Source organism: Sphingomonas kyeonggiensis (assembly GCF_014196745.1).
GTDB classification, from domain to species: Bacteria; Pseudomonadota; Alphaproteobacteria; order Sphingomonadales; family Sphingomonadaceae; genus Sphingomonas; species Sphingomonas kyeonggiensis.
Genome location: NZ_JACIEH010000003.1, coordinates 1,121,982 through 1,234,187, shown reverse-complemented (window position 1 = coordinate 1,234,187; position 112,206 = coordinate 1,121,982). Strand labels below are relative to the sequence as shown.

The following is a 112,206-nucleotide window of genomic DNA, read 5'->3' as shown; positions in this document are numbered from 1 at the left end:
TCGCCTCGGTCGTCTCGGCGATGGACACCTCGACCCAGCAGAATGCGGCAATGGTGGAAGAGACCTCGGCCGCGGCACGCAGTCTCTCGGGCGAAGTCGATCACCTTGCCGATCGCGCCGCGCAGTTCCGCACCGAAGATGCGCCGCGCGCGGTGCGGGCGGTGGCCAAGCCGGCACCTGTCGCGAAGCCGCGCCCCGCTGCGATGCCGATCGCCAAGGCAACCGCCGACGCCGGCGACTGGGCCAGCTTCTAGGGGCCTTCATTCCTCCCCCTTCTGGGCGAGGATCACCCGGCCAGCCGGAAACCAGCTTCCAAACTAAGGACTCTCCCATGTTCTCGCGCAAATTCGCGCCGGCCCTGCTTGCCGGAACCATCGCTGGCGCCTGGGCCACCCCGGCCCTCGCCCAGCAGACCGACAGCGACCGGTTCAAGGCGCTCGAAGCGCGTCTGGGCGCGCTCGATGCCGAAGTCGCAGAGCTCCGCAGCGCCCTTGCTGCCGAGCGGGCCAGGAACGTCGGCGCGGTTGCCCCCGCGCCGCTGGCCCGCCCCGTGACCGTCGCCGCCGCCCCCTCCGCGGCGACGGTCACGCACCCGCCCGCCCCGGCACCGCGCCCGGCGGGCGACGGCCCGAGCGTGAAGATCAGCGGCTTCTTCAAGACGGTCGCGTCGTTCAGCCACACCAGCGGGGGCACGATCGCCACCAACACGATCGGGCGCGACTTCTACGTCCCCGGCGCGATCCCGATCGGCGGCCGTTCGGGCGGCACCGATTTCGAGACGCATGCCAAGCAGTCGCGCATCGTCATCGCGGCAAGCACGCCGGTGGGCGGCCACACTTTGTCGGGCCTGGTCGAGACCGATTTCCAGACCGGTTTCGGCGCCGGCAACCAGCGCATCGTCAACGCCTATAACCCCGCGCTGCGCCGCGCCTTCATCCAGTTCGACGGGTTCCTGGCGGGCCAGGAATGGACCAACTTCCAGTATATCGCGGCGCTGCCCGAGACCACCGACTATCTCGGGCCGAGCGAAGGCACCGTCTTCATCCGCCAGTCGCAGCTGCGCTACACGATGAAGCTGAGCCCAACGCTCAGCCTGTCGGTGTCGGCCGAGAACCCGGCGACGATGAGCGCCTCGGTCGGCGGCGCGCTGGTCGAGAACGACACTGATCGCCTGCCCGACGGCACCGCACGGCTGAACTGGAAGCTGGGCAGGAGCGAGCTTTCGCTGGCCGGCCTGGCACGCAAGCTGACCGTGGCGGGCGCCAACAACGACGCCGACGCCACCGGCTGGGGCGTATCGCTGGCCGGCAAGCTGCCCTTCGGCCCGAACGGCCGCCACGACCTGCGCTTCATGGCGACGCATGGCAGCGGCATCGGCCGCTATGTCGGCCTCAACCTGGTGCCCGATGCGATGATGGCGGCCAGTGCCGGGCGGATCCGGCTGGAGACGGTGGACGTCACCGCCGGATTCGCCGCACTGCGCCTCGGCTGGACCGGCACTTTGCGCTCCACGCTGATGGCCAGCTACCAGAGTGCCGACTATCCGGCCGGGCTGGTCGATCCGGCCGCCACCGCGCAATCGTGGAGCGGCTCGGCCAACCTCTTCTACTCGCCGATCAGGCCGGTCGACCTCGGTGTGGAGTTCCGCCACGGCCGCCGCGAACTGGTCTCCGGCGCGCACGGCGTGCTCGACCGCTTCGAGATGATCGCCAAGTACAGCTTCTGAGTGGGGTGGCGGGGCCCTGCGCGCTCCGCCGCCCAGCTTCCCGTGCGTCCCTGTTCCCCGGCGAACGTCCCCTCCCTTGCAGGGAGGGGAGCAAGAAGAGCCCCCATCGAAAGATGGTTTGGCTCCACAGCGAAAATCCCCGCCCCGCCGGCTGACAATCCCACCCCCGCACCCCATATCGGTGCAAGGCGGGGAACCTCATCCGGTTCTCCGCCTTTCCTTTTCCCGTCTTGCGCTGTAAAGGCACCGCCACTTTAAGCGCGCGCTGACTAGAGAGGCATATTTTTGGCCAAAGAAGAACTGCTTGAAATGCGGGGCCAGGTCGTTGAGCTTTTGCCCAACGCCATGTTCCGTGTTCGGCTCGAGAACGACCATGAGATTCTCGGCCATACCGCCGGCAAGATGCGCAAGAACCGCATCCGCGTGCTGGTGGGCGACGAAGTGCTCGTCGAGCTCACGCCCTACGACCTGACCAAGGGCCGTATCACCTACCGCTTCAAATAAGCGGTCCGCTACGTGCGGCTCGTACTTGCCTCCACATCGCCGCGTCGGCTCGATCTGCTCAGGCGGATCGGCGCCGAGCCCGCGCGCGTCGCCGCTCCGGACGTGGACGAGGATGTCCGCCCGGGCGAGAGCCCGCGCGCCTATGTGCTGCGCGTCGCGATCGACAAGGCGCATGCGGTGGAACGGGCCACGGACGAGATCGTCCTGGCCGGCGACACCACCATCGCGGTCGGCAAGCGCATCCTGGGCAAGCCCGAGGACGAAGCGGACCTGCGCCGCATGCTCGGCCTGCTCTCCGGCCGGCGCCACCACTGCCTTTCCGCGATCTGCCTGATCGGCACCGACGGCAAGGCCCGTACGCGCATCTCCGACACGATCGTCACCTTCAAGCGGCTGACCGATGCCGAGATCGACCGGTACGTCGCCAGCGGTGAAGGCATGGGCAAGGCGGGCGGCTATGCCATCCAGGGCAAGGCAGAAGCCTTTGTCCGCTATCTTGCCGGCAGCCATTCCGGCGTGGTCGGCTTGCCCGTGTTCGAGACGCGGGCGCTGCTCGAATCGGCAGGCCTCCTGCTTGGCTGAGTGGCTCTACGAGGCCGGGATCGGCGAGAACCGCGCCGCGCTGGTCTCGCGCGGCGGCATCTGGAAGGCCCGGATCGAGCTCGAGGGCACGAGCCCGCGCGTCGATGCGGTGCTGGAGGCGCGGCTGGTCGACAAGGCCGCCAAGCTGATCGCGCTCGACGGCGGCGGCGAGGCGCTGTGCGACCATATCCCGAAGGCGGTCACGCAAGGCGCGAAGCTGCGCGTGAAGATCACGCGCGAGGCGATCCCCGAGCCCGGCCGCGCAAAGCTGCCCAAGGCGGTGCCGAGCGACGAGCCGCTGTCTGACGGACCGACCCTGCTCGAGCGGATCACCGCCACCCGCCTGCCCGTCCGCACGCTGCGCGCGCACGAGCCGGATGCGCTGGAGGAAGCCGGATGGTCGGAGGTGCTCGACGAGGCGATCACCGGCGAGATCGGTTTTGCCGGCGGCGCGCTGCGCCTCTCTCCAACGCCGGCGATGGCGCTGTTCGACGTCGACGGCAACGGGCCGCTCGACACGCTGGCGGTCGCGGCGGCGCATGCGGTCGCGCGGGCGATCGAGCGGCACGGCATCGCCGGCTCGATCGGCATCGATTTCCCCACCCTGTCGGGCAAGGGCGCGCGAAACGCCGTGGCCGAGGCGATTGACGCCGCTTTGCCCCAGCCCTTCGAGCGGACCGCGGTGAACGGCTTCGGCTTCCTGCAGATCGTGCGGCGGCGCCTGCGCCCGTCACTGCCCGAATTGCTGCGCGCCGATCCTGTAGGGGCCGAGGCGCGTGCGGAGCTGCGGCGGATGGAACGGCTTCCCCCGCCGCCCCCGACCACCCATATGGTGACCAGGAACGTGGCGCGCCGCCTTGCCCAGCAACCAGCCTGGACCGCGGAGCTTGCACGGCGAATCGGCGGCACGACCGAATTCATCTCCGCCAGGGACTGACTGGCGCAAAGGACTGGAAATGACGAAGAAAAATGGCTGCCCGGTATGCGGGCAGGCGGCCGACCCGGCACACAAGCCCTTCTGCAGCCGCGGCTGCAAGGACCGCGACCTGCTGCAGTGGCTTGGCGAGGGATATCGCATTCCCGGCGAGGCAGTTGATCCCAATGCAGATTCAGGGGTGGACAGCCCCGATTCGCGATACTAAGAGGCCCGCTCCCCGGCACTCGCCGGGCGTGCCCGGGTAGCTCAGTTGGTAGAGCATGCGACTGAAAATCGCAGTGTCGGCGGTTCGACTCCGTCCCCGGGCACCACTTCTTTTCCAGCCATCTATGCCTATCCGAAGAACCACTGTTTTCTTCGGTTTGTGACGGTATCAATTCGCGAAATGCGGAGCAGATATCGCCGCGCTTACTGATGCAGCCGTTCCGCGCGTCACCCCCGGAGGCAAGCCCGTTCAAGGTGCCGCGGCTACACGCGCCAATGCCGATACCTGCCGGGCGGAGGGACACGCTTCAGCTGGATGTGAATGGATACGGGCTCTTTGAAATTGCCAGTCCATCGGGAGCCCGATGCGCACCCGATGCACTCATGCGCCGCTGCAACGACCCTTGCGATTAGCCAGATGAAGAACGACCGTTTTCAACGGACCGCCGTCGCAGCGGCAACCCCACAGGTCAGATAAGGCCTGCCCGGGAATCCTTCTTGTACCTTGCCAAATCTTCCAATCCCCAGCGGTACCGGCAAGCTTTGCAATCCGAAGCGATATTCTCCCATGTCTCTCCAGCGTAGTTCTGGACATCGTGCGATGCCGCGCGGAGCGTTATTCGCTTGTCCAGCGCGAGATAGGGGTAGCCATTGAGACGCTGGCCATGCATTTCCTCCTCGAGGACCCTGCGCGCGTCCTCGAACTGCCCCAGGGCGATGTGGTAGCGCGCCTGCCGGATGAAAATCTCGGTGACGAGATCGACCCTGTCGACCTTGCCGAGCGCCTCGCGGTACACCTCGGCGTGAGCCCGCCGCTCCTCCTCCTCGTCGGAAAGGATCAAAAGCAGGCTTCGGCAGCGTGCGGCAATATCCTTCCAGCCATTCTCGTCGGCCCGGTCCATGAGCTGGCGCAACAGGGCCAGGGCCTGTTCGCGGTCTCCAGTGCGAGCGAGGAGGTGCACGAACTGCGTCCCTCGCGGGAGGACCGTCGCGAGATCACCGTTGAAATGCTCAATGGCATAAGCTTGGGCATTTGCCAGCAACGGCTTCCAGTCGACGTTGGTCGTCATGTGCGCAGTCTCGGCCCTTTGCGCGAGGAGCTTCATGTGCTCCTCCCTGCCCAGCGCATGCGCAGTGCACTTTTCGGCCTCGGCGAGCACCTCATTGGCTTCAACCAAGGCCCCCGCGGCGATGGCGCAATACGCTGCCGACCGAAAGATCTCGACCGCGCCCCCTGGATCCACCGCTGCGAGTCCGCGCCCCGCCTTGCGCAGCATGGTCTTGCCGACCTCGGGCCGTCCGAGAACGCTTTCGCAATATCCGGCGTAGTGAAACAACCGATACTGCTCCTTCTCTTCCGTCACGAGTGGTTCGCCCAGAAAATCTCCGTCAACGAAGAAGTTACGAAGCACCTTGCGCAACGCCGATGCGGCACCGAGCCTGTTGGTTACTACATACTCCTTCGTTGGACCGCGCTGCACCTTTTCGTCCAGGAACCAGAATGCCGTACCATATTGGTCTGCGCTGCACAGATGGACGACGGCATCCAGCCCGGCATCGATCTCGCTGATCGATGCCGGGCTTTGCGGAGAAGTGAATTTCTGGCTGTAGAATTCAGCAACACGCGAATGAATGCGCCTGCGCTTATCGATACCTAGCTTGTCGAATTCCTGCGCGAAGAACCGACGAATGAACTTGTGGGAATTATAGGCACTCGCGTCCGCGGAACCCTTCACGAACATGAACTGCTCCAGCCGCCCCAAGACGACCGACACCGCGTTCGCGGAAATACCGCCGAAATAACCATCCCGCGAATCGATGTCTTCGCGCGCCAGTATTTCGGTCATCTGACGCAGCGAGAATTCCCCCGAGAGCTGCGAGACCAGCATCATCGCGGTCCGTTCGTCGGGGCTGAGCAAACTCGCGAGCCGGGACAGGGTCGCCGTGGTTGCCTCCAGCGGATCATGCTTTGAAGAAGCATGCCGGGCTATTCTGAGCGCGTCGTCGAACGATGAGATCGCGCGCTTGCTCAACCACACGAGAAGGAGCTCGAGCGGTTGCGGCAGACCTCCCAGCGCCTCGTACAAATCAACGAATGCGGGCGGAGGAACCGCGCCCATGATCTCGCCGTACAGATCCCTGGCTTCCTCCAGGCTCAATGACGACAGCTCGTCATCGCTTCGGCGCACGGTCGCGTCGCGTCCCAACACGTGCGGGGCCACCTTGCGGCGGCTCAGTATGAGAAGCTTCGAACGGCGGACTCGGGCGAAGCTTTCAATGAAGAAGGTCAGATCGGGGTCCGTTATCCTTCCCTCGTGATCTTGATGCCATTCCAGCGCATCGAGAATGACAAGTATTCGATGATTATCCAATAAGGGGAGGAGCTGCTCGATCAGCGGACGCGGCTTCAACTCGGAAAATTGCGCAGGCAATCGCTTGCGAATCCGATCGAAAAACTCCTCCACAAGTTCATTGTCGTCGAACGAGTAGTCGATGACGAGATCCGGCTGCAACGCCGCCGCGCCCTCTTGCAACTCGCGGAGAAACCTGTCGGCCACCGAACTCTTGCCGGCACCGGGAAGGCCATGCAGCGTGAACACGCTATCGCAACCCTCGCCTTCCGATGCCCAGAAAGCCGCAAGCCTTTCCAACAGCGTCTTACGTCCGACGAACTTGTTCGATACCGGAACGGAAGGGGACGGCGCATCTACCGGGCCGAGGAGATCGTCCAGGCTTAAGGGAAGCTCTTCCTTGAGCACTTCGTCCATCTCGCCAGCGGCTGGACCAACCGATGCGAGATTGAAAGGCTCGCCGAGCAACCTGCTCGCGTCGATGGCCCAACATGTATCGAACTGGTCCGGATCCTCACCAAGGCCAGCACTTTCGCAAATGAGTCCGACCAGGGTCCCGTCATATGCAACGGGCCCTCCGCTCATTCCCTTTCTGACATTCTTGGTGCTTATCTGAATCCAGAATTGCAGCGCCCTGCGCATGGGCGCCTTGTCCGCGACGAAGCCCTCGCCGTGAATGACTTTCGCGATCATCGGTTGCTGCGGAAACCCGCAGAACTCGACCCTCTTTCCCTTGGCAGTCAGGGAATTGTGGAACGGCGCGATGCATTCCGGGGAAAATTCCGGCGAGACGCGCAAGACCGCTATCGCGTCCCGCTCATCCGTTTCCGTGATCCTCTCAAGAATGACGTGTTCGGTCGGATCGGAGCCGTCATGGTATTGCATGACGCGGGCACCTTCGATCGGATAGCCCTCCAGAACATGCCGCACGGTCGCGATCCGGTCCGCAGCCACGATCGCCCCGGAACCGAGGGTTTTCGTGCTGCCATCCTCCTTGCCTACGATCTCGACGACCCAGTCGCCCGCCCCCTTCATGGAACGGGTTGAGCGGGTGGGTTCGATCGCACGGGCTTCACGCGCAGCGTCACCTCCAGCGAGGCCGACGTACTTACCCGCGAAACGACGACCCCCGCCTCCGCATCGAACTTGATGCCGAACTTCACATCGACATATTCACATTGAAGCGGGATCTGACTGACGGCCTCGGAGAATTGCTCTCCCATCTGAACCACTGCGACCTTTGCTTTTTCTATCATCGCCCGCGTGGAATCGGTTACCCTATCCATCGCCCCGCCCATTTGCCCGGACCCACCCGACGTCTCGATGACGAAGTCCAGCTTATCGCTGTCGGCAGTATACATCGGGCCTCCAATATGATGCTATCGGCAGAACTCTTCGATGAAAGAGATCGCGTCGTCAATCATCTTGCCCCAATGCCCCAAATCGGAGTAATAATGATCGCAGCCGGCTATTATATGCAGTCTCGACTGCGGTATTACGGCAGATAGAACCCTGGCCTGGTCCGCTGGAACGATAACGTCGCCCGCACCGTGGATCAGCAGTACCGGAATTGTAATATTCCTGGCGTTTCCATACAGATTGCACGCCAGCGCATCATTCAGCGCCCGATTGCGCACATCTCCGGGCGGCGCGGCCGCCCACTTGCGCAAGGTATCTTCGCCGCGCTCGTACAGATAGGCCAAAGCCAAGTCTGCCGCAGGTGACTTCATTACCATCGCTTCGACGCCAGAAAGAATCCCGGGCGCCGCGAGCGCTACAGCTCCACCAAAGCTCGACGCGATGACGATTGCCGGACGGCACCCTTCGCGCTCCTCAAGCCATGCCAGCGCCTGGTTGCAGACGCTGACGGCATCAGAAAGCGGGAAGACAGCCTCACCATCAATGGAATGCGCCGGATATTCGGGAATAAGCATGCGCATTCCTCGCGCCGCAAAGCGTTCAGCGAAGGCACTCCAAGTCCGGCTTTGCCAATTGCTTGGGCCATCACCCGGCAGACAGAAAACGATCTTCCCCGCGCGTGCGCCATCACTGTAAACGAGGCGCGCCACAACTCCCTGCCCGCTCGTTATTTCCTCGCAATGCATGGCGCTTACTCGCTTTCAGGGACAGGAGTATCATAGCGAATACCCGAACAATAGCGCCGGAAAATTCAGCCGGATTCCCGCCTGCTCGGTCCGGTGCTCATAATATTGCCGTTGCCTTGTCCGGTTACGCCGACCCAATCGAGCAGATTGTCGCGCGCGACGCTTCGGGGCGAAGGCCGGTCCCACCGCACCTTGCTGGCAAAACCCCATCGGGTTTGCACAAACTGCGGCAAGCGGCAGGACTGAACGGCACACCACCCGGCCGGCGCGCAAATGAAGATCGCCGATGCCGTCATTTCGACACCGACCAACATTTAGGACCGAAATGGAAAATGCCTCTTCCCGACAAATCGCCGCACGCATATGGCCTTGAAAAGGAAGTGGGAGGTCGTGTGCTTTTTCCAGGAAAGTTTCGGGCCGCGGTTGCCACCCTGTCATCGATCTATTTGTGGGCCGGCGTCGCGCAGGCACAGGAGCTAGGCGCGGACCCGGCGGGTTCCGGCGTCATCGTGTCCGCGGTGAACTGGCTCCAGGGCACATTGCTCGGCACCGTCGCAACGGTGGTGGCGGTGATCGCCGTCGCCGCAGTGGGCCTGATGATGCTCACCGGCCGGATCAACTGGCGCTACGGCGCAACCGTGATCCTGGGCTGCTTCATCCTGTTCGGTGCGGCCAGCATCGTCGCGGGAATTCAGTCGACCGCGCAACTGGGGCAATAACGTGAACGGTCTCGAGCGCGATCCGCTATTCGTGGCGCTCACCCGTCCGCAGATGTTTGCGGGCGTCACCTATAGCTATTTCGTCGCCAACGCGATCGTCGCGACCGAGCTGTTCCTGATCTTCAAGTCGGCCTGGGCGCTGGTCGCGGCGCTGGTCATCCATCTGGTCGGCGTACTCGCCTGCCTGCGTGAACCCCGCTTCTTCGACCTGTGGCTGGCGCGCGTGAGCCGCTGTCCGCGGGTACGCAACTACAAGATCTGGCGATGCAATTCCTACCGGCCCTGACCCGCGATCCCAAGGTGATTGCGCGAGAGGTGCCGGCGGGAAAGCACCTGCCCTATGCCGCCCATATCGATGATCACACGATCGAAACGCGCGACGGCATGCTTTGCCAGGTCATCCACCTGCGCGGCCTGTTGTTCGAGACCGCGGACAGCGAGGAGCTCAACTATCGCAAGCGCCTGCGCGACGCGGTGCTGCAGTCGATCGGATCATCGCGTTTCGCGGTCTATTATCACGTCGTCCGCCGGGCGATCGAACCGGAGCTCGACGGCACGTTTCCCGATGCCTTCTCGACCCGGCTGGACACCGCCTGGCGGACACGGCTCGCCCAGCGCAGGCTCTACACCAACGACCTGTTCCTGACGCTGGTCCGGCGCCCGCTCCAGGGCCGGATGGGCCTGCTCGATCGACTGCGCGGCAGTTCGGCGACGGCCAATACCGCGCAGGACCTGCGCGCGCTCGATACGGCACGCGAAGCGTTGATCGCCGCGCTCGGCAGCTATGAGCCACGGCTGCTCTCGGTCTACGAGACGCCGCAAGGCCATTGCTCCGAGCCACTGGAGTTTCTCGCCTCGCTCTACAATGGCGAGGTCCGGCCGATGCTGCTGCCGACACAGGATCTGGGCGCCTATCTGCCGTGGCGCCGGATAAGCTTCGGCCAGGAAGCGATCGAGCTGGGCGCCGCCGGCCCCTCCCCGCGCAGCTTCGTCGCGATGGTGTCGATCAAGGACTATCCCGGCCAGTCGGCACCGGGCATGCTCGACGAGCTGCTGCGCCTGCCCTTCGAGCTCACCATCTCGCAGAGCTTTGGCTTCGTCGAGCGCCAGGCCGCTCTGTCGAAGATGAACCTGGCGCTGCGGCGGATGCGCTCGGCGGAAGACGAGGCGGTCAGCCTGCGCACCGATCTCTCCACCGCCAAGGACGAGGTTGCCGCGGGCCGCGCGGGTTTCGGCGAGCACCACATGACCATTGCGGTGCGGGGCGAGACGCTGGCCGAAGTCGATCAGGGCGTGGCCGAGGTACAGGCGACGCTCGCCGATCTCGGCATCATCGCGGTGCGCGAAGAGATCGCGCTCGAACCCGCCTTCTGGGCGCAGTTTCCCGGCAACTTCAAATATATCGCCCGGCGCGGCTTGATCTCGACCGCCAATTTCGCCGGCTTCGCCAATGGCCATAACCTGCCGCACGGCAAGGCAAGGGGCAATCATTGGGGCGACGCGGTGACTCTGCTCGAGACAACCGCCGCGGGCCCCTACCACTTCAATTTCCATCACGGCGATCTGGGCAATTTCACGGTCATCGGCCCCTCGGGCTCGGGCAAGACGGTGGTGCTCAACTTCCTGCTCGCCCAGAGCCGCAAGTTCGCGCCCCGCATCATCTTCTTCGACAAGGATCGCGGCGCCGAGCCTTTCCTGCGTGCGGTAGGGGGACGCTATGACGTGCTCCGCCCCGGCCTCGCCGCGGGGCTCAACCCGCTGCAGCTGGAGGACAGTCCCGCTAATCGCCAGTTCCTGATCGACTGGGTTGCGCTGCTCGCCGGCGAGGCCAGCATCGACGAGCTCGCCCAGATCAAGGACGCGATCGACGCCAATTTCGGCCAGCCTCGCGCGCAGCGTCGCCTGCGGCATCTGGTGGAGCTGTTCCGCGGCAGCCACCGCCCGCACGGCGCGGACCTCTGGGCGCGGCTGCGGCCCTGGTGGGGCGATGGCGAGCGGGCCTGGCTGTTCGACAATGCGGAGGATCTGACCGACCTCACCGCCGACACGGTCGGCTTCGACATGACGCAGATCCTCGACGACCCCGCCGTGCGTACCCCGGCGATGATGTACCTGTTCCACCGGGTCGAGGAACGACTGGACGGCACGCCGGCGATCATCGTGGTCGACGAAGGCTGGAAGGCGCTCGACGACGATGTGTTCGTCCGACGGATCAAGGATTGGGAAAAGACCATCCGCAAGCGCAACGGCATCGTCGGCTTCGCGACGCAGAGCGCGCAGGACGCGATCGAAAGCCGCATCGCCAGCGCGATCATCGAGCAGGCGGCGACCCAGATCTTCATGGCCAACCCCAAGGCCCGCCATGCAGACTATGTCGAAGGGTTCGGGCTGACCGAGCATGAATATGATCTCGTCCGCACCCTGCCCGACAATGCGCATTGCTTCCTGATCAAGCACGGCAATGAAAGCGTCGTCGCCCGGCTCAACCTGACCGGCGAGCGCGAATTGCTCACCATCCTGTCAGGCCGCGAGCGCACCGTCCGCCTGCTCGACCAGATCCGCGCCGAACATGGCGAGGATCCGGAAGCGTGGCTGCCGCGCCTGCTGGAGGTCGCATGAGCAGCTGCCCCGGCATCACCGATGGCGCCTATCTCCAGAGCGTCCTCACCTTTGTCGATTGCCAGGCGCAGACGATCGGCGCGGCAGGCTATCAGGCCGCCGCGGCACCGGGATCGCCGCTTTCACTGCTGCTGACGGGGCTCGTCACGCTGTTCATCGCCTTTTACGGCTATCGGTTGCTCTTCGGCGACACGCCCAATGTCCGCGAAGCGGTGCTGGCGCTGGTCAAGATCGGCGTGGTGCTGGCGCTGGCCACCAGCTGGGGGGCCTATCGCACGCTCGCCTATGACGTGGCGATGCACGGCCCCGCCGAACTGGCGGCAGGCGCCGGGGCACCGGCGGGCCTGCCGGGCGCTGCGGGCGGACTGACCGATCGCCTGCAGCAGGTCGACAATGCCCTGATCGCGCTCAACGCGATGGGCACCGGCCCGGCCGGCATCACCACGCGCCCCGGTGTCAATGCGGATGGGCAGCCGACGCTGGTCACACAGGGCAATCCCGAGCCGCCGAGCATCGTCGGTCCCTTCGCCCTGGGCACGGCACGGATCACCTTCCTGACCGCGACGATCGCCGCCTATGGCTCGGTCCGCCTTGTCGCCGGCCTGCTGCTCGCGCTGGGGCCGTTCTTCATCGCGCTGCTGTTGTTCGAAGGCACGCGCAGCCTGTTCGAGGGCTGGGTGCGCGGGCTCGTCGCTGCAATGCTCGGCGCGGTCGCCGTTACCATCCTGCTGAGCGTCGAGCTCGCCTTGCTCGAACCCTGGCTGACGACCCTGCTCGAGCGGCGCCAGGCGGGCCTGCCGATCGGCGGCGCGACCAGCGAGCTTTTCGTGACGTCACTTGCCTTCGGCCTGGCGCTTCTTGGCGGGCTGGGCATGGCGGCGCGGGTCGCCATGGCCTTCCGGATCGGTGCGGTCTGGCGCAGCCTGGCCGATCGCGTCGCGGCGAAAACCGGCATCGGCGAAACGGCCCGCGCCATATCCTCACCCGAGCGACGCCAACCGCCCGCCGAGCAGCATTCGCGCGCCGCCGCGGTGGCGGAGGCCGTGGCACGCATCCAGCGCCAGGAAACGGCGCTTGCGAGCGGCGGAGGAGCCCCCATCCGCGTGCCGGGCGCCACCAGCCTGCGTGACACGCCTTCCGGTGCGGCAACGCCACTCGGACAAAGCCATCGCCGCACTCGCAGCCGGGTATCGGCCAGCGCCACTCGACGGGATCGCAGACAATGAAGAACCAGGCGCGCGAAGCGCTCGATGCCTATTACCGCGAAGCGGGAAGCTGGGCCGAGGACAATCGGGCGGCACTCGGCCGATCGCGCCGTACGGCCTGGATCGTCGCTGGCGTCGCCAGCGCCATCGCGCTGATGGAAGCGGCCGCATTGCTCGCGCTGACGCCGCTCAAGACGGTCGAGCCCTATACGCTGCTCGTCGACAAGCAGACCGGCTATGTTCAGGCACTCAAGCCGTTGGACGCGCAACAGGTCAGCCCCAATACCGCGCTTACCCAGTCGTTCCTCGTCCAATATGTGATCGCACGCGAAAGCTTCGACGCCGCGACGCTCCAGGCGAGTTACCGCAAGGTATCGCTGTGGTCCGAGGGCGAGGCGCGCAAGGCCTATATGGGCTTCATGCAGGCGAACAATCCGGACAGTCCGCTGGTCCGCCTGCCGCGCAGCACGGTCGTCGAAACCCGTGTGAAAAGCGTGTCGCCACTCGGCAAGAACGAGGCGCTGGTGCGCTTCGAAACGATCCAGCGCGATGCGAACGGCGCGGTTCAGCCGACGCGCGCCTGGGTCTCGGTGATCCGCTATCGCTATTCGGGCGCGCCGATGAGCCTCGAGGACCGGTTCGTGAACCCGCTCGGCTTCGAGGTGACCCATTACCGGCGCGACGCGGAGGCCCTGCCGGCAACCGAGCCCGCCGCGGCACAAGCCTCCGTTGGCGCCCCCGCTCCGCCGGCGCCAACGCCTGCAGCCGCGGCGCCATCTCCACAGGCAATCACACGATGAGATCGCTGATCGCCCTCGCGGCCGTGCTCGCTCCCCTCGCCGTGCAGGCCCAGGTGCGCCCGCAACCCGGTATGGGCAATCCGCACATCCAGTCGGTGGATTACCGGCCCGATCAGGTGGTCTGGCTGGAGGCGGCTCCCGGCTATCAACTGACGATAGAGCTGGCGCCCGACGAGCAGGTCGAGAATGTTGCGCTCGGCGACAGCGGCGCATGGCAGGTGACCGCCAATCGCCGCGGCGACCGGCTGTTCGTCAAGCCGGTGCGCGAAGGGGTATCGACCAACATGGTCGTGGTGACCGACGCGCGCATGTACAATTTCCAGCTCTCGCCGCTTTCGGAGCAACGCCCCGATACCGCCTGGTCGATCAAGTTCCGCTATCCCGCTCCGCTGTCCGACGCTCCCGGCGGCGCGACCGAGGAGAAGGTGGTTGGTCGCTACCGGGTTCGCGGCGACACCGCCCTCCGTCCGAGCGCCATCCATGACGACGGCGTGCATACCTATATCGAATGGCCCGAAGACCGGGCGCTTCCCGCCATCTATGCCCTGCATGGCCGCGACAAGGAGACCCTGATCAACGGCATGATGCGCGACGGTCGAATGGTGATCGACAGTATCCAGGACCGATTGGTGTTCCGCATCGATGACCGCAGTGCCGAAGCCGTGCGCGTGACGGCCGAGAAATGAGCGAACTCCCCTCCGCGACGACAACGAACGCGCCAGCCGACAGCGGCGTGCTCCCGGTGATCGCGCGCGCGCGTTCCGGGGCGCCGGCCTGGGTGCTGGTGCTCGTCGCAATCGGAATCGGCGTGCTGCTGTTCGCAGTCCTCGATGCCCGTCGGCGCGCACTGAGCGCACCCGCGGTTCGGCCGCGCGTGGCGGACGCCGTCTCGGCGCCTTCCCTCGTACCGCCGCTTTACGTTCCCCCCGTGATCGAACCGCAACCGGCGGCCATGTCGCCGATGCCAATGCCGACGCCGGCAGCGCTTCCCAGCCAGCCGCGTGCCCAGGCGCCTGCGGCACCCACCTATGTCGCAACACAGCCAGCCTATCAGTTGCCTGCACCGACCCAGTCTCCCGCCCCTCCCCCGCGCGTTGCCACCGAGCCGATGCTGGTCATCGACAACACCGCGGGAAGCGGAAAGGCATCGGGGGATGCGGCAGGCCAGTCCTCCGGCGCACCCGCGCAAGCTGGTGGCAGGGCCACCGTTGCCGGCACGCGAACCGGCGCAGGCGTGCTCGCCAACAAGGCTACCACCGTCCAGCAAGGCACGCTGATCCCGGCCGTGCTCGAGACCGCTCTCGATTCCACCAGCCCCGGCCTGGCCCGGGCGATCGTCTCGCGCGATATCCGGGGCTTTGACGGCACCCGCGTCCTCATCCCGCGCGGCAGCCGGCTGATCGGCGAATATGGTTCGGATACCGAAAGCGGCCAGAAGCGCATGCTGGTCAATTGGATCCGCCTGATCCGTCCGGACGGCGCCACCATCGCGATCGGCTCACCGGCGACGGATCCGCTGGGTCAGGGCGGCATCCGCGCCAGCGTAAACTCGCACTTCTTCGAGCGCTTTGCCGGCGCGATCCTGCAGTCCGCACTCGATGTCGGCGTCAATCTCGCCTCGCGCGCGGCGGACAGCCAGGTGATCGTGGCGCTTCCGGGCAATGTCGGCGGCGCCGCGCGCACCACCTCGCCCACGAACATAAAACCCACGCTCAAGGTGAAGGCAGCGAAGAGCATCTCGATCTTCGTCGCGCGTGACCTCGATTTCACGGGTGTCGAAAACCGGTGAGCGAACCCGCGCCCGCCAACGACAGCCATGTCTATCTGCGGGCCTATCTTGCACCGCTCGAGCAGATGCTCGCCCGTCCGGATGTGACCGATATCTATGTGAACCGCCCGGGCGAGATCTGGGCCGAGACATTGGGCGGCGCCGTGGAGCGGCACGATGCGCCCGACCTCGACACCGCCACGCTGGAGCGGTTGGCCCGCCAGATCGCGGCGATCTCGCACCAGGGGATCAGTCGCGAGCATCCCCTGCTTTCCGCCAGCCTGCCGGACGGATCACGCGTCCAGGTCGTCGCACCCCCCGCCACGCGCGGCCCCATGGCGATCGCCATTCGCAAGCATATATCCTCGGACCTGGCGCTCGGCGACTATGTCGCTGCCGGTGCCTTCGCGAACACCAGCCGGCGCCTTGTCGCCGGCAAGTCCGAGACCGATCTGCGTCTCGCCGAACTGCTCGAGGCAGGCGACATCGCCGGCATGCTCGCCACTGCGGTAAAGGCCCGCAAGAACATCCTCGTCTCGGGTGGCACCTCGACCGGCAAGACCACCTTCCTCAATGCGCTGATCCGCGAGATTCCGGCGGAAGAGCGGCTGATCCTCATCGAGGACACGCCCGAGCTGCACCAGCACCACGACAATCTGGTCGGTCTCCTCGCTGCCCGAGGCAGTCTCGGCGAAGCCCGGGTGGGCGCAACCGACCTGCTTGCGGCCTCGCTGCGCATGCGGCCGGACCGGATCATCCTGGGCGAATTGCGCGGCGAGGAGGCCTATACCTTCCTGCGCGCGATCAACACCGGTCATCCGGGCTCGATGACGTCCGTCCATGCCGACAGCGCCGAGCGCGCGATCGAGCAGATCGTGCTGCTGGTGCTCCAGGCAGGCACGCAGCTCAGCCGCGACGATGTCCGCCACTATGTGCGCAGCACCGTGGACGTCTATGTCCAGCTCGCCAGGACCGGCGGGCAGCGGCGGGTGGCCGAAGTGCTGCTCGCATGATCGCCCCTTCCCTCGCCGATCCCGAAGGCGCGAGTCCGCTCGTCGCCGCGGTACAATGGCTCGAGGCCGCGGCGCTGGGGACGATCGCCACAAGCATCGCGCTCATTGCCGTCGCGAGCATCGGCTTCCTGATGCTGAGCGGCCGATTGCCGATCCGGCGCGGGGCAACCGTGATCGCCGGATGCTTCATCCTGTTCGGCGCGCCGACGATCGCGGCCGGCATTCTCGGAGCGATGCAGTCCGGTGCGCCGGTGACGCCGCCTGCAGCGCGGGCAATTCCCGCGCCGCCTCCGCCGCCGCCGCCGCTCCCGACACCCAGACCAACCTCAGCCTATGATCCCTATGCCGGAGCCGCGGTCCCGCTGCGCTGAATATCGGAAACCGTGGAACAGCGCATATGCGCTAGCCCGCCGGCGCGTGGAACGGCACCAAGGGCAGCCATTACCGGCGAAAGGACGGCTGACTGGAGGCGGTCCGTGCGCTCTGCTATTGTTCCGCATATGGGGCGCAGCTTTTTTCCGGGTACGCAATCCGTCGGCTGGGCGCAGCCCGGCAGGATCGATGTTGGATGACCGGACTGCGGATTGCGGAACGACTCCAGGCCCATGTGCTCCCCCTTCTGCAATGCGTCGCGCTTTGCCTGCCGCTTCTGCTGACCCCGATTGTATCCGGCGCACAGACCCCGCCCCCCGGTTTCAGCAGCTACAAGCATGTCCGCTGGGGAGCCGATGAAGGCGCGCCGGACGGCATCAACCAGATCGTCCAGACCGCCGATGGCTATCTATGGCTCGCCGGCGAATATCTTTACCGGTTCGACGGATCGGGCTTCGAGCGTATCGACTGGCCTGCCGGGGCATCCGCCAAGCGGGCATCACCAAGCGGGCTGATGGTGAGCCGGAGCGGCGAGCTCTGGGTGGGTCTGCGTGGCAATGCCGGCGTGGCGGTCTATCGCCGCGGTGCATTGCGCGACATGGGCATGCCCGATCCACCACGCACGATATTCGACCTGGTCGAAGCGCCGGACGGGTCGATCTGGGCAGCCTCGGGCATGTTCGACGGGCAGTTGCGTCGCCTGCGCAAGGGACGATGGGAGTCGGTCGGAGACGCCCTGAAGCTGCCCGGCGGCGCCGTAATGGGACTGGTGTTCACCCGCGACGGCACCTTGTGGGTCGCGCTAACCCACCAGGGCGGGGACAGCGGCGCCCTCGCCTATCTCGCGCCGGGTGCGAGCCGGTTCCAGCTGGCACGGGAAAAACTCTCCGGTCGGCCGCACATCGCACTCGATCCCGACGGCGCGCTCTGGGCCTCGGACACGACCGGCACCCGCCTGATCGCCGACGCGTACGGCAAGCTGGCCACGCACCCGGTCCATTTTCCCGCAGCGCCCAATATCCGCACCGCGACGCTCGCCTTCGATCGCGGCGGCGGGCTCTGGGGAACGACCGCGTCGGCTGGCATCTTCCATGTTCCCGCCCCCCTCGTCCCCGGAACGGCGCCATCGACGTTCGGGGTGGCGAACGGCCTGACCTCCGACTTCGCCTATAGTGCGTTCGCCGATCGCGAAGGCAGCATCTGGATCGCCACCGAAGGCGGCATCGACCAGTTCCGCCGCGCCGCCGCGACGCAGGAACCCGCCATCCCCGCCGATCCGATCCACGGCCTCGCGATTGCGACCGCGAAGGACGGCAGCGTCTACATCAATTCCAGCCAGGCCCTGTTCCGCGCGGCGCCGGGCGAGGCACCCCGGCGGATCCTTGCGCTTGGCCCCGGCGACCTCTCGATGTGCACCGCGCGGGACGGCGGCATCTGGATCGTCCAGCCCGGACGGCTGCTGCGGGTCCTTGGCGATCGCGCCGAGCCAGTGGCGGGCCATCCGGGCAACGCCATCCCCACCAACTGCGCCGAGGACCGACTGGGGCGCCTATGGGTCGCGCTGTTCGACCGTGGGCTGATCTGGCGCGATGCCCGGGGCTGGCACGATGCCGGCGGCGCGCTCGCCCACCGGCAGGCATGGGACATGATCGCCACCGCATCGGGCGATCTCGCCTTCACCAGCCCGCCGGACCTGGCGGTCGTGCGGGACAACCAGCTGACGGTGATGAAGGGCCTCGGCGCGGCGATGATCGCGGCGGGCACGCGGGATATCTTCCTCGGCGACGCGCGCGGCCTGGTCCGGCTCCGGGACGGCCGCGCCACCCGGCTGGAGGAAAGCCGCTTTCCCTGGCTCGCCCAGCTCCGCGGCCTGGTGCAGACGCCGCGCGGCGAGACCTGGCTGATCGGCCGCACCGCGATATCCCGGGTTGCCACCGCCGACCTCGACCGCGCCTTCGTCGATCCGCACGCGCCGCTGGAGCGCAGCCAGTTCAATGCGCAGGACGGGTTGCTCAGCCAGGCCCAGCATGGCGGTTTCACCGGCATCCAGAGCGTGGTCGGCGGCGACGGCAGGCTGTGGTTCCTCAATCGCCAGGGCGCCGCCTGGTTCGATCCGGCCAGGCTCGCGCGGAACGGGCTGGTGCCGCCGGTACGGATCCGTTCGCTCGCCAGCAACGGCCAGACCTGGCGCGATCCGGACAGCCTGATCCTGCCCGCCGGAACCCGAGCGCTCGACATCGCCTATGCCGGGTTGAGCCTTGCCGTGCCGCAGCGCGTCCATTTCCGCTATCTGCTCGAAGGCGTGGACGAGCATTGGGTGGATGCCGGCGCGCGGCGCACGGCATCCTACACCAATCTCGGGCCCGGCCGGTACCGGTTTCGGGTGATCGCCGCGAACAATGACGGGGTGTGGAACCGGACCGGCGCAACGCTGGCCTTCGAGATCCGCCCGACCTTCATCCAGGGTTGGCCGTTCAAGCTGCTCTGCGCCGCCGTGCTGATTGCGCTCGCCTGGCTCGCTTATTCGATGCGGATGCGCGTCGTCGCCGGTCGTATCCGGCTGCGCATGGCTGAACGGTTCGAGGAGCGGGAACGGATCGCACGGGAATTGCACGATACGCTGCTCCAGGCGATCCAGTCGCTCACCTTGCGCTTCCAGCTCGCCGTCGACGACCTTCCGCCGAAGCAACCCGGCCGCCCGTCGCTCATCCAGGCGATCGACACCGCCGACCGGGTGATCGCGGAAGGGCGCGACCGGGTGCTAGATCTGCGCTCGCGCGAGGGCGGCGACATCGATCAGATCCTACGGGACCTGGTCGCGCAGCAGGCATTTACCGCCTTTACCCAGACCGGCATCGCCACCCGGGGCACGGCCCGCCCCATGGACGCGCTGGCGCTCGACGAAGTCACCCACATCGCCGGCGAGGCGCTGTTCAACGTCCGGCGTCACGCCCATGCCAGCCGGATTCAGATCGAGATTCGCTACGGGGCGCACTTCACCCTTCGCATCATGGATGACGGAATCGGCATCGACCCCGAGCTGGCGGCAACGGGAAAGCAGGGACATTTCGGCCTGGCCGGCATGCGCGAGCGCGCCCGCAAGCTGCGCGGGAGCCTTGCCATTCGTCCCTTGCCCGATCGGGGCACCGAACTGGTGCTGACGGTACCCGGCTCGATCGCGTACAAGGCCGGACGGCGCGGACCATTCGCCCGCCTGTGGAGCTCGCGATGACGACTGCATCGACCAGTGCCCCGATCCGTGTCCTGATCGTGGACGACCATCCGATGGTCCGCGACGGCATCAACGGACTGCTGACCCGCCAGGACGACATGGAGGCAGTGGGCGAAGCGTCAGACGGCGCCGAGGCAGTCGACAAGTTCCGGGAGCTCGCCCCCGACGTCACGCTGATGGACGTGCAGATGCAGGGCATGGGCGGGGTCGAGGCGATCGAGAAGATCCGCGGGCTTTCCGCCGAAGCGCGGATCCTGGTGCTCACCACCTATCCGGGCGATGCGAGCGCAGTGCGCGCGATCCGGGCCGGCGCGTCCGGCTATCTGCTCAAGAATTGCGTGCGCGGCGAACTGATCGACGCCATCCGCTCGGTGCATGCCGGACGGCGCGTGGTGTGCTCCGACATCGCCCATGCGCTGGCCGAGCATGCGCTCGACACGCCGCTGACCGAACGCGAGATCGCGATCCTCAAGCTGGTGGCGGAAGGCCACCAGAACAAGCAGATCGCCTGGCAGCTGACCCTCTCGGTCGACACGATCAAGGCGCAGTTGAAGACGATCTTCGAAAAGCTGGGCGTGCACGACCGCACCCATGCGGTGACGGTCGCCACACGCCGCGGCTATCTCGATCGCTGAGCCGGTTCAGGGCTTCGCGGTATAGATCGTGTCGGTCGGCCCCCAGCCGGTGATGTAGACGATCGCCGGTTCGTCGCGGGTCAGTGCGAAATGGGGGTCATCGGCGGGCTCGGTATAGAAGCTGCCCGGCGGCAGGGCCTTCACCTTCGCCTCCTCGGCCGTCGCGCCATAGCCGAAATACCAGGTGCCGCCGACCACCACCGCACTGCGTGCGTCGCGGTGGGTATGGGCCTGGATGCGCGTATGGGCGGGCACGCGGATCTCGATCGTATAGGGGCCGGGCTTGCTCGGATCGCCGAGCAGCACGGTGGTGCGGATGCCGGCGACACCGGAGGTGCCCGGTCCTGCCCCGCCCTTGGCCTGACCCTCGATCTCCGCCGGCGTCAGGCGCACCTGCTGGGCTTGGGCGGAGACGCTCGCCAGCAGCGCGAAGGGCGCGACGGTGGCGGCGAGCCCGAGCCAGTTCATCGGCCGCTCTCCAGGAACGGCTTGACCAGCGCGACCGTGCCGGCGGGATTCTCCTCCATGATCCAATGTCCGGAATCGGGTACGACGCCCTCGGTCACATTGGTCGCGGCGGCGCGCATCACCACGGCCATGGTGAGCCCGAACGACTTCTCGCCGCCGAGGGCGAGGACCGGCATGTTCAGCCTCACTCCCGTTGCCAGCCAGGCGCGGTTGTCGGTGGCGTCCTGGTCGAAGGCCGCGAACTGGGCGAAGCCGGAATGCATGCCGCCGGGACGGGCGTAGAGCGCGGCATAATGCTGACGCGACCGCTCGTCGAACCTGGTCGGGTTCGCGGAGAACTCGTTCCAGAAGCGATCCAGATAGATGCGCTCGCGCCCGGCGACGAGGCGCTCCATATCCGGCCCGCCGAAGCGGAAGTGCCAGAGCAGCGGGTTCTTGAGGATTTCCTCCCAGGGTCCCACCCCGGGCAACGGCGCGTCGATCAGCACGAAACGGCCTACCCGGTCGGGCAGCTGCGTCGCCAGCGCGAAGCCCACCATGTTGCCGATGTCGTGCGTGACCATGTCGAACTTCTGGACGCCCAGCGCGGCGAGCACGCCCTGCATGTCGCGGCCCTGGTTCATCTTGTCGAAGCCGCCGGCCGGGTGCGCGGACAGGCCCATGCCGCGCAGGTCGGGCACGATGACCGTGTGATCGTCGTCGAGCGCGGCCGCCAGCGGCGCCCACATGTCGCCCGTCTCGCCATAGCCGTGGAGCAGCAGCACCGCAGGGCCATGGCCGCCGACGCGGACATGGATGGTCGTGCCGTTGGTCTTGATGTCCTGCGCCTTGAAGGTGGCGGGGAAAGGCGGGACCTGGGCGACGGCAGGCGCGGCGGCGCAAAGCGCCGCCGCCATGGCAAGGGATCTGAACATTGGCGCTCCTCGAGCCCGCAGGCTCCCGTGATTGGCGGCCAAATCTGTCCGGTCGAGGGGCCAACCTCAATGCTAGCGCGGGCGCGGGAAGATACCCGCTCGGGTAAAGGGAGTACGCTACCCATGCGCTGCCGCCCTTGTACGAAGCCCGTTGGCGTCTCGGCGTTGTCGCCAATCTGAAATGATCAGGCCGTACTGGCCACGGCAGGCAGGGCGTCAGACTTGCCGCCCCCCCCTCATCCGAAAGACGCCGCCGATCACGAGCATTGCCACAGAGAGCCGGATGCTCGCCTATTCGTCCGGCAATTTCGGCAAGGCCCTGGTGTTCAGCGGCGCGGATCTGACGATCCTGTTCCTGCTGACCGACGTGCTGGGGCTGAACGGCGCGCAGGCCGGCGGACTGATGCTGTTCGCGGTGCTGGGCGATCTGGTGTTCGATCTGCTCGCGGCCCGGCTCGTCCTCCACTGGCGGGCGGCGGGACGGGGCTATCGCTGGACCATCGCCCTGGCGGCGCTGCCTTGCGGGGCGGCATTCGGGCTGATCTACGCAATGCCGGCGCTGGGGCTGCATCGCGCCTGGATGCTTGCGGCGGCGATCCTCGTCTTCCGCGGCGCCTATGCGGTGATCGACGTGCCGCACAATGCGCTGATGGCACAGGTCAGCCGGGACAGCCGCGCGCGCGGGCGTGTCTCGGGCTATCGGCTATTCTTCAGCACCGCGAGCGCGCTCGCCATCGCCGCGGTGCTCACGCCGCTGGTGCAGCAGGCGGGCCGGGCGCGGCATTTCGACGCGCTGGCGTTCACCGGGATCGGTGCGGGTCTGGTCTTTGCTCTGACCATGCTGCTCTGCGTCTGGGCTTCGGGCCCAGGCGGCGAAAGCGGCACGGCGTCCGCACTGCGCGGCGATCGCATCGCGGTTCCGCTGCGCGATCCGATGGTGCTGGCAATGGGTGCGCTGGCTCTGCTCACCGGCTTCGCGATGCCGTGTTTCGGCCGGATGCTGATGTATCTGGGAACCTATGTCGTCGATCGGCCGCATGCGGTCACCGTACTGCTTGCAGCGCTGACGGCCGGGCAATTCGGCGGCGTGCTCGCCTGGACCGCGCTCACCCACCGCTTCAGCAAGAGCCACCTGCTGGGTGCGGGGCATGCGGTGAGTGCGCTGGGCCTTGTCTTCTTCGCCCTGTGCATGGCGTGGCCGGCGGGACAGATTGCGGGCGCGGCGCTGATCGGCTTCGGCTTTGCGAGCGTGTTCATGCTGCCCTGGGGCTTGCTCGCCGACGCGGTCGACATCGTCGAATGGCGGCACGGCCGCCGGTTCGAGACCGGACTGTTCGCCTATTATCTGGTCCTGGTGAAGGCCAGCGGCGCCGCGGCGACGGCCATGATCGGCTGGGTACTGAACGCGCTCGGTTATCTCCCTGGCGCGGTCCAGCCGACCGGGGTGCGCCTGGGCATGCTCGGTCTCGGCCTCGGCGTGCCACTCGCCGGCGCGCTGCTGGCGATGCTGCTGCTCCGGCGCTTCACGCTCGACCATGGTCGCCATGCACGACTGCTGCGCGCGCTGGCATGGCGTCAGGCGGGGGCGGAGCCCGTCTCCGGATTGAACCGCGGGTTGGAGAAATCGAGCGGCGAGGGCGTCACCCTGGCAGGCGGCGCCGCGCTTTCCGCCCAGGCACGGCACAGCATGTCGCGCAGCATCGCCGCGCCCGCGGCGGTGCGCTCATAGATCAGCGCGCGAACGTCCTTGTCGGCCGTGTTGCTGAAGCCGTCGCGCTTCTCGAGCTTGTAGACCGTCTCCATCCGGTCGCCGGACTGGTCGAGAAAGGCGAGCACCGCATCGAACATGTCGCCGTGGAGATGCGCCGGCGCACCGATGCGGGGCAGGATGTCCGCGGCGGAGAGCCCCATGCCGTCGACGAAGCGGCTCTCGAACCGCCCATGGATGCTGCGGTCGCGGGTATAGCCGTTCGGATTGGGGCCCAGCCAGCCGTCCGAGTTCACCGAGATGTGCAGCGGCTGCGAGCCGTCGCCGATATAGTGGCCGAGCCGGATCGCCTGGAACGCGCAGTGCTGCTCGGGAACCGATGCGCCGCCGCCGCTCGCCTGCGCTGCGCGGATCGCCCGCATGCAGACGATCAGCCGCTCATAGGCTTCCATCGCCGCATAGGGCAGCGTGCCGGTCCAGCGGACATTCGTGCGCGCGGCGGTGGCAGGATCGCTCTGCCTGATCGTCTCGTGGTGTTTGTAGAGCGCGAGGATGAATTCGTAGCGCGAACGCGGGATCGGCTTCAGGAAGGCGAATTGCTCGCGGAACCAGCCATGGTTCGGGTCTTCCTCGATCTTCGAGAAGCCTTCCGCGTCGCCCCGCCAGCTGTCCGGCAGCCCGGCAGAGGCCGAGATATAGTCGGCATAGCGGCGCAGGAAGACCGGGCCGCCCTCGGGTATCGCCTGGATCGCCGCGCGGTCGATCACCGCATGCCCCGTCCCGCCCCAGGCATGGGCGACGGCGGGACACAGCATGAGGGCGGCGGCCAGGGCGATGCGGCGCATCACGGTTCCTTTCAGGGATCGAGGGGATCGCGCGGGTCGACGCGCTCGGACGCCGGGGACGGGCGGAACACCAGTTCGGTGGGCGAGACCCGGCGCATGACCTTGCCGGGCTGATAGCCGAGCTCGGCGGCGTTGCGCTCGGTGAACTTCGCACTTTCGATATAGGCGCTCTGCAGCGGATTGCAGACGATCACCGTCTCCGCCTCCGGCGGCGCGCCGATCCGCGCGAGCAGCCGGCTGGCGTTGCGCAGGTTGGTGGTGGTGTGGCGGGCATAGGGCTCGATGAGGATCGCCTCGGCGGGGACGCCGTAGCGCTCGATCAGCGCCTTGCGCATCTCGTCGGCCTCGGTGAACGGCGTCGCGCGCGGGTGTGCCCGGCCACCGGTAACGATGATGAAGGCGATGTCGCCCTTTGCGAAGCGTCGCGCGGCGAGGCGCAGGTGGTACTTGCCGAACGGGCTGAGCGGCTCGCCCTCGATCTCGGGCCCGACGCCGGTGACGATCATCGCGCTGTAGCGATAGCGGTGCCAGTCGAGCGCCTTCGCCCGCGCCATTGCCGCGGAGTTGGCGCTGCCGGTCAGCGGTTCATGGCCGATCGCATCGGTGCGGTCGCTCACGTCGAGCAAGGCGAGCGCATAGTCGATGCTCGGATCGAGCCGCTGTGCCGATCCGTCGCGCGGTGTCTCGGCGATCCAGTCGGCGGCCTGGAGGCGCGTCAGGTGATCCTGGGGCGAGACGGTGCCGGGGCCATCGATTGCGGTGGCCGGGATCGCCCCCAGCGCATAGGTCCGCACGATCAGGTTGATGCCGGCGATTTCACGATCCGCCTGCGCGGCAGCGCCATCGTCCGCGGCGGGAAGGCCCGGCACCTGCGCAACGGCGCGACGCACCGCATCGGTTTCGCGATCGCTCCAGAGCAGCGCCTGCGCGCGGCAGACGAGATCGGTCCCGCACGCGGCCCGGCGCTCCCGCCGCGCGCGCAGCACGCTATCCATGCCGGGGGCCCTGGCGATACGCTCGAGCGTCGCGGGATCGTGCCCGGCCGCATCGAGCAACGGGAAGAGCCGCGCGGACAGCGTCGCCATCACCCCGTCGCCCACCGCCGCCTCGGCCGAAGCCGGGGCGGCGAGCACCGTTACCGCAAGCGCGGCAGCGGAGAGCAGGGCCCGCATCACCAGCTGCGGCTGACGATGAGGCGGAAGTTCCGGCCGAACAACGGGCGGCCGTAGATCGCCTGGCTGGAGCCCTGGCCGGCGAACTGGTCGGTGCGCGTGTTGCCCTCGGTCAGGCCATGGGCGTTGAACAGATTGTCCCCGACCACCTGGAAGCGCCAGGCACCCCAGTCGAGCGACGCGCCCGCGCCGGTCGTCTGGTAGCCGGGCATCGCCGTGCGGTTGAAGAGGTCGACGTAGCGGCGGCCGACCCATTCGAAGCGGCCGAAGAGCGAGAGCTTCTGCGCGCCCAGATCGAAGTCGAAACTCGGGCGCAGATTGCCGAAGAACTTTGCCTCGCGGATGATCTGGTTGCCGTTCACCGCACTCGGATCCGCGCCCGAGGTATTTTCGAGATTGGCATATTCCGGATTCTGCCAGGTCACCGAGCCGTCGAGCGAGAACCAGCGGACCGGCACGACCCGGCCATCGACCTCGACGCCCTTGACCGAGGCCTCGCCAATGAACGGCAGCGTCTGGTCGTTGCGGCCGGTCAGCGGGTTGAACGCCGCGAACGAGGCGTTGAACGGGTCGAACTTGGTGTAGAAGCCAGTCGCATAGAGATAGTTCGGACCGAAGCTGGCCTTCAGGCCGACTTCATACTGGCGCGCCTTGGTCTTGACGATCGTGGCGTTGATGCCGCTCACCACGCCCATCTGCGGCGGCACCTCCAGGTTCGAGATGCGGCCATAGGCGCCGAAATGGCCGTTCAGGTCGTAGTTGAGGCCGACCGTCCAGTTGGTCGCGTTGGGCTTCAGCCGCTGGTCGAGCACCTGGCCGGTGAAAGCGCGGGTGGTGTCGTCGGCGAGCGTGGTGGCGTCACCGAGATTCACCTGGGTGGTCGGCAGCGCGATGCCCTTGTAGCTGTAGCGCTCGGTACGGATGCCGGCATCGAGGCGCAGGCCGCGGGTGATATCCCAGGTGTCGTTCGCGTAGAAGGCGATCATCTGCGCATCGGCTTTGCCCTGGTTGAGCGTGGTGGTGTAGCGCAGCACGCCGTTCTGGGTGACCGAGCCCAGCACCTGACCGGTCGCCGAATAGGCGACCAGATCGAGCGTGCGCGGCTGGCTGCGCACTTCGATCAGCATGTCCTGATAGGCCTGGAGCAGCGTGTTGCCGTAGAACGAGCCGTACATGCCGACGCGCAGATCGTGGGTGCCGATGCCGGTCTCGAACTTGCGGGTGACGCTGAGGTCGCCCTGCACCGAGTAGAAATCCGATTCCGAGGCGCGATACTGGCCGGACATGACCAGGCCCGACGCAGTCGAAGGATCATAGGCCGTCGCGCCGTTGGTGCCCGCAAGGGCATAACCGAGCCGCGTGACATTGGGACCGAAGGCGGTACGCGCGGCGGTCAGGTAACCGGCGGAGAAGGTGGTCGCATCGGCCGGGTTGGTGGTCGAGTAGAAGGCATCGAAGCTCGACTTGCCCTTGGTCCCGCCGACCTTGGCGGAAACCTGCCAGCCGCTGAAGTCCGCCTCGTAATCGATCGCCGCGTTGAAGAAGCGCATGTGGCGGCCATCGGAGAGATCGCGCTGCATGCTCTGCAGCCCGCCGGCGCCGTCGCGATACTTGATGTTGACGTTGCGCAGCGACGGCGAGTTCATCGTGCCGGTGAAATAGTCGATATAGGGATTGAGCGAGACCGCCGGGTTGCGCGGATCGTTGGTCGGGATCGGCAGATAGAAGACGTTGTGGTCGTTCACATATTCGACCGAGAGCTTGACGAAGCCGTTGGTCAGCACGCGCTTGAGGTTGGCGCGGATCTGGCCGCCCTTGTCGCTGGGGAAGCCGGCATAGCGATAGCCGTCATGCTGGCGCAGGAAGCCGCCGATCGCGAAATAGGTGTTGTCGCTGATCGGGCCGGACTGCATCGCGTCGAGCCGATAGAGGCCGGTATCGCCCAGCGTGAGCTGCGCCTTGCCGCGCGCCTGCGGGCCGCCCGACACGGTGATGTTGTTGGCGATCGCCGCCGCGCTGCTGGCATAGATCGGCGCCGGGCCGCCGCGCACGATCTCGACCCGCTCGGTCATCAGATCGTAGCGGTTCATGCCTTCGCCGGAGTTGAAGAAGACGCCGTCGATCTCATGGTAGAGCGGCAGCCCGTCCTGCTGGAAGATCAGATAGCCGCGATCGGTCGGGATACCGCGCACGCGGGTGATGTTCTGCACCTCGCCGCCGGTCGCCTCGACCTGGATGCCGGGGACGGTGCTGAGCAGGTCGGCGAAGCTCTTCGGCGCGATCTTCTGGACGTCCGCCTGGCTGAGCGAGTTGACCGCATAGGAGACGTCGAAGCGACGCTGCGCGCGCGCCGAGCCGGTGACGATGATGTCCGCGCCCGCGTCGTCAGAAGTTTGCGCCGGGTCGGCGGCCGGCGTGTCGGCCGCCGGCGTGTCGCTGGCCTGCGCGAAGGCCGGCGCGGACAGCACGCTGAGCGCGAGCACCGCGCAGCCGGCGGCGAAATTGTGCTTCTTCATCGGATCGGTCCCCCGAGATTTTGTGAACTCGCAGGCCCGATGGGCGGTGCCGATGACAGATTTATTTATTTCTGGGAAAATTAATCGCAGCCTTCGAACCGGGCTGCTATTGGCCGCGGAGATGAAGCATCCACCGGTCACGCTGCTCGAGGAGGAGAAGCGACTGCTCTGGCAGCTGCGCACGCGCGGCCCGCAATCGCGGTCCGCGCTGGCGGAGACGCTGCAGATCAGCAACGGCGCCATCTCCAAGCTGACCAGGACACTGATCGGGCAGGCCCTGATCGAGGAATTGCCTGCCGAGGCGCTGGCGGGGCGGGGCCGTCCGACGGTACCGCTGCGGATATCCCCGGCCGGGGGCTATGCCGTCGGGCTGGCGATCTATGCCGGGCTGCTGGAAATCGCGCTGGTCGATTATGCCGGGGGCGTGGTGTCGCTCACCTCAGAGAAGATCGAGCCGATCGACCCGCAGGGTTTCGCCCGCCATGTCGATCGCCGCATCCACGAGCTCGCGATCGAGCACCGGCTGCTGGGGAGCCGCCTGTACGGCGTCGGCTTCAGCGTGCCCGGCCCTGCCCTGTCGCGCGACGGCAATCGCTGGCACGTCGTCCGCAACCTGCCCGGCTGGAAGGACGCGCCGCTGCGAACGATCTTCGAGGAAGCCCTGCGGCTGCCGATCTGGATCGAGAACGATGCGACGGCCGCGGCGCTCGCCGAATATTATCTGGGCGGGCTGATCCAGCGCTGCACCACCGCGGTGGTGATCCTGCTCGGGCATGGCGTGGGGGCGGGGATCGTCCATGAAGGCCGGCTGATGCGCGGCGAAACGGGCAGCGCCGGCGAGATCGGCATGTTCTACCCGGGCAACCAGCCGCGCCCGACGACGCTCGACCTGATCGCGACGCTGCAGGCGGCCGGATGCAAGGTCGGATCGCTGGCCGATTTCGCGGAGGCGATCCCGGGATATGAGGCGACGATCGATCAGTGGCTGGAACGGGCCGCCGATCAGCTCCTCCAAACGATCAACTCGGCGCTTGCCTGGTTCGATCCGGGCGCCATCCGGCTGATGAGTCCCTTGCCGTCCGCGATCATGCACGGACTTGCCGATCGGCTGAACCGCCGGGCGATCAAGTGGGGCGACCATATCGCGGAGAGCGAGAAGGAGCGCTACGACATCGAGATCTCGCGGCTCGGTGGCGCCGGCTCCGCGCTGGGTGCGGCGCTGCTGCCGATACATGCCACGGTAGCGCGATCATGACGCCAGGATTGAACCATCGCGGCTGAACCGAGGCCGCGAGCAACGGATATGTCTGGCCTCTCGCGTCGCGCTTCGCCGCGGCCACACGAGCATGTCCGCCATCTCCGCAAGCCCGGGCGGAGCGATCCCGGGATCGCCCCGCCCTTCGCAGCTCAGACCAGCTCGGCCAGTGCCGAGCGGTCGAAGCCCTTGAGGTCGGCGGTATCGCCGGTGCGGATCTTCTCGACCCAATTCGGATCGCTGATCAGCGCGCGGCCGACGGCGATCAGGTCGAACTCGTCGCGCTCCATCCGCGCGACCAGCTTCTCGATCCCCGCGCTGGTCGAAGCCTCGCCGCCGAACGCCGCGATGAACTCGCCCGACAGGCCGACCGAGCCGACGCTGATCGTCGCGGCACCGGTGAGCTTCTTGGCCCAGCCGGCGAAGTTCAGTCCCTCCTCGCCGTCGATCTCCGGGAATTCGGGTTCCCAGAAGCGGCGCTGCGAGCAGTGGAGGATATCGACGCCGGCCTCGACCAGCGGCTGCAGCCAGTCTTCCATCAGCTGCGGCGTCTCGGCGAGGCGCGCGGCGAAGTCCTGCTGCTTCCACTGGCTGACGCGCAGCGCGAGCGGATAGTCCGGGCCGACCGCGGCACGCACCGCCGCGATCACCTCGCCGGCGAACCGGGCGCGCTCGCGGATCGAGGCGCCGCCATAGCGATCGGCGCGCTCATTTGTGCCCGACCAGAAGAACTGGTCGATCAGATAACCATGCGCGCCGTGCAGCTCGACCAGGTCGAAGCCCAGGCGCTTGGCATCGGCCGAGGCATTGGCAAAGGCGGCCACCGTATCGGCGATCGCTTCCTCGCTCATCACCTGCCCGCGCGGCGTGCCCGGCCCGAGCAGGCCCGAGGGGCTCTCGACCGGATCGGCCGGCTCCCAGCCGCCCTGGCTGCGCGTCGAGCCGGTGTGCCAGATCTGCGGGCCCATCTTGCCACCGGCGCCGTGCACCGCGTCGATCACGCCCTGCCATCCGGCCAGTGCCTGCTCGCCGTGGAAGAAGGGGATGCCGGCTTCGTTGCGCGATGCGGGACGGTCGATCACCGTGCCTTCGGACAGGATCAGGCCGACACCACCCTCGGCGCGCCGCCGATAATAGGCCGCGTTGGGCTCGCCCGGGATGCCCTCGGGCGCGAAGCTGCGCGTCATGGGGGCCATGACGATACGGTTCTTCAGGCGGAGACTGCCGAGTTCGAAGGGTCGGAACAGAGTGTCGCTATCGGGCATGTGGGCGAAATCCATGTTGGTTGGACGCAACTAGGTATATCATGTAAACCTGGGTGCAAGAACGCACCTGCAATCGCCCAGGTATATCGGAGGAAACCTTGCCCATCTGCGATCCCGCCCATTTTTCGGCCGAATGCCCGAGCCGGCAGCTGCTCGATCAGATCGCCGACAAATGGTCGATGATGGTACTGGCGGTGCTGGATGGCGGGCCGCTGCGCTTCAACGCGATCAAGCGGCTCCTGGAAGGCGTGACCCAGAAGGCACTGACCCAGTGCCTGCGCCGGCTGGAGCGCAACGGGATCATCCTGCGCCGCGTGCTGCCGCTGTCGCCGGTGGCGGTGGAATATGAGATCACCCCGCTCGGCCGTTCACTCCAGGGGCCGTTCAAGGCGCTGCACGTCTGGACGTTCGAGCATCTCGCGGTCGTCGAGGTCGCGCGCCAGGAATTCGATGCGCGGACGGCCGCCCAGGCTTAGGGCGGCCGCCCTGCTTCAGTGCGCCGCCCCGGGACCGACCGCACGGGTGGGGCGCGGAGTCAGCCAGATGATCATCGCGGCAGCCACGAAGACGATCGCCGAGAGCAGGAAGATGTGGCTCGTCGCCAGCGCGAAGGCTTCCTTGTCGACCAGCTGGACGATCGTGGCACGCGCCTGATCGAGCGAGAAGCCCTGGGCCGTCAGCGCATCGACGGTGCCGTTGCTGTTGAGCTTCGAAGTGATCTCGCTGCGCGCCACCCGGGCGCTGTCGTCCCAGGCGGTGGTCGCGATCGAGGTGCCGATCGCGCCCGCCATCGTCCGCAGGAAGCTCATCACGCCCGCCGCCGATGCCGTCTCCTCCGGCCGCACCGAGCCCAGCGCGAGCGTGGTCAGCGGGATGAAGAAGAAGGGCATGCCGATGCCCTGGAGCAGCTGCGGGAAGGCGAGGCTCCAGAAATCGGCCTGGCTGTTCCAGTGGACGCGGAGCAGCGAGGTGAAGCCGAGCCACAGGATGCCGAAGCAGACCAGCGCGCGCGGATCGGCCTTGGTGCTCAGCTTGGCGACGATCGGCGACATGATGACCGCCGCCACGCCGGTGAAGGCCGTGGCATAGCCGGCATAGGTCGCGGTGTAGCCCATGCTGGTCTGCAGCCATTGCGGGATGATCACCGCCGAGGCGAAGAAGGTCGCGAAGGCGAAGGACAGGGATGCCACCGCCACGGTGAAGCCCCGGTGGCGGAACACCCGCAGATCGACGATCGGCTGGTCCTCGGTCCCTTCCCAGGCGAGGAACACCAGGAAGCCGATCAGCGCGATCACGCCGAGCATCACGATGGTGGTATCGTTGAACCAGTCATGCTCGCGTCCGAGATCGAGCATGATCTGCAGCGCGCCGATCCACAGCAGCATCAGCATCAGGCCCACCCGGTCGACCCGCAGCTGGCTGGTCGGGGTCTCGACCTTCGAGAGCAGGCGCGTCGCGCCGAACGCGCAGAGCGCGGCGACGGGGATGTTGATGAAGAAGATCCAGTGCCACGACCAGCTGTCCGAGATCGTGCCGCCGAGGATCGGGCCGAGGATCGGCGCGACGACGGTGGTCATCGCCCAGACGCCCATCGCCTGGGCGCGCTGCTGGGGCGGGAAGATGCGCATCAGCAGCGTCTGACTGAGCGGCATCAGCGGGCCGCCGCACAGGCCCTGGCCGATACGGCAGGCGACGAGCATGCCGAGCGAACTCGACAGGCCGCACAGCACCGAGAAGACGCCGAAGCCGATCATCCCGAAGGTGAAGGTGCGCACCGTGCCGAAGCGGCCGGCGAGCCAGCCGGTGAGCGGCACGCAGACTGCCTCCGCCACGGCATAGGAAGTGATGATCCACGTCCCCTGGCTGCCCGAGATGCCGAGGCTGCCGGCGATGTGCGGCACGGAGACGTTGGCGATGGTGGTGTCGAGCACCACCATGAAGTTGGTGAGCGCGAGCACCACGCCCGCAAGGATCAGCGACACGCCCTTCAGCGGCGCCATTTCCTCGGCCTTGCCGTTCATGGCCCGATCCTCAGTTCTTGGAGACGTCGATCTCGGCGTCCATGGAAAGGCCGACGCGCAGCGGGTGCTCGGCGAGCTGCTTCGGATCGAGCGCGACGCGCACCGGCAGGCGCTGGACCACCTTGATCCAGTTGCCCGTGGCGTTCTGCGCCGGGATCAGCGCGAAGGACGAGCCGGTGCCGCCCGACAGGCCGACGACCTTGCCGTGATATTCGACGCTGCCGCCATAGAGGTCGGACTTGAGCGTGACCGGCTGGCCGACCTTCACGCGGGTCAGCTGGCCTTCCTTGAAGTTGGCGTCGACATAGAGCTGGGCGACCGGGACGATCAGCATCATCTGGGTGCCGGGGGCGACACGCTGGCCGACCTGGACGTTGCGGCGGGTGACCACGCCGTCGATCGGCGCGCGGATCACGGTGCGCTGCAGGTCGAGCTGGGCCTGTGCCACCTTGGCCTGCGCCGCGAGCACCTCGGGCGCCGAATTGGCGGTGGTGCCGCTGATCAGCGCGTTGTTGGCCGCCAGCTCGCCGCTGGCCGCGCCACGGGTCGAATTGGCCTGGGCGACGCCGGCGCGCGCCAGCTCCAGATTGGCCTTGGCCGAGGAGAAGGCGTTGGTCGCCGAGGTGAGCTCCTCACCCGACACCGCGCCATTGGGGGCGAGGCGCTGACGTCGGGCGAGGTCCACCCGCGCCTTCTCGAAGTCCGCCTCGGCGGCGACGAGCTGGGCACGGGCTCGGGAAATATCGGCGCTGCGGGCCTGGACCTGCGCGGCGAGCGCCGCGCTGGTGGCCGAGGTCTGGCCGTACTGGCGGCGGGCCTTGGCGAGATCGGCCTCGGCCTGGGCGAGCGCGATCCGCGCGTCGCTGTCGTCGAGCTGGACGAGGATGTCGCCCTTCTTCACCGCGGCGGTGTCCCCCACCGCAACCGACGTGACCTGGGCGGCGACCAGCGGCGTCACGCTGGCGGTGTCGGCGCCGACATAGGCGTTGTCGGTGCTGATGTAGTGGCTGCCGACCAGCGCGTACCAGCCGCCATAGCCGACACCGGCGACCAGCACTGCGCCGGCGATGCCGGTCAGCAGCCGCCTGCGCAGGCTCGGCTTGGCGGGGGCCTCCGGAGCGGCAGTGTTCGCGACATGGAGATTGGGTTCGGCATCAGCCATGGGTCGAGTCCTTGGAAGCGGCGTTCGCTGCCGCGGTGTTGGTGGAAAAGCCGCCGCCCAGCGCGCGGACCAGCTGGACGTCGAGCGTGAAGGCCCGCGCCTCGAGGTCGGCGACGATCTGGCGGTTCTGCAGCACGGCCTGCTCGGCGGTCAGCACGTCGAGGAAGGTCGACAGGCCACCCTCATAGCGCTGGCGGGCGATCGAATAGGCGGCTTCGGAGTCGCTGAGCGCCTGGCGGCTTTCGGAAAGGCGAGTGACCAGCGCGTTCTTGCTGGTCACCGCATCGGCGACTTCGCGATAGGCCGTGGTGACGGTCGAGTCATAGGTGGCGACCGCTTCGTCGAAGCTTGCGCGCGCGCCCTTGTACTGGCCGGCGAGCGCGCCGCCGCGGAAGATCGGCAGGCTCACCGCCGGGCCGACCGAGCCATAGGTCGATCCACTCTTGAACAGATTGTCGAGCCCGAACGCCTGGAAGCCGATCAGCGCGCTGATGTTGACCGAAGGGTAGAAGTCGGCGCGCGCGACCTTGATGCGGCTGGCCGCGGCTTCGACCCGGGCGCGGGCGGCGGCGATGTCAGGGCGGCGGCCGATCAGGTCGGTGGTGACGCCTGCCGGAAGCCCGTGCGTCTCGGCCGGGCCGGCGGGCAGCGCGATGGCCAGGCCGCGATCCGGTCCCTTGCCGAGCAGCGCGGCAATCCGGTTGCGGGTGAGGCCGATCGCCTCGTCGGTCGCGGCGAGATCGGCGCGGGCGGCGGGAACGGCGGCGTCGGCCTGCTTCAGCTCGGCGCGGGTATCGAGGCCGTTGGTGACGCGGTCACCGACCAGCTTCTGCGTCTGGGTGCGCAGTTCGAGCGCCTTGGCCTGGACGGCTCGCTGCGCGGCAAGGCGGGCGAGATCCGCATAGGCGCTGGCGATGCTGGTCGAGAGGACGAGGCGCGACTGCTCGAGCTCGATCCGCGCGGCCTCGGCATCCGAGGTGGCGGCGGCGAGCGAGGCGCGGTTCTTGCCCCACAGGTCGAGATCGAAGCTCAGATTCGCATCGACATGGCCGCTGTCGTTCCAGCCCTTGGGCACGAAGGCGGCGGGGATGCCGTTATTGTAGCTCTGCTTGCCCTCGGTCGCGCCGGCCTGGACGCCGACCGACGGGAGCAACGCGGCGCCGGCCTGCTGGGCATAGCCCTGGGCCGAGCGAAGCCGCGCGGCCGCAGCGGCGAGATCGGGCGAGTCAGCCAGGCCCTCGGCGATCAGCCCGCTCAGCTGGGTATCGTCATAGGCGCTCCACCAGTCGTTCGCGGGCCAGTTTGCGGCGTTCGCCTGGGTGCCCAGCGACTGGTCGGCGGCATAGGCCGTCGCCGCGCGCACTTCGGGGCGGGCACCGAGGTTCGGCACCGGCGCACAGGCGGAAAGCAGCGCGGTCCCGGCGGTCGCGGTGAGCAGCAACGGGCGTAGAAAGAATCGAGTCATGATTTAAATACCGTACTGTCTGGTACGGCGATGCAGATGGTTGCAGTGCAGCATCTTGTCAAGACAAAATCGTACCCTATAGTACGGTTATGACAAAAATAGTGGAGAAGGCACCCGGCAAGCGGGAGGCGCGCAAGGAGGAACGCCGCGAGGCGATCCTGGCGATCGCCAAGCGCGTGTTCCTCGATCAGGGCTATTCCGGCGCGTCGATGTCGGCGATCTCGGCCGAGCTGGGCGGCTCCAAGGGAACGCTGTGGAGCTATTTCCCGTCCAAGGAAGAGCTGTTCGCCGCCGTGCTCGACGACGCGACCAAGGAGTATCGCGCCCAGCTCGCCGACGTACTCAAGCCGGGCGAGGACGTGCACGCGGCCGTGCGCCAGTTCTGCAAGGGGTTCATCGCCAAGGTCTCCTCGCCCGACGGATTGCGGCTGCACCGGCTGATCGCGTCCGAAGTCGCGCGCTTCCCGGAGATCGGCGAAATCTTCTACCGTCGTGCCCCCCTGCCCACCCAGCAGATGCTCGCGGCATTCTTCGAGCGCGCGATGGACGCCGGCACGCTGCGCCGAGCGGATCCCCTGTTCGCGGCACGTGTGCTCGCCTCGCTCTGCCTGGGCGTGCAGCAGCGCATGATCTGGGGGTTTGCGCTGTCGGCGGCCGAACGCGACCACGAAGCCGCAGAGATGGCGGATATATTCCTGCGCGCCTTCGCCCCCGATCCCGCCGCCTAGGCTCGCGCATTTTGGGTTGCCGCTTCGGCGGCGCCTGTGCCACGCATCGCGGCCAATGATGTCGCCGCCGTCCAAATCCTCGCCGATCCCGGGCGCGCAAGGCTCGGAGGCCGTTCGCCTCGGTCGTCCACCGACGATCGACGACGTCGCGGCGCTCGCCGGCGTCGGCCGCGCCACCGTGTCGCGGGCACTCAACGACCAGGCGCATGTCAGCGAGCGGATGCGCGACCGGGTGATGCGCGCGGTCGAGGCGCTCGACTACCGGGTCAATCCGCAGGCGCGCAACCTGGCGACGCGGACGAGCAAGACGCTCACGCTGATCAACTGCAATTCGCGCGATGCGCCGCCCAATTCCCATTATTTCGCCGCGATCGAGCTGGGCGCGCTGAGGGCCGCGGCGGCGGCCGGCTTCGAGCTGCAGACGCTCATCCTCCACATCGAGGACGAGGATCGCGACGATCGCCTGCTCGAGCTGTTCACCTCGGGCCGCGCGGCCGGGCTGATCCTCTCACCCCCGCTTTCCGCGGACGCCGCGCTCGCCCGCCGGCTGATCGCGCAGGGCTGCCCGGTGGTGTGCATCTCGCCGAGCGAAGAGGCGCGCACGCTGCTCCCCAGCGTGAGCTTCGACGAGGAGGCGGCCGGCTATGAGATAACCCGGCACGTCATCGCCGCCGGCCACCGCCGCTTCGGTTACATGCTCGGGATCGAGGCGCATCCCGCCGCCGAACGCCGCCACACCGGCTTCCTGCGCGCGCTGGCCGAGGCCGGGATCGGCATGGACACGGTGACCGCGCTGCGCGGGGACTTCAGCTTCAAATCGGGCGTGGAGCTGGCCGAGGCGCTGCTCGACCGCCCCGACCGCCCCACCGCCATCGTCTGCGCGAATGACGACATGGCGGTCGGCACGATGTTCGCCGCCCAGCGCATGGGCCTGGCCCTGCCCCGCGACCTCACCGTGGTGGGCTTCGACGATGCGCCGGTAACCGGCTATATCTGGCCGCCGCTGACGACGATCCACCAGCCGATCGGCCAGATGGCGACGCGCGCTGTCGAGCGCCTGGTCGAGACGCTGCTGCGCGGCCATGGCACCGAGACGCCGAGCTTCGACAGCGTCGCGCACCATCTGGTGCTGCGCGATTCGGTGGCGCCGCCCCGCGAATAAGCGGGAATGCTATTTCTTCGGCGTGACCCAGACATGGACCGGTACCACCACCTTGCCCGGCGCGGGCTTGCCGATATCGACGCGGTCGATCGCGACCAGCTCGCCGCTCTCGAGATTGAACGAGGCCCAGGGCTTGGGCATGCGGCCGAAGCTCATCTTCTGGATCGGCTGGCCGGTGGTCGAATTCATGACGGTAGCAATAACGGGCATTTGGCGGGCCGTAGCCAGCCGGTGCGGCGGCTGTCCAGTGGTGGCGGCACGCTATCCACAGCCTAGTTTCGCCATGCCCCCACTGAAGCATTTGTTTATTCACCTACTAATTCAGTAGGATATTCTAGTCCCCAGAAACCGGCCTGATACTCCCAGCCCAAGGTGACCCGATGTCGCTCAAGCTCTTCGATACCGTTCCCGACTTCACCCAGGAATCGACCTTCGGCACGCTCAATTTCTATGATTGGGCGGGCAAGGACTGGGTGGTGCTCTTCTCGCACCCGCGCGACTTCACGCCGGTGTGCACCACCGAACTGGGCACCGTCGCCCGGCTCAAGCCCGAGTTCGACAAGCGCGGGGTGAAGGTGATCGGCCTGTCGGTCGATCCGGTCGACCGTCATCTCGACTGGGCGAACGACATCGCCCGCACCCAGGGCTCGGCGCTCAACTTCCCGCTGCTCGCCGATGTCGATCGCCGCATCTCGGAGCTGCTCGGCCTGATCCATCCCAACGCGTCGGACACGGTGACCGTGCGCACCGTCTTCGTGATCGATCCGCAGAAGCGCGTGCGCCTCACCCTCACCTATCCGGCCTCGACCGGGCGCAATTTCGACGAGATCCTGCGCACGATCGACAGCCTGCAGCTGACCGACAACCACAAGGTCGCCACCCCCGCCGACTGGCAGCAGGGCGAGGACGTGATCATCCTCCCTTCGGTCGGTGCCGAGGAGGCACGCGCGCTGTTCCCTGCCGGCTGGACCGAGCACACCCCTTACCTGCGCACCGTCGCGCAGCCCGATATCGCGCATTGAGCGAACCCGTGACGGCATCTCCTCTCTCGTCGCCATTTTCGGCGGAGATCGCCGGTGCGGTATCCGCGCTCAATGCGGCGCGCTCGGCCTGGCGGGAACGCCAGGCCGGGCGCCACGCGGTGACCCGCTTTCCCTCGCCCGCGGTGCTGGCCGAGGTGGTCGAGCATCTCTCCGCCGCGCTCTTCCCCGCCCGGCTCGGCGGTTTCCGCGGCGGGCCGGCGCGCGAGGATGATTTCGTCGCCGAGCATCTCGACCAGGCGTTCCGGCTGCTCGGGCAGGAGATCGGGAACGAGCTCGATTACTGGCAGCGTGAGTCCGACCAGCCCTTCGATCCCGACCAAGCCGAGGCGATCGTCCGCCTGTTCGCGGCAACGCTGCCCGAGATCCGCGCCGCGATCGACGCCGATGTCGAGGCAGCATTCGTCGGCGATCCCGCCGCGCGCAGCGTCGACGAGATCTTGGTCTCCTATCCCGGCGCATTGGCGATCCGCTATCACCGCATCGCCCACGAGCTGCACGCGCTGGGCGCGGTGATCGTCGCGCGCATCGTCTCCGAGCTCGCCAACGCCCGCACCGGCATCGACATCCATCCGGGTGCGACGATCGGGCACAGCTTCTTCATCGATCACGGCACCGGCGTGGTGATCGGCGAAACCTCGATCATCGGCCGCAACGTGCGGCTCTACCAGCACGTCACCCTGGGCGGCCGCAGTCCGCTGGGCCTCGCCCCCGCCGGCCCGCGCGAGCGTTTCGCCCGGCACCCGATCCTGGAGGACGATGTGATCGTCTATGCCGGCGCGACCATCCTCGGGCGGGTGACGATCGGGCGCGGCAGCACGATCGGCGGCAATGTCTGGCTGCTCGACGACGTGCCCGCCCACAGCGTGGTGGTGCAGCCCGGCGCGCAGCGGCTCGAAGACAGCGATGCGCACCATATCGGCGCCCGGCTGGCGGAGCATGGCGCATGAAACCGCTGATCGGCGTGCTTTGCTGCAACGAAGTGTCGGAGCGGCCGATCCAGGCGGTGGCGAGTCGCTTCATCTCGCCCTTGTCCAAGCTTTCCGACGCGACCGTGCTGCTGGTGCCGGCGCTTGCCGACACGCTCGATGCCCGGTCGATCGCCCGCCGGCTCGACGGGCTGCTGCTCACCGGCTCGCGCTCCAACGTCGCGGCGCATCGCTATGGCGGCAGTTGGGACCAGACTCCGCTCGACGAGCAGCGCGACGAAGTGGCGCTGGCGCTCGCCGGCGCGATGATCGATGCCGGCCGCCCGGTGTTCGGCATCTGCCGCGGATTGCAGGAGCTCAACGTGCTGTTCGGCGGCACGCTGCGCGGCGATCTCGACGGCCATCACCTCGAGGATGACAGCCGGCCCTTCGAATGCCTGTTCACCCATGGCCATGACGTGACGCTCACCGAAGCCGGCGTGCTCGCCGCGGCGACGGGCGAGACGCGGCTCGCGGTCAATTCGGTGCACCGCCAGGGCATCGACCGGCTGGGCACCGGCCTCGACATCGAAGCGCTGTCGCCCGAGGACGGGCTGGTAGAGGGCTTCTCCGCCCGGCCCAACGGTGCGCCGGTGCTGGCGGTGCAATGGCACCCCGAATGGCATGTCGAGCGCCAGGCCGGCAGCCAGGCCTTCTTCCGCCTGATCGGCGAGGCACTGGCCGCCTGATCGGTCGCATCCGGACCCAATGGGTCCGAAGGCCTGCACCATGCGTTGACCCAGCAAGGTGGGCAGCGATGCCGGACTTCGATCGGCATCCTCCTTCTGCCGAAACGCGCGCGTTCCTTTCGCGCGACCAGCCGCCCGGTGCGGCCGCCCGACATAAGCAGGAGCACCAACATGGGTTGTGGTGCGCAACCTCGGCTCGACCCTAGATGAATGGATGCGGGCGCTCCCGCCCCGGCCCAGCCCGACCGCCAGGGATCTGGTTAGGTGTCGGGGGCATCCGCTGCGGCATTTCGCTTCCACGGGATGAAATGGCGGAACCGTACGTGGAAGGGGGACCGGCATGCTTGACGACAGGGTGATGAACGCGTGAGCCAGGCGACCCTGGCCCCTCCCCCAGCGATACCCGCATTCCGCAGACTCGCCGCACTCGCGCCATTCGACGCGCGCGCCGACATCGCGTTGCGCGACGCCGCGCGCCGTGCGCGCCGCATCCCGATCCGGCAGGAACTGCTCTCCGAGGGCAAGCCGGTCATGGATCCGCAGATCCTGCTCTCCGGCTGGGCGGCACGCACGCGCATCCTGCCCGATGGCCGCCGCCAGATCATGGGCCTGTTGCTGCCCGGCGACCTGATCGGCCATTGCTACCAGCCCGAGCCGCTCGCGACCTCGACGATCGTCGCCTTGACCGACCTGGAAATCTGCCCCGCCCCCTCGGCGGAGGATTTCCCCTCGCTCTCCTGCGCCTATGGGATCAGCCACGCGCTCGACGAATCGTTCCTGCTCGCCCAGATCACCCGGCTCGGCCGGATGAACGCCTATGAGCGATTGGCCGACCTATTCCTCGAGTTGCTCGAGCGCCTGTCGATGGCCGGGCTGACCAGCGAAGGCGCGTTCGACCATCCGCTGACGCAGGAGCTGGTCGCCGACGTGACCGGGCTCACTCCGGTACACGTGAACCGGGTGGTGAAGACGATGCGGCAGGACGGCGAGGTGCTCTGGGCGACCGGCTATCTCGTCCTCACCGCCCCAGGGGCGCTGGCGAGCCGCATCGGCTGGGCGCCGTTCCGCGTGTCGCTCTCGATGCCGCAGCGCCAGTAGCTGGCGGCCGGCACTTCGAGGCCTCCGGCTCCCTCAGCGCCCGGACAGTAGCAGCCAGTCGTCGGGCTGGCGCTTCTCCCGCTCGGCGAGCCTGGCCGCGAAGTCGCGATAGGCCGGTGCCAGCCGGGTGGCGAGCGCATAGGTGTTCACGGCGTTGCCCGGATCCCAGGGATGCGGCGCATATTCCTTCTGCCCCGCGCCCGCGCGGTCGCGATCGAACTGGATCCGCGAATTGACGAACTCGATGTGGGTCTTCTCGCCGGTCGCATAGGGCTCGAGCCATTTGACCGCACCGGCCAGGCTCGATCCGGTCGGGCTCTTCCAATTGTACCAGTCCTGGCCGTGCGCCTTCGCTGCGAGCGCCGCCATCAGCATCGGATCGAGATTGTAGGTGACATAATGGAGCGCGTCGCGCTCGTAGAAGTCGAACACCGATCCGTCGGGCCGGATATTGCCGCTCACCTGCTTCTCGAAGGCCCCGCGCGCCCGCTCGATCAGCTTGGCATCGCCGGTCTCGAACGCCGCCATGGTCGCCAGCTTGATGCGGTGGCTCTGCCAGTTGGTGTGGGAATTCTTCGGGCTGCCGTCCATCGCATCGAGATAGCCGGCCGCCATCCTGCGCCAGAAGCCGTCGAGCTTGGCCCTGAGCGCCGGGCTGAGATCGGCCTCGGTCAGGTCGGTGGCGAGTAGCAGCGTGTCGAACCCGGTCTCGTCGATCGGGTTGAACGACATCTGATAGGTGTCCGCCCAATTCTCCAGATAGCGTGCCGTCTGGTCGAGATAGCGCCGCTCGCCGGTCAGCCGCCAGGCGAGCGCCAGCGCGATCACGATCGGCTGGTCCTGCTTCGCCTTGAGGCTGATCTCGCGAATGCCCTTCCCGGGCAGCGTGCCTTCGGTGTGGAGCTGCGGGATCGCGCCGGGCGGACGATCGAGCGCCGCATCGGCCCGGGCGAGCACCTTGCGCGCGACCGGATCGCCCGCCGGCACGCCCTTGGCGAAATCGACGCCGAGGATCGCATGATCCTGAGCAAGGGCAGGAACCGAGCCGAGCGCCAAGAGCAACGCGGCGCTGGAGACAAGGAACTTCATCGGGCGGGCCTTCACCAGAGGGAAGCGGAGCGGCGCAACCCAGCCGCTCCGCTTAGGGGATGCTAGAAGTTGGTACGGACCGTCAGCGTATAGGTTCGCCCGTCATAGTCGATGCGCCGCGGCAGCATCGGGTCGTTCTCATATTCCGAGCGGGTCGCGTTGGTCAGGTTGAACGCGTCGAGCGAGATCGAGAAGTTCTTCATGATGTTGAGCGAGGCCGAAGCGTCGAGCTGGCTGCGCGCCTTCACCGTGCGGGCATCGCCGACGAAGCTGTTGCCGGCGGCCAGATCGTATTTGCCGCGATGGTTGAACACCATCCGCAGCCCGAACAGCTTGGTCTCGTAATAGCCGATCAGGTTGATGTTGTGCTTGGCGACGCTGGGCAGCGTGATCGGGTTGCCCGCCGTGTCCTTGCCGTCGATCTGGGTGTAGGTGTAGTTCGCCGCACCGCCGAGATACTTCAGGAAGCCCGGCAGGAAATCGAGGTTCTGCTGGACCGAGACCTCGAGGCCGCGCACCCGCATCGGATTCTGGTTGGTCAGGCCGCTTGCCCGGACGATCGCATTCACCAGCGTGCCGCCGGCGCCGATGAACTGGTTCGAGCTCACGCAGTTCGGGCCGACGATGCTGAGATTGCCGAGGCCGTAGTCGATGCCGTTGATCCGGCCGTTCGCCGGGCAGAGCACGTTCTGGTCGGTGATCGGGCCGATATAGCCGTTGATGTTCTTCTGGTAGACCGCGATCGCAAAGGCGCCGCCGGGGCGGTTATACCATTCGAGCGACAGGTCGAACGAGTTCGAGGTGTAGGGCTTGATGTTGGTCGCGCCGATCGTCACCGAATAGACCGGATCGACCGCCGGGGTGAGTACTTCGGGCACCTGCACGAACGAGATCGGCACGGTGTCGCGCGGCTGCGGGCGGACATAGGTCTTGTAATAGGCGCCGCGCAGGATGAGGTTCTTGGCTAGGTCCGCCGCGAACATCGCCGAGGGCAGCCAATAGTCGTAATGGTCCTTGTAGACCCGGTTCGACATGCTGTGGTTCAACGGCCCGACCACGCCCGAGAGCGCGCTGGCGCAGTTGCGGCAGTCGAGCGCGTCGATCTTCTGGTCGGTCGTCTCGTAGCGCACGCCGGCATTGCCGCGGACATGGATACCGAAGATCTCGGTATCGAACTTGCCCATGATATAGGCGGACATCACCTTCTTGGTGTTGGTGAAGTTGTTGTTCCAGTAATTGGCGTCCCAATAATTGTTCACCAGCCCATAGGGGGTGAGGAACACGCCGCCGCTGCCATAGACGAACTGGCCTGGCAGGCCGTTGGGGTTGGCGGTGGTCCGCGGCCCGATGTTCACCGGGGTGACCGCGCCCAGCACCTGGTTGATGTCGAGATTGCGCCAGTTCTGGGTATAGCCGCCCGCCGTGCCGCCGAAGAAATCATTGGCATAGGGAATCGCCTGCGACATGGCCGGGGTGACATTCCCGGTGTTCGCGCCCAGCGACGTGTTGCGCGAGCCGATCGAGGTATATTCGTTGCGCTCATAGCGCATGCCGACCTGCACGGCGGACAGGAAGCTGTCCTCGAACGTCCGCTCGAGATCGAGCTGGATCGCATCGAGCGCATTCCAAGACTGGCCGTTGGTGCCGGTCACGCCGAAGCGATCGCCCTGGGTGCCCGCCACCTGGCCCGGCATCTGCGCGCCCGCCTGGGTCGCCTGGTTCGCCGCCGAGGGCAGCGGATAGCCGCCGGTCGGGATGTGCGAGGCATTGGGCGTGTTCAGGACGAACTTCGCATCCTGCAGGCTGGTGCCGCCGGTGAAGATCGATGCGGTGATGCCGTTCAGCCCCGCCGAGCCCAGGTTGCGATAGGGGTTCTGGATGATGTCCAGCTCGATCTGGTTGGCGAGCACCTGCGCGCGCGAGATCGTGCCCTGCGCGGTCACCCGCCACTGGTCGTCCTTGAACTCGATCGTCGGGTTGACCGCCCAGGTCTTCTGCTTCGCCGGCTCGGAGCGGATCGAGTCATAGGTCTGCAGATTCTCGGCCGAGAACTGGTTGATGTAGGCGCGCGGCCCGCTCGAGGTCTGCACCACATAGGGCGTGCCCAGGCTGGTGAAATGCGCCACCGCCGAGGTTGGGGCCAGCGCGGTGTTGGTGTTGTTGCCCGCAGAGGTGTCGATGTAGAGAAGGTGGTTCAGGCCCTTGTCGAGGTTGCGCTCGGTGTAGAAGCCGGTCGCCCCGAACTTGAGCGTGTCGCTCGCCTGCCATTCGTAGCCGGCCGCGCCGGTGAGCAGATGGCCCTGGTTCATGCGGACGAACTGGCGGACCTGGCTCGGATAATAGACCCCGCCCGGATACTGCGCCATCAGCGCCTGGTAGGTCGGGTTGCTCGCCGCCGCCTGCTGGTTGCCGACCTGGATCGCGCCGAGGCGATTGGCCCAGGTGTTGACCGAGATGGAGTCGCGGCGGAACTTCTCGTCCTTGTAGGCGACGACGCCGAACACCGCGAAATTGTCGGTGATGTGCGCATTGTAGCCGGCCGAGAAGGCCGGGCTGCCCAGGTCGCCCAAGTCGTTATATTCGTACGAAGCCTTGGCCCAGCCGCCGGCCTTGCGGCTCAGCGCCGAGGCGATCCGCAAGTCGACATTGCCCGAAAGGCCGCCGGCCAGGTTCGCCGCGGAGGGCGACTTGATCACGGTGATCGCCGAGAAGATGTCCGAATTGAACGCGCCGAGCGGCGTCGACGAGGTGTTGGTCGCGCTGCCTAGGATCGGATCGGCGAAGCCGCCGCCGTTCAGCGTGGTGCGCGCGAACGAGCCCGGCAGGCCGCGCAGCGAGATGGTCGCGTTGCGCGAATCGGCCTCGCGATTGATTTGCACGCCCGGAATGCGCTGCACCGCCTCGCCGACGTTGAGGTCCGGGAAGCGGCCAAGGCCGTCGGACGAGATCGAATCGGTGATCTGATCGGATTCGCGCTTGATGTTGAGCGCATCGGCATAGGCCCGGCGGAAACCGGTCACCACGATCTGGTCGTTCGCCGTGGGTTCCTCGGCCTGGGGCGCACTGGCCTGACCGTCGGTGGTATTGGTACCGCTATTCTGGGCGAGCGCAGGCGCCGCCATCAGGACGGCGCAAAGCGCCGAACTGGCAAATAGAGTAGTCCTTCGCATGACTCTCCTCCCCGTCTGTTCCGGCTTTTGTGATTGCCAGTCCGTGCTGGCCACCGGTGTCAGGCCAATAAGGCCGATTGAACGACGGGTGTCAATAGAATGGTCAGGCCACATTTGATTATTGGTCGGGCAGAATGCCCGGCACGCAGACGATCCGCCTGCCAAAGCCCTGTAGCTGCGGCATTTTGCGCATGCCCATGCGGGCTGTGTCCAGTGGGATTTTCAGCTAGGAAGGTGCCGCGAACGCGCATCGCGAACGCAAACAGCCGCGTCCCCGCGCGCCATTAGGCACGCGGGGCGCGGGGGCGGGGGTTGGCAGGTCAGCCCTGGGGAGACTGCTGCCACCCCCCGCCAAGCGCGAGGAACAGGGAAACGGTCGCATCGGAGAAGTCCGATTCGGCCTGGGCGAGCGACAGCTCGTTCGTGGCCAGCGAGCGTTCGGCATCGAGCACCGTCTGGAACGGCTCGGCACCCGCGCGGTAGCGCAGGCGCGCGATGCGGGCGGCCTCGCCGCTCTGGTCACGGCCGCGGCGCAGCGCCTCGACGCGCTGGCCCTGCGCCACATAGGCGGCAAGCGCGGTCTCGGTATCCTGCAGCGCGGTCAGCCAGGTGCCGTCGAAGCTCGCCAGCGCGGCATCCGCCCCCGCCTTTGCCTGGGCGACGCGCGCACGGGCGACGCTCATGTTCGGGAAGCTGAACGAGACCAGCGGCCCGATGCTGAAGCGGAAGCTCGAGCTCTTGAACAGGTCCTTGGGGTCGAGCGCGGTCGTGCCGATCGAACCGCCGATCGAGACGTTCGGATAGAGATCCGCGGTGGCGACGCCGATCTGCGCGGTGGCCGAGGCCAGCTTGCGCTCGGCGGCACGGACATCGGCACGGCGCGCCAGCAGGGTCGCGCCATTGCCGACCGGGATCGCCTGGCGGACCACCGGCACGGCCTCGCAGCCCGCGACGTCGGTCGGCGCTTCGGACGGCGGCTTGCCGGTGAGCACCGCGAGGCGGAACAGGGCCGCCTTGCGCTGCGCCTCGATCACCGGGACGCTGGCGCGGGTCTGCTCGAGCAGCGCGGCGCCCTGGGCGGTCTCCAGCCCGGTGCCACGCCCGCCCGCTTCGAGCCGGCGGGTCAGGTCGAACGTGTCTTCCTGCAGCTTGAGCGTGCTGTTCGCGACCTTGAGCTGCTGGCCGGCGGCACAGGCATCCGAATAGGCCCGGATCGTCTCGGCGACGACGGTCACCCGGGCCAGGTCATAGGCGGCCTGGCTGGCGCCGACATCGGCCCGCCCGGCTTCGATGCCGCGCGCGATCTTGCCGAACAGGTCGACCTGATAGCTGGAATCGAGGCCGACGGTGTAGGTCTCGCCCTCGAACGACGCGTTGGGGATGCCCATCGCGGCGCCCGGCTGGCGCGAATGGGTACCCTGTGCCGACAGGTTGGTCATCGGCAGGCGCTGGGCGCGGGTCTCGCGCAGGGCGGCCCGGGCCTGGCGCAGGTTCGCCGCGGCGACGCGCAGATCGGTGTTGGCGGTCAGCGCCTCGCCGACCAGCCGGTCGATCACCGGCGTGTCGTAGAGCTTCCACCAGTCCGCGGGCGGCTCGTCGGGCACGAAGCCCGGCGCGTTCGCCTGGGTCAGCTCGCCCTGGGCCGGCGCCTTGGACGCCGGCGAGACATAGTTGGGGCCGACCGCGCAGCCGGCCAGCGACAGGCCGGCTGCGGTCAGGATGAGGGTACGCTTCATTGCGCTTCTCCCGTCGCGGCAGCGGGCGTCTGCGGCGCCGCCGGCGGATTTTGCTCGTGGTGCGCGACCTTCCCGCGGCCGAGCTTGCGCATCAGCACGTAGAAGATCGGTGTGAAGACCAGGCCGAAGATGGTCACGCCGATCATGCCGAACACCACGGCGGTGCCGAGCGACTGGCGCATCTCCTGGCCCGGGCCGCTGGCGATCGCCAGCGGGATCACGCCGAAGATGAAGGCGAACGAGGTCATCAGGATCGGGCGGAGACGCGAACGGGCCGCGTGGACCGCCGCATCGAACCGGTTCATGCCCTCTTCCTCGCCCTGCTTGGCGAACTCGACGATCAGGATCGCGTTCTTCGCGGCCAGCGCGATCAGCACGACGAGGCCGACCTGGGTGAGGATGTTGTTGTCCATCCCCCGCAGGTTCACGCCGAGCAGCGCCGCGAGGATGCACATCGGCACGATCAGGATCACCGCGAGCGGCAGCGTGAGCGCTTCGTACTGGGCTGCCAGTACGAGGAACACGAACACCACGGCGAGGACGAAGATCAGCGCCGAGGAGCTGCCCGCCGCCTTCTGCTGATAGGCGAGGCCGGTCCATTCATAGCCATAGCCCTGCGGCAGCACCTTGGTGGCCATCGCCTCCATCGCCGCGAGCGCATCGCCCGAGGAGACGCCCGGCGCCGCCTGGCCCTGCAGCTCGACTGCGGGGAGCAGGTTGTAGCGGACCACGCGCGACGATCCGGAATCGCGCACGAAGTTCGCAACCGCCGAGATCGGCACCATCTGCCCGCTCGACGAGCGGACCTGGAGACGGCCGATATCGTCCATCTGGTCGCGGGCGTTCGGCTCCGCCTGCGCGGTCACCCGGAAGGTGCGGCCAAGCAGGTTGAAGTCGTTGACATAGGTCGAGCCGATATAGGTGCTGATCGCGTCGAACACCTGGGCAGGTTGCACGCCCAGGATCTGCGCCTTGTCGCGATCGACATCGGCACGGATCTTCGGCGTCGCGGTGTTGAACAGCGAGAAGACCTGGCTGACCTTGTGCTCCTGCATGGCCGCGCCCATCATCGCGCCGGTCGCGGCTTCGAGCCCGCGCCAGCCGCCATTGGCCGACTTGTCCTCGACCATCATCACGAAGCCCGAACCGTTGCCGAGGCCCTGCACCGCGGGCGGTGCGATCATGAAGATGTTGGCGCCGCTGATCTGCCCGGCGATCGCGCCGGTGAGCTGGCCGGCCAGCGCCTCGGCGCTCTGCTTCTTGCCGCGCTCGGACCAGTCCTTGAGCTTGATGAAGATCACGCCCGCATTCGACGCCTGGCTGAAGCTCGCGCCGTCGAGGCCGGCGAATGCCGCGCCGTCGATCACGCCGTCGGTCTTGGCGGCGATGTCATAGGCCTTGGCGACGACTTCGCTGGTGCGGTCGAGCGACGAGCCCGGCGGCAGTTGGACGACGCCGATCAGGAAGCCCTGATCCTGCTCGGGGATGAAGCCGGTCGGCGTGGCGGTCAGGCGCCAGCCGGTCAGCGCCAGCAGGCCCGCATAGACGATCATCATGATCAGGCCCATGCGGATCAGGCGGCTGGTGACGCGGCCATAGCGATCCGACAGCCAGTCGAAGCCCTGGTTGAACTTCTCCGCGCCGACCTTGATCGGACGCATCCAGCGCGGACCCCTGTCGGCATCCATATGCTGGTGCGGCTTGAGCAGCAGCGCGGCGAGCGCCGGCGACAGGGTGAGCGAGACGAGCAGCGAGATCGCCGAGGCGGCGGCGATCGTCACCGCGAACTGGCGGTAGAAGATGCCGGGAATGCCGCCGACCATTGCCGTCGGGATGAACACCGAGACGAGCACCAGGCCGATCGCGACCAGCGCGCCGGACACTTCCTTCATCGTCAGGTGCGCGGCCTCGCGCGGGTGCTTGCCCTCGCGGATGTGCTTTTCCACCGCCTCGACCACGACGATCGCGTCGTCGACCACGATGCCCACTGCGAGCACCAGTGCGAAGAGCGACAGCGAGTTGATCGAATAGCCCAGCGCCAGCTGCACCGCGAAGGTGCCGACCAGCGCGATCGGGATGGCGACGATCGGGATCACCGCCGCGCGCCAGGTCTGGAGGAAGATCAGCACGACGACGACGACGAGGACCACCGCTTCGAGCAGCGTGTGCTGCACGGCTTCCACCGATGCCGAGACATATTCGGTCGGGTTGTAGGGAATGCTGTACTGAAGGCCCTGCGGGAAGTCCTTCTTCAGCGTGCCCATTTCCTTCAGCACCAGGTCCGCCGCGTTGAGCGAGTTGGCGCCCGGCTGCTGGACGATGGCGAGTGCGATGCCGCGCTTGCCGCCGAACGAACCCTGGATCGAGTAATCCTGGCTGCCCAGCTCGATCCGCGCGACGTCCCCCAGCTTGGTGAGCGCCGCGCCCGAGGGATCGGACTTGATGACGATGTTCGAGAACTGCTGGACGCTGGCCAGGCGGCCCTGCACGTCCACCGGCACTTCGAACGACGGGCTGTCCTTGCCCGAGGGCGAGGAGCCGAGCGCACCGCCCGCGGTCTGGACGTTCTGCGCCTGCAGCGCGGCAATGATCTCCGTGGAGGTCAGGTTGCGCGCGGCCGCCTTGTCCGGATCGATCCAGACGCGCATCGAATAGTTGCCGCCGCCGAAGATCTGCACCGAGCCGACGCCTTCGAGGCGCAGCAGCCGGTCACGGATCACCGTGTTGGCGTAATTGCCCATGTAGTCGACATCGAGGCTGTTGTCGGGCGAGGTCAGCGCCACGATCATCAGGAAGCCCGATTCCTGCTTGTTCACCGTCACGCCGATCTGGCGAACCTGATCGGGCAGGCGCGGCAGCGCGAGGTTGACGCGGTTCTGCACCAGCACCTGCGCGGCATCGAGGTCGGTGCCGGGCTTGAAGGTGACAGTGATCTGGCCCGCGCCCTGGGTGGAGGACGAGCTCATGTAGAGCATGCCCTCGACGCCGTTGATCTCCTGTTCGAGCGGCGCGGCGACGGTCTCGGCGATGATCTCCGGCGAGGCGCCCGCATAGGCGGCCTGCACCGAGATCGTCGGCGGGGCGATCTCCGGATATTGCGACAGCGGCAGCAGCGGATAGCAGAAGGCGCCGATCAGGGTGATGAACACCGAGATCACTGCGGCGAAGATCGGCCGCTCGATGAAGAAGCTGGAGAATCCGCTGCGCACGGGCGCCTGCGGAGGCTGGGAGGCCGGTACGGCCTGGGTATCGCTCATCGCGCCGTTCCTTAGCGGTTACCGGCCGGCTTGGCGGTGTAGTCGGGAGCATCCGAAGTGCCGCCCGCGGGCGCCGCTTCCTTGATCTGGCCCGGCTGAGGCGTGACCTTCACGCCCGGGCGGGCGCGCTGGGCGCCGTCGATCACCACCCGGTCGTCCTTGTTCAGGCCCGAGCGGATCACGCGCAGATTGCCCTGCAGCGGGCCGGTCTGCACCGGACGCGCCGTCACCGTGTTGGTCTTGTCGACGACGAACACGATCTGGCGGGCCGCATCGGCCATGATCGCCGTGTCCGGCACCAGCATCGCCGGATAGGGCTTGCTCGCCTCGAGGCGGGCCGAGCCGAACATGCCGGCCTTCAGGAAGCCGCCCGGGTTGCTGATCACCGCACGCGCACGGATCGTGCCGGCGCCGGCATCGAGCGCGTTGTCGACGAAGTCGATCGTGCCGTTGTGGGTATAGTCGGTCTCGTCCGACAGCTTGACCTTGATCGGCGTGCCGTCACGCGTGCCCGACCCGTCGCGCTGGTACTTGAGCAGCAGCGCTTCCGAACCCTGGAAGACGAAGTGGACCGGATCGACCGAGACGATCGTGGTCAGCACCGTCTGGTCGGCGGTAACCGAGTTGCCGACGTCGACCTTGCGCTCCGAGATGCGGCCGCTCAGCGGCGCCACGACGCGGGTGAAGCCGAGGCCAAGCCGCTGCGCCCGCAGATTGGCTTCGGCCGCCGCGACCTGCGCGCTGGCCGAGCGCATTGCGGCGCGGCGCTGTTCCAGCTCTTCCTGGCTGGCGGCGCGCTGGGCGACCAGCGCTTCCGAGCGGGCATATTCGGTCTTGGCGTTGGCCAGCGTGGCCTGGGCCTGGGCGACCTGCGCCACTGCCTGCGCAACCGCGGCCTGTGCCGGGCGGGCATCGACGGTGAACAGCAGCTGGCCCTTCTGGACGTACTGGCCGTCCTTGAACCACACGCCCTGCAGATAGCCCGAAGCGCGCGGACGCACATCGACCGACTGGATCGCCTCGAAGCGCCCGACGAACTCGTCCCAATCGACGACGTCACGCACCAGCGGTGCCGACACCGTCACGGGCGGCGCACCCTGCTGGGGCGGCTGGGCGCCACCTCCACCGCAGCCGGAAAGGACAAGCGCGGCTGCAAGAGCCGGGATGAGCAGCTGACGGTTCTTCGAGTGCATTTCCGATCCCTAAATCCGTGCCCCAGGCCGGACATCCTCCACGGTGTCGTTGCTCGAAACGAACGACTTCCGATTTTGTCCCGCTAAGCAGGTTCAGGGAACTTGTCAACGAACGATGACATATGTCCACGACGGTTGACTATGTTCACCGCCATGTTAGGGAAACTGTCCATGATCCCACCGGTTACGCCGCGGCATCGCAATGCCGTTGCGACGCGCCAGGCCATCCTCGCCTCGGCCCGGAAGCATTTCGCGCGCGAAAATTACGAGAATGTCGGCCTGCGCGAGATCGCGGGCCATGCCGGGGTCGATCCGGCGCTGGTCAGCCGCTATTTCGGCAGCAAGGAAGCGCTGTTCCGCGAGACGCTGCGCGACGAGGACGAGAAGGACATCCTCGACGGTGCGACCCGTGAGATGCTCGCCCAGCATTTCGCCCGGCTCTTCCTCGAGAAGGACGATGCCCCGCCGGGTGAGCGCGACATCCATATCGAGCGCATCCTGATCCTGCTCCATTCGATCGGCTCGCCCAAGGCCGGGCAGATCATCCATGACGCGGTGCAGACCGACATCCTCGACCCCGTCTCGCAGGAGCTCGACGGCGAAGACCGGGAGATGCGCGCGGCAATGGCGCTGGCGGTGCTGATGGGCATGGGCATCATGCACAACATGCTCTCGATCGATACGCTCGAATGCAGCCCCGAAGAGGATGCGCGGTTCGAGAAGCGCCTCACCCGCATCTTCGCCGCCGCCCTGGAGCCGATGGACGACTGACATGGCGCAGGCGCCGGTCCGCAAGATCATCCATGTCGACATGGATGCGTTTTACGCGTCGGTGGAACAGCGCGACGATCCCATGCTGAAGGGCAAGCCGGTCGCAGTGGGCTATGCCGCGGCGCGCGGCGTGGTCGCGGCGGCGAGCTATGAGGCGCGCAAGTTCGGGGTCCGCTCCGCCCTGCCCTCGGTCACCGCGCTGCGCCGCTGCCCCGAGCTGGTCTTCGTCAAGCCGCGCTTCGACGTCTATCGCGCCGTCTCGAAACAGATCCACGCGATCTTCGCCGACTATACCCCGATCATCCAGCCGCTCTCGCTCGACGAAGCCTATCTCGACGTCACCGCGAACCTGCGCGGGATCGAGACCGCCTGGGCCACCGCCAAGGAAATCCGCGCGCGGATTCTGGAGGAAACCGGGCTCACCGCCTCGGCCGGCATCTCGTACAACAAGTTCCTCGCCAAGCTCGCCTCGGACCAGCGCAAGCCCAATGGCCAGTTCGCGGTGACGCCTGACATGGGCGCGGCCTGGGTAGAGACGCTGCCGGTCAAGCGCTTCCACGGGGTCGGCCCGGTGACCGCGCGCAAGATGCAGGGGCTCGGCATCGAGACCGGGGCAGACCTGCGCGCCAAATCGATCGAGTTCCTCCGCGCCCATTTCGGCAGCTCAGCCGAATGGTATCATGCGATCGCCCGCGGCGAGGACGACCGGCCAGTCGATGCCGAGCGCATCCGCAAATCCTCAGGCTCGGAGACCACCTTCGACCGGGACCTTACCGAGAATACCGAGATCGAGGCCGGGGTGCTGGAGATGGCCGAGGACGTCTGGACCTGGTGCGAAAAGGCGCAGGAGTTCGGCCGCACCGTCACCGTGAAGGTGAAATATGCCGACTTCCAGATCATCACCCGCAGCCGCAGTCTCTCGGCCGGCCTGGTCGACCGCCGCGAGGCTTTGCGCGACATGAGCCTCTCGCTGATCCGCTCGGTGCTGCCGACGCCCAAGGGGATCAGGCTGGTCGGCGTGACGGTTTCGAACTTCGAGGAGCGGCTGGGGGACGAGTTGCCCTTCTAGTCCCCAAAGGCATAGTGCAGGCGCACACAGCCCCGGTCGATCGCCTCGGCGCCGAGCAGCCGCAGCTTCTCTCGCACGCCTTCCGCAGGGAACAGCGGCTTCCCGCGCCCGATCAGCTCCGGCATCACATAGATCTCGATCGCATCGAGGGCACTGCGCGCGATGAACGTCATTTGCAGTCGTCCGCCGCCCAGCATCCAGACATCGCCATCGTCGAGCGCACGCAATTCCGCGATCAGCAGGTCCACATCGCTACGCGTCTCCAGCGGCCCCTTCGGGTCCAGGATTGGTCGAGAAGTGACGACGATCACCCGCTGCGCGTCATAGGCCCAGGGCGCATCCTGGCTTGCGAGGAAATCATAAGTGCCTCGCCCCATCACCACCGTCCGGACTCGCTGCAGGAAATGGCGATAGTCATGTGCGCCAAGATCGAGGCCGTCATAGGCGAACAGCCAGTCGAGGCTGTCATCTTCGGTTGCGATGAAGCCGTCCAGGCTGGTGGCGATATAGCCCAGGATCCGCGCCATCGACTCACTCCTCTTGTTTATAAATGAATAGTCGTTTATAAAAATTCGATGGGACGGGGCAAGACGGTTTCGGACAAGGCAGTGCTCGACGGGCTGCTCGCGACGATCGGAAATCCAGGCGACTTGACCTTCGCCAGAGCCGGGCAGGTTGTCGGCCTCTCCGCCGCGACGCTCGTCCAGCGCTTCGGCACACGCGATGCCATGGTCGAGGCGGTGCTGCTGCATGCCTGGGATCGCCTCGACGACGCCACCGCCGCCGCGGATGCGGAGCGCACAGTCGATCCGGCGGGTGCGATCGCATTGCTGGTTCAGCTGACGCCGGCAGAACGGGACGTCACCGAGGGGCTGCTCCTGCTGCGCGAGGATTTCCGTAATCCGGTGCTGCGCGCACGCGGCGCAGCCTGGGGCGGACAACTCGCCCGGGCGCTGGGCAGGAGGCTCACGGAGGACCCGCAAGAAGCCGAACGACTGGGCTGGCAAATGGCCTCGATCTGGCAGGGCAGCCTGATCTGGTGGGGTTTTCGTCGCGAAACCGCCCCCCGTGCCGCGATCGAGGCGGCATTGACGGAATGGTACGCGAACCTCGCCGGATGCTAGGCTGCGACCGATGCTGGACCGCACCTTCTTCGAGCGCGACGCGGTAACCGTCGCCCGCGACCTGATCGGCGTGGAGGTGCTGGTCGACGGCGTCGGCGGGCCGATCGTCGAGACCGAGGCCTATGACGCGGGCGACCCCGCCTCGCACAGCTTCCATGGCCCGACGGCGCGCAACGCAGTCCTGTTCGGCCCGCCCGGCCATGCCTATATCTACCGTATCTATGGCCTGCATTGGTGCATGAACTTCGTGTGCTCACCCGTCAGCGCGGTGCTGATCCGCGCGATCGAACCGCGCCACGGACTCGACGTGATGGCCGGGCGCCGCGGCACCGGCAGTGTGCGGCTGCTCTGCTCGGGGCCGGGCCGGCTCTGCCAGGCACTGGCCGTCGATCACGGCCTGGACGGCGCGCCGATCGATGCACCACCCTTCGATCTGCGTGCCGCGGATGCCCCGCGCAGCGTCGCGGTCGGACCCCGGATCGGGATCAGCAAGGCAGTCGATACGCCGTGGCGCTTCGGCGAGGCGGGCTCGCGCTTCCTCAGCAAGCCGTTCGCGCCATGACCGGCGATCCGATCCCGGTCTCCGATGTCGCCCATGTCCGCGCCCTGCTGATCGAAGCGGCCCGCGAACGCCGCGCGGTCAGCTATTCCGAGATGCTCGCATTGCTCGGCCACCGCTTCACCCGCCCGCTGATGCGCGCGCTGTGCAAGACACTCGACGTGATCGACGAGGCAGCGGTGGCGAACGGCGAACCCGAGCTCGCGGTGCTGGTCGTGCGCGAATCCGATGGCATGCCCGGCCAGGGCTGGTGGGTCAGCCCGCGCGCCTCGCTGGAGGGGCATGCGGGGCCGTGGGAAGGCCCGGAGGCACGGGCGTTCGTCGACCGGCTCCAGCGCGAGGCGTTCGACCATTGGTCCCAAGCCTGACCTGCTTGCAATGTAGAAACGCTCTATTCCCCGGGGCGATACACCCGCTCGACATGCCCCTTCAGGTCTTCGGTATAGAAATACACCGGCCGCAGCGCACCCGCCGCATAGCGATCGGCCTGATCGGTGAAGTGCCTGCTGTCCGGATGCCCGCTCTCGCCGCCCGCGGTGACCGCCCAGGCCTTGACCCTCGGCCCGAACTCCACCGTCGCGACGAAGCTGTTGCCGAGCGTGCCGTAATAGCGCTTCGTCCCCGGCCAGCGCTTGGCCCCGAACGAGGCGAGCGAGCCCCATTGCGCCGAAGTGAAGGGCACCGGGATGCTGGGCTTGGCGTCGTCGAACTTCTGGACGATCGCCCCGTCGTTGCGCTGGAAGCGGTTGATCTCGCCCCAGGCGATCTTCCAGCTGCCGAAATCCTGGGTGAGCCGATCCACGGCAGAGGCCAGCGCGTCGATCCGCTGCGCATCGGTGGCACGGTCCGCCATCCAGTCCCATACCGACAGCCCCGCCTCCTTGGCCGGTGCGGCCGAGGGAGCCCAGAGCGCCTCGCCCCAGAACACCGCGAGCGACGTCGCGGTCGAGTCCGCGGCCCAGCGCCGGTCCCAAGCCTTGAGCAGGGCCACCGGCTCGGCGAGCCTGGCCTTGCGCGCATCGCTGTCGGGCAGCTTCTCCCAGGCGCTCGCCAGCCCGGGCAGCAGCCGGTCGAAGGCGGGCAGGAAGCTGTCATAGGCCGCCTGGCGCAGCGTCTCGGGGGTGAAGTCGGCACGGGCATTCAGCACCCGCAGCGCATGGGCGCCGCGCGGGTTCTCGCCGGCCTGGTCGAAATAGCGCGGGAAGTCCGACGCCTTGGGGCTGTCCGCCCCGGCAGCGGTCCAGGGCCAATTGTTCGAGTTGAAGGCCCAGCCATTCTTCGGGTTCACCGCCTGGGGCAAGCTGGCAAGGCTGTGCAGCCCCTTCCAGTCGGTCGCCGGATCGCTACCATCGACCGGCTTGCGATAGTCGAAGCGATTGTCCCGCACGGGCATGAATTGCGGCATCAGGAACGCGATCTCGCCCCTGGAGTCCGCGAACAAGGTGTTGTTCGAGCTGTTGGCCTTGAGCGCGGCGACTTTGAGGAAGCCGGCATAATCGCTCGCCTTGGTGCGCAGGAAGCTCTGCTGGAGCGCCTCGACCGGCTTGTTCATCAGCGAGACCGCGATCCACTGGCCCTTGTCCGTCATGCGCACGATCGGGCCATGATGCGTGGCATAGGCCCGGAAGCTGCGCCGGGCCTGTGTCCCGTCGGCGGCGCGATAGGCGATCGTGATCGGCGTGATCGTCACCGGCCGCGTCTCGGTGCCGTAGCGATAGCCGAAGCGCGTGCCCGGCACGTTGCTGACGATGGTCTCCGCGAACTCGTCGACATTGTCGACGCCGCTCGACGTGTGCATCCAGCCGGCCCTGGCGTTGAACCCCTGGTAGATGAAGAACTGCCCCCAGGTCGCCGCACCGTAAGCGTTGAGCCCCTCGCCGCTGGTCACCTGCTGCTCGGAGCGGAAGAAGAAGCTGGTATGCGGGTTGATCAGCAGCAGCGCATGGCCGTTCTTGGTATGGCTCGGCGCGATCGCGAAGCCGTTCGAGCCCTTGGGTTCCTTGTAGAGCAGGTCCCTCTCGGCATCGGTCATCGCCAGCTTCTGCTTGCCGTAGAATGCCTCGAGCTGGCTGAGCGGCACCCGCTCGATATCGCCGCCGATACTGCCTTCGGAGAAGCTCAGCGCCATCCACGGCTCGAACCGGGTGAGCACGCGCGGCTTTACCTCAGGATGGGTGGCGAGATAATGGTTCAGTCCGTCCGCCCAGGCCTGCATCAGCTTGCGGAGCCAGGCGGGGCTTCTGGCATAATCCGCCTTCAGCACCTCGGGATCGACGAACAGCCGTTGGCGCAGGTCCTGCCAGATCGCCCCCTCGCCCTCCGCCTCGGCGAGACGGCCGAGGCTGACCAGATAGTTGGTCTCGATCCGGTTGAAGTCGTCCTCGGCCTGGGCATAGATCATCCCGAACACCGCATCGGCGTCGGTCTGCCCCTTGATGTGCGCCACGCCCCAATCGTCGCGCGTTATCGTCACCCGCGACGCTTCCGCCTTCCAGCGATCGGCATCGGTCTGCGCTTGGGCAGAGGTGGAGGCGAGCAGCGCGGCGGCTAGGAGCAGGCGAGTCATGTCCGCATCCTAGACCGCCTTGGCTCAGTCCGGAATCGTTTCGATCTCGACGATCTCGATTGCCTGGGGCTTGCCGGCGAAATCGACCTTCTCGCCTTCCTCGGCGCCGATCAGGGCCTTGGCGAGCGGCGCCTGGAAGGAGAGCCGGTCCGCCGCAGGATCGGCCTCGTCATGCCCGACCAGGTCGATCACCCGCTCCTTGCCGGCCATGCGGATCCGTACCCGGGAACCGATGCCGGCCACGCCTTCTTCCGGCGCCGGCGCGATCTGCGCGGTGGTGCGGCGCGTGTTCCAGTAGCGCAGCTCACGCTTCAGTCCCTCGAGCGCCTCTTCCTCGCCGCCGGCCGCGATCGAGGCTTCCAGCTCGGCGACCTTCGTCTCGATCAGCACAAGGCCGCGCGCCGTGACCATATTGGGTCCCGGCGGCAGCGGCAGTTCGAACTTCGGTTCCTTGTGTTCCTCGTCGCTCTCGCGGCGAAACGCGACGCTCATGCCTGGGGGAGTTCCTCGATGCTGGACGAAACCTTCCAAAGATCGAGCGAGCCATCGGTTGCATGGCGATCGATCTCGGCCAGCTCTTCCGCGCTGAAATCGAGATTGTTGACCGCGTCCAGCGAGTTGTCGAGCTGCTCGACGGTGCGCGCACCGACCAGCGCCGAGGTGACGCGCGGGTCGCGCAGCACCCATGCGATCGCCATCTGCGCCAGCGTCTGGCCGCGCTTCTGGGCAATGGTATGGAGCGCGCGGATTCGCTCGATATTCTCGTCCGACAGCAGGCGCTGGTTCAGCGAGCCACCGCGCGCCGCGCGGGCATCCTCCGGCACGCCGTTGAGATACTTGTTGCTCAGCATGCCCTGCGCCAGCGGCGAGAAGGCGATGCAGCCGGTGCCGAGATCACCCAGCGTGTCCAGCAGCTCGGCTTCGATCCAGCGGTTGAGCATCGAATAGCTCGGCTGGTGGATGAGCAGCGGCACCTTGTGCTCGGCGAGGATCGCGGCGGCCTGGCGGGTCAGCTCGGGCGAATAGCTCGAGATGCCGACATACAGCGCCTTACCCTGGCGGTGGAGCTGGGCGAGCGCGCCCATCGTCTCCTCGAGCGGGGTCTTGGGATCGACGCGGTGCGAATAGAAGATGTCGACATAGTCGAGCCCCATCCGCTTGAGGCTCTGGTCGCACGAGGCGATGAGGTACTTCTTCGATCCGCCGACATCGCCATAGGGGCCCGGCCACATGTCCCAGCCGGCCTTGGTCGAGACGATCAGCTCGTCGCGGTGGCTGGCGAAATCGGTCGCCATGACGCGGCCGAAATTCTCCTCGGCCGAGCCATAGGGCGGGCCGTAATTGTTCGCGAGGTCGAAATGGGTCACGCCCCGGTCGAACGCGCGGCGCAGCATCGCGCGGCCGGTCTCGAACACGTCGGTGCCACCGAAATTCTGCCAGAGGCCAAGGCTGATCGCCGGCAGGTCGAGGCCCGAGCGCCCGCAACGGCGATAGGGCATGCGGCCGTCATAACGGGCGGGGTCGGCGGTATAGGGCTGGGGATAGGGCATTGGTCTCTCCGCATGGCGCGCTTCGGCTTCGCGGCGTCCTATAATGAATCCCGGCCAGCAGTGAAGGATTCCATGCAAATGCCCCGATTGGCGCTCGTCATGATCGTGCGGGACGAGGAACGCTGCCTTGCGCGCTGCCTCGAAAGCGCCCGCGCCCATGTCGACACGATGATCGTGGTGGACACTGGCTCGACCGACGACACCGTCGCCATCGCCGAACGCTGCGGCGCGACGGTGCATCACTTCACCTGGTGCGATGATTTCGCCGCGGCCCGCAACGCCGCGCTCGACCTCTCGGATGCCGACTGGAACCTGATCCTCGATGCCGACCAGTGGATCGAGGGCGATGCCAGCGCGCTCGGCCCCGAAACGCTGCCGTCCGCCTCGGTCGCCGCGCCGCGCTTCCTCGGCTGCGCGCACATGATCAACCATGACCCGTCCGAAGGCCCGGGCGTGCGCCGGCTGATGCCGCGCGTCCTGCCGCGCGGCGTGCGCTACGAAGGGCGCATCCACGAACAGCCGGTCTCGCCGCTGCCGCTGGTGCCGCTGCCCCTGTCGCTCCGCCATGACGGGTTCGAGGAAGCACAGCTCGAGCGCAAGGCGGGACGCAACGAAGCGCTGCTTATCGCCCAGCTCGCCGAGACACCGGAGGATTCCTATCTCTGGTACCAGCTCGGCCGCGAGCATCTGGTGCGCGGCAAGCCCGGCGAAGCCGCCGACGCGCTGCTCACCGCGCATCGCACCGGCGCATCCGGCTCGGCATGGCGTCACGGCACCGTGGTCGGGGCGCTGCAGGCGCTCAAGCGCGCCGAGCGGTTCGAGGAAGCACTGGCATTTGCCGATCTCGAGCACCGCAACTGGCAGCGCTCGCCCGACTTCTACTTCGCCGTCGCCGACCTTTATCTCGACTGGGCGAGCCACAACCCGGCGACCGCGATGAGCGAGCTGCTGCCGATTGTCGAAAGCGCCTGGAAGCGCTGCCTGGAGATCGGCGAGCGGCCCGATCTCGACGGGTCGGTCGAAGGGTGCGGCAGCCATCTCGCAGCGCAGAACCTGGCAATGTTCTACGAGGCCCTGGGCATCGACGACGCGGCGCGGACCTATGCCGAACTGGCCGCCCACATGCTCGAACGGCGCGCCGCCTAGACGGTGAAGCTCTCGCCGCAGCCGCAGCTGCCCTTGGCGTTCGGGTTCTGGAAGGTGAAGCCGGCGGTGAAGTCGTCCTCCACCCAGTCCATCGTCGAGCCGATCAGGTACAGGATAGAGCTGCCGTCGACATAGAAAGTCCCGCCGGGCGTCTCGATCTTCTCGTCGAACGGCTTGGCCTCGGTGACGTAGTCGACCGAATAGGCCAGGCCCGAGCAGCCGCGCCGCGGGGTCGACAGCTTGACGCCGACGGCCTCGGCCGGCGCCTTGGCCATCAGGTCGGCGATGCGCTGCTCGGCGGCTGGCGTCAGGATCAGCGCGGCCGGGCGCGCGCGGGTGGCGGTGGTCATCACAGCATCCCCAGTTCGAGCTTGGCCTCGTCGCTCATCTTCTGCGGGTCCCAGGGTGGATCCCAGACGAGGGCGACTTCGGCATGTCCGATCCCCGGCACCGAGCCGACGCGCAGCTCGACCTCGCCGGGCATCGATTCCGCCACCGGGCAATGCGGCGTGGTCAGCGTCATCGTCACCGCGGCATGGCCGTCATTGGTGATGTCGACACCGTAGATCAGGCCGAGATCATAGATGTTCACCGGGATCTCGGGATCATAGATCTCCTTGAGCGCCGTGATCACCGCTTCGTAGAGCTCGCCGCCCGGCTCGGTGCCCGACAGCGCCTGCGGCTTCTGCGACAGGAAGCCCGAGAGATAGTCGCGCTTGCGCTCGAACGTCTCGCTCACGCCTTCCACCACGTCCGCCGATGTTTCGGTGGACGCATCAAACGCATCATCGACGCGCGCCTTGGGCGGAGCCGCTACGGCTGCCACTTCCTCGACTTCAATCTTACGCTCTTCGTTCATCCGAAGATCCTCGTGACCCGTTCAATTCCAGCAACCAGCGCGGCGATATCGTCCGCGCCATTGTACACTCCGAAGCTCGCCCGCGCCGTCGCCGGCACGCCGAGTGCGTCCATCAGCGGCTGGGCGCAGTGGTGCCCGGCGCGGATCGCGACATTGCCTTCATCCAATATGGTGGCGACGTCGTGCGGGTGCACCCCCTCCACCGCGAAACTGACGATGCCGGCGCTGTCGGCCGGACCGAACAGCTTGACCGAATTGAGCTGCGACAGTGCCTCACGCGCCTGCGTCACCAGCGCCGTCTCGTGCGCGTGGATGCGATCGAGCCCGATGTCATCGACATAGTCGATCGCCGCATGCAGCCCGACCACGCCGACGATGTGCGGCGTCCCCGCCTCGAAGCGTCCAGGCGGCGGGGCATAGGTGGTCTTGGCGAAGGTCACCCGGTCGATCATCGAGCCGCCACCCTGATAGGGCGGCATCCCGTCGAGCAGGTCGTAGCGTCCCCAGAGCACGCCGATGCCGGTCGGCCCGTAGAGCTTGTGGCCCGACATCACATAGAAGTCGCAGCCGATCTCGGCGACGTTCACGGCCATGCGCGGCACGGCCTGGCAACCGTCCAGCAGGACCTTGCCGCCGACCTTGTGGGCCAGCGCGGTCGCGTGCTTCGCGTCGAGCACCGAGCCGAGCACGTTCGAGACATGCGCCAGCGCGACCAGCTTGTGGCGCTCGGTCAGCATCGCTTCCATCGCGTCGAGGTCGATACGCTGGTCGGCGGTGAGCGGCACCACGTCGATCTCGGCGCCGACGCGCTCGGCGACCATCTGCCAGGGCACGATGTTCGAATGATGCTCGAGCGTCGAAAGCAGGATGCGGTCGCCCGCCTTGAGCTGCGTCCCCGCCCAGCATTGCGCGACAAGGTTGATCCCCTCGGTCGCGCCGCGGACGAAGACCACTTCCTCCTCGCGCCCGCCGAGGAACGCCGCCACGCGCTTGCGGGCAGCTTCATAGGCGAGCGTCATGTCCGCCGAGCGCTGGTACACGCCGCGATGCACGGTGGCATAGGTTTCGCCGTACGCGCGGTTGATCGCATCGAGCACCGGCTGCGGCTTCTGCGAGGTCGCGGCAGTGTCGAGATAGTGCCAGCCGGCCGGGATCGCCGGGAAATCGGCGAGCACATCGAGGGGACGGGTGTCGGCAGTCACGGTCATAGCGCAGTGTCCAGCCAGCGGTCCGCATCCGCCGCAAAGGCCTCGCGCACTGCCTCCTCGCCGATCCGGGCGAGCGCATCCGCGACGAAGGCACGGGTGAGCAGCGCCTGGGCGCGGGCGGGGTCGATGCCGCGGCTCTGCAGATAGAAGAGCGCTTGTCTGTCGAGCTCACCGACCGTGGCACCGTGCGCGCACTTCACGTCGTCGGCGAAGATCTCGAGCTCGGGCTTCAAATTCACCGTCGCCGTGCGCTGGAGCAGCAGGCCGCGCAGCGACTGCTCGCCATCGGTCTGCTGCGCGCCGCGCGCCACTTCGACGCGGGCGGCGAGGCTGGCGGCCGACTTGTCCGCCGCCACTGCGCGCCACAGCTGGCGCGAGGTGCCCTCGATATCCTCGTGGCGCACCGCGACCGCAGCTTCCTGCTTCTGGCTGCCCGACGTGAGCAGCGCGCCGCCCATCTCGGCAAAGCCACCCTTGCCGTTGATCAGCAGCGAGCCGTCGATCCGGCTGCCCATGCCGCCGGCGCCAAGGAAGATCGAGACCAGGCTCGCCGCCTCGCCAACCTCAGCCTCGTCGCGCAGCGAGACGAAGCCGTCCGACTGCACCAACCGCACCGAACGCATCAGCCGCGCGCCGCGCTTGAGGCAGAGCGTGGTCAGCCGGTTCGCCCAGCCCGAGCCCGCATAGGTCTCGATCACCGAGGCGACCGCATCCTCGTCGAGCATCAGCCGACCGGGGACATGGCTTTCGCCGCCGGTGCCGAGATGGACGATCTGGATCGCGGTGACGGCATGTTTGGGGCCGATATGCAGCGACCAGCCCTCACCCTCGGCCAGGCTGCCGAGCGGATGGTCGGTGATCGCCACCTGCTGGGTCACCTGCACGGGGCCAGGCTTGCTGTGCGCCGGCTCGAACCGGCCATCGACGAACAACAGGCGCGGGCCTTCGATGTCGAGGAACAGGGTCGCGGGATCGATCGCCGCATCGGCACGCGGGCTGTCGGCGGCCGCCTTGAGCGCCGCCATGTCGGCCCAACGCCATTCCTCCATGCGCGGGGTGGGAAGTGCGAGCGCGGTCACTGGCCGGTCCTCCAGCTACGCTTGAAATCGGCGAGCAGTGCCGGCTTGCGCTTGTCGATACAGGCCTTCACGCCCGCGGAATCGCGCGCGCCCTTGCGGACGCAGGCAGTCGCGGTGCGGCAGAGCTGCTCGTCCAGCTTCGCATAGCCGCTCGTCTCGCTCAGCGCGCAGCCGAGCTTGCCGCCCGCGCCCTGGCTGACCGTCGCGGAGATCGCCGCGAGCCTGCGCCCGACGACCTCGATATTGAGCTCGTCCTGCGGCGCCTCCTGCACCGCGAACGCCAGGATCAGGGACAGGATCACGCCGCCAGGATCCCATAGCCTTCGCGCTCCAGCTCGTGCGCGAGTTCGGGCCCGCCCGAGCGGACGATGCGGCCATCGGCCAGCACATGGACGAAGTCCGGCTGCACATAGTCGAGCAGCCGCTGGTAGTGGGTGATCAGCAGCACCGCCTTGTCGGGCGCGCGCATGATCCGGTTGATCCCCTCGCCCACTGCCTTGAGCGCATCGATGTCGAGGCCGGAATCGGTCTCGTCGAGGATCGCCAGCTTGGGGCCGATGATGCCCATCTGGACCATCTCGTTGCGCTTCTTCTCGCCGCCCGAGAAGCCGACGTTCACGGGGCGCTTCAGCATCTCGACGTCCATGCCGAGCGCATCGGCCTGGGCGCGGGCGAGCTTGAGGAACTCGCCGCCCGACAGCGGAGCCTCGTCGCGCGCGCGGCGCTGGCTGTTGAGCGCCTCGCGCAGGAAATGCAGGTTCGAGATGCCGGGGATCTCGACCGGATACTGGAAGCCGAGGAACAGGCCCGCCGCGGCGCGCTCGTGCGGCGCCAGCTCGAGCAGGTCCTGCCCGTCAAAGGTCACGCTGCCGCCGGTCGGCTCGTAGTTCGGGCGGCCGCCCAGTGTGTAGCCGAGCGTCGACTTGCCGGCGCCGTTCGGGCCCATGATCGCGTGGATCTCGCCCGCGTTCACTTCCAGGCTCAGGCCCTTGAGGATTTCCTTGCCGTCGATTTCGGCGCGGAGGTCGGTGATCTTCAACATGCTGTCGTTCATTCCTTGGGCCCGAAAATCGGCCCCTTTTCTGACTTGTCGGTATCGTCGCGGCGCTGCGGCGTGCCGGTGGTGAAGCGCACCACCGGGCCATCTGCGGCCGGGTTCGCCGGCGGCGCGATCGGCTTCACGCGCTGGCGCTCGGTCTCGCGGCTTTCCTCGGTGGCCGCATTGGGCCCGATCGCGGAGGAAGGCAGTGCCGCCTTGGGCTGCACCAGCTTGGGCAGTTCGAAAACCTGTGCCTTGCCCGGCGCCACCACCGGCGGCGGCGCGGAGAGCGCGGCGGCGGCCTGCTCCAGCACGCTGAGCTCGCGGCAATCGGTCACTTCGTCGGCGGTCTTGGCGTAGCAGACCGGCGTCGCCTGACAGGCATTGCTGTCGCGCCGCTGGCTGCCGCTCGAGATCATCACCCGGCAATTGCGCAGCCGGCCGTCCGAGCCCTTGTCGAACAGCATCGTGGTGCGCCCGAAGGTAGCGCGCACGACGATGTTCGCCTCGTCCTCGACAGCGCCCTGCGAGGGCACGGTCGGAGCAGCGGGAACGTCCTGCGCGAACAAGAGGGCGGCGAGCAGCAACATCGGATCAGGCCGCGACGACCCGCACGCGAATGGTGCCGGGCACATAGCGATCGCCGACCGCGACGAGCGTGCCGTCCGGCAGCTCCCACTTCACGTCGAACGCCTTCACATTGCCCGGCGCATCCATGACCTCGCGTGCCAGCTCGACATCCGCCAGGTCGATCAGCGTGCGGACTTCCTTCCACCATGCCTTGGGGAAACGCTTGCCGTTCAGGGTCAGCTTGCCCTCGGCATAGCTCGTCTCGCTCATCCCGCGGCAGGCGACCGAGGCGTCGTGCAGCGGGATCTGGCGATCGTCCGGCGCATCGGGAAGCGCGCCGAGATGCGTGGTGACGCATTTGGCATAGCCCGACACGACCGGCAGCTGCGTCTTGTCCGCAACCGCCACGCCCGACATTGCCATCAGCATCGAAACCAGCATCAGCCGACACTCCCCTCCAGGCTAATCCCCAGCAGCTTCTGCGCCTCAACGGCGAATTCCATCGGCAGCTGCTGCAGCACTTCCTTGGCGAAACCGTTGACGATCAGCGCCACCGCGGCCTCCTGGTCGAGCCCGCGCTGCATCGCGTAGAACATCTGGTCCTCGCTGATCTTGGAGGTGGTCGCCTCGTGCTCGATCTGCGCGGAGGGGTTCTTCACCTCGATGTACGGCACGGTGTGCGCCCCGCACTGGTCGCCCAGCAGCAGGCTGTCGCACTGGGTGAAGTTGCGGACATTCTCCGCCGCCGCATTGACCAGCACGCGGCCACGATAGGTGTTGTTCGACTTGCCCGCCGAGATGCCCTTGGAGACGATCGTCGACCGGGTGTTCTTGCCGATATGCAGCATCTTGGTGCCGGTATCGGCCTGCTGGCGGCCATTGGTGACCGCCACCGAATAGAACTCACCTACCGAGCCGTCGCCCTGCAGGATGCAGCTGGGATACTTCCAGGTGATCGCGCTGCCGGTCTCGACCTGGGTCCAGCTCACCTTCGAGTTCCTGCCGGCGCACAAGGCGCGCTTGGTCACGAAGTTGAAGATGCCGCCGACGCCGTTCTCGTCGCCCGGATACCAGTTCTGCACCGTCGAGTATTTGATCTCGGCATCGTCGAGCGCGACCAGCTCGACCACGGCGGCGTGGAGCTGGTTCTCGTCGCGCATCGGGGCGGTGCAGCCCTCGAGATACGAGACGTAGGCGCCCTTGTCGGCGATGATCAGGGTGCGTTCGAACTGGCCGGTATTCTCCGCGTTGATGCGGAAATAGGTGCTGAGCTCCATCGGGCAGCGCACGCCCTCGGGCACATAGACGAAGGTGCCGTCCGAGAAGACGGCGGCGTTCAGCGCCGAATAGAAATTGTCGCGCACCGGCACGACCTTGCCGAGCCACTTCTTGATCAGCTCGGGATATTCGCGGATCGCCTCCGAGATCGACAGGAAGATGACCCCGGCTGCCTTCAGCTCCTCGCGGAAGGTGGTCGCGACCGAGACGCTGTCGAACACCGCGTCGACCGCGATCTTGCGCGCGCCCTCGACCCCGGCGAGCACCTTCTGCTCCTCGATCGGGATGCCCAGCTTCTCATAGGTGCGCCGGATCTCGGGATCGAGCTCGTCGAGCGAGCTGATCGTCTTCTTCTGCTTCGGTTCGGCGTAGTAATAGGCGTCCTGATAGTCGATGTGCGGGATCGACAGCTTCGCCCATTCCGGCAGGGTCATCTCCTGCCACATGCGGAATGCCTTCAGGCGCCAGTCGAGCATCCACTCGGGCTCGCTCTTCTTGGCCGAGATGTAGCGGACCGTGTCCTCGGACAGCCCCTTGGGCGCGAACTCCTGTTCGACGTCCGAGGCGAAGCCCCATTCATACTTCTTGTTGGCGGCCGCCAGTGCTTCCGCGTTCTTCGTAGCCATGGTTACACCTGCTCCCCGGCCAGCGCCGGGGTCCGGGTTTGATCTGCCGGATGTGGCGCTTCGGCCTGGGCCGGAGCGCTGGAAAGTTGGGCGAGGGAAATGCCCGCGAGCGCGCCCTTTACAGCACCGTTCACGACATTCCAGTGCGGCTTGACCTTGCAGCTGTCCTGCACGCAGCAATCCTGCTTGCCGGCATCGACGCACGAGGTGAGCGCGATCGGCCCCTCAATGGCCTCGACGATGTCGGCCAGGGTGATCGTCGCAGGCGGGCGGGCCAGGCGGAAGCCGCCGCCGGTACCGCGCGCGCTCTCGATCAGGCCGGCCGCGGAGAGTTTGCTCACCAGCTTCTGCACGGTCGGCAGCGGCAGCCCGGTCTCCTCGGCGAGCGTAGTCGCGTTGAGCCGGCACGTCGCGCCGCACTGGCGCGCCGCGGCGGACAGCATCACGACCGCATAATCGGCAAGGCTCGAAAGCTTCACGCTGTTCCTTCGCTGCGCCGCCCCGGGGCGGACCAATCGGACAAAATCGTTCCGATTGGCCAAATGGGCTCAGCGGCGGCGAAGGTCAACCGATTCGGGGATCACGTCCGGCAGGAAGTGGAAGGTTTCGTTGGTCAGGGTGAGCGCCAGCACCGGGTCGATGCCCGCGCGCAGCGAGGTCGGCGTGTGGCCGGTGAACTGCCGGATCTCGTTGATCATGTGCGACTGGTCGGAGAAGGGACCCACCACTTCATCCACCCGGGCGCCCTGATAGATGCGCATCGCGGCGCCGATCGCGCGGAACTTGCGCTTCAGATGCGCCGGGCTGCCGGCGAAATAGTCCTTGCAGAGCCGCTGGACCTGGCGCTCCCCGATGTTCGAGCTCTTGCGGATACGGGCATAGAGATCGTCGATCGTCGGATCCTTGGTCGCCGCCCATTCGCGCACCGCGCGCAGGAAGACGAGATGCGCCGCCGGCACCGGCTTCACTTCCTGCTGGCGCATGCGGAGCAGCGGCTCGATCGCGGCGATCATCTCCTCCAGCGTGTCCATCTTGTGGAGACGGTGCCAGAGCAGCCCGGCCTGCTCGCAGAACAGCTTCTCGCCATCGACGATGTGATCGGCGACCTTGTAGGCCGGCAGCCCGATCAGCGCCTTCCAGCCGATCGCGCGCAGCGAAACGCCGAAACAATGGAACGGCCCCTGCATGCGATAGCTCGCAGCCGAGGTGCCCGGGCCGTTGATCATCACCTTCTTGGTGCTCTCGGCATGGCCGTCGGGGAAATGGACGGTGCCGCTGCCCTTGATGACGAAGCGGAGCTGGCCAAGGTCGACGCGCTCGATCCCTTCGACGTCCCTGCCGTCGTGGCGGAAGAGATAATAGGATTCGACGTGCGGGATCAGCGCCCCTTCCGCCTTGCGGAATTCGAGCCGAGGCCGGGGATCCCGGTCGTTCTCTGCGGCCAGTTGGGCCGGTTTCATCCTGGTAGCGCCCCGCATTTCTTGCCCTGCTAATCCGAGATTATCCCCTCCTCGGATTCCTTATTTTCCGCGCAAATATACCGCGTAGTCGCGGAATAGAAAAGTGGCCCGGTCAGCCTAAGCCAACCGGGCCAAAAGGAAAGGGTTCCCCCATTGAGCGGAAACCCCTCGGGTCGCAGTGCTTTACTAGCCGAGTGCCCGTCAGGCGTATTGCAAGGAATCGACATACGCAGCTTTACGGAGAGGAAAAGCGGTGCAAAGGCCCCGTTCATGGCCTATCCGCTCCGCTCCGCATTGTTCGCGCTCGACGCCGAAAAGGCGCACCGCGCCGCGATCCGCGCGCTTGCCCTGTGGGAATCGCTCGGCACGGTTTTTAGCTCCGAAATGGTTGAATCTCCCATCCATTTGGGAGGATTGACCTTTCCCAACCGAATCGGGCTCGCCGCCGGGCTCGACAAGGATGCCGAGGCGATACCGGGGCTGTTCGCATTGGGCTTCGGCGCGGTCGAAGTGGGCACGCTCACCCCCCGCCCCCAGCCCGGCAATCCCAAGCCGCGCCTGTTCCGGCTGCCCGAGGACGAGGCGGTGATCAACCGCATGGGCTTCAACAATGGCGGGATCGACGCGGCGCTCGCGCGGATCGCGAAGCTGAAGACGCGCAAGGGCGTGCTCGGCATCAATGTCGGCGCGAACAAGGACAGCGACGACCGGGTCGCGGACTATGCGCTGGGCGTCGGCAAGGCGGCCGCCCATGCCGACTACATCACGATCAACGTCAGCTCGCCCAACACGCCGGGCCTGCGCGACCTCCAGTCGCGCCCGGCGCTCGACGAGCTGCTCGCCGCCAGCCATGCCGCGCGCGGCAAGACCCCGATCTTCCTGAAGGTCGCCCCGGATCTCGACCGCGCCGGGCTGGAGGGCGCGATCCAGGCGGCGCTCGACAACCGGATCGACGCGCTGATCGTGTCGAACACCACCATCTCGCGCCCGCCGCTTTCCTCGCGACACGCGGGTGAGACCGGTGGCCTCTCGGGCAAACCGCTCAAGGAACTCGCCCGCGCCAAGCTGGTCGAGGCGGCGGAGATCGCCGCCGGCGCGTTGCCGCTGATCTCGGCGGGCGGGATCGACGGCCCGGACGAGGCGAAGCGCCGGATCGATGCCGGCGCCACGCTCGTCCAGGTCTATTCGGCGCTGGTGTTCAAGGGGCCGGGCCTGCCCCGCGCCATCGCCCGCGCTCTCGCCTAGGCGGCGAGCTTCCGCAGGCGCAGGGCGAGGCCGATATAGGCTGCACCGCCGATGATCGCGAGCCAGGCGACCAGCAGCACCAGGCTGAGCGCACCTGCTGCCGGCCAGACCAGGATCACCACGCCAAAGGCGATCGAGACCAGTCCTGCAAGGATCAGGAATATCTCGCCCTCGATCTCCTTGCGCAGCGCGACCGCGCCGGCGACTTCCATCACCCCGGTCACGATCGCCCAGGCGGAGATCAGAAGCAGTAGCACCTGCACGGTGATGACCGGCCAGATGAAGGTCAGCAGGCCCGCCGCGATCCCGGCCAGGCCGGTCAGCACCAGCCACCAGCGCGGGGTATCGCCGCTGCGCATGCCCGACATCGCCGCCGCCAGCGCGAAACAGCCATCGACCAGCGCATAGGCGCCCCAGACCAGCGCCAGGGTGATCAGCGCGACCCCGGGCCAGAGCAGGGCCAGGAAGCCGAAGGTGATGCCGGCAGCGCCGCGCAGCACGAACAGCCACCAGCGCTTGCCCAATGCGCGCAGCAAGGATGGGGTGGATGCGAGGCTGGCATTGTCGATCATGGCGTCCCTCCATGAGAGCGGGCGGCCGGTCCGACATGGGCGGGCATTCATCCGCGCTTCCCTGTCCGCGACATTGCGCCCGGTTATACCCCCAGGCAATCATCCGATTGTATGACCGCCGACGTAGCGTCTTTGCGCTCCGGCCAAAGCCCGCTAGCCTAGCGCCATGAAGAAGTTGTTCCTGCTGTTCGCCCTTGTCGCCGCGCCGGTCGCGGCTTCCGCCCAGGGAGTGGTCAGCGCCGCAGACTCCCGCGCCGCCGCCGCTGGCACCGAGATCCTCAACGCAGGCGGCAGCGCCACCGACGCGGCGATCGCGACGATGCTCGCGCTCAACGTGGTCGAGCCGCAGAGCGCCGGCATCGGCGGCGGCGCCTTCCTGCTCCAGTACGACGTGAAGACCGGCAAGATCGCCACGGTCGACGGGCGCGAGGCCGCGCCGATGGCTGCGACCGATCGCTGGTTCTACGGTCCCGACGGCCAGCCGCTCAGCCACATGGCGGCGGTGCCGGGCGGCCGCAGCGTCGGCGTGCCGGGCACGCTGCGCGCGATGGCCCTTGCCCATCAGCGCGGCGGCAAGCTGCCCTGGGCCCGGCTGTTCCAGCCTGCGATCAAGCTCGCCCGCGACGGCTTCGACATCTCGCCCCGCCTCGGCAATGCGCTGCGCAGCTATGGCCCGCACGTCGATGCCGGTGTCCGCGCGATCTATTACGACGCCGCCGGCAAGCCGCTGCCCGCCGGCGCGCATGTCCGCAACACCGCCCAGGCCGACCTGCTCGAGCGCGTCGCCAAGCTCGGCCCCGACAGCTTCTATGTCGGCCCGCAGGCGGAGAAGCTGGTCGCGACGGTGAACGGCGCAGCCCGCAATCCCTCGAAGATGACCACCGGCGACCTCGCTTCCTATTCGGCCAGGGATCGCCCGGTGCTGTGCGGCAAGTACCGCGCCTACAAGATCTGCTCGATGGGCCCGCCCTCCTCGGGCGGCGTCACGGTGATGATGATCCTCGCCCAGCTCGAGCGTTTCGACATGGCCAAACTCGGCAAGGACAACCCCGTCGCCTGGCATCTGTTCGCCGAAAGCTCGCGCCTCGCCTATGCGGACCGCGACATGTACGTCGGCGATCCGGACTATGTGCAGGTGCCGATCGCCGGCCTGCTCGACCGCAAGTACCTCGCCGGCCGCTCGGCGCTGATCCACGCAGACAGCACGATGGCCGAGGTGCAGGCCGGCCTTCCCGCGGGCGCGCCGAAGCGCATCGCGGTGAAGCCGCAGGAAGTGCCCGGCACCACCTCGCTCTCGGTGGTCGACAAGGCCGGCAACGTCGCCCAGGTGACCACCACGATCGAAGGCGCCTTCGGATCGGGCCTGTCGGTCGACGGCACGATGCTCAACAACGAGCTCACCGATTTCGACATCGTGCCCGAGAAGGACGGCTATCTGGTCGCCAACCGGGTCGAGGGCGGCAAGCGCCCGCGCAGCTCGATGGCACCGACCATCGTCTATGGCCCGGACGGCAAGGTCCGCCTGGCGATCGGCGCGGCCGGCGGCTCGACGATCATCGCCCAGGTGGCAAAGGGGATCATCGGCGTGGTCGACTGGAAGCTGTCAGCGCAGGACGCGATCGCCCTCGGCCTGCTCTATGCGCCCGGCCTGACCGCCTATGCCGAGAAGGGCACCCAGCTCGACGCGATGGTCCCGGCGCTCCAGGCGCTGGGCGAGAAGGTCCAGTCGGCCCCGCTCGGGCTCAAGATGAACGCGGTCGAGCGGGTGAACGGCCGCTGGACTGGCGGAGCCGATCCGCGCAGCGAAGGCGTCGTGATGGACCAACAGGGCCACACGACCGTTATCACCCGCGTGGGCGCACAGCCGAACCGGCCATCGGAATAAAGTGGGGGAAAGCGGGACGCTCCAAAGGAGCGCCCGTGCTAGGGAGAGAGAATGCGCAGGCTCGAACGATTTGAAAACCTGGTCCAGATGTTCTTCGCGCGGGCGAAGGAAAAGGGCGATGCCCCCTTCCTCTGGCACAAGGCAGAGGGAAAGTGGCAGCCGACCAGCTGGGCGGAAGCCGCACGGCAAGTGGCGAGCCTGTCGGCGGCGCTCACCGCGCTCGGCCTGAAGCGCGGCGACCGGGTGATGCTGGTTTCGGAGAACCGCCCGGAATTCTGCATCAGCGACCTGGCGATCATGGCCGCGGGCTGCGTGACGGTGCCGACCTACACGACCAACACCGAGCGCGACCACCAGCATATCATCGAGAATTCGGGCGCCTGCGCGATCATCGTCTCGAACGGCAAGCTGGCCAAGACGCTGCTGCCGGCGGCGATCCGCGCCTCGACCGCACGGATGATCATCGGCCTCGAGGACCTGCGCATCAGCCAGCAGGGCAGCCTGGAGTTCCACGACTGGCGCGCGCTGATCGCGAAACACGACACCGATCCGCGCGGGGTCAGCTGCAATTTCCGCCGCGAGGACCTGGCCTGCATCATCTACACCAGCGGCACCGGCGGCAGCCCGCGCGGCGTGATGCAGCATCACGGCGCGATCCTCTGCAACGTCGAAGCCTGCTGCGCGATCATCTCGGAGGATTTCGGCTGGGAGGACGAGGTGTTCCTCAGCTTCCTGCCGCTCAGCCACGCCTATGAGCATACCGGCGGACAGTATTTCCCGATCGGGCTCGGCGCGCAGATCTATTATTCGGAGGGGCTGGAGAAGCTCGCCTCGAACATCGAGGAAGTGCGCCCGACGCTGATGGTCGTGGTCCCCCGCCTGTTCGAAGTGCTGCGCACCCGCATCGTCAAGCAGGTCGAGAAGCAGGGCAATTTCGCCAACTTCCTGCTCGACAAGGCCGTAGCGATCGGCGGCCGCAAGGCGGCGGGAACCTCGGGTATCGGCGACCTGCCGATGAACCTGCTCCTCGGCGCCACGCTCAAGCCCAAGCTCGCCAAGAAGTTCGGCGGGCGGATCAAGGCGATGGTCTCGGGCGGCGCCCCGCTCAATCCGGAAGTCGGCATCTTCTTCCAGAGCCTCGGCATCACCTTCCTCCAGGGCTATGGCCAGACCGAAGCCGCGCCGGTGATCTCGTGCAACCGGCCCAAGGCCGGGCTCAAGATGGACACGGTCGGCCCGCCGCTGGAAGGCGTCGAGGTGCGCATCGCCGACGACGGAGAGATCCTGGTACGCGGCGAGCTGGTCATGCACGGCTATTGGCGCAACGAGGAGGAGACCAGGCGGGTCCTCAAGGACGGCTGGCTCTACACCGGCGACATCGGCCATATCGACGAGAAGGGCCGGATCAAGATCACCGACCGCAAGAAGGACATCATCGTCAACGACAAGGGCGACAATGTCGCGCCCCAGAAGGTGGAGGGCATGCTGACCCTCCAGCCCGAGATCGTCCAGGCGATGATCGCCGGCGACAAGAAGCCGTACATGTCCGCGGTGATCGTCCCCGATCCCGAATGGACCGCCGAATGGTGCGCGCACACCGCCACCAAGTGCGACTTCCGGGAGCTTGCCCACGACCCCGACTACAAGGCGGCGCTCGGCGCGGCGGTGGAGCGGGTCAACAAGGACCTGTCGGTGATCGAGCGGGTCCGCAAGTTCATCGTCGCCGACGAGCCGTTCACGATCGAGAACGAGCAGCTGACGCCCAGCCTCAAGATCCGCCGGCACATATTGAAGGCGGCGTACGGCGAGCGGCTGGACGCGTTGTACAGGTAAGCCGTCGGCCTCACACCACAGCCGTCATCCCGGCGAAAGCCGGGATCTCAGGCGAAGGCGCGGGACAGGAGCCGCACGAGATCCCGGCTTTCGCCGGGATGACGGCTTGAACCCAGGGTAGCGCCGACATGAAAAAGGCCGGGGATCGCTCCCCGGCCTTTCCTTTTATCCGATAGCCCGGAGCCTCACTTCTTCTCCGGCACCACCTTCAGCGTCCAGTCCTTGTCCGGGCGGAGATACTTCATCGCCAGCCCCTGCACGTCCATCGGCGTCACCCGCGAATAATCGGCGGCGAGCGTCTCGACCCCGGCGATCCGCGCCGGATCATAGGTGCCGCCCTCGACCAGGCGCATCCAGAACATGTTGCCCGAGGACATGCGCAGGATCTGCTGCTTGAGCGGGGTCAGCGCACGGTTGAGCTCGTCCGCGTCGATCGGCTTGGCGACGAGATCGGCCGCGATCTTGCGCGACAGCTCGAAGAAGAAGTCGACCTTGTCGGGCGGCACCATGCCGAGCGCCAGGATCTTACCGCCCGCCGGCAGGCCGAGCGGCCACTGGCTGGCGACCTGGGGCGAATAGCTCACCCCGGCCTGGCTGCGCAGCTGGTCGAGCAGCCGGTCGCGGAACACCGCGGCGAGCACCTCGAGCTTGCGGCTCTCGCTGATCCCGCCATTGTCGGTGCCGCCGCCGGTCGGCCAGGCGATCACCGCCGCGGCTTGGTTGGGCTGGCCGGTATGGGTCAGCGTCACCGGCGTCTCGACATGGGCGGGGAAGGCGACCGGCGCGAGCGGCGCCTTGCTTGCCACGCGCGGCTTCAGCGCGCCGAAGGTGGCGGCCACGGCCTTCACCGTCGCTTCTGCATCCATGTCGCCGAACACTTCGATCTCGATCGGACCGCTGGCCAGGATCGGCTCCCAGAACTTGCGGAAGCTCGCCGGCGTGGTCGCCTCGATCGTCGCCTTGGGCGGGATGCCCCAGCGCGGATCGCCATTGTGGAGGAGACGCTCGAGATCGCGGTTCATCACCGCGTCGGGCGAGGACGAAAGGTTCGCGTAGGACGACAGGGTCGCGACCTTGGCGCGGAGCACCGGATTGGGATCCCAGCCCGGTGCGACCAGCTTGGCGGCGAGCAGCTTGAGCTGGTCGGACAGGTCGTCCTTGGTGGTCTGCGCCTTCAGCGTGAAGGCATCGTCGTCCACGTCGAAATCGGCGCCGATCTGGCGGCGGCCGGTGAGCGCGTCGAGCTCGTCCTGGCCATATTTGCCGACGCCGCTCGCCATCAGCGCGCCCTCGCCGGCCCAGGCCGGGGTCTGGGCGGTGCCCGACAGGCCCGACAGGCCGTTGCCGAAGCGCACGTTCACATAGACCTTGCCGGTCTCCGACGGATCCTGGCGCATCAGCATCGTCACGCCGTTCGCGAAGACGAGCTTCTCGATGCCGGTGCCCGGCAGGATCTGCTCGCGGGTCGCCACCTTGCCGGGCAGGCCCAGCTTGGGCAGCGCGTCGAAGCTGACGTTGCCAACCAGCTTGCGCTTGGCGCTCGCTGCGACATTGGCCTCGAGCGCCGAGGCCACCTTGGTGGTGATCGCCGGATCGGGCGTGTGGAGGTTGACCATCGCACGCGTCGCGGTGCCCTGGAACACCGTCTTCGACGAGGCGAGCACCGTGGCGGGGGTGAACATCTTGCCGTCCACCGCGCCCCTGAAGATCGCGTAGGAGAATTCGGGCGTCGTCACCGTCTCGTTGATGTCGACCGCCTCGGCAAGATCGTCGGCGAGCTTGGCCCCGGCCTCGACCGGCGCGGTGTTGATCCGCTGCTTCATCGACGATTCGATCTCGGCGACCTCACGGTCGATCTCGGCCTGGGTCGGCGGAGTCGCCTGGGCGTCGGCGATCACCCCGCGCACGTCGCGCAGCGCGGCTTCCCAGTCGTCGCCGACCGGAAGCACCTGCACCGTGGTGATGTTGGCGGAACGGCCGATGTCGCTCAGGTCCGCGCCCGCGGCGATGAAGGTGCCGCCCGAGCGCGCGCGGGTCTCGAGCCGGCGGTTGATGATGCGGATCGCGACCAGATCGATCATCCGCTTCTGGTTGAAGATCACCGTGTCGCCATCGACCGTCCAGGGGCGCACGATCGCCATGGTGGTCAGCACCGGCAGCGCCGGTTCGACGATGCTGGCCGAAACCGGCTTGCCCTCGACCGGCTTGCCGAAATCGGGGGTCGGAACCGCCGGGCCGGTGCCCTTCCAGTCCGAGAAATGCTTGACGACCATCTGCTCGAGCAGCGCGGGGTCGACATCGCCGATCGCGATGACGGTGGCGCGCTCGGGGCGGTACCAGCGATCGTGGAAGGCCTGCACCGTCGCGGGCGTCGCGCCGTTGAGCGTCTCGACCGTGCCGATCGGCTCGCGCTGCGACAGCGGCTGGCCGGCGAACATCAGGTCGAGCATCGCGTCCTGCAGGCGGACCCGCGGGCCCGGCTGCTCGCGCTGCTCGGCCAGCACCACCGGGCGCTCGGAATCGAGAATCTTCTGGGTGATGTCCGGGCCGGACATCATGCCCGCCAGGATCTTGAAGCTCTCGTCGAGCCCGGCCGGCGTCGCATTGGGCAGGTCGAGCTTGTAGGTGGTCGCGGTGAAGGTTGTCGATGCGTTCGAATCGGAGCCGAAGGTCACGCCCAGCCGCTGCCAGATGCGCTTCGATTCGCCGTCGGGCACGTGCACCGAGCCGCGGAACGAGAGGTGCTCGAGCAAATGCGCGAAGCCGCGCTCGCTGTCCTGCTCCATCAGCGAGCCGACATCCATGCGCACGCGCACCGAGACCTGGCCCGGCGGCACGCCGTTCTTGCGCACCGCATAGCGCAGGCCGTTGGAGAGCCGCCCGAACTTCCAGGCATCGTCATGGACCAGGTCGCTCTTCTCGTAGAGCCAGGGATCCTTGGCGCTCTGGACCGGGCGCCCCACCGTCTTGGTGTCGGGCACACCCGGGGGATTGGTATTCTGCTGAGCCTGGGCCGGCAGCACCGGGGCGAGCGAGGCAAGGGCGAGGAGCGCGAGAGGCGCACGCAGGAAGGAGTGCATAGAGGTCCATCTAGGAGCGAAGCGCCGGGCATGCCAGCGCGAACCTTTCCCCCGGATGTACGAAAAGCCGGCACGCCTGCGTCACGAACCCGCCCTTGTGCGCCGCGGCAGGGCCATGTTTTCGACCCATGCGGCGGCTATCCAGCCAAGATGCGGGCGCGACTCGCGGATGAACAGGTGACGAACCCAGCAAGGTCAGGTGCAGTGAAGGTCGAGCCGAGCGCGCGGGGCAGCGCAATGTGGCGGGACGCGGGCGAAGTCGAAGCGGCGGAAGCACGCGAGATGATTCCCGATCTCACGGTGATATCGGGGGCAGTGATGCCCGACGCGCCGCTGCGCGCCGATCGCGATCGCCCGTTCCTGATCAAATATGGCAAATATCTGCGCGGCACGTTCGACCGGTTCATCGCGCGCTTCTCGCTGATATCGACCGAGCCGGTGCTCGACGTGCGCGACTTCGCCTGGACCGAGGCGCTGCGCGCCAACTGGCAGGCGATCCGCGCCGAGGCGATCGCCGCCGCGCTCGACCACCAGGCGCCGTCGCTCGCCCAGGTCTCGCCCGATCACCGCGCGATCGCCCCGGCGAACAAATGGCGCAGCTATTTCCTCTATGGCTATGGCTACCGGGTGCAGGAGAATCTCGATCGCTGCCCGGCGACCACCCGGCTGGTCGAGGCGATCCCCGGCCTCAACAGCGCCTTCTTCTCGATCCTGGCACCCGGCGCCCATATCCCGGCGCATCGCGGCGTCACCAAGGGACTGATCACCTGCCATCTCGGCCTGGTCATCCCGCGCGACGGCGATGTCCGCATGCGCCTCGACGATCGCGTCCTGCGCTGGTCGGAAGGCGAGACCCTGGTGTTCGACGACACCTATGATCACGAGGTGTGGAACGACACCAGCGGCACCCGCGTGGTGCTGCTGATCCAGTTCCGCCGGCCGCTGCGCCAGCCGGGGCGGTGGTTCGTCGACAAGTTCCTCGCCTGGATCCGCCACTCGGCCTTCGTCCAGGATGCCCGCACCAACCTCCGCCGGTGGAGCCAGGTGGGCAATACGTCCAATTGATACGCCAGCCCCGCGCACCCACATGCGCTGCGATCAAGGAGTTGCCGACATGGCTACCGAACGCACCAGGGCCTGGACCGAATTTCGCCGGATGATCTTGTGGATCGCGCTTGCCGGCGTGCTGATGGTCGCGGGCGCACTCTGGTATCTCTCGCTCTACGACGCGCTCTATCCGTCGGCGATCGCGGCCACGATCGGCGGGGTGTTCATCTCCACCCTGCTCGGCTGCGGCCTGTTCGCCGCCGCCTTCTTCAGCGACAAGAGCGGCCACGACCAGAGCGTGACCGACGCGACCACGCACGACGAGCAGCAATAGGATTGCGCGCGGGGAAACCTTTCGTTTCCCCCTCGCCGCTTGATCCCCGTCGCCCGAGCGCCCAAATGGCGGTCATGCTGATCGAGACCGAAGCCACGCCCAATCCGGCAACTCTCAAGTTCCTTCCGGGACGTACCGTGATGGACGCCGGTACCCGCGACTTTGCGTCGCCCGAAGATGCAGAGGCCTCGCCGCTCGCCACCGCCCTGTTCACCCTCGGCGACGTGACTGGCGTTTTCTTCGGCCGCGACTTCATCTCGGTGACGATTGCCCCCGGCGCCGACTGGCGCGACGCGAAGCCCGACGTGCTCGGCATCCTGCTCGACCATTTCGCCGCGAACATGCCGCTGTTCCATGCCGCTGCCGCCGGGTTCAGCGTGCCGGCAGAGAGTGCCGACTTCGGCGACAATCCCGAAGACGCCGAGATCGTCGCCCAGATCAAGGAACTGATCGAGACGCGCGTGCGCCCCGCCGTCGCCAATGACGGCGGCGACATTGTCTATCGCGGTTTCGACGCCGGCAAGGTGTACCTCCAGATGCAGGGCGCCTGCTCGGGCTGCCCCAGCTCGACCGCCACGCTGAAGAACGGCATCGAGCAGCTGCTCAAGCATTACGTTCCCGAAGTCACCGAAGTCCGGGCCGTCTGAGCCCACACGCCTACGAAAGGACTGAAAAATGGCCACTCCGCTCGATGACGCGGCGCTGGATAAGCTGTTCCGTACCGCGCGCAGCTATAACGGCTACACCGACGCCCCGGTGACCGAGGCCGACATCCGCGCCATCTACGAACTCACCAAGATGGGCCCGACCTCGGCGAACAACCAGGCCGCCCGCTTCGTGTGGGTGACCAGCGACGAGGCCAAGGAAAAGCTCGCCCTGCTCGCCAGCGCCGCCAATGCCGATAAGATCCGCAAGGCACCCGCCACCGTGATCATCGGCATGGACCTGACGTTCAACGAGCATCTGCCCTGGCTCTTCCCGCACGCGCCGACCGCCAAGGACTGGTTCCCCACCGAGGAAGCCCGCTACACCACGGCCTTCCGCAACTCGTCGCTCCAGGGCGCCTATCTGCTGCTCGCCGCCCGCGCGCTCGGTTTCGATACCGGCCCGATGTCGGGTTTCGACAACGCCAAGGTTGACGAAGCGTTCTTTGCAGACCAGCCCAATGTGAAGTCCAACTTCATCACCACGCTGGGACATGGCGACCCTTCCTCCATCTTCGATCGACTCCCCCGCCCCGAATTCGAGCGGTTCAATCGTCTCGTCTGACCTGACTCTCGTCATTGAGACCGCGACCGCAGCTTGCTCGGTCGCGCTGCTCGACGGGACGACCGTGCTCGCCGCGGCCCATGAAGTCGTGGGCCGCGGCCATGCCGAACGGCTGGTGCCGATGATCGCGTCGCTGCCCGGCGAAGGCCGTGCGGCGCGCATCCTCGTCGATGTCGGCCCCGGCAGTTTCACCGGCGTGCGCGTCGGTCTGGCCGCTGCGCTCGGCCTGTCGATCGGCTGGGGCGCGGAGGTGCGCGGCTATTCGTCGCTCGCGCTGCTCGCCGCGTCGGGATTTGCCGGCAATCCGGACATACCACAACTTGCCGTGGTGCTCGAAGGCGGGCACGGTGAGGTGTTCATGCAGGCGTTCCATTCCCAACCTTTCCAGGAGGACGGGCCGTTCCGCTCGCTCGTTCCCATTGCCGCGCTCGAAGCGCTGGCCGGCCGCCCGGCATTCGGCAGCGGCGTGCGCCATCTCGCCCCGCTGGCCGAGGGGCTCGACCTGTGCGAGACCCTGCCCGCCGCCGCCGACGCCCGGCTGCTCGCCGCCGACTTCACCGCGCTCCCCGCCCGGCCGATCTATGGCCGCGCGCCCGATGCCAAGACGCTCGCCGAACGGGGCCTGGCATGAGCGGCACCGTCAACCTGGTCGAGCTGCGCGAAGGCGGCACCCAGGATCTCTACAACGTCAACATCGTCATGCAGGAAGCGTTCGACCCGCGCTTCGGCGAGGCCTGGACCAGCGCCCAGTGTCTGGGGATGCTGTCGCTGCCCGGCGTCTGGCTGGTGATCGCGAGCATCGACGGGCGCGACATGGGGTTCGCGCTCGCCCGCGTCATTGCCGACGAAGCCGAACTGCTCCTCCTCGCCACCCATCCCGCCGCGCGCCGTCGCGGCATTGCCGGCGCATTGCTTCGTGCCGTGATCGAAGAAGCGCGCGGCCGCGGCGTCGTGCGAATCCATCTGGAGGTCCGTTCAGGAAACGATGCCGTATGGCTCTACCGTCGCGAAGGCTTCGAAAAGGTCGGCGAACGTCGGGATTACTATCGGGGACGTAGCGGGCAATTGTTCGACGCACATACTTATGCACGCGACATCAAGGACCTGGACTGAGACTTACTGAAACATGCAAATATGGTCTTGCGTTTGGACCAAAACGGTCCGATAGGACGTCGCCGGGTGACGAGTAAAAGTCACCTCTATTCGGGTCGAAAGGAAAAACATGGAAACGCAAGCTGAGATTGATGAAACGCTGGTCACGCTGACGGCGGATATTGTTGCGGCGCATGTCAGCAACAACAGTGTTGCAGTCTCCGACCTTCCGACTCTGATCCAGAACGTGCACGGTGCGCTCTCGGGTCTTGGCCGCGCTGTCGCCGAGCCCGAAGTGAAGCAGGAGCCGGCCGTTTCCATTCGCGCCTCGGTGAAGCCGGACTACATCGTCTGCCTCGAGGACGGCAAGAAGCTCAAGATGCTGAAGCGTCACCTGATGACGCACTATCAGATGACCCCCGAGCAGTACCGCGCCAAGTGGAACCTGCCGGCGGACTATCCGATGGTCGCCCCCAATTATGCCGAGCAGCGCCGCAGCCTGGCGAAGAAGATCGGCCTGGGCACCAAGCGCCGCAAGCGCTGAGCTGCAACAGACTGAAATAGGGAAGGCCGGCCCGGAGATCGCTCCGGGCCGGCCTTTTCGTTTCGCGATCACGCCTTTTCGCGGCCGCAGTCTTCCAACTTGGCGCAGGCCACGCTACATCGCGGCCATGGCTCGTAAGATCGATCTCGAAGCGCTTTGTCACGAGAAGGGGCTGCGCATCACCGAACAGCGCAAGGTGATTGCGCGCGTCCTCTCCGACGCGGATGACCATCCCGATGTGGAGAAGGTCTATGAGCGCGCCTCGGCGATCGACCCCGGCATCTCGATCGCCACGGTCTATCGCACCGTGCGCCTGTTCGAAGAGGCCGGCATCCTCGACCGTCACGATTTCGGCGACGGCCGCGCCCGCTACGAGCCTTCGCCCGAGGCGCATCACGATCACCTGATCAACGTCGAGACCGGCGAAGTGATCGAGTTCGTCGATCCCGAACTGGAACAGCTCCAGAAGCAGATCGCCGAGCGGCTGGGCTTCCGCCTGGTCGATCACCGCATGGAGCTCTACGGCGTCGCGCTCGACCGCAAGAACTGAGGTGCCGCCTGCGGGCGAAACCCGGGCCGAACGCGCCGCTCGCCTCCGCGAGGAGGCCATCCAGGGCCATGAGACCCCGCTGAGCCTGCGCGGCCAGTTCCGGCTTTGGCGCCGCGTAGCGCTGCTCGTGCTGGCACTGCTGTTCTTCGTGCCGCTCCACTATCTCTTCCGGCTGTTCCGCCTGCCCTCGCCCTGGCCGCGCCATTTCCTGTCGACCGCCGCGCGGATCTGCGGCGCGCGCGTCAACCGCATCGGCACGCATCTCAAGCGCGACGTCTTCTACATCTCCAACCATCTCAGCTGGATCGACATCCTGGCGCTGGGCGGCGCGAGCGGCACCGCCTTCATCGCCAAGGCCGAGATCCAGAGTTCGCCCGTGGTCGGCTGGCTCGCCGGGCTCAACCGTACCGTCTACGTCAAGCGCGAGAACCGGCTTGGCGTCGCCGAGCAGATCAACGAGCTGCGCGATGCGCTGGCCGAGACCTGGGCGATCACCGTCTTCCCCGAAGGCACGACGACCGACGGCAAGTCGCTGCTGCCGTTCAAGACGCCGATGCTGCGCGTGCTCGAACCGCCGCCGCCCGGCGTGATGGTCCAGCCGGTGATGCTCCACTACGGCGCCGCGGCGGACGACATCTGCTGGATCGGCCAGGAAAGCGGCCTCAACAACGCGAAGCGCATCCTCAGCCGCAGGGGCAGCTTCCGCCTCGACGTGCATTTCCTCGAGCCCTTCCACCCCCGCGACTTCCCCGGTCGCAAGGTGATCGCGGCAGAGAGCCGCCGCCGGATCGAGGAGGCGCTGGTCAAGGTACTGGGAGAGCCCCTCCGCACCTTCCGCTTCGCCGAGGACCCGATCGGCTACAGGCCGAAGCCGGGGGCGTGATCCTTCATTCCTCCCCCGGAGGGGAGGGGGACCGCTGGCGCAGCCAGTGGTGGAGGGGTAGCGCGCCACAAGCTCCACAGCCCGTGGAGAATACCCCTCCACCGGCTTCGCCGGTCCCCCTCCCCCTCCGGGGGAGGAATGTGTATAGGCGCCGCGATGAACGCCCCCCAGAATCCCAAGGCCAATCCCAAGACCTTCCACGTGAAGTCGTTCGGATGCCAGATGAACGTCTATGACGGCGAGCGCATGGCCGAGCTGATGGCCGCCCAGGGCATGACCGCCGCCGCCGAGGGCGAGGCCGCCGATCTCGTCGTGCTCAACACCTGCCACATCCGCGAGAAGGCGACCGAGAAGGTCTATTCGGACATCGGCCGCCTGCGGAAGGGCGCGCGCGAGGAAGGCCGGGCCGAGCCGATGATCGCGATCGCCGGCTGCGTCGCCCAGGCCGAGGGCGAGGAGATCGTCCGCCGCGCCAAGGTCGATGTCGTGGTCGGCCCGCAGGCCTATCACAATTTGCCCGAGCTGGTCGCCAAGGCGGCGGAAGGCATCTCGGCGCTCGACACCGACATGCCGGCGCTCAGCAAGTTCGGCACGCTGCCCAAGCGCCGCAAGGTCGGCCCCACCGCCTTCCTCACCGTGCAGGAAGGCTGCGACAAGTTCTGCACCTATTGCGTGGTGCCCTATACCCGCGGCGCCGAGATCAGCCGCCCCTTCGCCGAGCTGGTCGACGAGGCCAAGGCGCTGGTCGACGCCGGCGCGCGCGAGATCACCCTGCTCGGCCAGAACGTCAACGCCTGGGACGACGAGGCCGGCACCGGGCTGCACGGCCTGATCCATGCGCTCGACCGGATCGAGGGGCTGCACCGCATCCGCTACACCACCAGCCATCCCAACGACATGCGCGAGGGCCTGATCCGCGCCCATGCCGAGGTGGAGAAGCTGATGCCTTTCCTCCATTTGCCCGTGCAGGCCGGCAGCGACCGCATCCTCAAGGCGATGAACCGCTCGCACACGCGCGATTCCTACCTGAAGATCCTCGACCGCGTCCGCGCCGCCCGCCCCGACATCGCGCTGTCGGGCGACTTCATCGTCGGCTTCCCCGGCGAGAGCGATGCCGAGTTCGAGGAGACGCTGAGCCTGGTCGATGCGGTCGGCTATGCCCAGTGCTTCAGCTTCAAGTACAGCCCGCGCCCCGGCACCCCGGCGGCGGAGATGCGCGACGTCTTCGTCCCCGCCGAAGTGATGGACGAGCGCCTCCAGCGCCTCCAGGCCGCGCTCAACCGCGACCAGCTCGCCTTCAACCAGGCGACCATCGGCAAGACCTGCGCGGTGCTGATCGAGCGCCAGGGCAAGCTGCCCGGCCAGATGCTCGGCAAGTCGCCCTGGCTCCAGTCGGTCTATCTGGGCACCGAGGCAAAGATCGGCGACATGGTCGAAGTCGAGATCACCGGCGGCTTCGGCAATTCGCTCACCGGCACCCAAGTGGTGCGCGCAGCCTGAGGGCCGAAGCAGCCGCCTCCAGTCGCTGCCGCCCGCCCTCCTTCGAACGCGTTAACGATCCTGCGTAAGCCACGGGTAAGTTTCATAAACCTAGCTGCTCTCATTCCAGCGCCCAGCCGTCCGGCGGGGTGACAACGAGAATGAGGGGTCCGCACCCGCATGCGCTTCTATCTCGCGACGCGATTCCTGTTTCCGCGCCACTTCCATCTGCGCATCTTCACGATCTGCTTCGTCGCGGTGCACCTGCCGCTGATCGCCTTCGTCACCAGCCAGGTGGCGCTCGGCGAATGGCAATGGCAGGTGTTCGTGCCGCTGCTCCTCGCCACGCTCGCCGGCACGCTTGCCGCCATCTACGCGCTGGGCGCGCTGCTCGAACCGATCCGCCGGGCCTCGGCGATGCTGCGCGCGGTGCAGGACGGCCAGGCGGTCACCGATATCCCCGCCGGCGGCCGCGATCTGGCGGGCGAGCTGCTCGACAGCGTCGGCCTGGCCGCGCTGGCGACCAACACCCGGATCAGCCAGTTGCGCGACGCCGCCGAGCGCGACCTGCTCACCGGCCTGCGCAACCGGCGCGGCTTCCTCGACGCGGCGGCGCATCTCCGCGCCGGCACCCGCGCCACGCTCGCGCTGGTCGACATCGATTTCTTCAAGCGGATCAACGACATCTTCGGCCATGACGAAGGCGACATGGTCCTCCAGGAATTTTCCCATCGGCTGGGCGAGACGATGCGCCGCTCCGATCTGGTCGCGCGCTGGGGCGGCGAGGAATTCGCCATCCTGATCCCCGGCATGGGCCCGCGCGAGGCGCGCGCGCTGATCGAGCGGCTGCGCACCGCGCTGCACGATCGCCCGATCGGCCCCAATCCCGAGGAACCGGTCACCTTCTCCTGCGGCCTGTCCTTTCTGCGCGGGCCTGAGCAGATCGCGGTGGCGATGCAGCGCGCGGACAAGGCGCTCTACACCGCCAAACGTGGCGGCCGCGACCGGATCGAGCTGGACGCGGAGCTGGAGCTGCCGGCCTAGGCGCTCAGAGCGCGCAGGGCTTGCCGATCTCGAGGTCGCCCCTGGTCTCGGCGAGCGTCTTGGCCCAGCCGATCTTCGCCCGGCGCGTGTCCACCCCTTCCGGATCGGCCATCGGGGCGATCGCCAGTCGTCCCTCGACGCAACGGGCCTGGCTGCCAAAGACCTGCAGCCCGCCCTGGCGGACCAGCACCCGGTCGGTGGTCAGCGCGAAGTCCATCGCGTCGACATCGCCCGCGCCCAGCCGGTCGCCCATTGCCCCCAGCACCGTGGCACGGAAGGCGTCGTCCGGGCTGTGCTGCGCGATCAGCCAGGCGCCGTGCGTCACCTGCCGCCCGTCGCGGCCGTTGCGGAACCAGCCATCGGCCGGAAGCAGCGCCTTGAGCGCCGCGGTGTTGGCCGCGTCGATCGCGACCATGCGCGGCCCGATCTTAATGCTCAGCGCGATCCGCTGCTCCGGGGTGAGCGCCGGATCGTCCGCGCGCCACATATGCTGCCGGGTGACCTCGTCCAGCGCCACCAGCCGGGCGATCTTCTGGGCAAGGCTGGGCCGTTCGGGCTGCGGCGCGCGCTCGACCTCGGCGACCGCGGCCTCCCATTCGGCGGCATGCCGCGTCACGGGATCCTCCTGCCTGGGCGCAAGGACCAGCGCGAGCAGGGCCGGCACGATCATGCGGCGCGCTCCGCGGTGGCGACCGGCTCGGCCCAGCAGCCCTCAAAGTCCCCGAACACCGGCTCCGATCCCTTCTGGCCCGTCTCGAGCCAGCGCACCTTGGCACGGGTATAGTCGACCATCGCGTTCAGCTGCGCCGCCTTGTCCTCCAGCCGGGCGAGCTGCATCCGCATCAGCTCCAGGCTGCGCTCGGGCGTCATCCCGCCGGCATAATATTCGACCGACAGCGCCGCGATCTCGCGCAGCGAGAAGCCCAGGCTCTGCGCCATCCGGATCATCCGCGCCATCTCCAGATGCTCCTCGGTGAAGATCTGGTACGGGTTGGAGCCGCCCTTCATCCCCGTCGCCGGGGCGAGCAATCCCTTGCGGATATAGAAGCGGACCGTGTCGGTGCTCATGCCCGCCCGCCTGGCGAATTCGGAGATCAGCATTCTCGACTCCTTGGAAGAGGCTTGACCATGGACTATGGTCCACACTTATATGGCCGGGCTCCACCTCGCAACCGGAGCTCCCCAATGCAGAAAACCGCCCTCGTCACCGGCGCCTCGGCCGGGATCGGCGAAGCCACCGTCAAGCGCCTCCTCCAGGACGGCTACAAGGTCTTCGCCGCCGCCCGCCGACTCGACCGGATGGCACCCCTCGCCCACCTCGGCGCCGAGCTGATCGACCTCGACCTGACCGACGATTCCTCGATCCTCGCCGCGATCGAGACGATCCGCGCCGCCACCGGCCGGCTCGACCTGCTCGTCAACAATGCCGGCTATGGCAGCTATGGCGCGATCGAGGACGTGCCGATGGAAGAGGCGCGCCGCCAGATGGAGGTCAATGTCTTCGGCCTCGCCCGGCTCTGCCAGCTCGCCACCCCGCTGATGCGCGCGCAGCAATCGGGGACGATCGTCAACGTCACTTCGATAGGCGGCAAGTTCGGCGAGCCGTTCGGCGGCTGGTATCATGCGACCAAGTTCGCGGTGGAGGGCCTGTCGGACTGCCTGCGCATGGAACTCCGCCCCTTCGGCATCCGCGTCGTCGTGATCGAACCCGGCGCGATCCGCACCGAATGGGCCGGCATCGCGCACCAGAGCCTGGTCGAGCGTTCGGGCGGGAGCAGCGCCTATGCGCCCTGGGCACGCAAATATGCCGCGCTGCTCGGCAATGCCGACGCGATGAGCTTCGCCTCGCCGCCCGAAGTCGTCGCCAACACCATCGCCAGGGCAGCCGCCGCGCGTCGCCCGCGCATCCGCTACGGCACCGGCGGCGGGGCGAAGGTCTTCCTCTTCCTCGCCCATTGGCTGCCCGATCGCTGGAAGGACGCACTGATGTGGCGGATGAGCCAGTCGGGCAAGGTGGAGGCCTGAGCGTTGCATGCGCGCCACGGCGGGGCCTGCTTGCGCTCCGCCGTGCCTTTTCCCCTGTCCAAGTTGGAAAACCTCTGCCACTCTCCCCATATCGCATGCGCAAGGGAACCGTCCGCATCGTCTTCGCTTTGACACGCAGCGCCGCTACGCGCGCTGGAATGTCGGCGATCACGCGCACGCGTGCGCCTATCAAGAGATTCAACTTTTTTCAGCGCGAAGGAGCCGCATGAGCCGCAAGCCTGTCCCCGCCCAGTCCGGTGAACGCTCCCGGGTAGAGGTGAATTTCGACAAGCCCCAGCTCCTGCCACAGCTCTTCGGCGAGTTCGACAGCAACATCCTCGCCCTCGAAGAGCGGCTGGGCGTCTATATCCACGCCCGCGGCCAGCGCGTGCAGATCGAAGGGTCCGCCGAAGCCGTCGCCCATGCCCGCGAGGTGCTGCAGGAACTCCACGCCCGCGTCATCCGCGGCGAGGAAGTCGATACCGGCCTGATCGACGCGGTGATCGCCATGTCGAGCGAGCCGACGCTGACCGGCATCATCAAGGCCGATAACGGCAATGCGCCCGCGCAGATCATGATCCGTACGCGCAAGAAGACGATCGTGCCGCGCTCGGTCGCGCAGACCCAGTACATGCACGCGCTGGTCTCGCACGAGATGATCTTCGCGCTCGGGCCGGCGGGCACCGGCAAGACCTATCTCGCCGTCGCCCAGGCGGTGGCGCAGCTGATCACCGGCAGTGTCCAGCGGCTGATCCTGTCGCGTCCCGCCGTCGAGGCCGGCGAGAAGCTCGGCTTCCTGCCCGGCGACATGAAGGAGAAGGTCGATCCCTATCTCCGCCCGATCTACGACGCGCTCTATGACTGCCTGCCCGCCGAGCAGGTCGAGCGGCGCATCGCCAGCGGCGAGATCGAGATCGCCCCGATCGCGTTCATGCGCGGCCGCACGCTGGCCGATGCCTTCGTCATCCTCGATGAGGCGCAGAACACCACGCCGGCGCAGATGAAGATGTTCCTCACCCGCTTCGGCCAGAACAGCCGGATGGTGATCTGCGGCGATCCCAACCAGGTCGACTTGCCCGGCGGCCCGCCCGCCTCGGGCCTCAACGACGCGACGCGGCGTCTCGAAGGCGTCGAGGGCATCGCCTTCTCGCGCTTCTCGACCGCGGACGTGGTCCGCCACCCGATCGTCGGCCGCATCGTCGAAGCCTATGAGGGCCCGAATGCTTGACGTCGCCGCCCTCGTCGAATCCCCCTGGCCCGAGCACGACTGGGAAGCCCTTTCCATCCGCGCCACCGAGACGGCGCTGAAGCAGACGCCGTTCCTGGAGTGGCTCGATCACCCCGCGACGATCGAAGTCGCGGTGCGCTTCACTTCGGACGAGGAAGTCCATGTCCTCAACCGGCAGTATCGGAGCAAGGACAAGCCGACCAACGTGCTTTCCTTCCCGATGATCCAGCCGGATCTGATGGAAGCGGTGACCGAGAACAGCGACGATGGCGAAGTGCTGCTCGGCGACATCGTCCTGGCGCACGGCGTCTGCGCGGCCGAGGCGGTGGAACGCAAGGTCTCGGTCGAAGATCATGCCACGCACCTGATTGTCCACGGCCTGCTGCATTTGCTAGGCTATGATCACATGGACGACGCCGAGGCCGAGGCGATGGAGGAGATGGAGCGCGCCGCGCTCCGCGACCTCGGTTTGCACGACCCCTATCTAATACGCGAGGATTGAACACCGAACATGCCCGAGGGCCCCAGTAGCACCAGCAACGGCGACAACCACGAAGGTGGCGGGATATGGCGCGGCATCCGCACCCTCCTGTTCGGTGACGACCAAGAAGAGACTTTGCGCGACCGCATCGAGGATGCGATCGACGAGCATGAGGACGAAGGCGGCAAGGGTCCGGCCGGCGACCTGGCGCCGATCGAGCGCCAGATGCTCAAGAACCTGCTCCATTTCGGCGAGCGCGATGCCGGCGATGTCGGCGTGCCGCGCGCGGACATCATCGCGGTCGACGAGGAGACCAGCTTCGCCGATCTGGTGAAGCTGTTCGAGGAGGCCGGCCACAGCCGCCTGCCGGTCTACCGCGAAGAACTCGATACGATCATCGGTATGGTCCACATCAAGGACGTGTTCAACATCCTCGCGAGCGGCGCCCCCCACCCGGCCAACCTGTCCGGCCTGATCCGCCAGCCGCTCTACGTGCCCCAGTCGATGGGCGCGCTCGACCTGCTCGCGCAGATGCGCGGGCGGCGGACGCACCTAGCCATCGTGCTCGACGAATATTCGGGCACCGAGGGGCTGATCACGATCGAGGACCTGATCGAGGAGATCGTCGGCGAGATCGAGGACGAGCATGACGAGGCGCCGACCGCGCTGCTCGTGCCGATCGACGGCGGCGGCTGGGACGCTGATGCCCGCGCAGACCTGGAGGACGTCGCCGAGACGGTCGATCCGCGCCTGGCCGAGGTCGACGGCGACGTCGACACGCTAGGCGGCCTGGCCTTCGTGCTGGCCGGCCATGTGCCCGAGGCGGGCGAGTGCCTCGAGCATGATAGCGGCTGGAAGCTCGAGATCGTGGAGGCCGACCCCAAGCGCGTCACCAAGCTGCGCCTCCACCCGCCCGCCGAAAAGGCGCTGACGGAGGAGTGATTTCTTAGTTTGCCGCTGTCGTCATCCCGGCGAAAGCCGGGATCTCGTGCGGCTCTTGTCCAACCGCCCGCGCCATCGCCTGAGATCCCGGCTTCCGCCGGGATGACGGTTTGTGTGCGGCACCTTGGGCTTGACAAAAACCAAATAGGTTATATATCGCACCATAATTCGTACCAGACTGGCACGAAGGACAGAAGGCCGCAGAGCCCCTCGCCTTAAAAGCACCCCTGGCTTCTCTTCAGGCTGCAATACAGGGGGAGGCACGCCGCGGATAAATCTCGACGCGACACAGATATACGAACACCAATGCCAAGCGTCGTCGAGCCCGAGCGTCACGAGAAGAAGAACGTCCCGGTCCTTTCCTTTTCTGCCCATCCCCCGGGTGCCAAAGGCACGCCGGGCTGCAGCCATTTCTCCCTCTCCCCACCCCTCTCCCCGCAAGCGGGGAGAGGGAGAAGCTGTGACAACCACATGTCGCAAATATCACTCACTCGATCACTGACGGCGATCTAATCCATTTCTTCGATTGCATCCGGGATGGCATCCCATGGGACGCAAATCAGCAAGGAGCTTGGGAGATGGACGCGAAGACCGGATCGATCGAAGGCGGCGGCTGCCCGATGCACGGCGCAGGCGGCGTGCGTGCGCTACTCGGCCGCACCAACAAGGACTGGTGGCCCGAGATGCTCGCCACCGAGATCCTCAACCCCAACGGGTCGTCCAACCCGATGGGCGCGGATTTCGACTATGCCGAAGCCTTCAAGCAGCTCGATTATGCGGCGCTCAAGGCCGATCTCACCGCGCTGATGACCGACAGCCAGCCCTGGTGGCCGGCCGATTACGGGCATTACGGCCCCTTCTTCATCCGCATGGCGTGGCACGCCGCCGGCACCTATCGCACTGCTGACGGCCGTGGCGGCGCCAACAGCGGCCAGCAGCGCTTCGCCCCGCTCGATAGCTGGCCGGACAACGGCAATCTCGACAAGGCGCGCCGCCTGCTTTGGCCGATCAAGCAGAAATACGGCAAGCACATCAGCTGGGCCGACCTGTTCATCCTCACCGGCAATGTCGCGATCGAGAGCATGGGCGGGCCGGTGTTCGGCTTCGGTGGCGGCCGTCCCGACGTGTTCGAGCCCGAGCGCGACATCTATTGGGGCTCGGAAGACAAATGGGTCAACGAAGGCGTCCAGACCCGCATCGCCCCCGAGCACGGCTTCCATGAGATCGAAGGCCCGCTCGCCGCGATCCAGATGGGCCTGATCTACGTCAATCCCGAAGGCCCGCAGGGCAATCCGCATGACGATGCCGGCATGGCACGCGACATGAAGGAAACCTTCGCGCGCATGGCGATGAACGACGAGGAGACCGTCGCCCTCACCGCCGGTGGCCACACCTTCGGCAAGGCGCATGGCAATGGCGACGCCTCGCTGCTCGGCGCGGCTCCTTCGGGCGCCGATCTGGTAGCCCAGGGCTTTGGCTGGGTCAGCGGCCATGAGAGCGGCGGCATCGGCGAGCATACCGTCACCAGCGGCATCGAGGGCGCCTGGACCAACACCCCGCGCGAGTGGAGCGAGAACTTCTTCCGCCTGCTGCTCGACTATGACTATGAGCTGGTGAAGTCGCCCGCGGGTGCCAACCAGTGGCAGCCGATCAACCAGAAAGAGGAAGACAAGGCGCCGGCGGCCTGGGACCCCAGCATCAAGGTCCCGACGATGATGACCACCGCCGACATGGCGCTCAAGCGCGACCCGGCATATCGGGCGATCTCGGAGAAGTTCCGCAACGACCATGAAGCGTTCAAGGACGCCTTCGCGCGCGCCTGGTTCAAGCTGACCCACCGCGACATGGGGCCCAAGATCCGCTACCTCGGGCCGGAAGTCCCCGCCGAAGAGCTGATCTGGCAGGATCCGATCCCCGCCGGCACCACGCCGTCGGACGCCGATGTAGCGGCGGTGAAGGCGAAGATCGCGGGCAGCGGCCTGACCGTCAGCCAGCTGATCAAGGTGGCCTGGGCCTCGGCCAGCACCTTCCGCAAATCGGACTTCCGCGGCGGCGCCAATGGCGCGCGCGTGGCACTGGCCCCGCAGAAGGACTGGGAGGTCAACGAGCCCGAGACTCTCGCCAAGGTGATCTCGACCCTTGATGGCCTTCGGGGCTCGCTGTCGCTGGCCGACGCGATCGTGCTCGGCGGCGTGGTCGGGCTCGAGAAGGCGATCAAGGATGCCGGCTCCAGCGTCGCGGTGCCGTTCAGCGGCGGACGCGGCGATGCGACGGCGGAGCAGACCGATGCCGAGAGCTTCGCGGTGATGGAGCCCGAGGCGGACGCGTTCCGCAACTATGTCGGCAAGAAGAAGCTGGCGGTGAGGGTCGAGGAGATGATGCTGGACCGTGCCTCGCTGCTCGGCCTCTCGGTTCCCGAGATGACCGTGCTGATCGGCGGCCTGCGCGTGCTCGGCGCCAATCACGGCGAGCGCGGCCATGGCCATTTCACCAGGCGCCCGGGCCAGCTGACCAACGACTTCTTCGTCAACCTTTACGACATGACCAATGTCTGGGCGGCTGCCGGGGAAGGCGACGACGAATATGTCGCGACCGACCGGGCTGCGGGTCACGAGAAGTGGCGCGCCACCCGTGCGGACCTGATCTTCGGCTCGAATTCGGAGCTGCGTGCGGTCGGCGAGATCTATGCCGAGAACGGCAATGAGGAGAAGTTCGTGCATGACTTCGTCGCCGCCTGGACCAAGGTGATGAACGCCGATCGCTTCGATCTGAAGTGACTCCTTGAATCCTCCCCCAGCTCGCTGGGGGAGGATTTTAATTGGATTGGCTTCCCCCCTCCTCGCCCCTATCCTTCCGCGATGCTCAAGCGGATCCTCATCGTCCTCGCCATCCTCGCGGTGGTCCTCATTGCCCTCTTCTTCTGGGCAACCCAGCCCGACAAGGCCAAGCTCTCCGAAGCCGCGGTGACCGGCGTGGTCCCGCAGCTGGGCGAGGCCCGCTACCAGGACATCCCGACGATCCGCATCGCCAAGCCGGTGGGCTGGGCCAACGGCGCCAAGCCGATCGCGCCCGCGGGTATCCAGGTCGCCCCCTTCGCCGACAAGCTCGATCATCCGCGCTGGCTCTATCGCCTGCCCAATGGCGACGTGCTGGTCGCCGAGAGCAACTCGCCCCCGCGCGACGGCGGTGGGATCACCGGCTGGATCATGGGCATCATGATGAACCGTGCCGGCGCCGGCGTGCCTTCGGCCAACCGCATCACCCTGCTGCGCGACACCAATGGCGACGGCGTCGCCGACCAGCGCTCGGCATTCCTCGAGGGGTTGAACTCGCCGAGCGGCATGGCGCTGATCGGCGACTGGCTCTACGTCGCCAACACCGACGCGCTGGTCCGCTTCCCCTACAAGGCCGGCGATACCAGGATCGCCGCCAAACCCGAGAAGATCGTCGACCTGGCCGGTGGCGGCAATCACTGGGCCCGCAACATCCTCGCCTCGCCCGACGGCAAGCGCATCTATGTCGCGGTCGGCTCCTCGTCGAACATCGCCGAGAACGGGCTCGACAAGGAAGGCGACATCTACACCGCCGATTCGCCCTTCGCGGTGGCAAAGCAGCTCGATGCCGCCAAGCGCACTCGCGCCGCGATCCTCGAGGTGGTGCCCGATACCAAGTCCTCGCGCGTCTATGCCTGGGGCCTGCGCAATCCCAACGGCATGGCCTTCGAGCCGCACACCGGCAATCTGTGGACCGTGGTCAACGAGCGCGACATGCTCGGCTCGGACATGCCGCCCGACTATCTCACCCAGGTCGATTTCGGCGCCTTCTATGGCTGGCCGTGGAACTATTGGGGCGGTTACATCGACAAGCGCGTGACGCCCGAGCGTTCGGACCTGCGCGAATATACCAAGCGTCCCGACTTCGCGCTCGGCGCCCACACCGCGCCGCTGGGCCTCGCCTTCGCCGCCGATGCCAAGCTGGGCGGCAAGTTCACCAATGGCGCCTTCGTCGCGCTGCACGGCTCGTGGAACCGCGAGCCGCCTTCGGGCTACAAGCTCGTCTTCGTTCCGTTCGGCGACAATGGCTATCCCCTCAAGACCGCCAAGCCAGTCGACCTGCTCACCGGCTTCCTCGGCAAGGACGGCAAGACGGTGCAGGGCCGCCCGGTCGGCGTGATCACCGATGCCGGCGGCGCGCTGCTGGTGGCGGACGATGTCGGCAACATGATCTGGCGCGTGAGCGCCACGGCCGGGGCGCCGATCGCCGGGGCGCCTGCCGCCAAATAGATCCCTCTCCCGCCTGCGGGAGAGGGACGGCGACCCCGGCAAGGCCGGGGGAGCCAGGGTGAGGGTGAGAGCTGGCCGCGAGCTTCTCGCCTGCCGCTTTACTGACTCTCACCCTTCCGCCGACTTCGTCGGCTCCCTCCCTATCCCGCAGGCGGGAGAGGGATTTCAATCAAGCCGGGATCTGCTGGCTGATGCAGTGGAAGCTGCCGCCGCCGGTCAGGATATGGTCGGCGCGCTGGCCGATGATCGCGCGGCCGGGGAACAGCTCGGCGAGCTTGTCCACCGCGGCCACGTCGTTCTCCTGACCGTAGAGCGGAACCACCACCGCGGCATTGCCGATGTAGAAGTTCATGTAGCTCGCCGGGATGATCTCCTCATCCTCGTTGAGCACGCGGCCCGGCGAGGGGAAGCGCACCACTTCGACGCCGGCGCGCTCGGCGCGGGCGGCGGCGTCCTGGTAGATGCGCCAGTTCGGGTCGTTCTCGGCGCCCTCGGGGATCAGCAGCCGGTTCGGGCCGATGAAGCGGGCGAGATTGTCGACATGGCCGTCGGTATGGTCGTTGAGCAGGCCGTCGCCGAGCCACAGCACCTGGGTATAGCCCAGGTCCTTGCGCAGCATCTCCTCGATCTCGGCCTTGCCGAGCTGGGGATTGCGGTTGCGGTTGAGCAGGCACTGTTCGGTGGTGACGACCAGGCCGGTGCCGTCGCCGTCGATCGCGCCGCCCTCGAGCACCCAGCCATGGTCCTCGACCTTCATCTGCGCACGCTCGGCGAGGCGGTGGCCGATATCGTCGTCGCCCTCGAGGTCGTACTTGCCGCCCCAGCCGTTGAACCGGAAGTCGTGCGCGGTGCCGTTGCCGCCGATGATCGCGGCGGTGTCGCGCAGCCAGATGTCGCCGAACGGCTCGATCACCACCTTGGCGGCGTTGCCGGCGAGCAGCTTGGCGGCCTTGGCGGATTCCTCATTGGCGGCGACCAGGATCACCTGTTCGCCCTTGCCCTCGGCGTGCACCGCCTTGGCGAAGGCGGCGACTTCGAGGCGCGCGGAAGCGAGATCGTCGAGCCAGAGTTCGGGATGGCTGGGGAAGCCGATCCACACGGCGTGGTGGTGCGCCCATTCGGGCTTGGGGGGAGGCGGAATCGTCATTCCGCCCCCATAATCCCGTTCACTGCCCGGCGCGAGACTTGTCGCGAACCGCGCGGAATTCAGCGGTCGGATACCAGTTGGGCCAGGCCGCGCCCTCGGCGAGCTGGCGGCCGAGGCCGTAATAGATGTTCAGGTCCGAGACCGCGCCGCTCCAGTCCCAGTTCGCGTCATACTCGTCCTGGGGCTTGTGATAGCGGTTCTGGGTATAATCCTCGGCGGCCTTCTTGCCGGCTTCCTTGCCGCCATTGACCAGGTCGTCGCCGCTCTCGCCATAGAGCATCGGCACGCCGAGCTTGGCGAAACTGAAATGGTCCGAGCGGTAATAGCCGCCCGCCTCGGGCCGCTCCTCGGGGACGATCACCCGGCCCTCGGCCGCGACGAAGGGCTTCACCAGGTCCTCGAGCTCGGACTTGCCGCCGCCGACGATCGTGAAATCCTTCGTCTTTCCAAGGACATTGAGCGAATCCATGTTCACCCCACCCACCGTCTTGGCGAGCGGATAGACCGGGTTCTCGGCGTAGAACTTGCTGCCGAGCAGGCCCGATTCCTCGGCGGTGACCGCCAGGAAAACGACGCTGCGCTTGGCCGCACCCGCCTTGGCATGGGCTTCCGCCAAGGCGACGAGGCCGCCGATGCCCGAGGCATTATCGACCGCGCCGTTGCAGATGTCGTCGCCCTTGACCGCGTCGCAGCGGCCGAGATGGTCCCAATGCGCCGAATAGAGCACGACCTCGTCAGGCTTGGCAGTGCCGGGCAGGATGCCGACGACGTTCTTCGACGCCTGGCGCTTGATCGAATTATCCCAGCTGACCGAGGCCTTTACCCCGAGCGGTACGGCCTTGAAGCCCTTCTGGCTGGCTGCGGCGACGAGCGCGTCGAAGTCCTTGCCGGCGGACGCGAACAGGGCCTTGGCCTTGTCGAGCTGCATCCAGCCGATCGCCTGGCTCTGGTCCATATGGTCGCCCGGCGTGTCCTGCTCGAGCTGGGGCCCGGTCCAGGAGGACTGGACCACGCCCCAGCCATAGGCAGCCGGGACGGTATCGTGGACGATGATCGCCGCCGCGGCGCCCTGGCGCGCGGCTTCCTCGTATTTGTAGACCCAGCGACCATAATAGGTCATCGCCTTGCCCTCGAACAAACCCTTGGTTTCCGTGGATTTATAGTCGGGGTCGTTGACCAGGATGACGACCGTCTTCCCCTTCACGTCCAGGCCGGCATAGTCGTTCCAGCCGCGCTCGGGGGCGTTGATGCCGTAGCCGACGAAGACGACGTCGCTGTCCTTGATCGCGACCTTGGGCGTCACCCGGTAGGTGGCGATGACCATGTCCTTGCGATAATCGAGGCTGACCGGGGCCTTGCCGCCCGAGAAGACCAGCGGCTGGACGTTGTTCGCGGTGATCTCGACCAGCGGCACGTCCTGGGTCCACTTGCCCTTGTTGCCCGGCTTCAGCCCGGCCTTTTCAAAGCGTTGGACGATATAGGCGATCGTCTTGTCCTCGGCCGGGGTGGTCGGGGCGCGGCCCTCATAGGCATCGGAGGACAGTTCCTTCGTCACCTCCTTCATCGTCTCGGTCGAGATGGTCTGGGCATTGGCCGCGGTGCCCGCGAGGAGCAGGGCGGCGGTGAGCAGGTGGCGCATGGGATCCCCTTTGCGGAACAGTCGTGCGTGGATGTTGGCAAGGGTTGCGCCCGACCGCAATGCGAGGCAGCCTTGATAGCGATAACACGGGAGGGGAAAGCATGCGCTTGTGGACGCTCTGTGCGCCGATATTGGCACTCGCCCTACCCGCCAGTGCCCAGCAGCAGGACTACACCGCCGCCAATGCCGACCGCCAGGCGATGCTCGACCGCCTGGGAATCAAGGAAATCCGTGCCGGCGCAGACGGTTTCAACCCCAACGCACCCAATGCGGCGAACTATGACGAGGCCAAGGCGGGCACGCCCCAACTTCCGGATATGATGCGTCTGAACGACGGACGGCCGGTCAGGAACAGCAAGGACTGGGACCGCCGCCGCCGCGAGATCGTCGAGCTGTTCGACCGCGAAATCTATGGCCGTTTGCCGCTAACCGCCCCGAAAATAACGTGGAACCTCGTCCGCCAGGAGAAGGCGACCGAAGCCGGAATTCCCGTCGTCAAACGCTGGCTGGAAGGAAAGGCGGACAACAGGGCATGGCCGCGAGCATCCGCGACGATTGCCGTCCGCTATACGCTGCCGGTCAGCCATTATCCGGCGCGCCTGATCCTCTCCTTCGGCTTCCCCGAGGGGTTAAAATTCCCCGGGCCGCCCCGCCCGGGCGACCCCGGCCCGCCCTATACCGAGCAGCTGCTCAAACGGGGTTTCGGCTATGCCGTGGTCGTGGCCAACTCGATCCAGGCGGACAATGGCGGTGCGCTGAAGACCGGGGTGATCGGCATCTCGCTGCAGGGCCGTCCGCGCGGCCCCGAGGATTGGGGCGTGCTGCGTGCCTGGGCCTGGGGCGCGAGCCGGGCGCGCGAAGCGCTCGCTGCGGACGCGGAAGTTGACGGCGACGCGATCGGCATCGAAGGGCTGTCGCGCTACGGCAAGGCGGCGCTGGTCGCGATGGCCTATGACCCCAAATTCGCGATCGGATTCATCGGCTCCTCGGGCGCCGGCGGCGCGGCGCTCTATCGCCGCAATTTCGGCGAGCGGATGGGCAACCTCGCCGCCGGGGGCGAGTATCACTGGTTCGCGGGCAATTTCCTGAAATATGCGGGCCCGAAGACCGAGTTCGACCTGCCCATCGACGCGCACATGCTGATCGCCCTTTCGGCACCGCGCCCCTTGTTCATCGGCGCAGGCACGGTGGATACCGGCGATGGCTGGGTCGATCCCAAGGGCAATTTCCTGGCGGCGGTGGCGGCCTCTCCGGCCTGGGAGATACGCGGGGCGAAAGGGCTGAGCGCCACCACGTTCCCGCCCGAGCTGACCCCGGTGACCGGCGGCAGGCTGGCCTTCCGCCAGCATCGCGGCGGGCACGACAACCGCGACAACTGGCCGAGCTTCATCGACTTCGCGGCGCGGGAGCTGCCGGAGGTGATCTCGCCCGTCAGGGAGCTGGAGATCCGCAAGGCGCGGCGCTAGCGGGTTCCTGCCTCGGCCCGTTGTCCGGGCCGACGACCATCATCCCAGGCGCCCACGCCCGCAGCCGTTCCGCCCCTTCCAGCGCCGCGTCCTGCAGAGCCACCAGCGCGGGGATCAGCGCGTCGCGGCGGGACTCGGCGGTGCGGATGGCCGGCAGATAGCGGCGCTCGAGCTTCTTGAGCCGGGCGACATCGGCGATCGTCTCGACATGGACGATCAGCTCCGCGTCCCCGTCGAAGCAGGTGGCGGACGGGATTGCCTGCTCGGCATCGCGGTAGCGGGCGCGCAGGGCATGGACCTCGGCCTCTGCGGCGATGAAGCGATCGAGCACGGCATCCTGCACGAGCGGCTCGAAGACCTGGGGCAGGCCCGGCGGCCAATCGAGCGGGTGATCCTGTACCGGATCGACCGCGAAGCTGGTGCTGCCCACCGCCCAGCCGGTGACCGGATGCGGCGAAATGTCGGTCAGCTGGCCCGACGGCGCGCGCCAGACCGCATGATGCCAGCCGAACAGCGCGACGCCGGGAATCTCGACCAGCATCCAACCGAAGACACAGCCACCACCGTGCCCGCGCACCTGATCGCGGACGTTCCAATAGCAGCGGCCGCGCCGGCTGCCGGGCAGCGGATAGCGCGGCACGGCGGCGATTTCAGGCGCACCCAGGCGGGCGAGCAATAGCGGCAATGCCGGATGATCGAGAGCGGCGTCCCGATGAATCAGTCCCAAATGCAAGTCCCCCCGGACTCTTCGGCGCGTGGAACGGGTTCCCCCCGGACCCGCCCCACGCGCTTCAAGAGCATCCCCGCCCCGTCGCCGGGCAAAGCGAGGAGGAACTGGAGATGCGAGCAGGTGCGGCCCTGATATTTTGCCGAAATGTTACAGGGGCGTGGAACCCCCGGGGAGGCGAGGTAGCGCCATTTTGGGTCAATACCGGCGGCCGAGCGGGCAATTCCGCCAGATTGAGTAGATTCGGGGAGTATCCGGTAAAGGCGGCGCGCTGGGCTGCCGGCGAAGCCCGGAAGCCGGGATCTCGGGCGGCTCTTGTCCCGCGCTACGGCATGAGATCCCGGCTTTCGCCGGGATGATGGACTAGGCGAGTTGGGCCGCGGATGTATCGCCGGATCTAGCTGTCGCTGGACCCTGGCATCGGCGGCCACGAAAAAGGGCGGCCCCGAAGGACCGCCCCGTTTCTCGTTTCCCGAAGGAAGCGAACCTTAGCGCGAATAGAATTCGACGACCAGGTTCGGCTCCATCTTCACCGGGTACGGCACCTCGTCGAGGGTCGGCACGCGGGTGAAGGTGATCTTCGAGGCGCCGTCCGGCGACACGTAATCGGGGATGTCGCGCTCGGCGAGGCTCTGGGCTTCCATGACCAGCGCCATTTCCTGCGCCTTCTGGCGGAGCGAAACGGTCTGGCCCGGCTTGATGCGGCGCGAACCGATGTTGCACTTCTCGCCATCGACCAGGACGTGGCCGTGGTTGACGAGCTGGCGGGCCGCGAAGATCGTCGGCGCGAACTTGGCGCGATAGACGATCATGTCGAGGCGCTGCTCGAGCAGACCGATGAGGTTCTGCGACGTATCGCCCTTCATCTTCGAGGCGTCTTCATACGCCTTCTTGAACTGCTTCTCGGTGACGTCGCCGTAATAGCCCTTGAGCTTCTGCTTGGCGCGCAGCTGGATGCCGAAGTCCGACATCTTGCCCTTGCGGCGCTGGCCGTGCTGGCCCGGGCCGTATTCGCGCTTGTTCACCGGGGACTTGGGACGGCCCCAGATGTTCTCGCCCATGCGGCGGTCGAGCTTGTACTTTGCGCTGGAACGCTTCGACATTCTGTAATCCTTGCAACTGCTAACGACGTTTTCTCGCCTTCCTGGTCCGAAAACCGGTTCCCACTTTTCGGGGAAGGCGAGGGTTGCTCCCGGTATCCGCCTGCTGTTCTCGAAGAGAGGCAGGGCCGCCGCTTCACCGGGGTGCGGGGCCATTGCGAAGGCGCGCGGTTAGCCGCGTGGGGGGATGGAGTCAAGCCAGAGACGCCAAGCTGGACAGCGGCACCCCGCCCCGCCAAGGAGCGCCCATGCAAGAGATACTCGATCCCGAAGCCTGCACGACGATGCGGGAAGTCCGTGCCGGCGTCGATGCGGTGGACACCGAGCTGGTCCAGCTCCTGAAGCGCCGTTTCGGCTATATGGATGCCGCCGCGCGCATCAAGCCCGAGCGCGGCCATGTCCGCGACGAGGCGCGCAAGGCGCAGGTTATCGCCAATGCCCGCGCGCACGCGCGTGCGGCGGGCATTCCGGACGAGGCGATCGGCGACCTCTGGGAACTGCTGGTCGAAGCCTCGATCGCCTATGAACTGGTGAAGTTCGACGCGCGACCGGCGCGCGACTGACCAGGCTTATTGGCCGCGAAGGTCCCGGCTGACGGACGCGTTGCTGGCATTGCTGATCGCGTCCCATTCGGCGCGGGTGTGGCATTCCGCGCGGCCGCCCAGGCGGCTGCTGGACGACGCGACGCGACGGCAGATCTCGCGATTGGGATCGTCGCTCTTCTTTTTCTTCGCCTCGACCGGCTTGGCGGCATCGGGCTCGGCCTGCTGCGCAACGGCAGGCGTGGAAAGCGCGAACAGGGCAAGCAAAGCAACCAGACGCATCGGAAAACCCCTCCCAAGATGATGGTGCGCAATTAGCGAGGCCGGGAGTTTGCGGAAAGCAGAAACTGTGTTGCTGATATATGTCAGCCGATGCGGTGGCGCTTCCTGCCGTCGAGCGCAGAAAGCACGCCGCGCAGGGTGCGCAGTTCCTGGCTCGACCAACGCGCCTTGGTGAGCAGGGTGCGCAAGGTCCGCCGGGTCGAGGGCACGCGATCGGGCGGGAAATAATAGCCCGAATCGTCGAGCATCGCATCGAGCTGGCCGATCATGCCGTCGAGCTCGTCCTGCGGCGCGGGGGGATCGAGGTCCTCCTGCGTCGGCTGCACGAGCTGCTCGCCCTTCGACCATTCATAGGCGACGAGGATCACCGCCTGGGCGAGGTTGAGCGAGCCGAATTCGGGGTTGATCGGCACGGTGAGGATGGTGCGGGCGAGCGCGACGTCGTCGGTCTCCAGCCCCGAGCGCTCGGGGCCGAACAGGATCGCCGAGCGGCCTTCCTCGCGGTGGATCGTGCGCGAGGCCTCTTCCGGCGTCACCACCGGCTTGGAGATGCCGCGCTTGCGCACCGTGGTGGCATAGACATGCGCGCAGTCCGCCACCGCATCGGCGACGGTCTCGTAGACCTGGGCCTTTTCCAGCACGATGTCGGCGCCGCTCGCGGCCGGACCGGCGCTGGGATTGGGCCAGCCGTCGCGCGGGGCGACGAGGCGCATCTCGACCAGCCCGAAATTGAGCATCGCGCGCGCGGCCTTGCCGATATTCTCGCCGAGCTGCGGGCGAACGAGGACGATGACGGGAGGCTGGCTCACTGCTTGCCGCTTTCCTGGCCGGCCTCGGTGACGTTGCCGGCGAATTCCTCGAAGTCCTTGGCCTCGCGGAAGTCCTTATAGACCGAGGCGAAGCGGATATAGGCGACCGAATCGAGGCCCTTGAGCCCCTGCATCACCAGCTCGCCGATCTTCTGCGAGGGGATTTCGGTTTCGCCCATCGTCTCCAGCTGGCGCTGGATGCCGGAGACGAGCTTCTCGATCTGCACGCCGTTGACCGGGCGCTTGCGGGTAGCGACCGAGATCGAGCGGACCAGCTTGTCACGATCGAACGGCTCGCGCTTGTCCTCGGACTTGAGCACGGTCAGCTCGCGCAGCTGGATGCGCTCGAACGTGGTGAAGCGCGCGGCGCAGGCCTCGCACTGGCGCCGACGGCGGATCGCCGCCCCGTCTTCGGTGGGGCGGCTGTCCTTTACCTGGCTGTCTTCATGTCCGCAGAAGGGGCAGCGCAATTAATCAGAGCTCCGGATAGATGGGGAAGCGCTCGCACAGCGCGCGGACGCGCTCGCGGACATTGGCCTCGACCTGGGCGTCGCCCTGCTCGCCATTCTTCTTGAGGCCGTCGAGCACGTCGGCGACCATGTTGCCGATCTCGCGGAACTCGGCGACGCCGAAGCCGCGGGTGGTGCCCGCCGGCGAGCCGACGCGGATGCCGCTGGTCTTGACCGGGGGCAGCGGATCGTTGGGGATGCCGTTCTTGTTGCAGGTGATCGCCGCGCGCTCGAGCGCCTCGTCGGCGTCCTTGCCGGTCACGCCCAGCGGGGTGAGGTCGATCAGCGCGAGATGCGTGTCGGTGCCGCCCGAGACCACCGCCGCACCGCGCTCCTTGAGCGTGGCCGCGAGGATCTTGGCGTTCTCGACGATCGCCGCCGCATAGGACTTGAACTCGGGCTGGAGCGCCTCGCCGAACGCAACCGCCTTGGCGGCGATGACGTGCATCAGCGGGCCGCCCTGCAGGCCGGGGAACACCGCCGAGTTGATCTTCTTGGCGATCGCCTCGTCATTGGTGAACACCGCGCCGCCACGCGGGCCGCGCAGCGTCTTGTGGGTGGTGGTGGTCACGACATGGGCGTGGCCGAAAGGCGTCGGGTGGACGCCGCCGGCGACCAGGCCGGCGAAGTGGGCCATGTCGACCATGAAGATCGCGCCGACTTCATCGGCGATCGCGCGGAACTTCGCGAAATCGATGTGGCGCGGATAGGCCGAGCCGCCGGCGATGATGATGCGCGGCTGGCTCTCCTTGGCCTTGGCCAGGACCTCGTCGAAGTCGATCAGGTGCGTGACCGGATCAACGCCATACTGGACCGCATTGAACCACTTGCCCGACATCGCCGCCTTCGCGCCGTGGGTCAGGTGACCGCCCGAATCGAGGCTGAGGCCCATGATCGTGTCGCCCGGCTTGGCGAGCGCGAGCATCACCGCGCCGTTCGCCTGCGCGCCCGAGTGCGGCTGGACGTTGGCGAAGTCGCAGCCGAAGATCTGCTTGGCGCGATCGATCGCCAGCTGCTCGACTTCGTCCGAGGGGTGGCAGCCCTGGTAGTAGCGCTTGCCGGGATAGCCCTCGGCGTACTTGTTGGTGAAGACCGAGCCCTGGGCCTCGAGCACCGCCTTGGAGACGATGTTCTCGCTGGCGATCAGCTCGATCTGATACTGCTCGCGCTTCAGCTCGTGCTCGACGCCGGCGAAGACCGCCGGATCGGCCTCGGCGAGGCTGCGGGTGAAGAAACCGTCCGGCTGCACGCCATTGCTAACGGGGTTGGTGCTCATTCGGGGCTCCTTTCGGGGTGGCTGAGCTTCTCGACCCGGCGCTGGTGGCGGTCGCCGAGGAACTCGGTTGCGAGGAAAGTGGTGATGCAGGCCTTGGCCATCTCGATACCGACGAGACGGGCACCGAGGGCGATGACATTGGCATCGTTGTGCTGGCGCGCAAGGCTGGCCGAGAGCGGCTCGGAGACGAGCGCGCAGCGCGCTGCCGGATTGCGGTTCACCGCGATCGAGATGCCGATGCCCGAGCCGCACAGCGCGACGCCGTGCACGGCCTGGCCGGTCTCGATCGCCTTGGCGAGACGATAGCCGTAATCGGGATAATCGACGCTTTCGGGGCCATTCGTGCCCAAATCGAGCACTTCATGGCCTTCGTTACGCAACCATTCGGCGAGTTCTGCCTTCATTGCGTAGGCGGCATGGTCCGATGCGATAGCGATGGCGTGTGGCATGCGCGCTCCCCTACGCCGCAAGGACCGTGCTGGCTAGACCGACTATTCGGAGAGAAACATGCGCAAGACGATTTTCGCCCTGCTCCCTGCCCTCGCTTTGGGCCTCGCGGCCTGTTCGCCGAGCACGGAGAGCAATCTGAGCAACTCGCTGGACCGCACCGGCGACTCGCTGAGCAACGCCGCCAACGACCTGGGCAACAGCATCGACGCAGCCGCGGACGATGCCGGCAACGCCTTCGACAACACCGCGGACGACATCGGCAACCGCGCGAGCCATGTCGGCAACGCGATCGACGAGGCGACTCGCTGATGCGCGCGCTGCTGATCCTCGCGCCTGCGCTGGCGCTCGCCGCGTGCAACGCCGCCGAGAACAGCGCCGACCGGGCCGCCGACGCCACCGCCAACGCCACCGAGACCGCCGGCAATGCCGCAGTCGCGGTGGGCGGATCGATCGCCAATGCCGTCGAGACCGGCGCCGCCGACCTGAAGAAGGAAGTGTCCGGCAAGCCGGTGGACCGCGACGACTGGGTCGGTCGCTGGAAGGGTGTCGAAGGCACCTATCTGGTCGTGTCGAAGGGTAAGGATGCCGGCACCTACAAGCTCGAGATGCAGTACACGCTCGACGACAAGGGGTCGTTCGATGGCCGCGGGTCCAGCGAAGGCATCACGTTCAAGCGCCCGGACGGCGAGCAGACGCTCCACCCGAGCGATGGCGATGCGACGGGCCTTAAGTGGCTGGCGGGCAAGAAGGACTGCCTGACGGTGCACACCGGCGAGGGCTATTGCCGGGATTGATCTGATCCTTCCGCATATCTTCCCGTCATCCCCGCGCAGGCGGGGATGACGATTGGCCGGCTATCCCCTTCCCCGCAGCCATCCCCGCGCCCGTGCCTCCGCTGCATAGGTCGCGCTGACCGGTACCGAACCGCCGCCGGCGAGCAGCAGCCGCCATTTGCGGCCATCGCGTTCGGCGCCGGCCACGGCTCCCGCCGCGACCCAGGCGCCGCGATGGACCTGGGCGCCGTCCAGGGCGGCGACTTCCTCGAGCGCGTCGCCGAAGCGGTAGTGGAGCAGTGCGCTCGTGCCGTCGCGGCGGTGGATGCGGCAATAATGATCCTCGGCTTCGATTCCCGCGAGCTGCTCGGCACCGACCCGGGCACGGGCGAGCAGGCCGGTATCGGCGCGGACCGGGCGCATTTGACGGAGCAAAATCCAGGCGACGAGCGCGCAGACGGCGAAGATCACCACGCTGATCGCCGCCGCACGCAGCCAGACGTCGAATGGCATGACGCGCATGTTCCGGCCGAGCAGCGCGCCGACGAGCGGGATCTCGAGCGGCAACGGCAGGTTGAGCGGGACGGTGCCGAGCAGCGCGATGCGCGGCCAGTCGCTCGACTTGCGCACGCCCCAGGCGAACAGCGCCTGCCATTTGAGCGCGTTCCACAGCATCAGCACCACCCAGAAAAGGGTGCGCGCGTGGAGCGGCAGGCGGCCGGTGCCGAACCCGCCGGTGACGATCATCAGCGCCGCGGCGGCGAGGCAGGCGACCCAGAGCAGCGGAAAGCCGGGCGGCGCCTTTTTCGGCAATGCCCGTTTCGCGAAGCCGAGCGCGCGCTTCACGAAACCGCGCTTGCCGGCAGTGCGGGCGGCAGGGCCAGTGCGGAGCGACCGGACGGCGGGCATGGCGGACAGGCTGCCATGGGCGGAGGCCGGGGACAATCGGGAGATCGGAATGTTCGCTTCACGTCTATCCAGTTCCCCGGCGAAAGCCGGGGCCCAGGGTTTCTCTGCCGTCTCGCCCGTGACCCTGGGCCCCGGCTTTCGCCGGGGAACTTTTGGGTTTTGGGCTTGGGGCATCGCGACGCTTGCTCTCGCCCTGCCCTTCACCGCGCATGCTCAGCAGGCCGACACCGCCGCGATGGCGCAGCAATCCGCCGCGATGCACAGGCTCGACTGGATGCACGGCAAGTGGCGCGGCGAGGCGCGAATGCAGATGCCCGGCGTCGGCGAGAAGGTCGTGACGCATACCGAACGCGTCGGAACGCTGCTCGACGGGACGATCACGCTGATCGAGGGCAAGTCATTCGACGTGGACGGCAAGGTGCCGTTCAACGCCTTCGCCGTGGTCTCCTACGACGCGCGAACCCAGAGTTTCTCGATGCAGAGCTATACCGGCGGGCGATCGGGTACCTTCCCGATGACGGTGCTCGACAAGGGTTACGCTTGGGAAGTGCCGGCCGGTCCCAATGCCAAGGTCCAGTACAAGGCGATCTTCGACGGCGCGACCTGGACCGAGACCGGCGATTTCGTCGCCGAGGGGCAGCCGCCCCGCCCCTTCTTCAAGATGGTGCTCAAGCGGATCGGCGACAGCGACTGGCCGATGGCCGGCAGCGTCACACGGGATTGATTTTGCTGGGCTCCTGACTCTAGGGGGCGTCCCGGGAAGCACCCGCGACAGGCGTTGCGGGTGCAGGGGATAGACCCTAGAGTGACGCCGGTTCGTCACAAAGGGGTAATAGGGCGTGGCGGACCACCGCTCGTCCGCCGGGGCGTCCAGGAGCTATTGATGGGTTCGATTACCAAGACGCCGAAGAATGTCGCCGTCCGCGGCGCCGTACACCGCCATGAGCACATGACCAAGGAGGGCCTGCTCGAGCGCGCCTTCACCTTCGCGTTCCGTGGCCTCGTCTATCCGCAGATCTGGGAAGATCCGGTGATCGACATGGAGGCGCTGCAGCTGCAGCCGGACCACCATATGGTCACGATCGCCTCGGGCGGGTGCAACGTCTTCTCGTACCTGACGGCGAACCCGGCGAAGATCACCGCGGTCGATCTCAATCCGGCACACATCGCGCTCAACAACCTCAAGAAGCAGGCGGCGCTGAACCTGCCCGACTATGCGGCGTTCCACCGCTTCTTCGGCCAGGCCAACAAGGCCGAGAATGTCGAGGCCTATCGCCAGCACATCGCGCCGCATCTCGATGCGCCGTACCGCGATTACTGGGAGCGCCGCGGCCTGAACGGCACCCGCCGCATCGAGGCGTTCAAGCATGGCTTCTACAAATACGGCCTGCTCGGCCGGCTGATCGGCTTCGTCCACTGGCTGGCGCACCGCTACGGCATCGATCCGCGCGAGATCCTGGCCGCGAAGAACATCGAGGAGCAGCGCCAGATCTTCGAGACGCGCTTCGAGCCGTTCTTCGAGAAGAAGTTCCTGCGCTGGCTGGTCGACCAGCCCGCCGCCCTGTTCGGCTTCGGCATTCCGCCGGCGCAGTACGACCTGCTCAAGATCGACGACCAGGCGGGCATCACCGGCGCGCTGAAGAGCCGCCTGCGCAAGCTCGCCTGCGACTTCGACCTGAAGGACAATTTCTACGCCTGGCAGGCCTTTGGCCGCGGCTATGGCGAGGGTCCGGACGCGCCGCTGCCGCCGTATCTCGAGGCAAAGAACTGGGATGTGGTGCGCGCGCGCGCCGACCGCGTCGAGATCCGCCACACCAACTATGCCGACTATCTCGAGACGATGCCGGCACAGTCGCTCGACCGCTACATCCTGCTCGACGCGCAGGACTGGATGACCGACGAGCAGCTCACCCGCATCTGGGGCGAGATCACCCGCACCGCCAAGCCGGGCGCGCGCGTGCTCTATCGCACCGCGGCGATCCCCGATGTGGTGAAGGGGCACATCCCCGAGGAACTCATGTCCCAGTGGGAATATGAGGACCAGGCCAAGCTCGACGACTGGACGCGCCGAGACCGTTCGTCGGTCTATGGCGCGACGCACGTCTGGACGCTGAAGCCGCACGCATGAGCGCCGCGACCGGGGGTGCCGACCAGAAGGGGCTGATGGACGCGACCTATGCGCTCCATCGCCACTTCTACGACTTCACGCGCAAATTCTACCTGCTCGGCCGCGACGCGCTGATTCGCGGGCTGAATCCGCCCCGCGGGGGCACCGTGCTCGAAGTGGGCTGCGGCACCGCGCGCAACCTGATCGTCGCGGCGAAGCGCTTCCCCGAGGCGCGTTTCTACGGCTTCGACATCAGCGAGGCGATGCTGGAGACGGCACGCGCCTCGGTCGAGAAGAACGGCCTTAGCGGCAAGATCACGCTGGCGCAGGGTGACGCGGGTGCGTTCGACGTGAACGCGCTGTTCGGCGTCGACAAGCTCGACCGGGTGTTCATGAGCTACACGCTCTCGATGATCCCGCCCTGGGTGGAGGCGATCGAGCTGGGCGCGAAGGCGCTGGCGCAGGGCGGCAGCCTGCACATCGTCGATTTCGGCCAGTATGAGCGGCTGCCCGGCTTTGCGAAGCGGCTGCACTTCAAGTCGCTGAACGACTTCCACGTCTATCCGCGTGACACGCTGCCCGCGGTGCTCAAGCGCATCGCCGAGGAGGAAGGGCTGCGGCTCGACTTCCGTTCGACCCTGCGCGGCTATGTGTGGAGCGCGACGCTGACGCGGGACTGAGCTTGGGCAAGCGCGTCCTGCTATACGGCGCGCTGCTGGCGGCAGGAACGCTGCTGCTCCAATGGCTCGATTACCAGCGGCTGGTGCGCTCGCACATCGGCGACCTCTACATCTTCCTGATCGCGGGCGGTTTCCTGGCGCTGGGCGTCTGGCTCGGCGTGCGAGGGATCGCCCGGCCAGCCCCACGCGCGTTCGACGGCAATCCGCAGGCGGTGGCGGCGCTGGGCCTCTCCCCGCGCGAACTGGAGGTGCTCGACGAACTGCTCGCCGGGCGATCGAACCAGGAGATCGCGGACAAGCTCGGCGTATCGCTCAACACGGTGAAGACGCATGTCGCACGGCTGCTCGAGAAGCTGCGGGCGAAGCGACGCGGGGACGCCGTGGCCCGGGCGCGGGAACTGGGGATCGTCAAGTAACGCCACCCCGGCTTTCGCCGGGACGACGGATCTGGGCCATTTCACGCAAATCATCCTTTCGGGGGATTGCCGCGGCGGCTTGCGAAGCGGCTGATCGAAGCGCAACCTGAACCCAAGGGGGACGACTATGCTGCGCACCATCCTGACCCATGGCCTGATCGGCGGCCTGATCGCCGGCGGCCTGCTCTCCGTCATAGTGCTGAACTTCGAAGGCGCCACCGGCCAGTACGGCATGGCGATCGGCTATCTTATCATGCTGATCGGGCTGAGCGCCATCTTCGTCGCGATCAAGCGCCAGCGCGACGTGGCGCAGGGCGGCGTGATCCGCTTCTGGCCGGCACTCGGCATGGGGCTGGCGATCAGCCTGGTCGCGGGGATCGTCTATGCGATCTGCTGGGACGTGGCGCTGGCGACGATTGGCATCGACGCGTTCATCGACAAGTTCGCGGGAACGATGCTCGACGGCAAGAGCGGCGCGGAGCTGGCCAAGGCGCAGGCGGAGATGGCGTCTTTCCGCACCGCCTATCACAACCCGTTCTTCCGGCTGCCGATGACCTTTGTCGAGATCTTCCCGGTGGGTGTGCTGGTATCGCTGGTCTCGGCCGCTCTGCTCTGCAACAGCCGCTTCCTGCCAGCGCGAGGGGAGGAAGGCCCATTACCCGTCACCCCCGCGCAGGCGGGGGTCCAGGGCAACAAGGGCTGACGCTCCTTGTTCTGGATCCCCACCTTCGCGGGGATGACGATGTCTGGAGTAAGGGCGCTACGCCGCCCGGCGCAGTTCCAGCCGGCCCCAGATCTCGACCAGCGCATCGACCAGCTCGCGCATCATGGCCTCGTCATGCGCGGGGCCGGGGGTGAAGCGCAGGCGCTCGGTGCCGCGCGGCACGGTCGGGTAGTTGATCGGCTGGACGTAGACCCCGTACTCGGCGAGCAGGATGTCGCTGATCTTCTTGGCCTTGACCGGATCGCCGACCATCAGCGGCACGATGTGCGTGGTCGAGGGCATCACCGGTAGTCCTGCCTCGGCCATCATCACCTTGAGCTTGGCGGCGGCGGCCTGCTGGCCGTCGCGCTCTTCGGACGAGCCCTTCAGGTGGCGCACGCTTGCGAGGGCACCGGCGACCAGCACGGGCGAGAGCGAGGTGGTGAAGATGAAGCCCGGCGCATAGCTGCGGATCACGTCGATGATCATCTGGTCGGCCGCGATATAGCCGCCCATCACGCCGAAGGCCTTGCCGAGCGTGCCCTCGATGATCGTCAGGCGATCGGCCAGGCCTTCGCGGTCCGAAATGCCGCCGCCGCGCGGGCCGTACATGCCGACGGCATGGACCTCGTCGAGATAGGTCAGCGCATTGTACTTGTCGGCCAGGTCGCAGATCTCGGCGATCGGCGCGATGTCGGCGTCCATCGAATAGACGCTCTCGAACGCGATCAGCTTGGGCACCGAAGGATCATCGGCCGCGAGCAGCTCTTCGAGATGGGCGAGGTCGTTGTGGCGGAAGACGCGCTTCTCGCAGCCCGAATTGCGGATGCCCGCGATCATCGAGGCGTGGTTGAGCTCGTCCGAATAGATGAGGCAACCGGGCAGGATCTTGCCCAGGGTCGCGAGAGTCGCTTCGTTCGAGACATAGCCCGAAGTGAAGAGCAGCGCCCCGTCCTTGCCGTGGAGATCGGCGAGCTCGCCCTCCAGATCGACATGATAGTGCGTGTTGCCGCCGATGTTGCGCGTGCCGCCCGAGCCGGCGCCGACATCGTGGAGGGCCTCCTCCATCGCCGCGATCACCTTGGGGTGCTGGCCCATCGCCAGATAGTCGTTCGAGCACCAGACGGTGATCGGCTTCGGCCCGTTATGCCCGGCGAAGCAGCGCGCATTGGGGAACATGCCCTTGTTGCGCAGGATGTCGATGAAGACGCGGTAGCGGCCCTCGGCGTGCAGCCGGTCTATCGCGGACGTGAAGACCCGGGAATAATCGACGGGCGCTGGGCTGTCGGCGCTGTGCATGCTGCGTTCCTACCGTCAAAATCCGGTCATTTCCAGTTGGACATATTGCCTAATCGGTTCCGCTTTGGACACGTTTGACCGAGAGCAAAGCCGGGTTCGTCCAAAACCGGTCCGGATTCCTGCAAAATCGATGCGGGATGTGGTAAACAGGGTCAACCGCGGCGAGTCGGCACCCAAGCGAGCCCGCGGCCGAGAGACTTGTGCTCCCGCTTGATGACGGAGCATCGTTATGACCGCCAGAGACATGGAATATTTCGCCCGACGCGCGCGTGAAGAGCGCGAGCATGCCGATCGCAGCGACGACATGACCGCGCGGCGCGTCCATCAGGAGATGGCAGAGCGCTATTCGGCCCGGCTGCGTGACATCGTCGCGGTACGGCCCGTCCCACAGACCTGAGCGCCGGCACGGGGGAAGCTAGAGCGACTCGATCCCGACCAGCCCGTAGCGCGCAAGCGCAGGGGCGAGCGCATCGGTGCGCGCACTGCGGGCGGTGAACACCGCCCTGCCCGGCACCGGCGATGCCGGCCATTGCTGACCCTCGGTCAGATAGGCGACTCGCCGGGCGATGCCCGGACCGCCATCGACGAAGCGGACGGCATGCGGCGCGGCCGCTGCCAGCTCCGCCTCGACCAGCGGGAAATGGGTGCAGGCGTTGACGATCACGTCGATCCGCTCGCCGCCCGGCTGGTCGAACAGGCCGGCAAGAACCGCACGCATCCGCTCGGGCAGCGGCGGCACCCCCTCCAGCGAAGCCTCGGCGATCTCGACCAGCTCGGCCGAGCCGTGGCGCAGCACCGTGCAATCGCCGGCGAAGCGCGCCGCGAGATCGTCGACATAGGGCTGGCGGACCGTCGCCTCGGTACCCAGCACGCCGATCACGCGGGTCTCGCTGATCTCGGCGGCGGGCTTGATCGCGGGAACGGTACCGACGATCGGCACGTCGAGCGCGGCGCGGACA

At 67.1% G+C, this 112,206-nt stretch carries 109 protein-coding genes, 1 tRNA gene and 2 pseudogenes (2 of these 112 running past the window's edge); 63 read left to right on the top strand and 49 right to left on the bottom strand.

The features are described 5' to 3' along the window. The 7 genes from GGR46_RS21060 to GGR46_RS21030 all read left to right on the top strand — a co-directional run. Positions 1-254 carry the 3' portion of a cache domain-containing protein gene (locus GGR46_RS21060; protein ID WP_425506594.1) on the top strand. It extends 1,585 nt beyond the left edge of the window, so only the last 254 of its 1,839 coding nucleotides appear in the window; its start codon lies beyond the left edge, outside the window; the stop codon is at positions 252-254. A 77-nt stretch (positions 255-331) separates the two neighbouring features. Continuing rightward, positions 332-1,726, top strand: coding sequence for a DcaP family trimeric outer membrane transporter (locus GGR46_RS21055; protein ID WP_183999956.1), 1,395 nt, complete (start codon positions 332-334; stop codon positions 1,724-1,726). A 285-nt stretch (positions 1,727-2,011) separates the two neighbouring features. Continuing rightward, a complete protein-coding gene (gene infA, locus GGR46_RS21050; protein ID WP_003049127.1) occupies positions 2,012-2,230 on the top strand; it encodes a translation initiation factor IF-1 in 219 nt (72 codons plus the stop codon). Positions 2,231-2,242: 12 nt separating this feature from the next. Further along, positions 2,243-2,812 carry a Maf family nucleotide pyrophosphatase gene (locus GGR46_RS21045; protein ID WP_183999955.1) on the top strand — a complete coding sequence of 190 codons (570 nt, stop codon included), beginning with the start codon at positions 2,243-2,245 and terminating at the stop codon, positions 2,810-2,812. Then, positions 2,805-3,749 carry a ribonuclease gene (locus tag GGR46_RS21040; RefSeq protein WP_183999954.1) on the top strand — a complete coding sequence of 315 codons (945 nt, stop codon included), beginning with the start codon at positions 2,805-2,807 and terminating at the stop codon, positions 3,747-3,749. Before GGR46_RS21045 ends, GGR46_RS21040 begins: the two co-directional genes overlap by 8 nt. A 19-nt stretch (positions 3,750-3,768) precedes the next feature. Next, positions 3,769-3,954, top strand: a complete 186-nt coding sequence (locus GGR46_RS21035; protein WP_183999953.1) for a DNA gyrase inhibitor YacG — start codon at positions 3,769-3,771, stop codon at positions 3,952-3,954. A gap of 30 nt (positions 3,955-3,984) precedes the next feature. Next, positions 3,985-4,060, top strand: a tRNA-Phe gene (locus tag GGR46_RS21030). Between the two features lie 363 nt (positions 4,061-4,423). Here the strand turns inward: GGR46_RS21030 and GGR46_RS21025 are convergent. From GGR46_RS21025 to GGR46_RS21015, 3 genes are read right to left on the bottom strand one after another with little or no spacing between them, the layout of a single operon-like run. Continuing rightward, positions 4,424-7,339: a serine protease gene (locus tag GGR46_RS21025; RefSeq protein WP_183999952.1), complete on the bottom strand. Its 2,916-nt coding sequence runs from the start codon at positions 7,337-7,339 to the stop codon at positions 4,424-4,426. Then, positions 7,336-7,665, bottom strand: a complete 330-nt coding sequence (locus GGR46_RS21020; protein ID WP_183999951.1) for a CU044_2847 family protein — start codon at positions 7,663-7,665, stop codon at positions 7,336-7,338. The genes GGR46_RS21025 and GGR46_RS21020 overlap by 4 nt, the downstream gene beginning before the upstream one ends. A gap of 18 nt (positions 7,666-7,683) precedes the next feature. After that, the gene (locus GGR46_RS21015) at positions 7,684-8,373 is read right to left on the bottom strand and encodes an alpha/beta fold hydrolase (RefSeq protein ID WP_183999950.1); all 690 of its coding nucleotides are present in this window, start codon (positions 8,371-8,373) and stop codon (positions 7,684-7,686) included. A 428-nt stretch (positions 8,374-8,801) separates the two neighbouring features. On the opposite strand from GGR46_RS21015, the gene GGR46_RS21010 reads away from it, so the two are divergent. The 11 genes from GGR46_RS21010 to GGR46_RS20960 all read left to right on the top strand — a co-directional run bounded on the left by GGR46_RS21010 (position 8,802) and on the right by GGR46_RS20960 (position 20,772). Then, positions 8,802-9,128 carry a TrbC/VirB2 family protein gene (locus tag GGR46_RS21010; protein WP_184000131.1) on the top strand — a complete coding sequence of 109 codons (327 nt, stop codon included), beginning with the start codon at positions 8,802-8,804 and terminating at the stop codon, positions 9,126-9,128. 52 nt (positions 9,129-9,180) lie between these two features. Beyond that, positions 9,181-9,414 (top strand): VirB3 family type IV secretion system protein, encoded by a 234-nt coding sequence (locus GGR46_RS21005; RefSeq protein ID WP_221262948.1) that lies wholly within the window; start codon positions 9,181-9,183, stop codon positions 9,412-9,414. Next, positions 9,393-11,747: a VirB4 family type IV secretion/conjugal transfer ATPase gene (locus GGR46_RS21000; RefSeq protein ID WP_183999948.1), complete on the top strand. Its 2,355-nt coding sequence runs from the start codon at positions 9,393-9,395 to the stop codon at positions 11,745-11,747. The genes GGR46_RS21005 and GGR46_RS21000 overlap by 22 nt, the downstream gene beginning before the upstream one ends. Further along, the gene (locus GGR46_RS20995) at positions 11,744-12,973 is read left to right on the top strand and encodes a type IV secretion system protein (protein WP_183999946.1); all 1,230 of its coding nucleotides are present in this window, start codon (positions 11,744-11,746) and stop codon (positions 12,971-12,973) included. Before GGR46_RS21000 ends, GGR46_RS20995 begins: the two co-directional genes overlap by 4 nt. Then, the gene (locus GGR46_RS20990; RefSeq protein WP_183999944.1) at positions 12,970-13,752 is read left to right on the top strand and encodes a VirB8 family type IV secretion system protein; all 783 of its coding nucleotides are present in this window, start codon (positions 12,970-12,972) and stop codon (positions 13,750-13,752) included. The genes GGR46_RS20995 and GGR46_RS20990 overlap by 4 nt, the downstream gene beginning before the upstream one ends. Further along, on the top strand, positions 13,749-14,438 hold the full coding sequence (locus GGR46_RS20985; protein ID WP_183999942.1) for a TrbG/VirB9 family P-type conjugative transfer protein: 690 nt from the start codon (positions 13,749-13,751) through the stop codon (positions 14,436-14,438). Before GGR46_RS20990 ends, GGR46_RS20985 begins: the two co-directional genes overlap by 4 nt. Then, positions 14,435-15,541: a TrbI/VirB10 family protein gene (locus GGR46_RS25575; RefSeq protein WP_246426231.1), complete on the top strand. Its 1,107-nt coding sequence runs from the start codon at positions 14,435-14,437 to the stop codon at positions 15,539-15,541. Before GGR46_RS20985 ends, GGR46_RS25575 begins: the two co-directional genes overlap by 4 nt. Before the next feature lie 65 nt (positions 15,542-15,606). Continuing rightward, positions 15,607-16,533 (top strand): P-type DNA transfer ATPase VirB11, encoded by a 927-nt coding sequence (virB11, locus tag GGR46_RS20975; protein ID WP_184000129.1) that lies wholly within the window; start codon positions 15,607-15,609, stop codon positions 16,531-16,533. Next, entirely contained in the window at positions 16,530-16,904 is a 375-nt protein-coding gene (locus tag GGR46_RS20970) for a TrbC/VirB2 family protein (protein ID WP_183999940.1), read from the top strand. The genes virB11 and GGR46_RS20970 overlap by 4 nt, the downstream gene beginning before the upstream one ends. Positions 16,905-17,140: 236 nt before the next feature. Continuing rightward, complete coding sequence (locus GGR46_RS25880) at positions 17,141-20,137, top strand: triple tyrosine motif-containing protein (protein WP_183999938.1); 2,997 nt, start codon at positions 17,141-17,143, stop codon at positions 20,135-20,137. After that, positions 20,134-20,772 carry a response regulator gene (locus GGR46_RS20960; RefSeq protein WP_183999937.1) on the top strand — a complete coding sequence of 213 codons (639 nt, stop codon included), beginning with the start codon at positions 20,134-20,136 and terminating at the stop codon, positions 20,770-20,772. Before GGR46_RS25880 ends, GGR46_RS20960 begins: the two co-directional genes overlap by 4 nt. A gap of 6 nt (positions 20,773-20,778) precedes the next feature. On the opposite strand, the gene GGR46_RS20955 is transcribed toward GGR46_RS20960, so the two are convergent. Then, positions 20,779-21,240: a cupin domain-containing protein gene (locus tag GGR46_RS20955; RefSeq protein ID WP_183999935.1), complete on the bottom strand. Its 462-nt coding sequence runs from the start codon at positions 21,238-21,240 to the stop codon at positions 20,779-20,781. Then, positions 21,237-22,154: an alpha/beta fold hydrolase gene (locus tag GGR46_RS20950; RefSeq protein ID WP_183999933.1), complete on the bottom strand. Its 918-nt coding sequence runs from the start codon at positions 22,152-22,154 to the stop codon at positions 21,237-21,239. Before GGR46_RS20950 ends, GGR46_RS20955 begins: the two co-directional genes overlap by 4 nt. 283 nt (positions 22,155-22,437) lie before the next feature. Between GGR46_RS20950 and GGR46_RS20945 the strand changes: the two genes are divergently transcribed. Next, on the top strand, positions 22,438-23,883 hold the full coding sequence (locus GGR46_RS20945; RefSeq protein WP_183999932.1) for an MFS transporter: 1,446 nt from the start codon (positions 22,438-22,440) through the stop codon (positions 23,881-23,883). Positions 23,884-24,718: 835 nt separating this feature from the next. On the opposite strand, the gene GGR46_RS20940 is transcribed toward GGR46_RS20945, so the two are convergent. Together GGR46_RS20940 and GGR46_RS20935 are read right to left on the bottom strand one after the other, a co-directional pair. After that, positions 24,719-25,879 carry a YdcF family protein gene (locus GGR46_RS20940; RefSeq protein WP_184000128.1) on the bottom strand — a complete coding sequence of 387 codons (1,161 nt, stop codon included), beginning with the start codon at positions 25,877-25,879 and terminating at the stop codon, positions 24,719-24,721. Further along, a complete protein-coding gene (locus GGR46_RS20935) occupies positions 25,879-28,395 on the bottom strand; it encodes a TonB-dependent receptor (RefSeq protein ID WP_183999931.1) in 2,517 nt (838 codons plus the stop codon). The genes GGR46_RS20940 and GGR46_RS20935 overlap by 1 nt, the downstream gene beginning before the upstream one ends. A 121-nt stretch (positions 28,396-28,516) precedes the next feature. Here GGR46_RS20935 and GGR46_RS20930 point away from each other — a divergent pair, with 121 nt between their 5' ends. Then, positions 28,517-29,650, top strand: coding sequence for an ROK family transcriptional regulator (locus tag GGR46_RS20930; protein WP_183999929.1), 1,134 nt, complete (start codon positions 28,517-28,519; stop codon positions 29,648-29,650). 152 nt (positions 29,651-29,802) lie between these two features. Here GGR46_RS20930 and GGR46_RS20925 read toward each other — a convergent pair whose 3' ends face one another. Then, complete coding sequence (locus tag GGR46_RS20925; protein ID WP_183999928.1) at positions 29,803-30,915, bottom strand: NADH:flavin oxidoreductase; 1,113 nt, start codon at positions 30,913-30,915, stop codon at positions 29,803-29,805. 98 nt (positions 30,916-31,013) lie between these two features. Between GGR46_RS20925 and GGR46_RS20920 the strand changes: the two genes are divergently transcribed. Next, positions 31,014-31,391 carry a winged helix-turn-helix transcriptional regulator gene (locus GGR46_RS20920; RefSeq protein ID WP_183999926.1) on the top strand — a complete coding sequence of 126 codons (378 nt, stop codon included), beginning with the start codon at positions 31,014-31,016 and terminating at the stop codon, positions 31,389-31,391. Positions 31,392-31,406: 15 nt separating this feature from the next. Here the strand turns inward: GGR46_RS20920 and GGR46_RS20915 are convergent, their stop codons facing one another. The 3 genes from GGR46_RS20915 to GGR46_RS20905 are packed head-to-tail and all read right to left on the bottom strand — an operon-like array spanning position 31,407 to position 35,563. Further along, positions 31,407-32,936: a DHA2 family efflux MFS transporter permease subunit gene (locus tag GGR46_RS20915; protein WP_183999924.1), complete on the bottom strand. Its 1,530-nt coding sequence runs from the start codon at positions 32,934-32,936 to the stop codon at positions 31,407-31,409. Between the two features lie 10 nt (positions 32,937-32,946). Further along, entirely contained in the window at positions 32,947-34,098 is a 1,152-nt protein-coding gene (locus tag GGR46_RS20910; RefSeq protein WP_183999923.1) for an HlyD family secretion protein, read from the bottom strand. After that, positions 34,091-35,563, bottom strand: a complete 1,473-nt coding sequence (locus tag GGR46_RS20905; RefSeq protein ID WP_183999921.1) for an efflux transporter outer membrane subunit — start codon at positions 35,561-35,563, stop codon at positions 34,091-34,093. Before GGR46_RS20905 ends, GGR46_RS20910 begins: the two co-directional genes overlap by 8 nt. Positions 35,564-35,652: 89 nt before the next feature. Between GGR46_RS20905 and GGR46_RS20900 the strand changes: the two genes are divergently transcribed. Then, positions 35,653-36,291, top strand: coding sequence for a TetR/AcrR family transcriptional regulator (locus GGR46_RS20900; protein WP_183999920.1), 639 nt, complete (start codon positions 35,653-35,655; stop codon positions 36,289-36,291). Between the two features lie 55 nt (positions 36,292-36,346). Next, on the top strand, positions 36,347-37,453 hold the full coding sequence (locus GGR46_RS20895; protein WP_221262872.1) for a LacI family DNA-binding transcriptional regulator: 1,107 nt from the start codon (positions 36,347-36,349) through the stop codon (positions 37,451-37,453). Between the two features lie 9 nt (positions 37,454-37,462). On the opposite strand, the gene GGR46_RS20890 is transcribed toward GGR46_RS20895, so the two are convergent. Beyond that, on the bottom strand, positions 37,463-37,642 hold the full coding sequence (locus tag GGR46_RS20890; protein WP_425506593.1) for a hypothetical protein: 180 nt from the start codon (positions 37,640-37,642) through the stop codon (positions 37,463-37,465). A 191-nt stretch (positions 37,643-37,833) separates the two neighbouring features. Between GGR46_RS20890 and GGR46_RS20885 the strand changes: the two genes are divergently transcribed. The 4 genes from GGR46_RS20885 (at position 37,834) to GGR46_RS20870 (ending at position 41,248) form a co-directional block, all read left to right on the top strand. Beyond that, positions 37,834-38,475, top strand: coding sequence for a peroxiredoxin (locus tag GGR46_RS20885; RefSeq protein WP_183999918.1), 642 nt, complete (start codon positions 37,834-37,836; stop codon positions 38,473-38,475). Positions 38,476-38,483: 8 nt separating this feature from the next. Then, a complete protein-coding gene (gene epsC / locus GGR46_RS20880; RefSeq protein WP_343058272.1) occupies positions 38,484-39,443 on the top strand; it encodes a serine O-acetyltransferase EpsC in 960 nt (319 codons plus the stop codon). After that, positions 39,440-40,150: a gamma-glutamyl-gamma-aminobutyrate hydrolase family protein gene (locus GGR46_RS20875; RefSeq protein ID WP_183999916.1), complete on the top strand. Its 711-nt coding sequence runs from the start codon at positions 39,440-39,442 to the stop codon at positions 40,148-40,150. The genes epsC and GGR46_RS20875 overlap by 4 nt, the downstream gene beginning before the upstream one ends. A gap of 366 nt (positions 40,151-40,516) precedes the next feature. Beyond that, the gene (locus GGR46_RS20870) at positions 40,517-41,248 is read left to right on the top strand and encodes a helix-turn-helix domain-containing protein (protein WP_183999915.1); all 732 of its coding nucleotides are present in this window, start codon (positions 40,517-40,519) and stop codon (positions 41,246-41,248) included. A 33-nt stretch (positions 41,249-41,281) separates the two neighbouring features. Here the strand turns inward: GGR46_RS20870 and GGR46_RS20865 are convergent, their stop codons facing one another. From GGR46_RS20865 to GGR46_RS20845, 5 genes are all read right to left on the bottom strand, one after another. Further along, positions 41,282-42,337, bottom strand: a complete 1,056-nt coding sequence (locus GGR46_RS20865) for an alginate lyase family protein (RefSeq protein ID WP_183999913.1) — start codon at positions 42,335-42,337, stop codon at positions 41,282-41,284. A 62-nt stretch (positions 42,338-42,399) separates the two neighbouring features. Beyond that, positions 42,400-45,459: a TonB-dependent receptor gene (locus GGR46_RS20860; RefSeq protein ID WP_246426230.1), complete on the bottom strand. Its 3,060-nt coding sequence runs from the start codon at positions 45,457-45,459 to the stop codon at positions 42,400-42,402. A gap of 368 nt (positions 45,460-45,827) precedes the next feature. Next, positions 45,828-47,243 (bottom strand): efflux transporter outer membrane subunit, encoded by a 1,416-nt coding sequence (locus tag GGR46_RS20855; RefSeq protein WP_183999911.1) that lies wholly within the window; start codon positions 47,241-47,243, stop codon positions 45,828-45,830. Continuing rightward, the gene (locus GGR46_RS20850; protein ID WP_183999910.1) at positions 47,240-50,500 is read right to left on the bottom strand and encodes an efflux RND transporter permease subunit; all 3,261 of its coding nucleotides are present in this window, start codon (positions 50,498-50,500) and stop codon (positions 47,240-47,242) included. The genes GGR46_RS20855 and GGR46_RS20850 overlap by 4 nt, the downstream gene beginning before the upstream one ends. Positions 50,501-50,511: 11 nt before the next feature. Then, positions 50,512-51,693 (bottom strand): efflux RND transporter periplasmic adaptor subunit, encoded by a 1,182-nt coding sequence (locus tag GGR46_RS20845; RefSeq protein ID WP_183999909.1) that lies wholly within the window; start codon positions 51,691-51,693, stop codon positions 50,512-50,514. 171 nt (positions 51,694-51,864) lie between these two features. Between GGR46_RS20845 and GGR46_RS20840 the strand changes: the two genes are divergently transcribed. Continuing rightward, positions 51,865-52,464 (top strand): TetR/AcrR family transcriptional regulator, encoded by a 600-nt coding sequence (locus GGR46_RS20840; RefSeq protein WP_183999908.1) that lies wholly within the window; start codon positions 51,865-51,867, stop codon positions 52,462-52,464. Position 52,465: 1 nt separating this feature from the next. Continuing rightward, on the top strand, positions 52,466-53,533 hold the full coding sequence (gene dinB, locus GGR46_RS20835) for a DNA polymerase IV (protein ID WP_183999907.1): 1,068 nt from the start codon (positions 52,466-52,468) through the stop codon (positions 53,531-53,533). Here dinB and GGR46_RS20830 read toward each other — a convergent pair. Then, a complete protein-coding gene (locus GGR46_RS20830) occupies positions 53,530-54,060 on the bottom strand; it encodes a dihydrofolate reductase family protein (protein WP_183999906.1) in 531 nt (176 codons plus the stop codon). The genes dinB and GGR46_RS20830 overlap by 4 nt on opposite strands. 48 nt (positions 54,061-54,108) lie before the next feature. Here GGR46_RS20830 and GGR46_RS20825 point away from each other — a divergent pair, with 48 nt between their 5' ends. Genes GGR46_RS20825 through GGR46_RS20815 form a run of 3 tightly spaced genes read left to right on the top strand, consistent with a single transcriptional unit; the run spans position 54,109 to position 55,584 of the window. Further along, on the top strand, positions 54,109-54,657 hold the full coding sequence (locus GGR46_RS20825) for a TetR/AcrR family transcriptional regulator (protein WP_183999905.1): 549 nt from the start codon (positions 54,109-54,111) through the stop codon (positions 54,655-54,657). Positions 54,658-54,667: 10 nt separating this feature from the next. Further along, on the top strand, positions 54,668-55,219 hold the full coding sequence (locus GGR46_RS20820) for a DNA-3-methyladenine glycosylase (protein WP_183999904.1): 552 nt from the start codon (positions 54,668-54,670) through the stop codon (positions 55,217-55,219). Further along, positions 55,216-55,584: a ribose-phosphate pyrophosphokinase gene (locus tag GGR46_RS20815; protein ID WP_183999903.1), complete on the top strand. Its 369-nt coding sequence runs from the start codon at positions 55,216-55,218 to the stop codon at positions 55,582-55,584. Before GGR46_RS20820 ends, GGR46_RS20815 begins: the two co-directional genes overlap by 4 nt. A gap of 23 nt (positions 55,585-55,607) precedes the next feature. Here GGR46_RS20815 and GGR46_RS20810 read toward each other — a convergent pair whose 3' ends face one another. The 3 genes from GGR46_RS20810 to mgrA are packed head-to-tail and all read right to left on the bottom strand — an operon-like array spanning position 55,608 to position 59,332. Beyond that, complete coding sequence (locus GGR46_RS20810) at positions 55,608-57,782, bottom strand: penicillin acylase family protein (RefSeq protein WP_183999902.1); 2,175 nt, start codon at positions 57,780-57,782, stop codon at positions 55,608-55,610. A gap of 24 nt (positions 57,783-57,806) precedes the next feature. Continuing rightward, complete coding sequence (locus GGR46_RS20805) at positions 57,807-58,274, bottom strand: GreA/GreB family elongation factor (protein WP_183999901.1); 468 nt, start codon at positions 58,272-58,274, stop codon at positions 57,807-57,809. Further along, entirely contained in the window at positions 58,271-59,332 is a 1,062-nt protein-coding gene (gene mgrA, locus GGR46_RS20800; RefSeq protein WP_183999900.1) for an L-glyceraldehyde 3-phosphate reductase, read from the bottom strand. The genes GGR46_RS20805 and mgrA overlap by 4 nt, the downstream gene beginning before the upstream one ends. Positions 59,333-59,410: 78 nt before the next feature. Here mgrA and GGR46_RS20795 point away from each other — a divergent pair, with 78 nt between their 5' ends. Next, positions 59,411-60,478 (top strand): glycosyltransferase family 2 protein, encoded by a 1,068-nt coding sequence (locus tag GGR46_RS20795; protein ID WP_183999899.1) that lies wholly within the window; start codon positions 59,411-59,413, stop codon positions 60,476-60,478. On the opposite strand, the gene GGR46_RS20790 is transcribed toward GGR46_RS20795, so the two are convergent. From GGR46_RS20790 to GGR46_RS20740, 11 genes are all read right to left on the bottom strand, one after another. After that, the gene (locus GGR46_RS20790) at positions 60,475-60,828 is read right to left on the bottom strand and encodes a HesB/IscA family protein (protein ID WP_183999898.1); all 354 of its coding nucleotides are present in this window, start codon (positions 60,826-60,828) and stop codon (positions 60,475-60,477) included. The two genes, GGR46_RS20795 and GGR46_RS20790, sit on opposite strands and share 4 nt — an antisense overlap. Then, positions 60,828-61,337, bottom strand: a complete 510-nt coding sequence (locus GGR46_RS20785; protein WP_183999897.1) for an SUF system Fe-S cluster assembly protein — start codon at positions 61,335-61,337, stop codon at positions 60,828-60,830. Before GGR46_RS20785 ends, GGR46_RS20790 begins: the two co-directional genes overlap by 1 nt. After that, positions 61,334-62,545 (bottom strand): cysteine desulfurase, encoded by a 1,212-nt coding sequence (locus GGR46_RS20780; RefSeq protein ID WP_183999896.1) that lies wholly within the window; start codon positions 62,543-62,545, stop codon positions 61,334-61,336. The genes GGR46_RS20785 and GGR46_RS20780 overlap by 4 nt, the downstream gene beginning before the upstream one ends. Next, positions 62,542-63,624 carry a SufD family Fe-S cluster assembly protein gene (locus GGR46_RS20775; protein WP_183999895.1) on the bottom strand — a complete coding sequence of 361 codons (1,083 nt, stop codon included), beginning with the start codon at positions 63,622-63,624 and terminating at the stop codon, positions 62,542-62,544. Before GGR46_RS20775 ends, GGR46_RS20780 begins: the two co-directional genes overlap by 4 nt. After that, on the bottom strand, positions 63,621-63,926 hold the full coding sequence (locus GGR46_RS20770) for a hypothetical protein (RefSeq protein WP_183999894.1): 306 nt from the start codon (positions 63,924-63,926) through the stop codon (positions 63,621-63,623). Before GGR46_RS20770 ends, GGR46_RS20775 begins: the two co-directional genes overlap by 4 nt. Next, entirely contained in the window at positions 63,923-64,666 is a 744-nt protein-coding gene (gene sufC, locus GGR46_RS20765; RefSeq protein WP_183999893.1) for a Fe-S cluster assembly ATPase SufC, read from the bottom strand. Before sufC ends, GGR46_RS20770 begins: the two co-directional genes overlap by 4 nt. Positions 64,667-64,674: 8 nt before the next feature. Further along, a complete protein-coding gene (locus tag GGR46_RS20760; protein ID WP_183999892.1) occupies positions 64,675-65,253 on the bottom strand; it encodes a hypothetical protein in 579 nt (192 codons plus the stop codon). A 4-nt stretch (positions 65,254-65,257) separates the two neighbouring features. Further along, positions 65,258-65,674: a hypothetical protein gene (locus GGR46_RS20755; RefSeq protein ID WP_183999891.1), complete on the bottom strand. Its 417-nt coding sequence runs from the start codon at positions 65,672-65,674 to the stop codon at positions 65,258-65,260. Next, complete coding sequence (gene sufB / locus GGR46_RS20750; protein ID WP_183999890.1) at positions 65,674-67,137, bottom strand: Fe-S cluster assembly protein SufB; 1,464 nt, start codon at positions 67,135-67,137, stop codon at positions 65,674-65,676. The genes GGR46_RS20755 and sufB overlap by 1 nt, the downstream gene beginning before the upstream one ends. 2 nt (positions 67,138-67,139) lie before the next feature. Next, a complete protein-coding gene (locus GGR46_RS20745; protein WP_183999889.1) occupies positions 67,140-67,616 on the bottom strand; it encodes an SUF system Fe-S cluster assembly regulator in 477 nt (158 codons plus the stop codon). A gap of 69 nt (positions 67,617-67,685) precedes the next feature. Then, positions 67,686-68,597, bottom strand: a complete 912-nt coding sequence (locus GGR46_RS20740; RefSeq protein WP_183999888.1) for a helix-turn-helix domain-containing protein — start codon at positions 68,595-68,597, stop codon at positions 67,686-67,688. Between the two features lie 270 nt (positions 68,598-68,867). On the opposite strand from GGR46_RS20740, the gene GGR46_RS20735 reads away from it, so the two are divergent. After that, positions 68,868-69,842: a quinone-dependent dihydroorotate dehydrogenase gene (locus GGR46_RS20735; protein WP_183999887.1), complete on the top strand. Its 975-nt coding sequence runs from the start codon at positions 68,868-68,870 to the stop codon at positions 69,840-69,842. Here the strand turns inward: GGR46_RS20735 and GGR46_RS20730 are convergent. Further along, positions 69,839-70,414 carry an HdeD family acid-resistance protein gene (locus GGR46_RS20730; protein ID WP_183999886.1) on the bottom strand — a complete coding sequence of 192 codons (576 nt, stop codon included), beginning with the start codon at positions 70,412-70,414 and terminating at the stop codon, positions 69,839-69,841. The genes GGR46_RS20735 and GGR46_RS20730 overlap by 4 nt on opposite strands. 166 nt (positions 70,415-70,580) lie before the next feature. Between GGR46_RS20730 and ggt the strand changes: the two genes are divergently transcribed. Together ggt and GGR46_RS20720 are read left to right on the top strand one after the other, a co-directional pair. Next, on the top strand, positions 70,581-72,299 hold the full coding sequence (gene ggt, locus GGR46_RS20725; RefSeq protein ID WP_183999885.1) for a gamma-glutamyltransferase: 1,719 nt from the start codon (positions 70,581-70,583) through the stop codon (positions 72,297-72,299). A gap of 51 nt (positions 72,300-72,350) precedes the next feature. Next, positions 72,351-74,132 carry an AMP-dependent synthetase/ligase gene (locus GGR46_RS20720; RefSeq protein ID WP_183999884.1) on the top strand — a complete coding sequence of 594 codons (1,782 nt, stop codon included), beginning with the start codon at positions 72,351-72,353 and terminating at the stop codon, positions 74,130-74,132. 185 nt (positions 74,133-74,317) lie between these two features. Here GGR46_RS20720 and GGR46_RS25955 read toward each other — a convergent pair. Beyond that, positions 74,318-75,061 (bottom strand): annotated as a pseudogene (locus GGR46_RS25955) (M16 family metallopeptidase); the annotation flags it as partial. A gap of 921 nt (positions 75,062-75,982) precedes the next feature. Then, a pseudogene (locus GGR46_RS25950) lies at positions 75,983-77,212 on the bottom strand (M16 family metallopeptidase); the annotation flags it as partial. 204 nt (positions 77,213-77,416) lie between these two features. On the opposite strand from GGR46_RS25950, the gene GGR46_RS20710 reads away from it, so the two are divergent. From GGR46_RS20710 to GGR46_RS20660, 11 genes are all read left to right on the top strand, one after another. Then, entirely contained in the window at positions 77,417-78,277 is an 861-nt protein-coding gene (locus GGR46_RS20710) for an aspartyl/asparaginyl beta-hydroxylase domain-containing protein (RefSeq protein WP_343058270.1), read from the top strand. A 49-nt stretch (positions 78,278-78,326) separates the two neighbouring features. Beyond that, positions 78,327-78,593, top strand: coding sequence for a hypothetical protein (locus tag GGR46_RS20705; protein ID WP_246426229.1), 267 nt, complete (start codon positions 78,327-78,329; stop codon positions 78,591-78,593). 74 nt (positions 78,594-78,667) lie between these two features. Next, the gene (locus GGR46_RS20700; RefSeq protein WP_183999882.1) at positions 78,668-79,240 is read left to right on the top strand and encodes a NifU family protein; all 573 of its coding nucleotides are present in this window, start codon (positions 78,668-78,670) and stop codon (positions 79,238-79,240) included. A gap of 28 nt (positions 79,241-79,268) precedes the next feature. Beyond that, positions 79,269-79,862 (top strand): malonic semialdehyde reductase, encoded by a 594-nt coding sequence (locus GGR46_RS20695; RefSeq protein ID WP_183999881.1) that lies wholly within the window; start codon positions 79,269-79,271, stop codon positions 79,860-79,862. Further along, complete coding sequence (tsaB, locus tag GGR46_RS20690; RefSeq protein ID WP_183999880.1) at positions 79,792-80,493, top strand: tRNA (adenosine(37)-N6)-threonylcarbamoyltransferase complex dimerization subunit type 1 TsaB; 702 nt, start codon at positions 79,792-79,794, stop codon at positions 80,491-80,493. Before GGR46_RS20695 ends, tsaB begins: the two co-directional genes overlap by 71 nt. Then, a complete protein-coding gene (locus tag GGR46_RS20685) occupies positions 80,490-80,975 on the top strand; it encodes a GNAT family N-acetyltransferase (RefSeq protein WP_183999879.1) in 486 nt (161 codons plus the stop codon). The genes tsaB and GGR46_RS20685 overlap by 4 nt, the downstream gene beginning before the upstream one ends. 109 nt (positions 80,976-81,084) lie before the next feature. Then, complete coding sequence (locus tag GGR46_RS20680; RefSeq protein ID WP_183999878.1) at positions 81,085-81,498, top strand: Ros/MucR family transcriptional regulator; 414 nt, start codon at positions 81,085-81,087, stop codon at positions 81,496-81,498. A gap of 127 nt (positions 81,499-81,625) precedes the next feature. After that, a complete protein-coding gene (locus tag GGR46_RS20675) occupies positions 81,626-82,048 on the top strand; it encodes a Fur family transcriptional regulator (RefSeq protein ID WP_183999877.1) in 423 nt (140 codons plus the stop codon). Between the two features lies 1 nt (position 82,049). Further along, entirely contained in the window at positions 82,050-82,931 is an 882-nt protein-coding gene (locus tag GGR46_RS20670) for a lysophospholipid acyltransferase family protein (protein ID WP_183999876.1), read from the top strand. Positions 82,932-83,087: 156 nt separating this feature from the next. Further along, on the top strand, positions 83,088-84,431 hold the full coding sequence (gene miaB, locus GGR46_RS20665) for a tRNA (N6-isopentenyl adenosine(37)-C2)-methylthiotransferase MiaB (RefSeq protein ID WP_183999875.1): 1,344 nt from the start codon (positions 83,088-83,090) through the stop codon (positions 84,429-84,431). 159 nt (positions 84,432-84,590) lie between these two features. Then, complete coding sequence (locus GGR46_RS20660; protein WP_183999874.1) at positions 84,591-85,454, top strand: GGDEF domain-containing protein; 864 nt, start codon at positions 84,591-84,593, stop codon at positions 85,452-85,454. Positions 85,455-85,458: 4 nt separating this feature from the next. On the opposite strand, the gene GGR46_RS20655 is transcribed toward GGR46_RS20660, so the two are convergent. Together GGR46_RS20655 and GGR46_RS20650 are read right to left on the bottom strand one after the other, a co-directional pair. Then, the gene (locus GGR46_RS20655; RefSeq protein ID WP_183999873.1) at positions 85,459-86,124 is read right to left on the bottom strand and encodes a DUF6624 domain-containing protein; all 666 of its coding nucleotides are present in this window, start codon (positions 86,122-86,124) and stop codon (positions 85,459-85,461) included. Continuing rightward, entirely contained in the window at positions 86,121-86,555 is a 435-nt protein-coding gene (locus GGR46_RS20650; protein ID WP_183999872.1) for a MerR family transcriptional regulator, read from the bottom strand. Before GGR46_RS20650 ends, GGR46_RS20655 begins: the two co-directional genes overlap by 4 nt. 84 nt (positions 86,556-86,639) lie before the next feature. Here GGR46_RS20650 and GGR46_RS20645 point away from each other — a divergent pair, with 84 nt between their 5' ends. From GGR46_RS20645 to GGR46_RS20620, 6 genes are all read left to right on the top strand, one after another. Further along, positions 86,640-87,479 (top strand): oxidoreductase, encoded by an 840-nt coding sequence (locus GGR46_RS20645; RefSeq protein ID WP_183999871.1) that lies wholly within the window; start codon positions 86,640-86,642, stop codon positions 87,477-87,479. A 226-nt stretch (positions 87,480-87,705) separates the two neighbouring features. Beyond that, entirely contained in the window at positions 87,706-88,707 is a 1,002-nt protein-coding gene (locus GGR46_RS20640; protein ID WP_183999870.1) for a PhoH family protein, read from the top strand. Then, on the top strand, positions 88,700-89,209 hold the full coding sequence (gene ybeY / locus GGR46_RS20635) for an rRNA maturation RNase YbeY (protein ID WP_183999869.1): 510 nt from the start codon (positions 88,700-88,702) through the stop codon (positions 89,207-89,209). Before GGR46_RS20640 ends, ybeY begins: the two co-directional genes overlap by 8 nt. Before the next feature lie 9 nt (positions 89,210-89,218). Further along, the gene (locus GGR46_RS20630) at positions 89,219-90,130 is read left to right on the top strand and encodes a hemolysin family protein (RefSeq protein ID WP_183999868.1); all 912 of its coding nucleotides are present in this window, start codon (positions 89,219-89,221) and stop codon (positions 90,128-90,130) included. 578 nt (positions 90,131-90,708) lie between these two features. Then, positions 90,709-92,907, top strand: a complete 2,199-nt coding sequence (katG, locus tag GGR46_RS20625; protein ID WP_183999867.1) for a catalase/peroxidase HPI — start codon at positions 90,709-90,711, stop codon at positions 92,905-92,907. Positions 92,908-92,988: 81 nt separating this feature from the next. After that, entirely contained in the window at positions 92,989-94,413 is a 1,425-nt protein-coding gene (locus GGR46_RS20620; RefSeq protein ID WP_183999866.1) for a PQQ-dependent sugar dehydrogenase, read from the top strand. Between the two features lie 169 nt (positions 94,414-94,582). Here the strand turns inward: GGR46_RS20620 and GGR46_RS20615 are convergent, their stop codons facing one another. After that, the gene (locus GGR46_RS20615) at positions 94,583-95,560 is read right to left on the bottom strand and encodes an agmatine deiminase family protein (protein ID WP_183999865.1); all 978 of its coding nucleotides are present in this window, start codon (positions 95,558-95,560) and stop codon (positions 94,583-94,585) included. A 19-nt stretch (positions 95,561-95,579) separates the two neighbouring features. Further along, positions 95,580-97,199, bottom strand: coding sequence for a M28 family metallopeptidase (locus GGR46_RS20610; RefSeq protein ID WP_183999864.1), 1,620 nt, complete (start codon positions 97,197-97,199; stop codon positions 95,580-95,582). 101 nt (positions 97,200-97,300) lie between these two features. Between GGR46_RS20610 and GGR46_RS20605 the strand changes: the two genes are divergently transcribed. After that, positions 97,301-98,665: a glucuronyl esterase domain-containing protein gene (locus tag GGR46_RS20605; protein WP_183999863.1), complete on the top strand. Its 1,365-nt coding sequence runs from the start codon at positions 97,301-97,303 to the stop codon at positions 98,663-98,665. Here the strand turns inward: GGR46_RS20605 and GGR46_RS20600 are convergent. Both GGR46_RS20600 and rpsD read right to left on the bottom strand, forming a co-directional pair. After that, on the bottom strand, positions 98,631-99,392 hold the full coding sequence (locus GGR46_RS20600; RefSeq protein WP_183999862.1) for a hypothetical protein: 762 nt from the start codon (positions 99,390-99,392) through the stop codon (positions 98,631-98,633). The two genes, GGR46_RS20605 and GGR46_RS20600, sit on opposite strands and share 35 nt — an antisense overlap. Positions 99,393-99,880: 488 nt before the next feature. Further along, the gene (rpsD, locus tag GGR46_RS20595; protein WP_183999861.1) at positions 99,881-100,495 is read right to left on the bottom strand and encodes a 30S ribosomal protein S4; all 615 of its coding nucleotides are present in this window, start codon (positions 100,493-100,495) and stop codon (positions 99,881-99,883) included. A gap of 245 nt (positions 100,496-100,740) precedes the next feature. Here rpsD and GGR46_RS20590 point away from each other — a divergent pair, with 245 nt between their 5' ends. Next, the gene (locus GGR46_RS20590) at positions 100,741-101,055 is read left to right on the top strand and encodes a chorismate mutase (RefSeq protein WP_183999860.1); all 315 of its coding nucleotides are present in this window, start codon (positions 100,741-100,743) and stop codon (positions 101,053-101,055) included. A 6-nt stretch (positions 101,056-101,061) separates the two neighbouring features. On the opposite strand, the gene GGR46_RS20585 is transcribed toward GGR46_RS20590, so the two are convergent. The 5 genes from GGR46_RS20585 to rpiB all read right to left on the bottom strand — a co-directional run bounded on the left by GGR46_RS20585 (position 101,062) and on the right by rpiB (position 104,359). Next, a complete protein-coding gene (locus tag GGR46_RS20585; protein ID WP_183999859.1) occupies positions 101,062-101,316 on the bottom strand; it encodes a hypothetical protein in 255 nt (84 codons plus the stop codon). 83 nt (positions 101,317-101,399) lie between these two features. Then, positions 101,400-102,053: an RNA methyltransferase gene (locus GGR46_RS20580; protein WP_246426290.1), complete on the bottom strand. Its 654-nt coding sequence runs from the start codon at positions 102,051-102,053 to the stop codon at positions 101,400-101,402. Positions 102,054-102,121: 68 nt separating this feature from the next. After that, positions 102,122-102,595 carry a transcriptional regulator NrdR gene (gene nrdR, locus GGR46_RS20575; RefSeq protein ID WP_183999857.1) on the bottom strand — a complete coding sequence of 158 codons (474 nt, stop codon included), beginning with the start codon at positions 102,593-102,595 and terminating at the stop codon, positions 102,122-102,124. 4 nt (positions 102,596-102,599) lie between these two features. Then, the gene (glyA, locus tag GGR46_RS20570; RefSeq protein ID WP_183999856.1) at positions 102,600-103,910 is read right to left on the bottom strand and encodes a serine hydroxymethyltransferase; all 1,311 of its coding nucleotides are present in this window, start codon (positions 103,908-103,910) and stop codon (positions 102,600-102,602) included. Beyond that, complete coding sequence (gene rpiB, locus GGR46_RS20565; protein ID WP_183999855.1) at positions 103,907-104,359, bottom strand: ribose 5-phosphate isomerase B; 453 nt, start codon at positions 104,357-104,359, stop codon at positions 103,907-103,909. Before rpiB ends, glyA begins: the two co-directional genes overlap by 4 nt. 58 nt (positions 104,360-104,417) lie before the next feature. On the opposite strand from rpiB, the gene GGR46_RS20560 reads away from it, so the two are divergent. Both GGR46_RS20560 and GGR46_RS20555 read left to right on the top strand, forming a co-directional pair. Further along, positions 104,418-104,669, top strand: a complete 252-nt coding sequence (locus GGR46_RS20560; RefSeq protein WP_183999854.1) for a hypothetical protein — start codon at positions 104,418-104,420, stop codon at positions 104,667-104,669. Continuing rightward, complete coding sequence (locus GGR46_RS20555) at positions 104,669-105,154, top strand: hypothetical protein (RefSeq protein ID WP_183999853.1); 486 nt, start codon at positions 104,669-104,671, stop codon at positions 105,152-105,154. Before GGR46_RS20560 ends, GGR46_RS20555 begins: the two co-directional genes overlap by 1 nt. 60 nt (positions 105,155-105,214) lie before the next feature. On the opposite strand, the gene GGR46_RS20550 is transcribed toward GGR46_RS20555, so the two are convergent. Beyond that, positions 105,215-106,042, bottom strand: coding sequence for a LytTR family transcriptional regulator DNA-binding domain-containing protein (locus GGR46_RS20550; RefSeq protein WP_183999852.1), 828 nt, complete (start codon positions 106,040-106,042; stop codon positions 105,215-105,217). Between the two features lie 235 nt (positions 106,043-106,277). On the opposite strand from GGR46_RS20550, the gene GGR46_RS20545 reads away from it, so the two are divergent. From GGR46_RS20545 to GGR46_RS20525, 5 genes are all read left to right on the top strand, one after another. Next, the gene (locus GGR46_RS20545) at positions 106,278-106,766 is read left to right on the top strand and encodes a DUF1579 domain-containing protein (RefSeq protein WP_221262871.1); all 489 of its coding nucleotides are present in this window, start codon (positions 106,278-106,280) and stop codon (positions 106,764-106,766) included. Positions 106,767-106,925: 159 nt separating this feature from the next. Next, entirely contained in the window at positions 106,926-108,170 is a 1,245-nt protein-coding gene (locus GGR46_RS20540) for a BtaA family protein (protein WP_183999850.1), read from the top strand. Continuing rightward, on the top strand, positions 108,167-108,829 hold the full coding sequence (locus tag GGR46_RS20535) for a class I SAM-dependent methyltransferase (protein WP_183999849.1): 663 nt from the start codon (positions 108,167-108,169) through the stop codon (positions 108,827-108,829). The genes GGR46_RS20540 and GGR46_RS20535 overlap by 4 nt, the downstream gene beginning before the upstream one ends. Before the next feature lie 2 nt (positions 108,830-108,831). Further along, the gene (locus GGR46_RS20530; protein ID WP_246426228.1) at positions 108,832-109,245 is read left to right on the top strand and encodes a response regulator transcription factor; all 414 of its coding nucleotides are present in this window, start codon (positions 108,832-108,834) and stop codon (positions 109,243-109,245) included. Positions 109,246-109,372: 127 nt separating this feature from the next. Then, positions 109,373-109,948, top strand: a complete 576-nt coding sequence (locus tag GGR46_RS20525; RefSeq protein ID WP_183999848.1) for a DUF4199 domain-containing protein — start codon at positions 109,373-109,375, stop codon at positions 109,946-109,948. A gap of 57 nt (positions 109,949-110,005) precedes the next feature. On the opposite strand, the gene hemA is transcribed toward GGR46_RS20525, so the two are convergent. Beyond that, positions 110,006-111,247 (bottom strand): 5-aminolevulinate synthase, encoded by a 1,242-nt coding sequence (gene hemA, locus GGR46_RS20520; RefSeq protein ID WP_183999847.1) that lies wholly within the window; start codon positions 111,245-111,247, stop codon positions 110,006-110,008. Positions 111,248-111,476: 229 nt separating this feature from the next. Here hemA and GGR46_RS20515 point away from each other — a divergent pair, with 229 nt between their 5' ends. Continuing rightward, positions 111,477-111,644, top strand: a complete 168-nt coding sequence (locus tag GGR46_RS20515; protein WP_183999846.1) for a hypothetical protein — start codon at positions 111,477-111,479, stop codon at positions 111,642-111,644. An 18-nt stretch (positions 111,645-111,662) separates the two neighbouring features. On the opposite strand, the gene murI is transcribed toward GGR46_RS20515, so the two are convergent. After that, positions 111,663-112,206, bottom strand: partial view of a glutamate racemase gene (gene murI / locus GGR46_RS20510; RefSeq protein WP_183999845.1) — the 3' portion only. The gene runs 254 nt beyond the window's last position; the window shows 544 of its 798 coding nt (coding positions 255-798); its start codon lies off the right edge, out of view; its stop codon occupies positions 111,663-111,665.

Bases quoted from the DNA above. Each gene is read 5' to 3' on its own strand.
- GGR46_RS20900 (WP_183999920.1), top strand. From the start codon at position 35,653: ATGACAAAAATAGTGGAGAAGGCACCCGGCAAGCGGGAGGCGCGCAAG.
- GGR46_RS20760 (WP_183999892.1), bottom strand. From the start codon at position 65,253: ATGTTGCTGCTCGCCGCCCTCTTGTTCGCGCAGGACGTTCCCGCTGCT.
- tsaB (WP_183999880.1), top strand. From the start codon at position 79,792: ATGGCGACCCTTCCTCCATCTTCGATCGACTCCCCCGCCCCGAATTCG.
- GGR46_RS20680 (WP_183999878.1), top strand. From the start codon at position 81,085: ATGGAAACGCAAGCTGAGATTGATGAAACGCTGGTCACGCTGACGGCG.
- GGR46_RS21055 (WP_183999956.1), top strand. From the start codon at position 332: ATGTTCTCGCGCAAATTCGCGCCGGCCCTGCTTGCCGGAACCATCGCT.
- GGR46_RS21000 (WP_183999948.1), top strand. From the start codon at position 9,393: ATGCAATTCCTACCGGCCCTGACCCGCGATCCCAAGGTGATTGCGCGA.
- GGR46_RS20735 (WP_183999887.1), top strand. From the start codon at position 68,868: ATGGCCTATCCGCTCCGCTCCGCATTGTTCGCGCTCGACGCCGAAAAG.
- GGR46_RS20730 (WP_183999886.1), bottom strand. From the start codon at position 70,414: ATGATCGACAATGCCAGCCTCGCATCCACCCCATCCTTGCTGCGCGCA.
- GGR46_RS20720 (WP_183999884.1), top strand. From the start codon at position 72,351: ATGCGCAGGCTCGAACGATTTGAAAACCTGGTCCAGATGTTCTTCGCG.
- GGR46_RS20560 (WP_183999854.1), top strand. From the start codon at position 104,418: ATGCGCAAGACGATTTTCGCCCTGCTCCCTGCCCTCGCTTTGGGCCTC.
- GGR46_RS20865 (WP_183999913.1), bottom strand. From the start codon at position 42,337: ATGAAGTTCCTTGTCTCCAGCGCCGCGTTGCTCTTGGCGCTCGGCTCG.
- GGR46_RS21035 (WP_183999953.1), top strand. From the start codon at position 3,769: ATGACGAAGAAAAATGGCTGCCCGGTATGCGGGCAGGCGGCCGACCCG.
- GGR46_RS20640 (WP_183999870.1), top strand. From the start codon at position 87,706: ATGAGCCGCAAGCCTGTCCCCGCCCAGTCCGGTGAACGCTCCCGGGTA.
- GGR46_RS20590 (WP_183999860.1), top strand. From the start codon at position 100,741: ATGCAAGAGATACTCGATCCCGAAGCCTGCACGACGATGCGGGAAGTC.
- GGR46_RS20830 (WP_183999906.1), bottom strand. From the start codon at position 54,060: ATGGCGCGGATCCTGGGCTATATCGCCACCAGCCTGGACGGCTTCATC.
- GGR46_RS20675 (WP_183999877.1), top strand. From the start codon at position 81,626: ATGGCTCGTAAGATCGATCTCGAAGCGCTTTGTCACGAGAAGGGGCTG.
- GGR46_RS20950 (WP_183999933.1), bottom strand. From the start codon at position 22,154: ATGTTCAGATCCCTTGCCATGGCGGCGGCGCTTTGCGCCGCCGCGCCT.
- GGR46_RS20650 (WP_183999872.1), bottom strand. From the start codon at position 86,555: ATGCTGATCTCCGAATTCGCCAGGCGGGCGGGCATGAGCACCGACACG.
- GGR46_RS20685 (WP_183999879.1), top strand. From the start codon at position 80,490: ATGAGCGGCACCGTCAACCTGGTCGAGCTGCGCGAAGGCGGCACCCAG.
- GGR46_RS20960 (WP_183999937.1), top strand. From the start codon at position 20,134: ATGACGACTGCATCGACCAGTGCCCCGATCCGTGTCCTGATCGTGGAC.
- GGR46_RS20620 (WP_183999866.1), top strand. From the start codon at position 92,989: ATGCTCAAGCGGATCCTCATCGTCCTCGCCATCCTCGCGGTGGTCCTC.
- GGR46_RS20820 (WP_183999904.1), top strand. From the start codon at position 54,668: ATGCTGGACCGCACCTTCTTCGAGCGCGACGCGGTAACCGTCGCCCGC.
- GGR46_RS20785 (WP_183999897.1), bottom strand. From the start codon at position 61,337: ATGAACGAAGAGCGTAAGATTGAAGTCGAGGAAGTGGCAGCCGTAGCG.
- GGR46_RS20790 (WP_183999898.1), bottom strand. From the start codon at position 60,828: ATGACCACCGCCACCCGCGCGCGCCCGGCCGCGCTGATCCTGACGCCA.
- GGR46_RS20940 (WP_184000128.1), bottom strand. From the start codon at position 25,879: ATGCGGGCCCTGCTCTCCGCTGCCGCGCTTGCGGTAACGGTGCTCGCC.
- GGR46_RS20610 (WP_183999864.1), bottom strand. From the start codon at position 97,199: ATGCGCCACCTGCTCACCGCCGCCCTGCTCCTCGCGGGCACCGCGGCC.
- GGR46_RS20540 (WP_183999850.1), top strand. From the start codon at position 106,926: ATGGGTTCGATTACCAAGACGCCGAAGAATGTCGCCGTCCGCGGCGCC.
- GGR46_RS21025 (WP_183999952.1), bottom strand. From the start codon at position 7,339: ATGAAGGGGGCGGGCGACTGGGTCGTCGAGATCGTAGGCAAGGAGGAT.
- GGR46_RS20615 (WP_183999865.1), bottom strand. From the start codon at position 95,560: ATGACGATTCCGCCTCCCCCCAAGCCCGAATGGGCGCACCACCACGCC.
- GGR46_RS20645 (WP_183999871.1), top strand. From the start codon at position 86,640: ATGCAGAAAACCGCCCTCGTCACCGGCGCCTCGGCCGGGATCGGCGAA.
- GGR46_RS20885 (WP_183999918.1), top strand. From the start codon at position 37,834: ATGTCGCTCAAGCTCTTCGATACCGTTCCCGACTTCACCCAGGAATCG.
- GGR46_RS20930 (WP_183999929.1), top strand. From the start codon at position 28,517: ATGAAGCATCCACCGGTCACGCTGCTCGAGGAGGAGAAGCGACTGCTC.
- GGR46_RS20875 (WP_183999916.1), top strand. From the start codon at position 39,440: ATGAAACCGCTGATCGGCGTGCTTTGCTGCAACGAAGTGTCGGAGCGG.
- GGR46_RS20935 (WP_183999931.1), bottom strand. From the start codon at position 28,395: ATGAAGAAGCACAATTTCGCCGCCGGCTGCGCGGTGCTCGCGCTCAGC.
- GGR46_RS20895 (WP_221262872.1), top strand. From the start codon at position 36,347: ATGATGTCGCCGCCGTCCAAATCCTCGCCGATCCCGGGCGCGCAAGGC.
- sufB (WP_183999890.1), bottom strand. From the start codon at position 67,137: ATGGCTACGAAGAACGCGGAAGCACTGGCGGCCGCCAACAAGAAGTAT.
- GGR46_RS21005 (WP_221262948.1), top strand. From the start codon at position 9,181: ATGTTTGCGGGCGTCACCTATAGCTATTTCGTCGCCAACGCGATCGTC.
- GGR46_RS20990 (WP_183999944.1), top strand. From the start codon at position 12,970: ATGAAGAACCAGGCGCGCGAAGCGCTCGATGCCTATTACCGCGAAGCG.
- GGR46_RS21020 (WP_183999951.1), bottom strand. From the start codon at position 7,665: ATGTATACTGCCGACAGCGATAAGCTGGACTTCGTCATCGAGACGTCG.
- GGR46_RS20850 (WP_183999910.1), bottom strand. From the start codon at position 50,500: ATGAGCGATACCCAGGCCGTACCGGCCTCCCAGCCTCCGCAGGCGCCC.
- ybeY (WP_183999869.1), top strand. From the start codon at position 88,700: ATGCTTGACGTCGCCGCCCTCGTCGAATCCCCCTGGCCCGAGCACGAC.
- miaB (WP_183999875.1), top strand. From the start codon at position 83,088: ATGAACGCCCCCCAGAATCCCAAGGCCAATCCCAAGACCTTCCACGTG.
- GGR46_RS20755 (WP_183999891.1), bottom strand. From the start codon at position 65,674: ATGCTGGTTTCGATGCTGATGGCAATGTCGGGCGTGGCGGTTGCGGAC.
- sufC (WP_183999893.1), bottom strand. From the start codon at position 64,666: ATGTTGAAGATCACCGACCTCCGCGCCGAAATCGACGGCAAGGAAATC.
- GGR46_RS20915 (WP_183999924.1), bottom strand. From the start codon at position 32,936: ATGAACGGCAAGGCCGAGGAAATGGCGCCGCTGAAGGGCGTGTCGCTG.
- GGR46_RS20860 (WP_246426230.1), bottom strand. From the start codon at position 45,459: ATGGCGGCGCCTGCGCTCGCCCAGAATAGCGGTACCAATACCACCGAC.
- virB11 (WP_184000129.1), top strand. From the start codon at position 15,607: ATGCTCGCCCGTCCGGATGTGACCGATATCTATGTGAACCGCCCGGGC.
- GGR46_RS20905 (WP_183999921.1), bottom strand. From the start codon at position 35,563: ATGACTCGATTCTTTCTACGCCCGTTGCTGCTCACCGCGACCGCCGGG.
- GGR46_RS20605 (WP_183999863.1), top strand. From the start codon at position 97,301: ATGCGCTTGTGGACGCTCTGTGCGCCGATATTGGCACTCGCCCTACCC.
- GGR46_RS20585 (WP_183999859.1), bottom strand. From the start codon at position 101,316: ATGCGTCTGGTTGCTTTGCTTGCCCTGTTCGCGCTTTCCACGCCTGCC.
- GGR46_RS20945 (WP_183999932.1), top strand. From the start codon at position 22,438: ATGCTCGCCTATTCGTCCGGCAATTTCGGCAAGGCCCTGGTGTTCAGC.
- GGR46_RS20550 (WP_183999852.1), bottom strand. From the start codon at position 106,042: ATGCCCGCCGTCCGGTCGCTCCGCACTGGCCCTGCCGCCCGCACTGCC.
- GGR46_RS20845 (WP_183999909.1), bottom strand. From the start codon at position 51,693: ATGCACTCGAAGAACCGTCAGCTGCTCATCCCGGCTCTTGCAGCCGCG.
- GGR46_RS20740 (WP_183999888.1), bottom strand. From the start codon at position 68,597: ATGAAACCGGCCCAACTGGCCGCAGAGAACGACCGGGATCCCCGGCCT.
- rpiB (WP_183999855.1), bottom strand. From the start codon at position 104,359: ATGCCACACGCCATCGCTATCGCATCGGACCATGCCGCCTACGCAATG.
- mgrA (WP_183999900.1), bottom strand. From the start codon at position 59,332: ATGCCCTATCCCCAGCCCTATACCGCCGACCCCGCCCGTTATGACGGC.
- GGR46_RS20825 (WP_183999905.1), top strand. From the start codon at position 54,109: ATGGGACGGGGCAAGACGGTTTCGGACAAGGCAGTGCTCGACGGGCTG.
- GGR46_RS20660 (WP_183999874.1), top strand. From the start codon at position 84,591: ATGCGCTTCTATCTCGCGACGCGATTCCTGTTTCCGCGCCACTTCCAT.
- GGR46_RS20810 (WP_183999902.1), bottom strand. From the start codon at position 57,782: ATGACTCGCCTGCTCCTAGCCGCCGCGCTGCTCGCCTCCACCTCTGCC.
- GGR46_RS20890 (WP_425506593.1), bottom strand. From the start codon at position 37,642: ATGAATTCGACCACCGGCCAGCCGATCCAGAAGATGAGCTTCGGCCGC.
- GGR46_RS20780 (WP_183999896.1), bottom strand. From the start codon at position 62,545: ATGACCGTGACTGCCGACACCCGTCCCCTCGATGTGCTCGCCGATTTC.
- GGR46_RS20580 (WP_246426290.1), bottom strand. From the start codon at position 102,053: ATGCTCAATTTCGGGCTGGTCGAGATGCGCCTCGTCGCCCCGCGCGAC.
- GGR46_RS25575 (WP_246426231.1), top strand. From the start codon at position 14,435: ATGAGCGAACTCCCCTCCGCGACGACAACGAACGCGCCAGCCGACAGC.
- GGR46_RS20555 (WP_183999853.1), top strand. From the start codon at position 104,669: ATGCGCGCGCTGCTGATCCTCGCGCCTGCGCTGGCGCTCGCCGCGTGC.
- GGR46_RS20925 (WP_183999928.1), bottom strand. From the start codon at position 30,915: ATGCCCGATAGCGACACTCTGTTCCGACCCTTCGAACTCGGCAGTCTC.
- GGR46_RS20525 (WP_183999848.1), top strand. From the start codon at position 109,373: ATGCTGCGCACCATCCTGACCCATGGCCTGATCGGCGGCCTGATCGCC.
- GGR46_RS20705 (WP_246426229.1), top strand. From the start codon at position 78,327: ATGGCTACCGAACGCACCAGGGCCTGGACCGAATTTCGCCGGATGATC.
- GGR46_RS20815 (WP_183999903.1), top strand. From the start codon at position 55,216: ATGACCGGCGATCCGATCCCGGTCTCCGATGTCGCCCATGTCCGCGCC.
- GGR46_RS20535 (WP_183999849.1), top strand. From the start codon at position 108,167: ATGAGCGCCGCGACCGGGGGTGCCGACCAGAAGGGGCTGATGGACGCG.
- GGR46_RS20855 (WP_183999911.1), bottom strand. From the start codon at position 47,243: ATGAAGCGTACCCTCATCCTGACCGCAGCCGGCCTGTCGCTGGCCGGC.
- dinB (WP_183999907.1), top strand. From the start codon at position 52,466: ATGGCGCAGGCGCCGGTCCGCAAGATCATCCATGTCGACATGGATGCG.
- GGR46_RS20805 (WP_183999901.1), bottom strand. From the start codon at position 58,274: ATGAGCGTCGCGTTTCGCCGCGAGAGCGACGAGGAACACAAGGAACCG.
- GGR46_RS20545 (WP_221262871.1), top strand. From the start codon at position 106,278: ATGGCGCAGCAATCCGCCGCGATGCACAGGCTCGACTGGATGCACGGC.
- glyA (WP_183999856.1), bottom strand. From the start codon at position 103,910: ATGAGCACCAACCCCGTTAGCAATGGCGTGCAGCCGGACGGTTTCTTC.
- katG (WP_183999867.1), top strand. From the start codon at position 90,709: ATGGACGCGAAGACCGGATCGATCGAAGGCGGCGGCTGCCCGATGCAC.
- GGR46_RS20695 (WP_183999881.1), top strand. From the start codon at position 79,269: ATGGCCACTCCGCTCGATGACGCGGCGCTGGATAAGCTGTTCCGTACC.
- hemA (WP_183999847.1), bottom strand. From the start codon at position 111,247: ATGCACAGCGCCGACAGCCCAGCGCCCGTCGATTATTCCCGGGTCTTC.
- rpsD (WP_183999861.1), bottom strand. From the start codon at position 100,495: ATGTCGAAGCGTTCCAGCGCAAAGTACAAGCTCGACCGCCGCATGGGC.
- GGR46_RS20910 (WP_183999923.1), bottom strand. From the start codon at position 34,098: ATGGCTGATGCCGAACCCAATCTCCATGTCGCGAACACTGCCGCTCCG.
- GGR46_RS20700 (WP_183999882.1), top strand. From the start codon at position 78,668: ATGCTGATCGAGACCGAAGCCACGCCCAATCCGGCAACTCTCAAGTTC.
- ggt (WP_183999885.1), top strand. From the start codon at position 70,581: ATGAAGAAGTTGTTCCTGCTGTTCGCCCTTGTCGCCGCGCCGGTCGCG.
- GGR46_RS20995 (WP_183999946.1), top strand. From the start codon at position 11,744: ATGAGCAGCTGCCCCGGCATCACCGATGGCGCCTATCTCCAGAGCGTC.
- GGR46_RS20515 (WP_183999846.1), top strand. From the start codon at position 111,477: ATGACCGCCAGAGACATGGAATATTTCGCCCGACGCGCGCGTGAAGAG.
- GGR46_RS20985 (WP_183999942.1), top strand. From the start codon at position 13,749: ATGAGATCGCTGATCGCCCTCGCGGCCGTGCTCGCTCCCCTCGCCGTG.
- GGR46_RS20970 (WP_183999940.1), top strand. From the start codon at position 16,530: ATGATCGCCCCTTCCCTCGCCGATCCCGAAGGCGCGAGTCCGCTCGTC.
- GGR46_RS20630 (WP_183999868.1), top strand. From the start codon at position 89,219: ATGCCCGAGGGCCCCAGTAGCACCAGCAACGGCGACAACCACGAAGGT.
- GGR46_RS20955 (WP_183999935.1), bottom strand. From the start codon at position 21,240: ATGAACTGGCTCGGGCTCGCCGCCACCGTCGCGCCCTTCGCGCTGCTG.
- GGR46_RS20655 (WP_183999873.1), bottom strand. From the start codon at position 86,124: ATGATCGTGCCGGCCCTGCTCGCGCTGGTCCTTGCGCCCAGGCAGGAG.
- GGR46_RS20795 (WP_183999899.1), top strand. From the start codon at position 59,411: ATGCCCCGATTGGCGCTCGTCATGATCGTGCGGGACGAGGAACGCTGC.
- GGR46_RS20840 (WP_183999908.1), top strand. From the start codon at position 51,865: ATGATCCCACCGGTTACGCCGCGGCATCGCAATGCCGTTGCGACGCGC.